Origin of the sequence: Marinobacter sp. AN1 (assembly GCF_026013985.1) — a bacterium.
GTDB lineage: Bacteria > Pseudomonadota > Gammaproteobacteria > Pseudomonadales > Oleiphilaceae > Marinobacter > Marinobacter segnicrescens.
The window spans coordinates 749,209-862,780 of record NZ_CP110342.1 but is presented as its reverse complement, the minus strand read 5'-3'; the positions used below and the strand labels follow the sequence as shown (position 1 = coordinate 862,780).

Genomic DNA, 113,572 nt, shown 5'->3' with positions numbered 1-113,572 from the left:
GCTTTGCTCGAAAGCAATACCCAGAAAATCACAAACCTTCTCAAGGCTTTGCGTTGGATCGAGTACGAGATCTTCGTAGCGTAGGCGAAGCACGTTGTCGGGTAGTTCGGCTTCGAAAGCGAGTTGCTCCTCAACCTCCTCACGCCACCTGTGAGCGCCTGTATAGGCGTTGGTGCCAAGCCCCCATTTATTCTCGATATAGGAGTTAACGACGGCCCTTGGGTCGCGGGTAATGACGATAAATCGCGCTTCGGGCAAAAACTGCTTCAATGGATCGAGATAATGAGTCAGTTCCGGATCTTTCAATCCCCAAATCTTCTTCCTTTCTCTCTGCAGTAACCCGGCAATATCGTCACCATATTGCTTTTTTACAAAATGGCTGATGTTACGTTCAATATCTTCACGAGTCGCATCTTTGGTAAAAACCGAGCGAACCGGAAGTTCGTTCTTTACGAAAACATCGGGGTGCGCGGTCAGCATACGGCACAGTAGCGTGGTGCCAGAGCGCTGCGTACCAATCAGGAAAACTGGCGAGTGCATGGCACGTCCTCTTCTTGGGTCTTTAGCTGTTAATCGGTAATCAGACGACATAACCCCACCCAAGACTCCCCAGCAGTATGACCAGACCTACGATCCACAAGGCGAGATCTGACCTTGATCTAGTGGAGTTCGCGGGATCACCCACCGCACCTCCTGGCCGCGCACTGCTCCAGATAACCTGCGTATTTCCGCTCAAAGCCCGAACCACGCCCCGGATCGAATACACGTTCACCAGCACAAAGTAATATGGTATCGATAGGCATGTCGGGAGTTTGTTTTTGCAATTGATAGATGACCCGCCGTGGCCAGGAGCAGCAGCAAAAGAGCCCCTAACGTAATCAAACGGAAAAGATTAACGCCCTGGGCCGCCAGCAAGGCGCTGCCACCAATGCCGAGCATCAGAAAAACGGGGATTAACCACCTGAGCAACTTATGGGAGATCACTTCCCAGGCAAATATCCCTGACTCGCGAGGGTTCATCACCTCTTTTACTCGCATCAGGCCGCGAATACTCCGGTTAACGATACGCTCCTTGCGGGCGACTTCACGGTCAAAGTTGCCGGCGGTCTCCTCGAAGCATTTTGCCTCCGGCTCGAAGACGCCCCGGTAGCCCCTGGCGATAATCTGCAGCGGATTAACGAAATCGTTGATGTCTTTCTGCTCCAGTGGCTGCCACAGGTGGCTACGGATAGCGTAGATAGCACCGTCGCCGCCCACTACCGAGTGCAGTCGGGATTCCATGGACTTGATGGCCAGCTCGTAGCGCCAGTACAGGTTCTCATTTTTTGCGCTGGCGCCGGAGTCGCCGTCGGTATAAAGGGCTGCGCCCACCACGTAACCCACATGTTCGTCGGCAAAGTTGCGCACCAGCTTATGAATAGCGTCCGGGGCGTACATGGCGTTGGCATCACTGAAGACGGTAACGTCGGCATCCACTTGCTCCATGGCCAGGTTCAGGCCCATGGTTTTGCCCAGGCGGCCCTCCTGTCTGATCAGTTCGACGCCAGGCTCCGCGTATTGTTTGACGATGTCGTCGGTACCGTCATCGGAGCCGTCAGACACCACCAGTATGCTTAGTCTGTCGCGGGGATAGTCCAGGGCCAGGGCGTTTTCCACCTTGTCCCGGATAACGGCTGCCTCGTTGTAGCAGGAGATGATCAGCGCAACGGACGGGCGGGTTTCCGCGACGCGGTGGGTCACCTTGTCCCGGCCCAGGGTGAGCAGCCACAACGCCAGCGGGTAGCCGGCGTAGACATACACCGGGATAAACAGGCATAGCAGGGTAATCAGCAACAGCAAGGTGTTCATAGACTGACGTACTTCCTTACCCCGGGGCCGATCAGGTTGGCGACAGGCAGGGGCAGCCGCCGCCAGGTCGCTTCCAGCAGGTTACGCAGGCCTCCGGGTTGTTGCGACTTCCGGGCTGGTTCGGGTTGGCCATCGGGCTTCAGGTCGAGCCAGTTCAGTTCGTGGGGTTCCGCGCCCCACTGCTTCTTGAACCGGTAGGTACCTTCACCAGGCGTGGACCGACCGAAGTCGAAGGTGTGGCATCCACCATCGGTGACATGGGCCAGCAGGGTCCAGTAGAGCAACATATTGGGTGCCAGTCGATTATATTCCGCCAGGGTGGACGCCCACGGAATGCTTGCCCGGGTGCCATTGATGAGCACGATTCCGGCACCCACCACCGTTTCCCCGTGCCACACCAGGCCTGTCAGCATTCGCTCACCATAACTGCGCTGGAGCGCCTGGAACCAGCCCAGACTGTGCACTGGCGACCCCAACCGATGCATGTTGACGGAAAACACCCGATAGAAAGCCTCAATAGCATCCGCCCGGGTGGTGACCTCCGCCCGCAGGCCATTCTTTTCAGCCTTGCGGATCTGGCTGCGCAACTTGGGCTTGTAGCTGTTGAAAAGCGCATCGCTGCTCCCTGGCAGTTCGCAGATCATGCTGACCTTCGCCAGGGCCTTTTCTTCCCGCTCATCCACTGGCTCTCCGGGCAGGCGCAGGTTGAGTCCTTTCCCACCCCGTTGCCGGGTCAGTTCCACAGCCTTGTCCCGCAGGGCGGCAGCCGCTTTTTGGCTGCTGGCCAGGGGGCCACCCAGGTCGCAAAAGGGCAGGGACACCCACTGGGCCCCCAGCAACGGGATGCGAAATTCACACAAAGGCAGCACACCCGCCAGGTCACCGCCTGGCGACAGGGCCACCAGGCACCAGGGCCGGTGGCCATAGGCTTCGGAAATACTTTGCAGCCAGGCCAGGTAGTGATAACCCGTACCCTCCGGGTGCCGGCTCACGTAGTCATCCCATCCCGCTGCCCGGGCTTCCTCAATGCCTGTCGAGACAACTTCAACATCGTCTGTTCTCGACATGAACTTCTCCTCAGCGCCCATAACCAGCTCCGGGCTCCCCCAGCCAGTGGTGCTTGGCTTCCCGCAGGGCGTTCTCGAGCTTCAGTTTGAACCGGGGCCGCTGCAGGGCAACCTGCACCAGTTGCCGGTGACATGCGCCCAGGTTGGACTTGTAACGCTCGTCTCCACCCATGAAATCATAATAATGAAAGCCGTGTTGCCGGTAGTCTTCAATGCACAGGCTGTGCCCCAGCAGGCCCGGTTTCAGCTTGTTGTCGGCTTCCGTCATCATGCCACCCAGATAGAAGTACACCACCTGGTTGTGCAGCAGGTTGTAAAAGGAGGCAATCACATCATCCCCTGCCCTTACCGAGACCAGGTCTACCCCGCCTTCCGGCCACTGGCTGCGGATCAGGCTGCGGTGAAAGCGCACAAAGTCCGGGTTGGCGAACCCGCTCTGGTCGGGACCACTGCCCCAGCGCTCCAGGTGACGGGGGCCGATGCTGTCAAAGACCGCCAACGCCTCGTCCACATTGTCGGGCCGGATCAGCTCCACCGGCCCGCGCTCTTCGTAGAGACGATGCGCCCGATTGATCTGGTACCGGGTATTGCGGGACAAGGTGTCCAGGTAATGTCGGCCACTGCGCCGTAACTGGTCCAGGTCTACGCCATAACAAGGGGCTTCCCAGCGGACGTGTTTGAACAGGCCCATGGTGCGGGCGTAGAAGTCCGCCTCGTCTGCATCAATGGCGCCTACCACGAACTCATCCCAGCTATCCCGCTGTGCCTCCAGGAACTTCAGGCAGGCCGAGGACACGTCCCGGTCACGGCCATGCTCCGCCAGAAAACCGTTGTACTCGATCCAGATCTGGTCCAGCACCCTGCTGCCGGTCTGGTGGAGGCGCAAACACCGGGAGCGAAGTAAACCGTGGCGCCGTTCGTCAGACGCCACCACCATGCCAAGGCCGATCAACCGGCCGTTTTCGGTCACCCGCAGCACCCGCACATCCGGCTCGTACACCTCCAGCCAGTGTCCCAGCCACTGCCAGGACAGGAATACCGTGGGCGCAGACCGGCTTTCCAGGTCCTCCCACTCCGCCCGCAGTTGCTCCGGGTTGGTTACCGCCTGCTGGCTTACTTCCAGCTTGCCTGTCGTCATCAGCGTCCTGCTCCGCCCGCCGGGTAAGATCAGTGGGCCGGGTTCGGCTGCTTGACCAGGAAGGGTCCAATGGCAAGGTAATCCAACGCCCCCTGCACGAATGCCCGTACTGCATCCTGCGGCGTGTTAACGATGGGCTCCTCGTGCATATTGAAGCTGGTATTGATCAGGCTCGGAATACCGCTGATCTTCTCGTATTCCTTGAGGATGTCGTAATAACCCGGGTTGACGTCACGCTGGACCAGCTGGGGCCGTGCAGTGCCGTCCACATGCACCGCTGCCGGGCAGTTCTCCCGCATGAACTCGGTGCAGTCGAAGGTAATGGTCATGAATTCGGCGCTGTGCTCAGCACCCCGGATATTGTGGTAGCACTTCTCCCTGGCTTCATAGAGCGTTACCGGTGCAAACGGCATGAACTCGGTGCGACCCAGGCGTTTGTTCAGCCACTGGTTCACTTCCGGCTCCCGGGCGTGGTAAAGGATCGAGCGGTTGCCCAGGGCCCGGGGGCCGTATTCCATACGACCGTCAAAGCGGGCGACCACTTCTCCGCTATGGATCAGTGACGCGACTTCTGCCGCCAGGTTGTTGGGACGGGTATATTCAAGCCCCTCAGCTTCCAGCTCAGCGGCGATTTCAGCTTCGCTGTAATCCGGGCCAAAATAGGCGCTGGATATGGAGTCCTTAACGCCACCGGGCCAGCAATGGTAAAGGGCCGCGCCGGTGCCGCAGCCGCCGTCCCCCATGTTCGGGTAGACGAAGATATGGTTAACGCCTTCAATCTCGAAGAGACGCTGGTTCAGCTTGACGTTGGCCGTGACGCCACCGGAAAGCACGATTGTGTCGATACCGGTTTTCTCGACCCAGTAACGCACGTAATTGGTAGCCACCACCTCCAGGGCATGCTGATAGGCAGCCGCCACGTCAATCTTCGGGAATTTGGACGCCAGGTAACGGGAAAAGAAGACGTTGTTGGCTTCATAAATCCGGTAATCGCCCGGTTCCTGCTGGATACGGCTAAGCAGGATGTCGCCCAGGATGGATGGATCACCGTAGGACGCCAGCCCGACGATCTTGCCCTCGTGACGGCTGGGCTTGAAGCCCAGGCTGGAGGTGACATGTTCATAGAGGGTACCCAGGGAGTTGGGGTAGCTGATGCCGTGTAACCGATGGATCTTGCCGTCGCGGGCTTCACTGGCGGAGCCTGCCAGCCCGGAACCATAGCCGTCCAGGGTGATACACAGCGCCCGCTCAAACCCGCTGGCCAGGTAGCTGTTGGCAGCATGGGACAGGTGGTGGTCCATGCGCTTGACGGGCTTTTCCCAGCCCATCGCGCGAAGGCCCTGAGTCAGTGACTGCTCCCACCTCTGAAAGGATTCAGTCGCGCCTTCGCCCCAATGGCGAGAACCTTTGAGCGCCGCGTTGTTGGAAGCCAGTCGCTGGGCCCCTGCCATGGAATAGTAAGAGCTGTGCAGGAAACCCTTCTCCATGATGGCGTTGGGGTGCTCCAGACCATGGATTGGCTCATTACGATCCGGAACCCTGGTCAGCGCTTCCTTGATTTGCCGGTTCAGGTCCGCCGGCTCAAAGTTGCGGATAAACTGGCGTTCGTCCTCCAGGTTCTGATTAAAGAGCTTGGCTTCATTCTCCCAGGTCAGGAACGGGTAGCAGACCTGGTCAAAGTCGCTCATCTTGCTGCCGGTATATTCCAGCGCCTTTTCCAGCGCCAGCTGTGGAAAGCCGTCCTGCTGTTTAACTCGGGAAAACCGCTCCTCGCCGGCGGCGAACAGGATCTCACCGTCTTCCACAATCGAGACCGTTGAGTCCTTGTCCAGTGGCGAAATACCAAGCACTTTCATGCAAACTTCTCCATATGCGACTTGAGCCGGGTGGGGGTCGAAGCCTGTCCACCCAGTTCGTTAAAAAAGAAATCAAAGAACCGGCGGAACGAATCGAGGAAATCCGCCAGTTGCTGTTCGTTCTGCACATAGCTGGTGTGGCCGGGCACGACGCTGGGGCTGTGGAAGCTCCAGGTAAAGGTGCGCACGCCACGGCGGTACAGGTCCCGGGTCAGCTTGATGTGCTCGGCGGTCGGGAACCCCTCCGGGGAGAGCATCAGCCGATCGACCATGCCCAGCCGTGACAGAATGCCGGGGGCCTTCAGCTTGCGGAAGGCCATGGCCAGTTCGAAGACCGGTGGTGACAGCTTACCCGCCCAGCCCACGAACCCACCGGTCACCGGCAGCTCCAGGACACGCTTGTCCGCCGGGCCATACCAGAAGGGCCAGGCGTCGTAGTAACGGTAGTCCGGGCCGCCGTCGCCACGGGCATCCAGCGGCGGGCACACCGACAAGTCAATGTCGAACCCCAGGTCATTGAGGATGGCCGTGGTGTTAGGACCGTAGCCGTACCGTCCCGCCTTGTAGATGCGCGGGGCTGCACCGAAGTTCTCGGCGATGGTGTCACGAAGTCGCGTGAGCTTCTCTCGCTCCAGGGGTTCCGACAGGTTGCCGGGATACATATTGGAACGGGACAGGGTCTCTTCCACCGGCGGGTTCACCCAGGGGTGAAGGTGTGCACCGATCTCACACTGCCCTGCATCAAGATACGCTTTCAGGGGAGCGACACTGCGCGCCTGGCTGGCAATGGAATAGTCCACCACATAGCAGGGCGCGATACCGTACTCGTTGAAAATATCCTGGGCACGGTTGATATGGTCCATGGCGGTGACAGCAGTAGCTTGGGGGTCCGGCTCGGCGTTCCAGTCGAACTCCTCTTCGGTGTCGATCACCACAATCAGCTGCGCCGGCGTATCCGCCGGCAACCGGATGGTTTGTCTGTTTTCGAACACAGTGTCTTCCCTGTTCTTATCGGTGGCGTGGCGGTGCTACCAGGCCCTTTCCATGCCGTCCCAGCCCAGGGTGAAGAACACCCGGGCCTGGTAGCGATCCTGGTCGGTCAGACCCCGGGTAAAGGCGGTATCAAACGCCGCGCCCCAGGAGGCCAGGTCCGTCAGTTGATGACGGTAGGTCACCGTAAACTGGTGCCTTTCATCGTCGATGGAGCTACGCTCTTCGAGCGCATCGCCCTGCCAGCGGTAATTAAAGCTCACATTTTTGTCTTCTGTGACCGCCAGCCTCAGGCCGGCACCGGCCAGGTATTCCCAGGTCTCTTCGCCCGTCTGCACGTTCTCTTTTTCACTGGCCCGGACGATGAAATTCAGGGTACACAGGTCGCACAAGCGCTGGGTACTGTGGGCCAGGGTGACTGTGTCATTCAGCGTCACCCCCTGGACCCGGACTGAAAACTCGTCTTCAATGCCCAGTTCCGGAATCGGTGCCAGCGCCAGGTCCAGCAGGGTGCTGCTCTGGGTGCGCTCATAGCTGATGCGCGTGCTGGTGAGGGAGGTCTGCCACTGCCGAGCAATGGAGCCAATGACGGCATCGTTTTCAAAGTCGTCACTTTCGGCACGGGAGACTCCGACACTCGCTGAGAAGCTGCCGTTCTCAAGGCGGGTGTCCAGGCCCACCGAAGCGGAGTCCAGGGTGATATCCAGATCCTCCTCATGCTCCCAGGCCCTGCGGCCCGTAAGCGAAACTGTGCTGCGTTCAGAGACTTGCCGGGAAAGGTTGGCTTGAACGCTCTGGGATTCACCGTCCCGAACATCGTCTTCGGCCCAGGTTTTCGCCGCCTGGCCACCCAGACGAAGGGTGGTCAGCTCGCCCGGGTAAAACATGACACCAGCGCCAGCATTCACAGCGTTCTGAGTGTCGTAGGCTGAGTCATCCAGGGTAAAACCGGTGTCGTTGCGAACCGAGCGAATGGTGTGGCCAGCATTGAAATCAAACCGGCCACCAGGCTCGTAAAAGCTATAACGGGAAGAACCTCGAACTGACAGGTTGTCACGGTCACCCGTCGCCAGGCTGCTGCGTTCCGTTTCCAGGGTTCCACCGTAGAGCGCATTTAACCGGTGGGAGCCAGACAGCCAGTTGGCACCAACGTTACCGCTGACCCCGGCACCGCCACGAGTATCCGTTCGGGAGTCCCGTTCCGTATGGGTGACATCGGTAAACAATGTTGTGGTCGCTGTGTAGCTGATTTCATCCGCCCGGGAAGCGGGAGCAACGACAACCGCCAGCAGCAGTGGAATCACGATGCCCCCTGCCGATGGCCTGCGAAAGGCTTCATCCATGGCACACCTCATTGCTGGAAGATCAGACCAGAGAATTTCTCGGACCCGAGGGTTTCAACCGAGCTGACAATCTCTTCCGGCGTCACTTCGCCGAACGGTACGCCCAGCACCACCTGGTTGGCGTAACGCACCAGGATATGCGCTTCGGTGCTGGCCTTGAGCGGTGGTGCGTTGATGATCAGGAAGCGGTCCGGGTAGCGGCTTTTCAGCTCACCCATCAGGTCCCGCATGCGCACCGCCGAGAACAACTCCACGGCCGAACTGGCCAGGGTGCCCGGAGGCACGACGCTGAGCCGATCGATGCCGCTGGGGTAGATAATATCCCTCACCTTGACGGATTTGTCTGCCACATAGTCGGTGACGCCCTGGGCCATAGATGATGAGACCAGGTGGTCGAGGTCACTGTCCCAGGGGTTGCAGTCGACCAGCAAGGCGGAACTATGGGCGTCCATGGCAAAGGTGGCTGCCAGGTTATAGGCGGTCAGTGCCGAGTTGTGGGCGTTCCCGAGGGAAGAAACCAGTACCGAGAAATTCACTGCGCCGGCCCGGTCCCGCAACTTGATCCGCACTTCCCGGAAGGCATCCAGGATGGCCTTGTTCGACATTCCGGGATAGATAATCTTTCGCTGCTGAAGCTCCTCAACGGACCATGGGCGCGGATTATTGATCAGGTCCAGGGAGATGGACGAATCGTAGATTGACGGCGGATGCTCTTCCGCCGACTCCTCCACCATGGTCCAGTTGGGATGAGCGTCAGCAACCGGTTGCGCCTCGGACTCCGCCTGTCTTGAATGTCGCTGCTGCTCCTTCCAGGCTTCCTTGAGGAAGGCTGACTCCAGGCGCGAACCATTGGCGGTCTGCTCCGGGCCCTGCTCGGCATGATCGCCCTCCGCTACCGAGTGAGGGTGTGCAGCCTGCTCGGCTTTCTGGCGTTCCTGGGTTTTCAGCAGCGCGTTATAGAGTTTGTTATTGTCCATGAAGACTAACCGCCCTGACCGGCAAAAATACCGGTGAGTGTGTTGATGATCTGTTGCGGCGTAATACCCAGGACGCTGAATACCAGTACGGCCAGGTATCCCGCCATAAAGATCGCCAACAGGAACAGAATGAAAAGCGTGTCCTTGCGCAGAAGCCGCTCTTTCCACCGACTGGAATAGTGAGGAATAGAGGCCAGGACCGGGATTTCAGCCGGCAACTGAGTTAACAGGGTGCGACTTGAGCGAACCCGGTTGTCGAACATCACCAGCGCCACCAGCAGGCCCAGCACCATGGTGCCACCGAGGAAGGGTCCTGCCATGCCCACCTGGTGTAACTGCAACCCGTCCCAGCGAGTCGGGTAGGATGCCGGCTCCTGGATCCGGTAACTGACACCCTGGCCTTCCACATCGAGGGTCATGGACAGACGGGCTTTCTCCCGCCGCTCCAGCATGTCTTCATAGACGTTCTTGGTAACATTATAGTCCCTGGTCAGTTCCGCCAGTTCCGCTTCGTTGGCGGCCACCCTCTCAGCACGTTCGAAAGCTTCATCCAGCAACCGTTCCAGGGAAGCCAGCCGATTGCGCTGAACCTCCAACTGGGTCTGCGCATCTGTCAGTTTGAGCCTGAGCTGCTCGTAAACCGGGTTCTCAATGACCTCGCTGGAACCGGCACTGCGCTGTCCTACATCACCACGGGCCTTGCGTTCACGGAGATCCTCGAGCTGGCCGAGCACAGAGACGATATCAGGATGACTGTCGTGGTAACTCAGGCGAAGGTCAGACAAGTTGCTTTGGAGCTGTGAAATCTTGCGGTCCACTTCTGAACCGCCCCCGCCACGACTGACTGTGCGATAGGGCTGCTCTTCTGTCAGCTGCTCCGAAGTAAGCTCCACCTCGGACTCCGTTTGCTGGATGGCCAGCTTCAGATTCTCAATGTCGCCACGCAGCCGCTCAATCCGTGACTGGACATTGGAGGTGGTGCCATCCTGGTTTTCCTGCCGGAATTGCTTCAGCCGTTCTTCCGCCGCTTCAAGCTGGCGACGATAGGTACTGACCTGTGCATCGATAAATTCGTAGGCACCCTGACTTTCCGAGCGCTTCTTGCTGGATGTCCGCTCCACGAAGCGATTCAGCGCCGCACTCAACACCCGGAATGACTTGTCCGGGCTGTCACTGCTATAACTCAGCTCGAGAAAGTTGCGGTTGGACACGCTCATATTAAGGGCGTTTCTCAATCCACTGGTCACCTGACTCTTCTGGCTGTCCGTCTCACCACCGTTGAGCATGCCCGCGTCAAACGCGACCTGCTCCAGATAAGAGCGGCTTTGCAGCATTTCACGGGCCTCATTGATCCGATCGATGGGCGTCACCTCGGCGCTGCCCCGCAGCAACGGCTGAAGGATGCTGGAAGAGTCTGCGTACAATAGCGCTTCAGAGGTGTAAGTCTTGGGGGTGACATACCCCAGTCCGAGCACACCAGCCGTCACACACATGAAGATGATGGCGGCAAGCACCCGATAGCGGTAAAGCTCCAGCTTTACCGCATTGATCATATCGAGAATGTACCGCCAGTCCATCAGAGCTCTCCACGCAGCAGGGACTTGCGAGGCACGCTGACCACGTCACCCGGCTGCACGGTGTAGTTGGTGCGCATGTCGCCATCTTCCAGGATGGCTTCCACATCAAGGCCAAAGGTTTCGTACTCCTCGCCGGTCTGGCGATGCATAACGGCACGATCGCCCGCAGCAAAAGGCGTCAACCCGCCAGCTTGCAGTACCAGGTCCAGCACGGTCATGCCCTGACGGTAAGGAACCGAAATTGGTTGCCCTACCTGACCGGTAATCCTCACGCGATTACGGTACTCGGCACTGACCGGGCTGTTGACCATCACGGTCACCTCGGGCGATCGGATAACCTCGCTGAGGCCGACACTTATTTCATCAGCCAACTCCTCGGGACGCATGCCTTCGGCATCTACATCCCCCATCAGCGGCATGGAAATATTACCGTCCGGCCTCACCACAATAGACTGGGACAGTTCCGGATTACGCCACACATGGATAGAAATTGTATCGCCCACACCAATACGGTATGGCTCAGGCTCTGTAACTGTGACTGGTGGGTTATTACCCCCTTCCGGTATACCCGCACAAGCAGCCAGCACGCTGACCAGCAGAACCAGGATGGCGGTTTTCAGTGCTGTTATCTTGTTGCTGTCCATATCGCTTATCGCACCCCTTTGCCCAGTAACACCACCTCAACGGTCTGGATCATGATCAGGAAGTCCATCACGATGCTGTGGTTCTTCGAGTAATACAGGTCGTACTCCAGCTTGCCCCGTGCATCCTCGATGGACGCGCCGTAGGGGTAATTCAGCTGGGCCCACCCCATGAGTCCCGGCTTCACATAGTGCCGGGTGTTGTAGAAAGGTACTTGTTCCTTGAGCTGTTCGACAAACTCGGGCCGCTCCGGACGCGGACCGACAAAGCTCATTTCCCCCTTGATGACATTCCAGAGCTGGGGCAGCTCATCCAGCCGGGTATTGCGGATGAATGCGCCCACCCGGGTCACCCGGCTGTCATTCTGGGAAGCCCAGCGGGCCTTGCCGTCTTTCTCTGCGTCCTGGCGCATGCTGCGGAACTTGTAGATGCGGAACACCTGCCCCCTGGCCCCGACCCGGTCCTGGCTGTAAAGGATCGGAAAGCCGGATTCCAGCACAATAGCCAGCGCGGTCAGCAACATGAACGGCGCCATAACGACCGCCAGGGTGACGCTGATCACCAGGTCCACCACACGCTTGGTCAGGTCCCTGGAACGGGACGCCTTGAAGCCGTCCGAAAACAGGATCCAGGAAGGATGCACCAGTTCCAGCCGCGCCTTTTTGAGCTCACGCTCATAGAAAGCAACCGCATCGGTTACATCGATACCCCGCAGCTTGCACTCCATCAGTGCTTCCACTGGCAACTGCCCTCCCTCGCTCTTGCGGCGTTCCTGCTGGGCGATGACGATCTCGGATATACGGTTCTGGCGGCAGAACTGATAGAAATCTGTCGGGGCCGGCAGGTGGTGCCTGGCGTCGACCCGCGGGGTGGCCGAATCTGGTATACAACCCATGATGCGGATGCCCGAGGCCCTCAGGTTCCTTTCATAGTCGGTGAGCAGGGATTCCGCAAATTCGCCGCCACCGAAGATCACCACCCGGCGGGCGAGCTGGTCTGAGTCAACCACCCTCAGGAATACCTGGCGAATCAGGGTGACCAGGAAAATGGCGAGCAAAACCGCCCAGAACAGCTTGTCACTGCCAGGACTGACATTGGGGATCAGCATGTAGAGAATGGTCAGCGCCAGGCCGCCCAGGAAACAGAAGGCCACCAGGGTTCGGAAGAACATCGAGGCGAAGCCTTCGCGAACCATGGCGAAATACACGCCCATGGCCAGGGTGCCGCAACTCATGACAAGGGCAAACAGGAATGCAGCGCCAGCGCTGGTATGGAGGTTTGCTTTCGTTGCGCCCAGCTGGTCGAGAACAAACCCCAGCAGGTAGAAAGTGCCGAAAAGCGCTGCAAACTCCAGGGCCCCGAGGATCAGGTAAGGGAGGTGCAGATAGTGTTTTCTGATGCGTATATAGGACACAACGAACATCCTTGTCGTCTCTATAAAACTCGTGGCACCCGACCTGAGAAAGAGACCGGGTTAACCTGCCATCAATCGAATCTGTCAGACGACGCTTGAAAGCTTAATATCCTGACACTCATTCTGCGCCGGCACTGTGACAATCTCAAGGTGGTCTGTATCAATTTGTAACGGAATTTTACAACGTTTTACATCACACTGCGAGAATGCTCCCAAAGATTCGGGCAATTCCGATGACATCACGGTACGCTCAGGCTACTATCTGAACGAATGCGAAATCTGGACAGGTTTCACTACTGGTACTTTGAGGGTGTCGCAAACGTGACACAAGCTGGGCCCCGGCGCACTTGCCGGGGCCAGGCCCTCTGCAGGGAGACGGAGAACGGAGCCTCCTATGACGGAATCACAGCAGTCGGGCCCTGACGGGCGCAGTCCCGGGAATGGCACATTGCACGCACTGAGTGTAGACGTGGAAGACTACTTCCATGTGGCGGCGCTGTCCCGCGTGATTTCCCCGGATGACTGGGGCTCCCTCCCGTCCCGCGTGGAGCGAAATACCGAACGCCTGCTGGAACTGTTTGACCGGCACCAGGTGAAGTGCACGTTCTTCGTACTGGGCTGGGTGGCCGAGCGCTACCCGCAACTGATCCGCAAGCTGGCCGACCATGGCCACGAGATTGCGTCCCACGGATACAGCCATCAACTGGTGTACAACCAGACCCCGGCGGTGTTTGCCGACGAAACCCGCAAGTCCAAGATGATCCTGGAAGATATTATCCAGCGGCCAGTGACCGGTTACCGCGCCGCCAGTTACTCCATCACCAGGGAGTCGCTGTGGGCCCTGGACATACTGGCAGAGCTGGGCTTCACCTGGGATTCCAGCATTTTCCCGATCCACCACGACCGCTATGGCATTCCGGATTCACCGAAGACGCCCTACACCATCCAGACCAGTAACGGTGTTGCCCTGCGCGAATTTCCGCTCACTACTGCCCGGCTGTTCCGGCTGACCATTCCGGCGGCGGGCGGCGGCTACTTCCGGCAGTTCCCCTACCCGTTGTTCCGGCACCTGTTCCGCCTGGCCAGCAAAGACGACACCCAGCCCCAGATGTTCTACCTGCACCCCTGGGAGATTGACCCGGACCAGCCCCGTTACAATGACGCCAGCTGGTTCTCACGCTTCCGTCATTACACCAACCTGGACAAATGTTACGGTCGGCTTGAACGCTTGCTGAACGATTTCAGCTTTGGCACGGTAAGCGAGAGCTATGAGGCCTACCAGCCAGACCGTATCAAGCTCCACCAGAACGAAATGATTCGCCTGGCCTGACCCAACACGGACGCGCACCATGTACCTCGAGCACTTCGGACTACGCCGCCATCCTTTCCGCATGACGCCGGAAGACGACTTTGTCTATATGAGCCAGCAGCATTCCCGCGCGTTCGTGTACATGAATTCGGCCATCTGGAGCCCGGAGGGCTTCGTGGTGATCAGCGGCGAGATCGGGTCCGGCAAGACCACCCTGCTGAAGAAAACCATCCGCAGCCTGGACGGCAACCTCAAGCTGCTCCATGTGTCCTACACCAACCTGAAATCCGATGATTTCTTCCGGCTGCTGATCCACCAGGCGGGCATCAAGGCCGAAACCGACAGCAAGGTCACCATGCTGTTTGCCATCATGGACTACCTGCAGATGATGGCGGACCGGGGCACACCGGTTGTACTGGCGGTGGATGAAGCCCAGAACCTGAGCAAGGAAAACCTTGAGGACATTCGGATGCTCGCCGGCCTTGAGGGACTCGGCGGCCCGGCCATGCGGGTGATTCTGCTCGGCCAGCCGGAGCTGAAGGACCATATCCGCAAGATCCAGCAGCTGTCCCAGCGGGTCAAACTGTTCTTTCACCTGGAAGGCCTGTCCGAGAAGGAAACCGGCGAATACATCGACTACCGGTTGCTGGTGGCCGGCCACAAGGGCGCGCCCCTGTTCGACGAGGCCATGGTGAAAGATATTTTTGCCATGAGCGGCGGTATCCCGAGGGTCATCAACAAGCTCTGCGATGGCCTGATGATGTGCGCCTTCTCCGACGAGCGGCAGGTGCTGGATCGCCGGGACCTGAAGGAAATCCGCAAGGACCTGCTGGGGGACGAGCCGGCCATCGGGAATTCACCGGAAATTCCCACCAGCACCAGCTCCGCGGATTTCGAGCCGCCAGCGTCTCAATCCACGCCGGTCAGCGCCAGCGGGGAGCTGGGCGACACCCTGTCCCGGATGGCCGCCGCCCTGGAAGGTATTGATGAAAAGCTGGGGATGTTGCTGCAAGAAAAAGCCGGAACCCCGCCACCGCAGGATTCCGGTAATGTGAAGCCCCTGTCGCCTGGGCGTCACAGGAGTAATTGATTAGCGTTCAACGACAGTTGGCGCCACGCATTCCCTCTCCCTTGACGGGAGAGGGCCAGGGAGAGGGTGAAAGGCGCCAGGCCAGGAGTTCGAAGTCTCCACCCCCTCCCCAGCCCCTCTCCCTTCCAAGGGAGAGGGGCTTTTCGCCTTAAATGTGTTCCACTTCCTCAATTTCGTACTCCACGGTACCCGAAGGCACGCGGATGGCGACCACTTCGCCTTCGCTCTTGCCCACCAGGGCGCGGGCGATGGGTGAGGAGATGGAGATCTTGCCCGCCTTGATGTCCGCTTCGTCTTCACCAACGATCTTGTAGACTACCTGCTCGTCGGTTTCCACGTTCAGCAGGTGCACCGTGGTGCCGAAGATCACCTTGCCGGTGTTCTCGATGGTGGTGACATCAATCACCTGGGCGGCGGACAGCTTGCTCTCGATTTCCTGGATACGTCCCTCGATAAAGCCCTGCTGCTCGCGGGCCGCGTGGTATTCGGCGTTCTCCTTGAGATCGCCGTGTTCACGGGCTTCGGCAATGGCTGCAATGACCTTGGGGCGCTCGACGGACTTGAGCTGCTGAAGCTCTTCCCGAAGGCGTGCTTCACCATTGATGGTCATGGGTACTCGAGTCGTCATAGTTACTTTCCTGAATGCAATTCCTGCAGACGGCGTACCGTCCGCTCGGGTCCGAATTTGATCGCGCGACAGAAGGCTTCGCCCCCGGCCAGCGTGGTTGTATAGGTTACCTTGTGCTGCAGCGCCGACTGGCGAATCTGCGCAGAGTCTGCAATGGCCTTGCGACCCTCGGTAGTGTTGATGATCAGCTGAACCTTGCCGTTCTTGATGGCATCAACAATGTGCGGACGGCCTTCGCCCACCTTGTTCACCCGGTCAACCTCGAGGCCCGCATCGCTGATGACTTTCGCGGTGCCGGTCGTGGCCACCAGGCGGAAACCGGACTCAATCAGATCCCTGGCCAGCTTCACCACACTGGACTTGTCGACTTCCCGTACGGAGATAAACGCCGTGCCCTTGGCCGGCAGGCGCTCACCCGCTGCCAGGGCAGCCTTGGCGAAGGCTTCGTCAAAGCTGTCGCCGATGCCCATCACCTCACCGGTAGACTTCATTTCCGGCCCCAGGATGGGGTCTACTGCCGGGAACTTGTTGAACGGGAACACCGATTCCTTCACCGAGAAGTGGGTCGGGACGATTTCCTGGGTAAAGCCCTGGTCCTTCAGGCTCCGGCCTGCCATGCAGCGGGCCGCCACCTTGGCCAGGGACACACCCACCGCCTTGGACACAAACGGCACGGTACGGGAAGCACGCGGGTTCACCTCGATCACGTAGATCTCACCGTCCTGCCAGGCCAGCTGCACGTTCATCAGACCGATAACGTCCAGCTCGAGGGCCATTTTCTTGACCGCTTCGCGCATTTCATCCTGCACGTCTTTGGGCAGGGTGTAGGGCGGCAATGAACAGGCAGAGTCACCGGAGTGTACCCCGGCCTGTTCGATGTGCTGCATGATGCCGCCGATCACCACTTCCTTGCCGTCGCTGATGGCATCGATGTCAATTTCGATCGCCGCGTTCAGGAAGTGGTCCAGCAGTACCGGGCTGTCATTGGAGACCAGCACCGCATCGCGCATGTAGCGCACCAGCTCTTCTTCGTTATAGACGATTTCCATCGCCCGGCCGCCCAGTACGTAAGACGGACGTACCACCAGCGGGTAGCCGATGTCCCGTGCGGCCAGGATGCCTTCCTCGTGACTGCGCACGGTGGCGTTCTCTGGCTGCTTCAGGCCCAGGCGGGTGATCATCTGCTGGAACCGCTCACGGTCTTCAGCACGGTCAATGGCGTCCGGGCTGGTACCGATAATGGGTACTCCGGCGGCTTCCAGGCCGCGGGACAGTTTCAGCGGGGTCTGGCCGCCGTACTGAACAATCACACCCTTGGGCTTTTCCTTGTAGACGATCTCCAGCACGTCTTCCAGGGTGATGGGCTCGAAGTAAAGCCGGTCACTGGTGTCATAGTCGGTGGAGACGGTCTCCGGGTTGCAGTTGATCATGATGGTTTCATAGCCGTCCTCACGCATGGCAAGGGCAGCGTGCACACAGCAATAATCAAACTCGATGCCCTGGCCGATCCGGTTGGGACCGCCACCGATGACAACGATTTTCTCCCGGTCGGACGGTTCTGCCTCGCACTCTTCCTCATAGGTTGAGTACATGTACGCTGTGTCGGAAGCGAACTCGGCCGCGCAGGTGTCTACCCGCTTGTACACCGGGCGCACGCCGAGGTCATGGCGCAGCTTGCGCAGGGACACCTCGGAGATGCCCAGCAGCTTGGCCAGGCGGCCATCGGAGAAGCCCTTGCGCTTGAGGCGGAACAGGGTGTCGCGGTCAATGTCGGACTTGCCGGCGGTTTTCAGCGCGGCTTCCTCGCGGATCAGGTCTTCGATCTGGATCAGGTACCAGGGATCCACCTTGGTGTGGCGGAACACCTCGTCCACGGTCATGCCGGCACGGAAAGCCTCGCCGATAAACCACAGACGATCGGCGCCGGGCACGTTCAGCTCCTTGATCAGGGTCTCGCGGCCTTCGGTGGTGTCCAGGTCGACCTGTTCCTCAAAGCCTTCAGAGCCCACTTCCAGGCCGCGCATGGCTTTCTGGACGGACTCCTGGAAGGTACGACCGATGGCCATCACCTCACCGACGGATTTCATCTGGGTGGTCAGGCGGGCATCTGCCTGGGGAAACTTCTCGAAGGTAAACCGGGGGATCTTGGTGACCACATAGTCGATACTGGGCTCGAAGGACGCCGGGGTAACACCGCCGGTGATGTCATTCTGCAGTTCGTCCAGGGTGTAGCCCACGGCCAGCTTGGCCGCCACCTTGGCAATGGGGAAGCCGGTGGCCTTGGAGGCCAGCGCCGAGGAACGGGACACCCGGGGGTTCATCTCGATCACCACCATGCGGCCGTTATCCGGGTTAACTCCGAACTGCACGTTGGAACCGCCGGTTTCCACACCGATTTCACGCAGCACCGCCAGCGAGGCGTTCCGCATGATCTGGTATTCCTTGTCGGTGAGGGTCTGGGCTGGCGCCACGGTGATGGAGTCACCGGTGTGTACACCCATGGCGTCGAAGTTCTCGATGGCGCAGACGATGATGCAGTTGTCGTTCTTGTCCCGAACGACCTCCATCTCGTATTCCTTCCAGCCGATCAGGGACTCGTCAATCAGCAACTCGTTGGTGGGGGACAGGTCCAGCCCCCGGGTGCAGATTTCCTCGAACTCGTCCCGGTTATAGGCAATACCGCCGCCGGAGCCACCCATGGTGAAGGACGGGCGGATAATGCACGGGAAGCCGATTTCGTCAGCGACTTTCCAGGCTTCTTCCATGGAGTGGGCAATGGTCGCCTTGGGGCACTCCAGGCCAATCTTTTTCATGGCCTTGTCAAAGCGGTCCCGGTCCTCGGCCTTGTCGATGGTGTCGGCGTTGGCGCCGATCATTTCGACACCGTGCTTCTCGAGGATACCGTGTTTTTCCAGGTCAAGGGCACAGTTCAGCGCGGTCTGGCCGCCCATGGTGGGCAGCAGTGCGTCCGGCTGCTCCTTCTCGATGATCTTCTCGACGGTTTTCCAGGTGATCGGTTCGATGTAGGTGGCATCCGCCATGGCCGGGTCGGTCATGATGGTGGCCGGGTTGGAGTTCACCAGGATAACCCGGTAGCCCTCTTCACGCAGGGCCTTGCAGGCCTGGGCTCCGGAATAGTCAAACTCACACGCCTGGCCAATCACAATGGGGCCAGCGCCCAGGATCAGGATGCTCTTGATGTCGGTCCGCTTTGGCATTTCTCAGTCAACCTGTCAGCAAAAATTCGTAATAGTCGGGCCTTTCGGCAACGCTGTGTCGGGTATCGCCGCTTACGCGGTACGCGCTTCCATCAGCCGGATAAATTCGTCAAACAGCGGGGCCACGTCATGGGGGCCCGGGCTGGCTTCCGGGTGGCCCTGGAAGCTGAACGCCGGCTTGTCGGTGCGTCGGATACCCTGCAGCGTGCCGTCGAACAGGGACTTGTGGGTCGCCTCCACGTTGTCCGGCAGCGTTGTTTCGTCCACGGCAAAGCCGTGGTTCTGGCTGGTGATCATCACCGTGCCATCTTTCAGGTTCTGCACCGGGTGGTTGGCGCCGTGGTGGCCGTGGCCCATCTTGACGGTCTTTGCGCCACTGGCCAGGGCCAGCAACTGGTGGCCCAGGCAGATACCGAATACCGGAATGTCCGTTTCCAGCACTTCGCTGATAGCGGTGATGGCATAGTCGCAAGGCTCGGGGTCACCGGGGCCGTTGGACAGGAAGATACCGTCCGGATTCATCGCCAGTACATCTGAGGCCGGGGTTTCTGCCGGCACGATGGTCAGGTCACAGCCGCGGCTGGCCAGCATGCGCAGGATGTTCTTCTTGACGCCGTAATCCCAGGCCACCACCTTGAAGCGACTTTCGCTGCGCTTGCCATAGCCCTCGCCCAGGACCCACTCGGTCTCGTCCCAGGTCCAGGTATCCTTGCGACAGACTTCCTTCGCCAGGTCCATGCCCTTGAGGCCGGGAAAGGCCTTGGCCAGCTCCAGTGCACGGTCATCAGTGGCGCTGGCACCCGCAACGATGGCGCCATTCTGGGAGCCCTTGTCGCGCAGGATACGGGTCAGGCGACGGGTGTCGATACCGGCAATGCCGATCTTGCCGTTTTCGCTCAGGTACTCGGAGAGCGTCTTCTGGCTGCGCCAGTTGCTGGCCATCAGCGGCAGGTCGCGGATGATCAGGCCGGCCGCCTGGATGTGATCGGATTCCACGTCTTCTTCGTTAATACCGGTATTGCCAATGTGAGGATAGGTCAGAGTGACAATCTGTCGGGCGTAGGACGGATCCGTCAGGATTTCCTGGTAGCCGGTCATGGCGGTATTGAAGACCACCTCACCGCTGGTTTCTCCCTCGGCGCCAATGGCGACACCGTGGAACAGGCTTCCGTCTGCGAGTGCAAGGATGGCAGGTGTACTCAAGGCTTGTATCCTCAATCGGGTTCGTGTGGGCGAACGGGAACGCAAGCGCAAATTCAGGTCGCAAAAAAGCGAGAGGGGGTGTTGCCCCGTCCCGCTTTTTTATTCCGCCGTCAGGACTGGTCCGGACCCCGGGCGGGCTTTGTCATTGGCTACGCTTGGTGCAGTTAAATCGCCTTATTGTAGGAAATTCGGCGATCTGTGTCCATGTTAAAGACGTCTACATAACACACCGTCCAACGCCCTTCGACAAGCTCAGGGCGAACGGGCCTGGCCTGACACTTCGACAAGCTCAGGGCGAAGGGGCCTGGCCTGACACTTCCACAATTGCAGAGCGAACGGAGAAACTCGTAGTCTGACCAGTCATACAGAATCCAGCCAGAATCGTGGAACCCGGTTCTTCGACAGGTACCCTACCATTCTATCCCCGCTCGCCCTGAGCTTGTCGAAGGGCAGTGGATTCCGTGGCAAAAAATCAGTCTTTAAGACCCAGAACATCCTGCATATCGTACAAACCGGCCGGCTTGCCCTGCAGCCAGCGGGCGGCGCGGACGGCGCCCTTGGCGAAGGTCATGCGGCTGCTGGCCTTGTGGGTGAGCTCGATGCGCTCTCCCATTGTTGCGAACAGCACGGTGTGATCGCCCACCACATCACCGGCGCGGATGGTCTCGAAGCCGATTTCCTTTTGTGAACGCTCTCCGGTAAAGCCCTCGCGGCCGTAGACCGCGCACTCCCTGAGATCACGCCCAAGGGCATCGGCCACTACCTCACCCAGGCGCAGCGCTGTGCCGGAAGGCGCATCCTTCTTGTGGCGGTGGTGGGTTTCGATGATTTCCACATCGTAGTCGTCACCCAGCACCGTGGCCGCCTTGTGCAGCAGGTCGAGCATCACGTTGATACCAACGCTCATATTCGGGGCGAAGACCACCGGGGTTTTCTCGGCAACCACCTTCACCTGCTCTTTCTCTGCCTCGGTCATGCCGGTGGTACCGATGATAACCGCCTTGCGGTTCTGGCTGCAGAACTCCAGGTTCTCCAGGGTCAGATCCGGGAAGGTGAAATCAACCAGGATATCAAAGGCGTCCTTCACATCAGCCACGTTGCCGGCAAGGGCCACGCCATTCTTGCCGATACCAGCCATTTCGCCCGCATCGGCTCCGATCAGGGAGCTGTCCGGGTGGACAATGGCAGCGCCCAGAGTGAGGTCGTCCGCCTCATCGATGGCCTCGATCAGCACCTTGCCCATACGTCCGGCGGCGCCGGTTACTGCTATCCGTGTCATGGCAGACCTCAGAATTTCATTTCATCGAAGAAGTTTTTCACGCCCTCAAACCAGGAGGTCTTGCGGGGGCCATGGTTGTTACCATTGTTACCGTCCAGGGTCTCCTGGAACTGCTCCATCAGGTCTTTCTGCTTCTTCGTCAGGTTGACCGGAGTCTCCACGATCACCCGACACAGCAGATCGCCGGCGGGGCCGCCGCGAACCGGGGACACGCCCTTGTTGCGCAGGCGGAACAGCTTGCCGGTCTGGGTCTCCGGCGGAATCTTCAGCTTAACGCGGCCATCCAGGGTGGGTACTTCGAGTTCGCCGCCGAGGGCCGCATCGACAATGCTGATGGGTACTTCACAGTAGAGGTTGCGGCCGTCACGGGTAAAAATGGAGTGTTCGCGTACAGAAATCTGCACGTACAGGTCACCGGACGGACCGCCCTCGACGCCCATCTCACCTTCGCCAGAGAGGCGAATCCGGTCACCGGTATCCACGCCGGGCGGCACCTTGACCGAAAGGGTTTTCTCTTCCTGCAGCCGGCCGGCACCGTGGCACTTCTTGCACGGGTTCTTGATGATCTGCCCGCTGCCACGGCAGGTGGGACAGGCCTGCTGCACGGTAAAGAAGCCCTGCTGCATACGAACCTGGCCCATGCCCTTACAGGTACCACAGGTTTCCGGGTGGGAGCCTTTCTCAGCGCCGCTGCCATCACACACGTCGCATTCCACATGGCCCGGCACACGGATTTTTACAGTGGTGCCATGTACGGCTTCTTCCAGGTCGAGTTCGAGGGTGTAGCGCAGGTCGGCACCACGGTTGGAGCGGCCGCGGCCGCCACCGCCAAAGATGTCGCCAAACACGTCGCCAAAGATGTCGGAGAAGCTGGCACCGCCACCTCCGAAACCGCCGCCGGCCTGGCCATCCACACCGGCGTGGCCAAACTGGTCGTAGGCAGCACGCTTGTTGGCATCCATAAGGACGTCGTAGGCTTCCGTGGCCTCCTTGAACTTGGCTTCGGCGTCGGCATCGTCCGGGTTGCGGTCCGGATGGTACTTCATCGCGAGCTTGCGATAGGCCCGCTTGATCTCCTTCTCATCCGTTTCCCGGGTGACGCCGAGGACGTCGTAGTAGTCACGTTTGGCCATGCTGGAAAAACCCTGTTGAAAACCTGTCTGTACTCACTGGAATACAGGCCCTGCTGGACCAGGACCCGATGCTCTCAAACGCAGAAAACGCGGGGGTCTTCACCCCCGCGCTATTCCTGCTATCGCGGTGTTGCTTATCGCTTGTCGTCGTCTTTGACTTCTTCGAACTCTGCATCCACCGCGTCGTCGGCGCTGCTGGCCTGCTCTTCGCCGCCAGCCTGCTGGGCCTGTTCGCCCTGCTCGGCGTACATCTTCTGGGCCAGCTCACCGGAAACCTCGGTCAGCTTCTGGGTCTTGGCCTCGATGTCGTCCTTGTTGGAGCCTTCCAGCGCTTCCTCAAGCTCCTTGATGGCAGCTTCAATGTTTTCCTTCTCGCTGTCGGTGACCTTGTCGCCGGCGTCGTTCAGAGTCTTGCGCACGGTGTGGACCATGGCGTCACCCTGGTTACGGGCCTGGACCAGCTCCTCGAACTTGCGATCCTCCTCGGCGTTGGCCTCGGCGTCGTTCACCATTTTCTCGATCTCTTCATCGTTCAGACCGGAAGAGGCCTTGATCACGATGGATTGCTCCTTGCCGGTGGCCTTGTCCTTGGCGGACACGTTGAGGATACCGTTCGCATCGATATCAAAGGTCACCTCAACCTGCGGCACACCGCGCGGCGCCGGCGGGATATCCGCCAGGTCGAAGCGGCCCAGTGACTTGTTCTGGGAAGCCTGCTTGCGCTCACCCTGAACCACGTGGATGGTTACCGCAGTCTGGTTATCCTCCGCTGTGGAGAATGTCTGCGACTTCTTGGTCGGAATCGTGGTGTTCTTGTCGATCAGCGGCGTGGCCACACCACCCATGGTTTCGATACCCAGGGTCAGCGGAGTCACATCCAGCAGCAGGACGTCTTTCACATCACCGGAAAGTACCGCACCCTGGATAGCTGCACCGACAGCAACTGCCTCGTCCGGGTTAACATCCTTGCGGGCTTCCTTACCAAAGAAGCTCTTCACCTTCTCCTGAACCAGCGGCATACGGGTCTGCCCGCCCACCAGGATAACCTCGTCCACTTCGTTAGCAGACAGGCCAGCATCCTTCAGGGCCACCTTACAGGGCTCAAGGCTGCGTTCGACCAGTTCTTCTACGAGCGACTCGAGCTTGGCCCGGGTCAGCTTGACGTTCATATGCTTGGGACCGCTCTGGTCAGCCGTGATGTACGGCAGGTTGACGTCGGTCTGCTGGCTGCTGGACAGCTCGATCTTGGCTTTCTCCGCCGCTTCCTTCAGGCGCTGCATGGCCAGGGAGTCGCCGCGCAGGTCAATGCCGCTGTCCTTCTTGAACTGGTCTGCCAGGTATTCAATAACCTTCAGGTCAAAGTCTTCACCACCCAGGAAGGTGTCACCATTGGTTGCCAGCACTTCGAACTGATGCTCACCGTCCACATCGGCAATCTCGATGATGGACAGGTCAAAGGTACCGCCACCCAGGTCATAGACAGCCACGGTGCGGTCACCGCTCTGCTTGTCCATACCGTAGGCCAGGGCGGCAGCGGTCGGCTCGTTGATAATCCGCTTCACTTCCAGGCCCGCGATCTTGCCCGCGTCCTTGGTGGCCTGGCGCTGGCTGTCGTTGAAGTAGGCCGGTACGGTGATTACCGCCTCGGTCACCTTCTCGCCCAGATAGTCCTCGGCAGTCTTCTTCATCTTCTTGAGCACTTCCGCGGAAACCTGCGGCGGTGCCATCTTCTCGCCCTTCACCTCTACCCAGGCATCACCATTGTCAGCCTTGGCAATCTTGTAGGGCACCATCTTGATGTCCTTCTGGACCACGTCGTCTTCGAAACGACGGCCAATCAGGCGCTTGATGGCGTATAGGGTGTTGTGGGGGTTGGTGACCGCCTGACGCTTCGCGGACTGACCGACCAGGGTTTCGCCATCGTCGGTGTACGCGATAATGGACGGCGTGGTGCGATCGCCTTCGGCGTTCTCGATCACCTTGACCTTGTCACCATCCATGATGGCAACACAGGAGTTGGTCGTACCCAGGTCGATACCGATAATCTTGCTCATGAAATCACTCCAGTTAGCTGTTCAGTCCGAATGCCTTGAGATCCGGGTTGTTCTGATTCATTGCCGGCCCGACTGCCGGCGTGTTGACCGTTACCTGCCTATATTGGCTCCGACGACGACTTTTCAAGCCTGCTCGTCGATTTTTGGCGCATCTTCGGCCTTGGCAACCACCACCATGGCCGGGCGAACCAGGCGCTCATTCAGGGTGTAACCCTTCTGCACCACTGCCACTACCGAGTTGGGCTCGGCATCCGGCGCCGGCACCATGGACATGGCTTCGTGAACCTGCGGGTCAAATGGCTCGCCCACCGGATTGAGCTGCTTGACGTTGAACTTGCCCAGGCTCTTCATAAACAGGTCCAGGGTCATTTCAACCCCTTCGCGGATGGACACCACCAGCTCATCAGTGCTCTGCTGGTTTTCAGTACTCTCCACGGCCTTTTCGAGGCTGTCAGCCACCGGCAGCAGCTCCTTGACGAACTTCTCCAGCGCAAACTTGTGGGCTTTCTCGACGTCGATTTCCGCACGACGACGGACATTCTGCATCTCCGCCTGGGTTCTGAGCATCTGGTCCTGAAGCTCCTGCATGCGAGCTTCCATGGAATCCACGTCATTCTCCGGATCCGGGTTTCCCCTTCCTGCTGCTCGGAAACCGGCTCGCCGGCGCGCTCTTCCGCCTTCAGCTCTTCATCGACATTCTCGTTGCGATTCTCGTCAGCGCTCATCTGCTACTCCCGCTTGTGTCTGAGTGCGCGGCTGGCCGCGCCAATAACCAATGATGGTGAAAACTTGCCAACGGATATGGGGCCCAAACCAACGCTTTCAACCATTGCTGTTTCACAGAAATTGCACCACTGGGTTTGCATGGCTCTTCACTTATCCGTGTGGGTTGGGCGCCATAGGCAGCCCGCCATAATGGAACAAGATTGCCCGTTTGAATCTCGCCTTGCTCCGGAATCCCCGGGACCGGACCTTTAAAGCTCGAACCTGACCGTTGATTGCCTCCGCTAGTCCATTGGAGGCCCGGAAACGCATGGCGTTGAGGATGCCAAACAGCTTGATTTCGAGTTGATTGGCCGTGGAGATCAGAGCTCGAATCTCAGTGACCCGGGCCATTTGAATCCATTCTTGCCACGCCGCACGAGCGCCTTTAACCCGGTAGCCGCGCCAGATATCTCGCGCCTTCTCCTTGAGGTACCACACCAGACCGGTGTCTTTGAGTACATCCGACAACTGCCTGATCTGCTGAATCTGCTGCCCTTCGAGGCCCTTACGGTGTCGTAGCCAAGTGTATCGACTTCGATGAATCTCCTGCCGCATAGAGCTATCCGCTCGTTTCATATCAGCCTTGCGAGTGGCATCAAGCGTTCGGGTCAGCATCTGCGCGACATGGAAATGATCGAACGCGATCTTCCGATGGGCCTTCTCGATATGGTCGAACGTCGCTTTCTGATAAGCCGGACTCATATCCATGGAGATTGAGATGATCTCTTGCTTATGAGGCTCATCCAGGCTGGCGTAAAAGCGGCCAAGGCTGTGTGCAGACCTGCCGTCTTCCACGGACAGAACTTGCCCATGGCCGTTGGAGACGATCGTTACGTAATCGTGCCCTTTGCGAAATGCGGTCTCATCGACAGCCAGCTGGGTCGTATCTCGGTCAGGCGCATTGGCAAGGCCCCGGCGCACAGCCCGCTCCATGATGTTGTCGATGGCAGTCCAGCTCAGGCGCAGCTGCTTGCTGACCGCAGAGATAGAGGCTGCTCTGAGCCAGCTAATGACGAAGGCTTCGAATAGCAGCGTATACCGGCTGTTCTGCTCAGCCCAAGGGACACTGACCGTGAGACAGCCATGTTCCGGACATTGCACACGGGGGACCTGGGCAACCACCTGCGTTCGAAACTGACAGGTGTCGAGGTGGCGCCAACGACGTTCCCGGGAGTCGTAACCCGGGCAGGCACGGCCACATCGGGGGCAGACAAGCGCTGTGCCTTTGTCTATGTCGACCTGGACTACGACTTCACTCTGGTTTTTATCAAGCTCAACATCTGAGACGAACCAAGGCGCCGAGAGCCCAAGAATCTGCTCGTAGAGGGTGCATTGATCCAATGTTGGTCACCATCCATCGGGTTAGTCGAATGGGATAACAGTGACCAAAAACGTCAGGGAAATAAAGGGTTGCCCACTAAAAGAAGTGAAGACCCGTTTGCATACAGCTTTTTACCTGTATATATTCACAGATACTGTATACGCCAACAGTATTCGTGACTCAGGGAGACACCGCATGCTGACTCAACTCACGGTTTCCAATTACGCCATCGCGGAACGGGTGGAACTTCAATTCCAGAAGGGTATGACCGCCCTGACCGGTGAGACCGGTGCTGGCAAGTCCATCGTGCTGGATGCACTCGGGCTGGCCATGGGAGGCCGTGGTGATGCCAGCGCTGTGCGCCATGGCGCCAAGCGTGCCGACATTACCGCCACCTTTGATATCAGCCGTATCGCTGAAGCCCGGGAATGGTTGGAAGAGCAGGACCTGGACGACGGCAACGATTGCATCCTCAGACGGGTCATCGGCCGTGACGGCCGCTCACGGGCCTATATCAACGGCCAGCCCTGCCCCCTGAACCAGCTCAAGGAGCTGGGGGCCACCCTGATGGACATCCACAGCCAGCACCAGCACCAGTCGTTGCTGAAAAAGGACACCCATCGCCGGCTGCTGGATGAATTCTCCGGCGCGGAAGACCTGGCCATCAAGACTCGCCTGGCCTGGAAACAATGGCACCAGGCCCGAGACCGGCTGTTGAGCCGCCAGCAGAATGCCGATGAAGCCGAAGCCCGCCTGCAGTTGCTGCGTTACCAGGTGGAAGAACTGGACCGCCTGGCACTGGAGGACGGAGAGCAAGCCCGCCTCGAACAGGAACAGGAACAGCTCAGCCACGCGGAGACAGTGCGCCAGGCCAGCCACCAGGCGTCGATGCTCTGCTCCGAGGACGAAACCAGCGCCGCAGACCTGGTGCGTCAGGCCCTGTCCCAGCTGGAACAGCTGCCAGTGGAAGTCCCGGCCCTGGCGGATACCTTGCAGATGCTGAACGAGGCACAGATCCAGTTAACGGAAGCCGGCAGCAACCTGGCGCACTTCGTGGAAGACTATGATGCGGATCCACAGCGCCTGCAGGAAGTGGAAGAACGACTCAGCGCCATCTATCAACTGGCCCGTAAACACCGCATTCAGCCCGAAGAGCTTCCCGAGCTGCACCAGCGCCTGGGCGACGAACTTGCCGAACTGGATGACAGCGAGGGCAGCCTGGAACAGCTGGAAGCCGATGTGGAGAACTACCGCAAGGCCTACCAGGCCGTTGCGGACAAGCTTTCCGACACCCGCCGCGAAGGTGCGGTTACCCTCGACCAGCGAGTCGCCGCTGAGCTGACCGAACTGGGCATGCCCACCATGCAGTTCATTACCCAGCTGGACACCAGCGATAACGAACCGAGCGCTACCGGCAACGAGGAGATCGAGTTCCTGATCAGCGCCAACCCCGGCCAGCCGGCACGACCGCTCGCCAAGGTGGCCTCTGGCGGTGAACTGTCGAGGATCAGCCTGGCTATCCAGGTGGTCGTGGCCCAGACGTCAACGACCCCCACTTTGGTGTTCGACGAGGTGGATGTGGGCATTGGCGGGGGTACTGCGGAAGTGGTTGGTCGCCTGCTGCGATCCCTGGGCGAAAGCGGTCAGATCATCTGCGTCACCCACCTGCCCCAGGTGGCGGCCCAGAGTCACCAGCACCTGTTTGTCAGCAAGTTTACAGAAGCAGACGCCACCTTCTCGAAAATCGAAACCCTTAACGATCAGGGACGAATCAGCGAAGTGGCCCGGATGCTGGGCGGGGTGGACATGACCGAGCAAACGTTGGCACACGCCCGGGAAATGTACACCAAGGGCCAGGCGACCCATCACTGAACCCTTAAGCGGGTTACGCGCCCTGCAGTAACGCCTGCGGGGCGGTCGAAGCATGTTCCTTCGGCTCTCACAGACTCCCTTCTCACCTGAGAGCTTTTCGAGCGCCGCCCCGGCGCTCTTTTTTTAGACCGTTTTTTAAAGCGAATTGGTATTGGCAGGTAACACAGGCACACGAGACCGCCAACAGACGGCCGCATGCCTGGAAAAGCAGTGAGGGTAAGCGGTCAGGATTTCTGCAGCGGCTTCACGTAAAGAATCAGGCTGTGGTCCACGATTTCGTAGCCGTGCTCTGCTGCGATCTTCTGCTGACGCTCCTCGATGACTTCATCGACGAACTCGATCACATCACCAGTCTGGGTACACACCATATGGTCATGGTGGTCATCGCCCGCCATCTCGAATACCGCATGGCCACCCTCAAAATTGTGGCGAAGTACCAGCCCGGCCGCTTCAAATTGGGTCAGCACCCGGTAGACGGTGGCCAACCCCACATCATCACCCTGCTCCAGCAGCTTCTTGTACACGTCTTCAGCGCTGAGGTGGTGTTCTTCCGCATTTTCCAGGATATTGAAGATCTTCACCCGGGGCAGCGTGACTTTCAGACCCACTTTGCGCAGTTCGGCGTTTTCAGATGACATAATGCTGTTCGCTCTTTGGTGTGTTCAGTGCTTCCGGTATTATAGCGCCATATTGCGACTCATAAACCGTTTCATTTACAGCCAATAAGGACATCTGTCCCTGATGCACCTGCTTACCAGACTTGCCCCTGTACTCCTGCTGTCCCTGCTTGCCGGCTGCGTGTTTCCCGGCGTCTACAAGATCAACGTGCAGCAGGGCAATATCATCACCGAGGAAGAAATAAGCCAGCTCGAAGAGGGCATGAGCCGTTCCCAGGTCCACTCGGTACTCGGCACGCCCATGATGCTGAACCCGGCGGACACCTCGGTGGAATATTACATCTACACTTTCCAGGAGGCCGGCGGCGAGATTCGCGAGCAAAGGATCGTTGTGCACTACGATGGTGACACTTTCACCCACAAGGAAAAAGACCTGCTGGACGAACTCCCGGCGTACTGATGACCCGACGCTAACCTTCATCCTTTTTCTTGCGGGCCCGGTTCATACGGGCCTGCTTTGGATCAATCTTCAACGGCCGGTACAGCTCTACCCGGTCTCCCGCCCGAAGCACATGGGTTTGCGGTGACTTGACCACCTTCCCGAATATCCCCATATCCGCCTGCTCCGGATCCAGCCCCGGGAACAATTCGGCGATACCGGAGCGACGAACGGCCTCCAGCATGGTGGCGCCCTCTTCTACTTCAACCGGGACAATTTCCTGGCGCTCCGGTATTGCGTATGCCACTTCTACCCGCATCAGCGACTCACCAGTGCATCCGTGTAGATTTCGTTGGCCCGACGGCAAAACGCCTCAACCATGGTATTGGCGGCCTGGCTGAACACTGGCCCAAAGGTCATTCTTGAGAGCGTACCAGAGAACTCGAAACTCAATTGCAGGGTGACCTTGCAGGCGTTTTCATCAAGCGGATTGAAATGCCATCGACCCTCGAGGTCCCGGAACGGCCCATCAACCAGCTTCATATCGATACGTTGCGGAGACAGTAACTCGTTCCGGGTCGTCAGACGGTGCCGCATGCCCCCCTTGGCAACTTCTAGGGATGCCACGACCTGGGCGCCGGTCCGTTCGTGCACCTCGGCACCGGCGCACCAGGGCAGGAAGTCCGGATAGCGGGCAATATCGTCAACCAGGGCAAACATACGCTCGGCGGAATGCATTACCAGCGCACTTTTATCGATCTGATGGGCCATGAAACCTCGGAACCTTGCGATGACTTCTTTCTGTAAATACTGCGCCCATGATATCTGATTTCGTGCCTGTTGCGGCAGTCGTGGCACATCCTGATGCCAGGGAGAAAACTCAGAATTCTGCCGCCTTCCCCGGCCCTCTGCGTCTTTCCCCATCGCCAGCCGGCGGCTCACCAGACAGTTCATGTGCTGAAGGTGTACACCAAATGAGCTCGCCATTGTCGCACAGCAATTTCAGGGACATCATCGAGTAACCTGCGCCCACCACAATGACGGTTACCGGCAACAGGTAACGCAGCGCAAAGCGCCATACCCTGACCAGCCACTCCTGCGTGTTGCCAAGCAGGGTATTCAGGTAGCCAACCGGCGCCAACCACCCCAGGAACACCGCCAGGGCGGCCGCTACGGCGGGTATCAGCAGGCCACTGGTCAGCAGCTCGATCCAGCGGAAAGGTGTCAGCCCTGCCACCTGGACATCCGCCCAGATATTGAACGAATACAGCGTCACCAACCCCATCAGCCAGGCGCACACCAGTACCAGCAATACCGAAACGGGGCGCGGAGCAATCACCCATTCCCGCAACCAGCTGACAACGGATTCCGCCAGCACCAGCGCTGAACTCCACGCCACCAGCACAATGAGCGTAAACACCGCCGTCGCCAGTAATTGATGATACTCCAGGCCACCAAGACCCACCGGGAGGGCGACGAACACCAACCCAAACCCCCGCACATCACCGTAACCGTCAAACGATTCGGCAATTCCGTAAATCACCACCCCGGCCAGCACACCCACCAGGGTGTCCAGCAGGGCAACACCGAATACGGCACGCTTGAACGGAGACCCCGGGGCCATCAGGGCGCCCAGAACGGCCCATATACCAAGCCCGATACCCAGGGTGTAAAACGCATGGGACAATGCAAACCAGACTGTCCCCCAGTTGACGTCCTGCCACCGGAGCCCGGCTACAGATTCCAGCGCACCTGGCCCGACACCTTGCTCCCAGCTCCACCAGACCAGGCCGAGGAGCAGGGCGAGGAATACCGGCATCACCAACCGGAATGCCCGCTCTACCAGCTCCTGCCGGAAAGCCACCGCACCCACCAGCAAAATAAAGAACGCATGCCACGCCATAAATCCGCGATAGTCATAGGGGCTCTCCACCAGCTCCGCCAGCATTCCCGTCATCGACAGGGGCGTGGCATCGCCGAATCGGCCAAAGGCACCATAGAAGACATAGGCAAGGCAGATAGAACCAATCACAAGGGTGATCGACAACACTAGGAAACCGGACAGCACACTCACTCGGCCCAGCCAGCGCCAGCGGGGGGACTGGTAGCGATCGCGGGTTTCACTGCGCATGGCCAGCACCAGGTTATGCCGGTGGCGGCGCCCCAGCGCGGCTTCAGCCAGCAGCAAAGGCAGGGTGATAACCAACAGGAACAACAGGTAAAGCAGGACAAAGTAACCACCGCCAAACTGACTCGCCAGCCACGGAAAGTGCCAGAGGTTACCCAGCCCGATAGTCGCGGCCGCAGCCGCCCAGAAGAAGGTGCTGCGTCCGGACCAGAGTCCCAGGGTTGTTTTTGGTGGTGTCGGCATTGGGATCCTTTTTGACTACTACGACTTCAGTCATCTCCTCCGGCCAAAGAGGGTCACGTCGCCGGAGAAGGCACAGGGGATTGTAGCTGAATTCATACGTCCGGGGTCCGCCTGATGACCCCATATCGCCAACTGGGTTACAATTCGCCACTTGTCTGCAGCTGGATCGACCCAATCAAAGTCTCCACAGGTCACCCACACTGAAAAAGGTCTAGGGTGAATGCGGTGTAGAGAGTGAGCTTTACTGGCTTCTTTCTCAACATAGCCCCAACCAACAGTGTACGGATGAGGCTCTTCACTTATCCGTGCGGGTCAGGAGCCATAGGCAGCCCGCCATAATGGAACAGGATTGCCCGTTTAAATCTTTCCTTGCGCCGGAATCCCCAGGACCGCACCTTTAAAGCTCGAACCTGACCGTTGATTGCCTCCGCTAGTCCACCGGAAGCCCGAAATCGCATGGCGTTGAGAATGCCAAACAGCTTGGTTTAGATCTGAATGGCCCCTGAGGCTAAACCTCGAACTTCTGTCAGCCGGGTCATGTGAATCCATTCCTGTCAGGCCGCGCGCGCATTTAAGTACCACACCAGGCCGGTGTCTTTGAGAGCATCCAACAAGGCCCGGACTTGCTGAATCTTCTTCCCCTCAAGGCTCTTACGATGGCGTAACCAGTTATATCGGCTTTTGTGGATCTCCTAGTGCATCGAGTGACCCGACTCCACCATATCAGCTTGCGGGTGGCATCAAGCGTTCGGGTCAGCACCTGTGCAACATGGAAATGATCGAAGGCGTTCTCGATATGGGCAAACGCGGCTTTCTGATGCACCGGCCTCATATCCATGGATATCGAAATGATCGATTGCCTGCGCGCCTTATTCAGGCTGACGTAAAAACAAGCGAGACTGCCCTGAGCCAACTGATCACGAAGGCTTCAAACAGCACGTGTACCGACTGTTCTGATCAGCCCAAGGAACAGTGATCGTCAGGCGGCCATGCTCCGGACACTGTACACGAGGGACCTGAACAACCACCGGCGTTCGGAACTGATAGTTATCGAGGTGACGCCAACGACGTTCCCGGGAATCGTAACCCGGACAGGCACGGCCATATTGAGGGCAGACAAGCGCCGTGCCTTTGACTATGTCTATCTGGACTAAGACTTCACTCCGGTTTTTATCAAGCTCAACGTCTGAGACAAGCCAGGGCGCCGAGAGCCCAGGAATCTGCTCATAGAGGGTCTATTGATCCAATATCGATCACCACCCAACCGGTTAATCCAATGGGATAACATTGGCCAAAAACGGCAAGGAAATAAAGGCTTACCCACTATTTTCCTAATAAAAGAAGTGAAGAGCAACGGATGAACAGCTTATGTTAAGATAACCATATGATTATTCACCAAGGCTTTAAATTTCGACTGGGTGCCAGTGATGTGCAGAGCGCCCGCCTTCGGGTGTTGTGCGGTCATGCCCGCTATGTCTGGAATCAGGCCCTGGAGAAATGCAATGAGTCAGCGGATACCAAGGGCGCGTACGTGCCCCGATACGAGACGATGGCCAAATGGGTCACGGCCTGGAAGCGCGCCCCGGAAACCGAATGGCTTAAAGACGCCTACACCGACAACCTGCAACAGAAGTTGAAGGATTTGGACGCGGCCTGGCAGCGGTACTATAAGAAGATCGAAGGCGCGCAGCGTCCTCGCTTCAAGAAAAAGGGACAATCGCGAGACAGCGTTCGCTTCGTCAACTTCCAGAAATACTGTCGGATCGAGAATCGGCGGGTGAAACTGCCGGCAAGCCTCGGCTGGATAAAGTTTCGCAAATCCCGTGAGATCGTCGGCACGATCAAAAACTGCACGGTCGGCTTTGAGGGCGGACACTGGTTTATCAGCTTCCAGACCGAACGGGAGATTGCTGAGCCGGCGCATACCTCCACCTCGATGATCGGCGTGGATATGGGCGTAGCCCGTTTTCTGACCTTATCCGACGGCACGTTTATCGAGCCGGTGGGTGCATTCAAGGCCAATCAGCTCAAGCTGGCTCGGGCGCAACGCGCCCTTGCCCGCAAGGTTAAATTCTCGGCTAACTGGCAAATACAGAAAGCCAAGATCAACCGACTGCACACCCGCATCGCCAACATCCGGCGCGACTATCTGCACAAAGCCTCCGATCGACTCAGCAAAAACCACGCAATGATCGTGATCGAGGATTTAAAGGTAGGGAATATGTCGCGCTCGGCCAAAGGCAATCAAGAAAACCCGGGCGTGAACGTTAAAGCCAAGTCCGGTCTGAACCGAAGCATTCTGGATCAGGGTTGGTACGAATTCCGGCGACAACTGACCTACAAGCAGGCGTTTCGGGGTGGTGAAGTGCTGGCGGTGCCAGCACACCACACCAGCCAGACCTGCCCGAAATGCCAGCACGTCAGTCTGGACAATCGTACCTCGCAGGCCTGCTTCCGGTGCGTTCAGTGTGGTTTTGAGCAAAATGCCGATGTGGTCGGTGCGATCAACATCAAAGCGCGAGGGCATCGCGTATTAGCCTGTGGAGAGTCTGGGTTACCGGACTCGGTGAAGCAGGAACCTGTGTGAAACTGTGAGGGACTAGCACCCGGCGCCGCCTAGCGGCGCATGGAATCCCCCACCGACGCAGGTAGGGGAGGAAGTCAAAGTCAGACACCGAATATCCAACGGAAAGACTTCATGAGCAAGAAGAAACCGGCAAACTCCGGGGGCACCATAGCCCTTAACAAGAAGGCCCGGCACGAATACCACATCGAGGAGCGCCTTGAGGCCGGTGTGCAACTGCTGGGCTGGGAGGTCAAATCCCTGCGGGAAGGCAAGGGCCAGATTACCGAGGCCTACGTGCTTTTCCGTGACGGCGAGGCGTTTCTGTTCAACGCCCAGATTACGCCACTGAATACCGCCTCCACCCACGTGATTGCCGACCCGACGCGCACCCGCAAGCTATTGCTGCACGCCAAGGAAATCGCGCGACTGATGGGCAAGGTAGACCAGGCCGGCCACACCTGTGTGCCGCTGGCCCTGTACTGGAAAAAGAACAAGGTGAAGTGCGAGATTGCCCTGGTAAAGGGCAAGAAGCTTTACGACAAGCGCGCCACCGAGAAAGAGCGCGACTGGAATCGCCAGAAGCAGCGCATCATGCGCGAGCACACGTAGATCGCGGGCGAGAGGGTTACGGGTAACTACCGACAGGCATTTTCGGAAAGTGCTTGAAGTTCGCGGAAGCGGCCCCATATACTGATCATACAAGGGGGCGACATGGCTTCGACGCCGGTAGCGAACCCTTGGGTGCATGTCGAGATGGCAGCCAATCTCGTTAATCCAAAGCTGCAAGCAATAGTCGCAAACGACGACAACTACGCACTGGCGGCGTAAGCCGCTGGTCGTCCTGACCCGGGTGCCTGTAAACGGGTATTTCAGGACGTCATAGCTAACAGGCTGCTCCTTTAACCAGAGCTCACTGGTTGAAGGCTAAGATTCAAAGAGCTCGCCTTTTGCACCCTGACCTTCGGGTCGCATCAGGTTAAACGAATAGAAGGACACTAAACATGTAGAGCTCAAGGCAGAGTACTGGCGGACGCGGGTTCAATTCCCGCCGCCTCCACCAAACAACCACAGAAAAGCCCCTGATTTCAGGGGCTTTTTTTAGGTTCTTCGCAGATAACCGTGAAAAAGTAGGAGACGGCGGTAAAACCGGTTAGTTTTGAGTTCGCCAAAACAACAAAGCCAATCGACTCACCGCCGTCACTATGCATGCTAATCCTCTTGCCCTGTTCTGGGAAGGATTCACGATTGACTCCTATGCCCAGATTGCTCCTCAGTCCCTGCTGATCCGACTGCATCCTGCGGATGATTACCAACCATGTTGCAGTGGTTGTCATCAGCACTGCCTTGCCATCCATGACACGACTATTCGCCGGGTGAGGGAGCGTGACCTGTTCCAGTACCGCGTCTGGCTGGAGGTTCCTGTGCGGCGTGTTCGCTGTGCGACCTGTGGCCCCAAGTTGGAAGAGATTCGATGGCTGGCCGGTCGACAGCGCCTGACAGCCGGCATGGTCAACTGGGTCGAATCCCTGGTCCGCTTGATGCCGGTGCAGCATGTGGCTCAACTGTTGGGGTTGCTGCGTATTCCAGACCAAGGTTGCCACTGATTCCAGACGAAGCCTGCCACCCATTCCACGCGAAAGCTGCCACTGATTCCACGGCAAAGCTGCCACCCCGGCAGGCTGCCTGAAGCTCCATCAAAATCGTCCGGCGCGGGATAACTTAACGGTACTCTGACCCTTTTCATCCGGAGATGGGCCCGATGCCAGCGAAGAGGTTATCCATGCGTAAGATCAAAGAAGTTCTTCGCCTCAAGTGGGAGCGAGGGCTGAGCAACCGCCAGATTGCGGCGGCCTGTGGCGTCAGCCGTCCCACCGTGAGCGAATACCTGCGCCGCACGGTTGAGGCCGGTCTGAGCTGGCCGTTGCCAGCGGATCTGGATGAGGCCCATCTGGAGCAGTTGCTGTTCCCGCCGCCACCGGACCTGCCGGCACAGGCCAGAGGTATACCCGACTGGCAACACATTCGCGACGAACTCACGGGCAAGAATGTCACCCTGTTCCTGCTCTGGCAGGAGTATCGGCAAGCCAACCCGGACGGTTATCAGTACAGCTGGTTCTGCGAGCACTACCGGGCCTGGCGGGGCAAGCTGGACCTGGTGATGCGCCAGGACCACCGGGCCGGTGAGAAGCTGTTCGTGGACTATGCCGGCCAGACCGTGCCCGTCATTGACCGCACCACCGGAGAGATCCATGACGCGCAAGTCTTTGTCGCGGTGATGGGCGCATCCAATTACACCTACGCCGAAGCCACCTGGAACCAGACATTGCCGGACTGGATCGGCTCTCACACCCGGGCCTTCCAGTACCTGAACGGAGTGCCGGAATTAGTGGTCCCCGACAATTTAAAATCGGGCGTTACCAAGGCTCACCGATACGAGCCGGACCTCAATCCAACTTACCAGGATATGGCTACCCATTATGGGATCGCCATCGTCCCCACGCGCGCCCGTAAGCCCCGCGACAAGGCCAAGGTGGAAGGGGGTGTGTTGATCGTCGAGCGCTGGATCCTGGCAGCGTTGCGCCATCGCCAACACTTCTCACTGGGGCAACTCAACGCCACCATCCGTGAGCTGCTGGAGCGGCTGAACACCCGCCCCTTCCGCAAGTTACCCGGCTGCCGGCGCGACCACTTCGAACAGTTGGACAAGCCGGTCCTGCAACCGTTGCCGACGGAGCCGTACGTCTACGCGGAGTGGAAGAAGGCCCGTGTTCACATCGACTACCACGTGGCCATCGACGGGCATTACTACTCGGTGCCCTACACCCTGATCAAGAAAGAGGTGGAGGTTCGCATCACCCACAACACCATCGAGTGCTTTTACCGGGGCAACCGGATCGCCAGTCACCGGCGTTCCGACCAGAAGGGACGGCACACCACCATCGCCGCGCACATGCCCGAATCCCATCGCCAGGCTGGTGAGTGGTCGCCGGAACGGCTGATCGCCTGGGCAGCCAAGACCGGACCGGCGACGGAGAAGCTTATCCGCACCGCACTGGGTGCCCGCAAGCACCCACAGCAGGCTTACCGCTCCTGCCTGGGCATTCTCCGGTTGGGTCAGAGCTACGGCGAGTCCCGGCTGGAGGCCGCCTGCCAGCGCGCCCTGATGCTGGGCAGCTGCCGCTACAAGAGCATCGAATCCATCCTCAAGCATCGCCTGGATCAGCAGCCCCTGGAAGAGCAACAGGAGCTGGCCTTACCCGACACTCACGACAACATCCGTGGCCCCGCCTACTACCACTGAAGGACCTCTGACATGCTGAAACATCCCACACTGGACAAGCTCCACGCCCTCAAACTGACCGGCATGGCCGCCGCCCTGGCGGATCAGTCGGCCACTCCCGACATCACCGATCTGAGCTTCGAGGAGCGCCTCGGGCTGCTCGTGGACCGGGAAATGACCGAGCGAGATAACCGGCGCATGAGCAGCCGGTTGCGCCGTGCCAAGCTGCGACACACGGCCATCCTCGAAGACATTGACTACCGGAACTCACGCGGCCTAGACAAGGGGCTTGTACAGTCCCTGGCTGGCTGCCAGTGGGTCAAAGAACACCTGAACGTGCTCATCACTGGTCCCACCGGGGTTGGCAAAACCTGGCTGGCCTGTGCACTGGCACACAAGGCCTGCCGGGAAGGCTACACCGCACAGTACGTGCGCCTGACCCGACTGATGCGGGAGCTGACCATTGCCAAGGGCGACGGCCAATACTCAAAACTCCTGACAAGTCTGGCCAAGGTCGACGTGCTGATCCTGGATGACTGGGGGCTGATGAAGCTGAGCGCGGAGAACCGAAGGGACTTGCTGGAGGTGCTGGAAGACCGACATGGCCGGCGCTCCACTATCGCCACTAGCCAATTACCCATCGAGGAATGGCATGGCGTGATCGGTGACGCCACTCTGGCAGACGCCATTCTGGACCGGCTCGTTCACAACGCCTACAAGATCAGTCTGCGGGGCCAATCCATGCGAAAGCGGCAGGCAAAGTTGACGGACACTACGGCTTCGGAGTAAGAAGAGAAACCCCGCGTCGCTACGCTCCGATGGGTGGCAGCCTTGCTCCGGTCCGGGTGGCAGGCTTCACGTGGAATGGGTGGCAACCTTCGGCGGTTTACGCAGGTTGCATTGGCATACGGTCAAAGCCATTGATCAACATCGGCTTGCCCGTGAGGTTACCGAACCAGACCGCAGCCAGATACATCGCCTGATCATGGACGAATTTGCCCTGTTCAAGGGCCACCGTTACGCCACCGTTGTGATCAATGCCGACACTCAGCAGGTTCTATGGGTTGGTGAAGGTAATAGCCGACAGGCTATACGGCCCTTCTTTGAATGGCTGGGGCCGGAAGCTTGCGCCCAGGTCGAAGCGGTCGCCATGGACATGAACACGGCTATGGACCTGGAAGTCCAGCACCACTGCGTACAGGCCCGTGTTGTTTACGACCTGTTCCATGTCGTGGCCAAGTTCGGTCGGGAAGTGATCGACCGTGTCAGGGTTGATCAGGCGAACCAGCTACGTCATGACAGACCGGCGCGCAAGGTGGTTAAACGAAGTCGCTGGTTGCTGTTGAGGAACCGAGGCAACCTCAAGGCCGAACAGGCTGTGAAGCTGGAAGAGTTGCTGCAAGCCAACCAGCCCTTGATGACCGTTTACCTGCTGAAAGACCAACTCAAAGAACTGTGGTATGCCCCGTCTGAAGCCGAGGCCAGACGGCGCTGGAACGAATGGTTGGAGTTGGCCATGAGCAGTGGGCTGGCGCCCGTGCAGCAGTTTGCTCGGCGCCTTAAAGGCTACGTAGAGGGGATCGTTGCCAGTGCGACCTACCGCCTGAACACCAGCGTCCTGGAAGGCATGAACAACAAGATCAAGGTGATCAAGAGGATGGCGTATGGCTACCGGGATAACGGCTACTTCTTCTTAAAGATAAAAGCAGCGTTTCCCGGTAAAGCGCGATGAACCTTTTTTTATGGCTAGACAGAATGGCACCCGTCAGGTGTCAACAGAGTGCATTTCGCCCGTTGCGGCTGAGAAAACCTTAAAATACTGTCCGGGATTAGTTGACCACTACACATTCGGGAAAATCTGGATTTTAGAGCTGAATTCTTGAAACAACCTGCACCACTTTTTGGGCGTAGGTGAGAGGCATTGATAAACCCACCTCAGGCAAAGCCTATCTAACGGTCAACTGCTACTCGCGACCGTCAGATTCCAAAGGCGCTCTTCCCTGAGCCAAATGTTTCTAAGGGGACCTATCCTTTGTTTACACCGAGAACCTACGGCGGGCAGCACCGAGGCCAAGGAGGCCAAGACCTAGAAGCCCCAAAGTTCCCGGCTCTGGAACTGAACTCGTGAAGTTATCGAAGCCGAGGCCGACACCAAACTCTTTAGTACCGGCAAATTCGAAATTGATCTGATCGAAGACCGCACCATTGAGTTCGAAAAACCAGGGCAAACCGTCCCTTGATAAAGTTCCGTTGTTGAATCCTTCTGGGCTTGCTACTGACAGAACCTCGCTACCATTGTTTAGCGCAACCACGTTCCACTTCTCGGTTCCCTGGCCGGTGTTGCCATCAATATCCCAAATCTCACCGGAAGCGCCGGTAACGATCCCATCATAGAAAATGGAAAGGAAGATTGACCCGCTGCCTCGCTGGCCAATTTCTCCCTCGGTGCGAACGAACCAATTGCCCAGGCCCGGAGTTCCATTCGAAAGATCTACATCCGGCGATGAAACCTGGTCGGTTATGAAACCCTGTGGGTTGGCGTCGTCTCCACCTGATGCCTCGATGAAGCCTCCAGAAAACACCACGCCATTGGTACCTTGGTATTCATTAGTTATCGCATCGTTATCAAGGAGGCTCCGAGCATTTGCATCCTCAAAATCTATGAAGCTGGCAGCTGCGGACCCAGACGTAAGGATCGCAATCGCAGCACCAAGTCCTGTCATCTTACGAATCATCATGAAACTCCTTCTTGGGGTTGACTCGCCGTACTAGAAAGCAAAATTCCAACCAACAAAAAATATCGTCTATATTTCATGATGTTAAAAACAAAACCACCAATGAAAGACTGCCTTATGTAAAGAAACCCGACACTTCCCTAAAGAGCATCAATCTTTACAGAGCGGGAGGAGACAACAAACGGAGACCGATATACCCTCGCTTTGCAGCGTGTCCCGCACTGTTCCCCGCATTCCAGCCAGGGCAAAATCGCGACAAGAGAGCCACTTAGAGAAGCCAAATGGTAAAAACGGAACCTACATTGCTCAGGACTGACTGTCGTTCGCCCAGACATACAAATAAAAATGGCCCTGAGCAGGCCAACCTCAAAAGCCTCTCAATTACGTCGGTTATATTTACACATCTGACTCCAGCGCATAGCCAGTAAAAAGAAACCTTCAATAAATTCAGCTTGATAAGTCGGGCCGGCTTGAAATTTGCAAAAGGGCGAACGACTCGCTCCAGAAAGTTATCTCTGCATCATTTGATGTGGCATGGGGTTCTGTTTCCAAAAACGTTAGTGATTTGAGGTATCAAAAAATGAAGAAGCGAATACTTTTAGGCATTGCTGCCGCAGCAATCTCCGCTCAACCGGCATCCGCTGCTCTAATCAGTTGGACAGACTGGACATCCGCCACGAACGGTGCAGCAGGCTCAGCTTCGGGCACTATGGGAAGTGTCTCGGTTGAATATTCGGGTGACGTGAATTTTGCACAGCTGGGCACCGGTACGAATTATTGGACGGAGGGCACACCGGCACCCTATACCGCCAGCAGCTTTGTCGACAATGCGCCGACAGCATCTGAAATGATCGCTATGAGCCGTTCTGGAATCACAAACACAATCACCTTCTCCTCCGCCGTCGTAAATCCGATTTTCGCTATAGTCAGCCAGGGCCGGAATAGTCTTCCAGTAAGCTATGATTTCGACAGGCCCTTCACAGTGCTCAGCGAAGGTGAAGGATATTGGGGGAACGGGACGTATACGGTATCAGGCGGTGACATCCTCACCGGCAATGAATTCCATGGTGCCATTCAGTTTCAAGGGATCGTCAATTCGCTGAGCTGGGAAGCCGATCCAGAAGAGTTCTGGCATGGCTTCACTGTAGGAGTTGCAGCCGTTCCGGAGCCAGGGACCCTCGCTCTACTCACTTTGGGCCTTGCAGGACTTGTAACGGTGCGCTCCCGTAGCAGCTGAAAGCTGCTTCGTCATGGCCATTGAGAACGGCTTTACGGTCTCAATGGCCATAGTAAGCGCACACTCGATTGGAAAGCCATTGATCCTATAAAGATTTTACTTGATCGTTGCCTGAATGATGACCGTCATCACCCAAAGGAATACCTTTCAGCGTGATAGTTCATGGAGAATGCGCGTTTCCTCGGCATCGGCAAACTGCGTCAAGACTTGGTGAATCAATGGCAGATATCCAATACCGTTCATAGCTGTTGTTCTCCCTGTAACAGTCAACGATTCTTGCTTGTGCGACTGGCATTGTAGTCCCAGTCAGTAAGCCGTGACTATTTGAGATCGCATTTCAATCAGCTTCCTGCCCCGGCTAACCGTCACCATGCCCCTCCACCCGGAAACACTTCGTAACCAAACTGTTTCAAGAAATACACCTTGGCGCCGTTACGTTTCATTATAGTGAGCATCATTTACAACAACAGTGTCTGGAGTACCCCTGTGAAGCGTTTGCTTTCCCTGTCGTGGCGACAGAAGTTCGGGTTGTTGATTGCAGCAACCCTGATCGGGCTGGTTTTGGTAGCCCTGGCGGCCTTGCGTGGCCTCGACCAGGTGTCGGAGTCCTATGAGGACCGTTCCTCGGCCAACCGGTATCAGAATGCATCACTCACCCTGTGGGGCGAGTGGCTGCGGGTTGAGACGCTGAGTAACGACCTGGAGGCGGCCGAGGTGGATCAGTACCAGCAACAGCTGGATGCACTGGAGAACCAGGCGGCGCAGTTGGTAGCCCAGGCAGGGGCGATCTCCGATGAGGGCATACAGGCAACAGCCACCGAAATTCGCGAGCAGGTGTCTGCCTATGTCGCCTTGCGTCGCCAGTGGCTTGAGCAGCGCCAGGCCCTGGGCCTGAATCCATCGTCAGGGATCCATGGCGAGCTGACCAAGGCCATGGATGAAGGACTACGCCAGATCAGTATCTCGATCATGAACGACGATATCGAGCTGGCCATGACCACCTACTCGGACTATCTGAACAACTTCACTCCGGAATCCGCTGAGCAGACTCACCAGGCCATCGATGGTATGGAGGAAACCATCACCAACATGGACTGGGGAGACAATGACCTGGGGCTGGCGGTAAAAGCGTTTGCCGGAGCCTTCGAGCGGGCGGAAGACCAGATCAACGCCATTATCGGGACGGAGCAACAGCTGGCCTCTCTGGGAAGTGAGCTGGAAGCGGTCATCGAACGCCAGAACCAGTCGCTGGAAACCGGACTTGTCGCCAGCACCACTGCCCGTGCTGAACAGGCCAGGGACGCCTCGGCGTGGCTGGTTATTATCGTATCCGGCGTGGTACTGGTGGTACTGGTGGTCACCCTCACCCAGGCGTCCCGCACCCTGGTCGGGCGGCTCAAGGATGCCGCCACGCTGCTGTCACGGGTCGCTGCTGGTGATCTCAGTGAGCGCCTGCAGATCGGCCGCAACCCCAATGACGAGTTCAATGCCCTTGGTGGTGCGTCCAACCAGATGGTAGACGATGTCTCCGGTGTTATCCGTGAGGTGCTCGACGGCAACCGGGACTTGGCCCGCCTGCAGGATGAACTGCAGCAACTGGTCCGCCAGATGAGCAGCAACAGCGAGCAGGTGGAAGCCCAGACCGAACAGGCCGCCGCCGCGGTGCAGGAAATTTCCCATACAGCTTCAGACATCGCCAAGCTGACCAATACCGTTAACCAGTCCACCCAGCAGGCCAGTGAGGCCGCCAGCCATGGCGCCACGGTGGTACGCAGCAATGGCGAGATCATGCAGGACCTGTCGGGCAAGATCCGCCAGACCCATGAGCAGGTGAAGAGCCTGAGCAAGACCGGCGAGAAGGTAAACACCATCGTCGACACCATCAATGGCCTGGCCGAACAGACCAACCTGCTGGCCCTTAATGCTGCCATCGAGGCGGCCCGTGCCGGCGAAGCTGGCCGGGGCTTCTCGGTAGTGGCAGACGAAGTACGCTCCCTTGCGGAAAAAACCGTCTCTGCCACCGCCGGCATCGCCGATATCGTCGACGCCCTTAACCGGGAAACCCGTGAAATCGGCGCTTTGATGGAACAGGGCCTGCAGCAGGCAAACTCCGGTGAGGAGAGTGCCGGCGAGGCAGTCGTGGTCATTGAGAAGATCACCCAGTCGATCCAGTCGCTGGCCAGCGACATGGAGCAAGTGGTGTCCTCCGTTGAGGGTATCTCCACCACCACGGAGGAGATCGCCCAGAAGGTTGAGCACATCCACGGCAGCGCCCTGGAGTCCCGCACCATCCGTGGCCACCTGGAAGACCATACCCGGGCGCTGGGGGACTGTTCCGAGTCCCTGAACCAGGCGTCTTCGGGTTTCCGCCTGGCCTGAACCTGCAGCCGCCGGGGGCCCTTGCCCCGGCGGCCTTCGCTGCTTTTACGGAAATTACTGCCCTTTCAGGTGATACAAAAACGGCTTTCTCCTCTATCCTTGCGGGTAATCCCCAAACTGACGGAAAGAGGAGTCTGACATGATCAAATCCCGAGCCGCCGTAGCGTTCGAACCGAACAAGCCCCTGGAAATCGTGGAAGTGGACGTGGAACCGCCCAAAGAGGGCGAGGTGCTGGTCCGCATCGTTGCCACCGGCGTTTGCCACACTGACGCCTATACCCTTTCAGGCGCCGATCCGGAGGGCATCTTCCCGGCCATCCTCGGCCATGAGGGTGGCGGTATCGTCGAGCAGGTGGGCCCTGGTGTTACCGGGCTTGAGGTGGGCGACCATGTGATCCCGCTGTACACCGCCGAATGTGGTCAGTGCAAGTTCTGCACTTCCGGCAAGACCAACCTGTGCGGTGCCGTACGGGCCACCCAAGGCAAGGGTGTGATGCCGGATGGTACCTCCCGTTTCTCCTATCAGGGCAAGCCCATCTATCACTACATGGGCACTTCCACGTTCTCCGAATACACCGTGCTGCCGGAAATCTCCCTTGCGAAGATTCCCAAGGATGCCCCGCTGGACAAGGTTTGCCTGCTGGGTTGTGGTGTCACCACCGGCATTGGCGCGGTGCTGAACACCGCCAAGGTTGAGGAAGGCGCCACCGTGGCCATCTTCGGCCTGGGCGGCATTGGCCTGGCCGCCATTATCGGCGCCACCATGGCGAAGGCGGGCCGTATTATTGCCATCGACATCAACCCGGCCAAGTTCGATATCGCCAAGCAGTTGGGCGCAACCGATGTGGTCAACCCTAACGACTACGACAAGCCACTGCAGGAAGTCATCATCGATATGACCGACGGCGGTGCGGACTACACCTTCGAGTGCGTCGGTAACGTCAAGCTGATGCGGGCCGCACTGGAAGCCTGTCACAAGGGGTGGGGCGAGAGCACCATAATCGGTGTGGCCGGTGCCGGTGAGGAAATCAGCACCCGTCCGTTCCAACTGGTCACCGGACGAGTCTGGCGTGGTTCCGCCTTTGGTGGCGTAAAGGGTCGTACCGAGCTGCCGGGCTACGTTGCCAAGGCCCAGTCGGGGGAGATCCCGCTGGACGTGTTTATCACCCACGAAATGCAGCTGGAAGACATCAACAAGGCCTTCGACCTGATGCACGAAGGCAAGAGCATTCGCTCAGTGGTGCACTTCTGACGCAATAACCCTCCCTGTGGCGGCGCGGGTCAGGCTGGCCCGCTGTCCGCCTGCAGGGCCGCGCCGGGAACCCGGTCGGCTCCCCAGCTGCGATAGACCATGTCGCTGATTCGCTGGACGTCTTCTGCAGGGACGATTTCCGGATCCCCCCGCTCCAGCGGGTCGAAATGGAAGATATACAGCCGCGAGGCGAACTCCTCGAAGGGCAATGACGCCTCCCCGAAACGCTCTCCGTTGCCTGATGTGCTCACAACGATCTCATCACCCCAGTTCTGCCCGCTGTCGTTATTGGGGTTGAAAAAGTACACCCGCATCTCGTCCTGCTGATCCAATCCGACCCGCAGTATGGTAATGGCATGCCAGCCGATAAACCGGGCCGCACTGTCGGTGACGGCGATGCCCGCAGGCTGGGGGTGGATCAGTGGCTGGTTGCCGTTGTAATAGGGGTGGTAACTGACATAGAAGTGACGGAGGAACCCATCCAGGTCCTCCAGTTGCCCCGTCGCCACGTCCACGTTAATACGGAAGCCGCGACCGGACCACCAGCCATGGAATTCAGGGTTCACCCAGCGGTGGGGGTCCCCTTCCCGACCGGCGCACATGCGCCCCATCTCCGCGTAGATACGATCCAGGTGAGGCACCACCAGCAGGGAGACCGGATCCAGGTCCAGGGTGACCTCCGCCGCCACGCCGGATTCGCTGAGGCGGGATGAAACCGGCTGCCCCTCGAAGTGCATGATGATTTCGTCATCCCTGGCGGCCCAGGCGACCATCTGCAGCAGGTAATCCGGGTCGTTGTAGGCCCACATGGACAGGGCCCGGGCCGACTGGCAGGTGGGATTGTTCCCCTGCCCCACGCCCAGTGGCTGGCCCAGCATGGACAACACACCCTGGATCAGCCAGGCCCGGGGTTCCGGCGCCGGCCCGAAGGCCATTCGCAAGCGCTCTTCGGAAAAGGGCGATACCGGCAGCAACACCTGGCGCCAGAGCGCCGGGGCCACGGGCGGCTGGTACAGGATGCCTCGCTCAAGCATCAGTGCCAGGCCATACACGCCCTGGCAGGTTTCCGGGAAAATACCCTCGTGAATCAGGGCGTGGACCAGTTCCTGGTAGCAGAGAAGGCAGTCCCGGCCGGTACTCGACAGGCCAAGGGCCTCACCCAGGAAGCTGGGGCTGGCATTCAGCAGGTAACGTATGAGTACCGCATGATAGGGTGAAACCACGCCCGTATCGTGCATGGCCCGGGCGCAGCCGGTGGCTTCGCTTTGCAGGGCCACCGAGTCCATGGTGCGCAGGCGTTCCTGGTAGATCTCCACACCAGGATCTTCGCGGCAGGCCTGGGTCGGGCCAAACAGACTGCTGATCAGCCGGTCAGCACCCTGCCCGCTGCCGCCAAGGTCGATATCGGGGTTGGCCCGGCACAGAGCGATCTGGGTGATCATCTGACGGACATCACCCACCTGGATGGGCCGTTGGTTCAGCATTCGCCAGATCTCGTCGATCAACTGATCAATAACGTGCTCGTAGCCAATACGCTCGGCCAGGTGGCGGATAACGTTGCGGCTGATGGTCGCCAGTTTCCCCTGCTGCTCCCGCTCCGCCTCCGAAGGGGTGCCAAAAAGCAGCTCCAGGTTGATGGCCAGAACCTGGGCCAGGTAATGGTGGGCCTGTTCCGCCGAGATGTTGGGATGCAGGTAGCGCCCCATGGCCACAGCGAGCAACCTCAGCTCGCTGAGGGCCTCGACAACCACGGTTTCCATCTGCGGACTGCGCAGGGAGTGGCTGGTCAGGGACGGAACCAGGATCTGCGGGTGAGCCCAGTCTGAGCCCTCAAAAACCCCGCATTGCTCGATAGCCTCGGCACGGGTTTCCACCTCGGCACAGCCGCCCTCCACCATCAATACCTGGCGGGCACTGTCCAGCAGGCGGGGCATTTTTGACAGCCTGGCGAACGGAGGGCTTGCAGCCACCAGTTCAATGGCGTCATCCAGACGTTTGACCCGGACGGCAAGCTTTTGCGCCGCCTCAGTGGACATCCCATGTTCATTGTTTTCGATCAAAACCCGAAATCCTCAGGGCATGCAGCCCGTAGCTGGTGTAGTGCATCGTCTTTTCTTGATGCACCACACGGATACTTCAGGTTGATTATACATAGAAGTCCAGGTCTTCCTGATGTTTCAGCAGGTCCCGCATGCGATAGGGATCGTCACCGAAGAAGTAGATGAGCCCCCAATGGGTGCCAAAGGCAGTCCGCTTGGTGACGGTTTCTTCCATTGGCGGTGTCAGCTCGTGGGACTCGAAGTACTCGTGGTCCTCGGTCTCTTCCGGCATCTCCAGCCGGCTGACCACCCGGCGACGGGGATAGACGCCAAAGCATCCTGCGTAGCCTTTAGCATCCACCACCTCTTTCGGGAAGAAGGCAGTAATCTCCTCATCCGTGGTCTTCGGATCAAAGGCCAGGATCATTCCCTGGTAGGCGTTAAAGCCATAGGCCCGCTCCAGTAACTCGAACACCTTGAAGCCCGGCGGGCGATAGGCCACCTCACCGAAGTACATGGTGCCGTCGCTGGTCACGAAATACTCCGGGTGCACAAAACCGAAGTCGATATCGAAGGTCTTGATCAATTTCTCGATCTCGGCCGTGATCTGCTGCCGGTACTTTTCCAGGTCGGGGGTGGCAGGCACGAACACGGAATAGCCCAGGGTGACGTACTCGGAGATGTTCAGGAAGCGGATCTTGCCGTTGTGAATCCACGCCTCTACCGCGAACTCCCAGCCGTCCAGGTGGGACTCCATCAGTACCGGGAACTCCTCGTCGGGGATGGTATCCACTTCGTCCGGTGTCCGGATAACACGGTGACCAAGGCAGCCGGCCTTGTCGAAGGCCTTCAGGTGGATCGGGTCGTTGGGGTCGCCATCCAGTTTCAGCAGGGTCTGGTTCACGCGCTTGAGAAAGCGAATGACGTCTTCCCGATCGTGGGCTTCCTCGAAGATACCCACCCGGATGCCGCCAAGCTGGGCACGACGCTTCATCAACGCCTTGTCCCGCAACAGCATGGCCTGGCCAAACAGGCGGGGGTTATCCAGCAGCACCGAGTTGATAGCGCCGGCCCATTCGACGGTTTCCTCGAACAGGGGGATGGCCACATTGACACCCATGTCTTTCAGGGTCTGGGCAATCTCTACCGAGCGGTCATTGAGGCGCTCGAAATTCCAGGGCACGTAGGGGATATCGTGCTCTTCACAGTAGGGCTCGGCCCAATCAGGGGCTACCACCACGTACTGGCGATCAAAGGATTCGGCGGCCTCCACGGCGTTGAGGCTCCAGCCCAGCAACGCCACATAGCCCTTGTCGGGGTTAAACTTGCGCTCACGCTTTGCCATGGTTACTCCTTGAGTGTGCGATATTTCACATTTCTAAAGAGTATACTCATCAACGACTTTCACAGCTCATCGCCATTCCGGTCGCCTTGACAGGCAAATCGTTGTTTTTTAAAGATATAAACGACAGGCAACAGGATCAGATCGATTAAGTCTTAGAGCTGCTCATTCAGATCAGGATCGAATATAGCCCGGGCGGGCAGAGAACCCGGAGCCTGCGTAATCCGTGTTACACAGGCCCCGGGAGATCGTTTGTCAGGCGTCTTCCTTAAGGCCCAACGTGGACAGGGTGCGCTCACGCACCTGGTTCAGCAATGCTTCATCATCCACCAGGGACTGGCCATAGGACGGGATAAGTTCCCGCAGACGTTCCTGCCATTCCGGGGTCTTGGCACGTTCGCCAAAACAGCGGTGAATAACATCAAGCATGGCATGGGCCGCGGTGGATGCTCCTGGTGACGCACCCAGCAGGGCAGCCAGGGAGCCGTCCTTCGCCGCCACGATTTCAGTGCCGAACTCCAGCTTGCCTCCGCCTTCCTTGGTTTTCTTGATAATCTGCACTCGCTGACCGGCATTCTGCAGTTTCCAGTCCTCCTCCCGGGCGTCCGGGAAGAAGTTACGTAGAGAGGCCACCCGGTCACTGTGGGACTGGAACACCTCGCCGATCAGATAGCGGGTCAGGTCCATGTTGGTGCGACTGACAGACAGCATGGGCCTGAGGTTGGTGGGCTTCACCGAACCAAACAGGTCGAACACCGAACCCTGCTTGAGGAAACGGGTGGTAAAACCGGCAAAGGGGCCAAACAGCAGGGCCGGCTCACCATTGATAATCCGCGTATCCAGGTGCGGTACAGACATTGGCGGAGCACCGATGGGCGCCTTGCCATAGACCTTGGCGTGGTGCTGGGTCACGATATCCTGCTTCTGGCAGACCAGCCACTGGCCACTGACCGGAAAGCCACCATACCCCTTCGATTCATCAATATCGGACTTCTGCAACATGGGCAGGGCGCCACCACCGGCACCCAGGAACACAAAGCCGGCCTTGATCTTCTGCGTAGCGCCGGTTTTCTGATTCTTGACCCGGACCGTCCAGGAGCCCTTCCCTTCCTTGCGGTACAGATCCTGCACCGGGGAACTCAGCATCAGTTCGAAGTTGGGCGTGCTTTCCAGGTACTTGACCATGCTGCGGGTCAGCGAGCCGAAATCCACATCGGCGCCGTGCCCAATACGGGTGGCTGCCACTCGCTGCATGGGGTCGCGGTTCTTGACCACCAGCGGCATCCACTCCTGCAGGGTTTCCGGGGACTCGGTGTATTCCATCTCCCGGAACAGGTGGTGGGCCTTGAGCTTTTCATAGCGACGCTTGAGGAAGGCCACGCCATCGTCACCCCAGACAAAGCTCATGTGGGGCGTGCGATTGATAAAGCTTTTCGGCTCCGGCAGCATGCCTTGTTCGACCAGCCAGGACCACAGCTGCAGGGAGATCTCGAAGGAAGAGTTGATGGTCAGTGCGCGGTCAATGCTCACGTCGCCATCGTCGTTTTCGGGGGTGTAGTTGAGTTCGCAGTAGCCGGCGTGGCCGGTACCGGCGTTGTTCCATCCGTCAGTGCTTTCATGGGCTACGTGATCAAGACGCTCCACCATGACGATGTCCAGGGACGGATCAAGCTGCCTGAGCATCATGCCGAGAGTGGCGCTCATGACGCCACCGCCGACCAGCACTACGTCTGCCTTTCTTACAGCCATTTGCTAGTCACCTTAGCGAGTTATTGAACCTGTCGGGCCCGCCACGATCAGCAGCACTGCCCGGAAAGTGTGACATTATCCCGGTTTTGGCGGGGATAATAAAATGCTGAGCATGCCAACTATTCACGCCTGAAAGAGGCAGACTCTCGGGAATTCTGCTGTTATTTAGCGCACCATGATGCGCACTATCACGTACGCAGTCACCGCAACTTTAGTCGGATGTTGAGGTAAAAACCCTTCACCTGCCATAGGGGATTACCGGGTGCTTACCTTTGAAACCGTTTTACGGTAACGTCCACGCCCACAGGAATACGAACGGATGTGTCGCTCCGTTCAGTGACTGACCTGTTCTTTCATCTTGCTGAGGGATATTGGATGCTGCTTGCCCTGCTCGCCATTGTTGCCGGCCTGGTCCTGCTGGTCTGGAGTGCTGACCGTTTCGTGGATGGCGCTGCCGCCACCGCCGCGCACCTGGGTATGTCTCCCCTCTTGATAGGCATGGTGGTGATCGGTTTTGGCACCTCGGCGCCAGAGCTTGCGGTGTCTGCCATCGCGGCGACCGATGGCAACCCCGGCCTGGCGCTGGGTAACGCCTACGGCTCCAATATCACCAACATTGCCCTGATTGTTGGCCTGGTGGCGCTGGTCAGCCCTATCCAGGTGCACTCCCAGATCCTGCACAAGGAACTGCCCATCCTGATCGGCATCACCCTGCTGGCCGGCTGGCAGCTGCTGGATGGCAACCTGTCCAGGCTGGACGGCTGGATACTGCTGGCAGTGTTTGCCGTGGTGATGGGCTGGTCCATCGTGCAGGGTATCCGGGGTAAAGGTGATGCACTCGGGGGCGAAACCGAGTCGGAACTCGCCGCACACCCCATGCCCCTGAACCGGGCACTGGTGTGGCTGGTAGTCGGCCTGGTGCTATTGCTGGTCAGCTCCCGCATGCTGGTATGGGGCGCGGTCTACGTGGCCCAGGCGCTGGGCGTCAGTGACCTGATCATCGGCCTGACCATCGTCGCCATCGGTACGTCGCTACCGGAGCTTGCCGCCGGCATCGCCTCCGTTCGCAAGAACGAGCATGACCTGATACTGGGCAATATTATCGGCTCCGGCATCTTCAATACCCTGGCCGTCGTGGGTATGGCCGCGGCTATCGAGCCCATGGCGGCTGAAAGCACTATTCTCTACCGGGACTGGTCCGTCATGGCTGCCGTCACCCTGGGCCTGTTCCTGATGGCCTTCGGCCTGTTTGGCGCCAAGCGGCTTATCCGGCGCTGGGAGGGGGCGGTGCTGATGGCCGTCTACATCGGCTACACCGGGTACCTGGCAAGCACCGTCATCAGTGCGGCTCGGGCCAGTGGCGTACCGGCGCTATAACTGGCGGCTCCGGGGGTCTGCTGCCAGACGCCCGGCTTCCGAAGGCAGTTTCCCGCTATCGGGCCTCACCGTCGCCCAGCAGTTCTTCCATCTGGCTTCTCACCTGGGCCATCAGCTCCGGCAACTGTTCCCTGGTCATGCCCGATGTATCTATCGGCTTACCCACCTGCACCTCTACCGGCTGGCCCAGGTTGATCTTCCAGCTGCGAGCCTGAAGCACGTGGTGAACGCCGCGAATGGCCATGGGCACTACCACCGCCTCGGTATCCAGCGCCAGGTGAAAACAGCCCTTCTTGAACGGCTGCAGCCGGGCATCGCTGGAACGGGTACCCTCCGGCGCTGCCCATAGCACGATTCCACTTTCCATCATTGCCCTTGCCCGGGCCAGGTCCTGCACCGCGCGATTGCGATTGTGGCGGTCAATGGACGGGAATTCCGCCGCCTTCATGGCGCCCCCAAGCAGGGGAATCCTGAATAGCTCCTTCTTGGCCAGCATGCGTATGGACCCGGGCATGGACACGAAGGTAATCGGAATATCGTAATGACTGGCGTGCGTGCTCACTATGATATACCGCCGGCCATCACCAAAGTCTGGCACTTCGCCCCTTACGGTCAGGTTGGCGCGAACCATCCTCAGCAAGGTGGTGGACCAGCCCCGGGTGTAGGCGTCCACCGTGCTTCGGTCCAGCCGACGCACCGCGGCCCTGCCCAGTACTAGCAGGCTGTAGATCGCTGTCAGGCCAAGTGAGCCAAGGATCACGGCCACACGCCGCAAAAGCGTCGCGGATTCGGTAAGGGGGTTGGCTCTGAGGCGAATCATGCGGGGGCGGATCTCCATGGGTGTGGTAGGGAAAAGCCGCCGATTATAGCGCTTTGTAGCAAACGGTATCCAAGCCAGAACTGTTTATTATTTGACCAGGCCGGTCGGCCGAACTAAATCTGATAAGTACACGTCGTCCGAATACGGGCATTTGCAGCTACCGTTAGCTGTCATTCCGAATCCGCTCAGGGAGCAAGACATGAACAATAATCCTGATCTCCACGCCCGTGCCACGGCACTTTCACAACAGGTCGCAGCACCCGCCGCCATTTTCTGCTTGGCAGCGCCGGCGTACTCGCCTCGGTGCCTCTGCTGGGCCTCGCCCCCCTGGCGCGAGGGGAAGAACCCAAAAGCCTGCCGGACTATGCCGCCTGGAAAGAGCGCAACGCGCTGATCGTCCACAGCGCCAATACCATGGAAACCCGCCGAGACGCGATTGGTGCAGGGGTCGTGACCCCGTCAGACCGACTGTTTGTTCGCAACAACCTGCCTACGCCACCCGTGGAGGTCGTCGAGAACGCGGATGCCTGGGAAGTGTCGATTGAAGGAGTAAGGAACGCCCGCAGCCTTACCCTGGCCGAGCTCAAGAACATGAACGTCACCTCTGTCACCACGGTGCTTCAGTGCTCCGGGAACGGCCGCGCGTTTTTCCCCCATGGTGCCAGCGGAACCCAGTGGTCGGTCGGCGCAGCTGGATGTGTGGTGTGGACCGGGGTGCCCCTCAAGGATGTGGTCGAGGAACTCGGCGGCGTTGAGGATGGCATGAGCTTTATTACGAGCACCGGCGGCGAAGAGCTGCCCGCCGGGCTTGACCCGAAAACCGTCATCGTGGAGCGCTCGGTGCCAACGCGGGCACTGGAAACCGCCATTCTCGCCTGGGCCATGAACGATGAGCCCTTGCCACTGTCTCACGGCGGTCCGCTGCGGATGGTCGTTCCGGGGTATTACGGGGTCAACAACGTCAAGTACGTCAAACGGGTTGCGTTCACCGACAAGGAAACCGATGCCAAGATCCAGGCTTCCGGCTACCGTATCCGGGACGTGGGCAAATCCGGCGCACCGGAACAACCTTCCATGTGGGAAATGAACGTCAAATCCTGGATTACCACTCCCCTGGAGAAAACCCATAAGGGCCGCAACCTGATTTACGGCGTTGCGATGGGCGGCGCAGTAGCCGTGGAGAGCGTTGAAGTCTCCACCGATGGCGGGGAAACCTGGCAGGAAGCCCGCTTTGTGGGACCGGATCTTGGCCAGTACGCCTGGCGGCCCTTTGTGTTCGCGACCGATCTTTCGCCGGGCGAAGTGCGCCTTGTGAGCCGCGCAACGTCAGCCAGCGGCGAAACACAACCGAAGGGTCGGACGGATAACGAGCGGGGTTACGGCCATAACGGCTGGGAGGACCATGGCGTGACGGTGCAGGTAAGCTGACGTGCGGCCAGGCTGGATTATCCCGCTGACGGCGGGACTGCTGTTCTCATCTCCGGGCCTCGCCGGACCCTCCGGGGAAGAGCCCTCCGTGGAAGAGGGCCGCAAGGTGTTTACCGAACTCGCCCAACCCGGGTGCCCGATATGTCATACGCTGGCGGATGCGGGTGCCACCGGGGCCATTGGGCCGGACCTCGACGAACTGGCACCCGACGAGGCCAAGGTCGCCGCAGCCGTGACCAATGGCGTCGGCATTATGCCGGCCTTCAATGAAACCCTTACCAGTGAGCAGATTGCCGCGGTGGCCCGGTACGTGGCCACCGTGACCGGTCAATAACCTGCCTGGACTCAGGATTGCCGGAAGGTCAGGGCAACCGAGTTCATGCAGTAACGCTGCCCTGTGGGGGGCGGACCATCAGGGAAGACATGGCCCAGGTGGCTGTCGCACCGGGGGCAGCGGATCTCGGTACGGGTCATGCCGAGGCTGTGGTCTTCCAGGTAACGGATATGGTCGTTGTCAAATGGCTCGAAGAAGCTGGGCCATCCGGTCCCGGAATCAAACTTGGACGCCGAACTGAACAGTGGCAGGTCGCACAGGCGACAGTGGTAGACGCCGTCCTGCTTGTTATCCAGCAGGGTGCCGCAGAATGGGCGCTCGGTGCCATGGTCCAGCAATACCGTGCGCTCTTCCTGGCTCAGGTCGGCGGCCAGCCGGTCAACCTCGGCGGGCGAGAGTGGGGACAGGTCATAGCCTGCGGCAGATGTGCTCATGGTCGAACCTCCGGAACGGGGCGGCGGCCGGGCCTGACGAGCCAGGACCGGTCAGACCGTTTTCAGCCTGTCCGGATACACTTCCCTGACCTTTTTCAGCTTGGGCTCGGCGACCGCCATGATGTAGGGCTGCCGGGGATGCTTGCCGGCAAAGTTCTGATGATACTCCTCGGCCGCGTAGAAATCCCGGAGCGGCTCGAGGCTGGTGACCACAGGGCCCGCAAAAATACCGGCCTGGTCAATCTGGCGGATATAGTCTTCCGCGACCCGACGCTGCTCCGGCGTTTCATAGAAAACGGCCGAGCGGTACTGCGGCCCCCGGTCATTGCCCTGGCGGTTCAGCTGGGTCGGGTCGTGGGCCACCGAGAAGAACACCCGGAGCAACTCGCCATAACTGATAACGGCGGGGTCGTACTCGACCTCCACGGCCTCGGCATGACCTGTCTGGCCGGTGCATACGGCATCGTAGTTGGCCGTCTGCGCATCTCCCCCGGCATAGCCGGAGGTCACCCGCTGAACGCCATTCAGGGTAAGAAACACAGCTTCCACACACCAGAAACAACCACCAGCCAGCACAGCCTTCTGCAGACCCTTGCCTTCCGGCTCAAGGTCATGGGGCGGGGCCGGGAAACGGTCCCGGGGAATGGTCATCCCGGAAACACTGCAGGTCATACTCATCGCCTGTTTCCTCCATTTTCAGGCATTGTGGACAACCGGTCAGGGTGAAGGTTCCCCCTGGAGAAGCCGGCTGATTATTCACAAGGCCCATTGTGTAAACTTTATACGCTGATTTCCAACTGCGCCAACCGGGTTGTGAACCGGTAGCAACGAGCCATGCGCCCCAACCCACAACCTTGTTCCCCGACCAGCATCCGCGAACGTTTCAGAACAACAATGCGCCCAGTGCGGCACAAGCCGGGGCCAGCACCCAAACCGGCATCCTCGCGACCGAAAGCGCCCACCAGGTACCCAATACAAACGCGAGCCCTGCAGGGGAATTTACGGCAGACGTCCATACCGGATCATAGAGCGCTGCCAGTAGTAACCCAACGACACCGGCGTTGACACCGGCAAGGGCTGAACGGGCCCGCTCATGGCGACGCAGCCATTGCCACAACGGCAGGCCGGCAAACACCAGCAGTACTCCCGGCAGGAACACCGCCAACAACGCCAGTACAGCGCCGGGCACGCCACCGGAAATACCCCCCAGAAAGGCAGAAAAAGTAAACAGCGGGCCCGGAACGGCCTGGGCCGCCCCATACCCGGCCAGGAAGGTATCCGCCGACACCTGGCCAGAGCCCACGAAGCCTTCCTGTAACCACGGCAACACCACATGCCCACCGCCAAACACCAGCGCGCCGGAGCGATACATCTCGGCTGCCAGCCACCGCATGGACCCTGCCTCCGCTGGCAGGAATGAAGCCAGCAACAGCAGCATGAAAGCCACCGCGAACACCATCGGGCGCCGGCCCTGGACCGGTAACGACAGTGCTTCGCCGGCCTTGCTCGGCGGCACCCGCCTCATGAACCCGACGAATCCGGCCAGCGTCAGGGCGGCCATCTGGATCAGCGCGGAACCGGCCAGCAGCAGAATGACCGCAACCATCAGTGCCAGGCCCTGACGCAAGGCATCGGGACACAGGTTGCGGCCCATCTGCCATACTGCATGCCCCACCACGGCGACCACGAAGAGCTTCAGACCGCTCACCCAGCCCCCTTCGGCCGCATCCGGCCAGAGACTCAGACCAAAGGCGAACAGTGCCATCAGAATGGCAGAGGGCAGCGTGAACGCAAGCCATGCGGCCAGGGCTCCCCGGTAGTGGCCGCGCAGAAATCCGATGGCCAGCCCGGTCTGGCTGGAGGCAGGCCCTGGCAGCAGCTGGCACAGGGCCACCACTTCCCCGTAGGCACCCTCGCTGAGCCAGCCGCGCCGGCGAACGAACTCATCATGGAAATAGCCGAGGTGGGCCGCCGGACCACCAAAGGAGGTCAGGCCCAGACGCAGGAAAATCGCAAACACCTCCCTGAACGAGGCTTTTTCACTCACAACGGATTACCTCCGGCTGGACGTGGAATCACACAGACGTAAGGATACGTCGTATTTACGGGTCGGTCCTGAGGGACCATACTGTTTTGTAGCCCATGACAACAATGGCACCGGATCCAAGAAATGACCGCACAGGCTCCTGTACCCAACGATGACGACTGGCTACGCTACCGGCTCAGCCTCAGACTGGGGGCTGTCCATGCCCGGCAGCGCCTGAGCATTGAAAGGGAATCCGAACAGCGGGTGACCGGCCGTGACCATCGCTCCTTTCACCTGGAAAACCTCTACAGCGCCCACGGTTTTATCCGTACCTGCCTGAAACTCTCCGGCCTGCTGAAGCGGGGGCAGAGCAACAGCAGGCGTCTGCAAACGGTTGAGCAACGCTTTCCCATCACTTCCCTGCCAGAGGCCTTTGACGGATTCCGCATCCTTCACCTGACAGACCTCCATGTGGACATGGACCCGGCCAACCTGGAAGCGGTGATCCGCCAGATACAGCCCCTGGAGTATGACCTGTGTGTATTGACCGGAGATTACAGGAAGCTGACCTGGGGCCCGGTGGATGCAGCACTCGAAGGTATGGCACAGCTTCGCGAAGCCATCAGGGGCGATGCCCTGGCGGTTCTGGGCAACCATGACAGCATTCGTATGGTGCCGGCACTGGAAGAAATGGGCTACCGGCTCTTGCTGAACGAACACCAGGCCATCGAGCGTGGCGACCAGGCACTTTATATCGCCGGTGTCGACGACGCCCATTATTACAAGGTGCACAACCTGCAACGGGCGGGCGATGACATTCCGGAAGGTGCCGTATCGCTGCTGTTGAGCCATACCCCGGAAATCTGGCGGGAAGCGGCCCATGCCGGCTACGACCTGTTCCTGTGCGGGCACACCCACGGCGGCCAGATCTGCCTGCCCGGCGGCCTGCCCGTAACCCTGGATGCTGACTGCCCCCGGGCCCTTGGGCGTGGCTACTGGCGCCATAATGGTATGCAGGGCTACACCTCTCCGGGTGCCGGTACCTCAGTGGTCAATGTGCGACTGAACTGTCCGCCGGAAGTCACCATTCATACTCTGGTCCGGGGGCCGGATTAGGGCTGTGGTATCGGTCTTCAATGGGGCTGTTTGCGGATCCCAAGCTGGTATAGCAACGGGGAAAACACCATGTTGGCGGTGACGAACAGCAGCACTACGCCGATAGCCTGCCAAAGAGGAAAGTCCAGCTGCCACCAGGCGTAAGCCACCGGCAGTACCGACTCCGGCAACTGGTCAAGCCCCGACGCCCGGGCACTGGGCTCCAACGCCATACGGCGCTTGATAAAACTGCTGAGCAGGTCGCCCCCCAGGGCCAGGGCTGCGAACACAACCCCGAATGAAACACTCAACCCCATCACCGGCGCGAACACCGTACAGGACAGCAACCCGGCCACCAGGCCTCGCCAGGTCTTGCTTCGCCCCAGCAGCGGCTGACCGTCCCACAGACGCAGCCCACCATCCACCGGGGCCGAAAAGCGGTGTTGCAACAGCCTGGCCGCCACCACCGGAGCGCCGTTGGCAAGGACCAGCAATAACAGCAGCCAGACTGTGATCATGGATCGGTCGATCTCCGGTATCAGTTGCCGATGCCGCCCCGGGTTAACGCTATCGGGTCCAGCAGTTGCTGGAGCCGCTCACGACTCAGGCCGCTTTTTTCCTCGGCCACGTCGATGATGGAGCGGCCACTGGCGTAGGCCTCCTTGGCGATTTCCGCAGCTTTTGCATAACCGATTTCCGGATTGAGGGCGGTGACCAGCACCGGATTTCGGCCCACCGCCTCATCCAGCGTCGCTTCGTTGACGGTGAAACCTGCGATTGCCTTATCACCCAGCAAACGGGCGCTGTTGGCGAGCAGGCTTCCCATATCCAGCAGATTGGCCCCCACCAGCGGCAGCATGACATTCAACTGGAAGTTACCGGACTGCCCGGCAATGGCGACGGCGCTGTCCAGCCCCATGACCTGTGCCGAGGCCATGGCCACAGACTCGGGAATCACCGGGTTCACCTTGCCAGGCATAATGGAGCTGCCCGGCTGCAGCGCCGGCAGGCTGATTTCTGCCAGACCGTGGATGGGGCCGCTGTTCATCCAGCGCAAGTCGTTGGCAATTTTCATCAGTACGATGGCCATACCCCGGAACTGGGCCGAGAGATTCACGGGACCATCGACCGCGCTCTGGCCTACAAACTTGTGTTCCATTTCGCGGAATCGGAACCCGGTGAGCTGGTACATGGCCTTGGCAAACTCGCCGGCAAAGCGGGTATCGGCATTCACCCCTGTACCCACGGCGGTACCGCCCTGCGGAATGGCCAGCAGTTCCTCGCTGCTCTGCTCCAGGCGCCGCCCGACACCCTCGAGCTGCTCGCGCCAGGTTCGCAGTTCCTGGCCAAGGGTGACCGGCATGGCGTCCATCAGGTGGGTGCGACCGGTCTTCACCTGACCGAGCAGCAGGTTCTCCCGCTCGTAGATAATACCCTGCAAATTAGTCAGCGCCGGCAGCACGGATGCCTGCAGCGAGGTCACCGCACTTACATGGATTGCCGTGGGGATCACGTCGTTGGAGCTCTGGCTCATGTTGACGTGGTCGTTGGGATTAACCTCCAGCTGTTCGGTGCTGGCCAGGCGCGCCAGCACCTCGTTCACGTTCATGTTGGTGCTGGTGCCGGAGCCCGTCTGGTAGCGGTCTACCGGGAACTGGTCCTCCAGGCCCCCCTGAAGCACGCGGTCGCAGGCGGAAGTGATCGCCGCGAAACGGTCACCATCCAGCAGGTTCAGGCGATGGTTGGCTTCAGCTGCCGCCTTCTTTACCAGCACCACGGCGTCGATGAAACCTGCGGGCATCGGTTGGCCGCTCACCGGAAAATTGTCGACGGCCCTCTGGGTCTGGGCGCCCCAAAGTGCGTTGGTAGGCACCCTGACCTCACCCAGACTGTCTTTTTCGATCCTGGTGTCGCTCATACCTTGCCTCCTCCAATGGTGTGCTGTCCGTCCATACGGATACTTTTAGTCATTGGGATCAGTCAGGGCAACCACAACCCGGTAAACAAAAAAGGCCGATACCAACCACTGTGCGTTCACGCCGTGGTCAGTCGGCCAAGGGAGTACCACCGGGCAAGCCATCGCGCCCTGCCCGAGGTGGTTCGTCAAATTGTCAGGCTGTCAGAAAAAGCCCAGCGGGTTGATGTCGTAGCTCACCAGCATGTTCTTGGTCTGCTGGTAATGCTCAAGCACCATCTTGTGGGTTTCACGGCCGACACCGGATTTCTTGTAGCCGCCGAAGGCGGCATGGGCGGGATAGGCGTGGTAGCAGTTCATCCACACCCGGCCTGCCTGGATGCCGCGCCCCATGCGATAGGCGCGGTTGGTGTCGCGGGTCCAGACGCCGGCGCCGAGACCGAACTCGGTATCATTGGCAATGGCCAGGGCTTCTGCTTCGTCCTTGAAGGTGGTGACACCGACTACTGGGCCGAAGATTTCCTCCTGGAACACCCGCATGCTGTTCTCGCCCTTGAGCAGGGTGGGCTGGATGTAGAAGCCGCTGTTGAACTCCACACCCAGGTCTTCCCTGTCACCGCCGATCAGCACCTGGGCACCCTCTTCCCGGCCGATGGCCAGGTAGGACATGATCTTGTCGAACTGCTCCTTGCTGGCCTGCGCCCCGACCTGTACGTCGGTATCCAGGGGGTTGCCGCGTTTGATGGTTTTGGTGCGGTCGATTACCCGGGCAATAAACTCATCGTAGATATCTTCCTGGATCAGGGCCCGGGAGGGACAGGTGCACACCTCGCCCTGGTTAAAGAACGCCAGCACCAGGCCTTCCGCCGCCTTGTCGATAAAGTCCGGCTCTGCCTGCATGATGTCGGAGAAGTAGATGTTCGGGGACTTGCCGCCCAGCTCAACAGTGGAGGGAATGATGTTCTCTGCGGCGCACTTCATGATGTGGGCACCCACCGGTGTGGAGCCGGTGAAGGCGATCTTGGCGATACGCTGACTGGACGCCAGCGCCTGGCCAGCTTCGGCACCATAGCCATTGACGACGTTCAGCACCCCAGGCGGCAGCAGGTCGCCGATCAACTCCATCAGCACCAGGATAGACGCCGGGGTCTGCTCGGCGGGCTTGAGCACCGTACAGTTACCGGCGGCCAGGCAGGGTGCCAGTTTCCAGGTAGCCATCAGCAGAGGGAAGTTCCAGGGGATAATCTGCCCCACCACACCCAGGGGTTCGTGGAAGTGATAGGCCACGGTGTTGGCGTCAATCTCACCCAGGTGTCCTTCCTGGGCACGGATGCAGCCGGCGAAGTAACGGAAGTGGTCCACCGCCAGGGGAATATCGGCGTTCAGGGTCTCACGCACCGCCTTGCCGTTATCCCAGGTCTCGGCCACGGCCAGTTTTTCCAGGTTTTGCTCCATGCGGTCGGCAATTTTGAGCAGGATGTTGGAGCGCTCCTGCACCGAGGTCTTGCCCCAGGCCGGGGCGGCCTTGTGGGCAGCGTCCAGCGCCAGGTCGATATCTTCGGCGGTTGAGCGGGGAATGCGGCAGAAGGCCTCACCAGTGACGGGGGTAATGTTGTCGAAGTACTGGCCCTTGACCGGGGCGACCCATTCACCGCCAATGTAGTTTTCGTACTGCTGCTTGTAAGAGACGACAGAGCCGTCCTTGCCGGGTTGTGCGTAGATCATGGCTGTCACCTTGTTGTTGTGGTTTGATATGCCAGCAATCACCATAGTCCGTGCGAGGGCCTCCGTGTATGGTGCCTTCGCCTTGCCTGGTCTCCTTCTTTGGTCGTAGATCCTTGGTACAGACAGTCCCGGGACTGCCAGCCCGCGGCGATTCAGGGTATTCTTCCAGTGAATGGTCGGTTAAGCCCGAGATCCGACAGCGCCAATAACGATAAAAACGACTGGAAAGGGCTCTCTTTGATGAACCCGTCACCGAACATCCTCATTGTGGATGACCATCCCCTGTTCCGGGAGGCCATGGCACTGGTCATCACCACGGAACTCCCCGGCGCACAGCTGGGCGAGGCCAGCACCCTGCCCATGGCCCTTCAGCGCCTTGCCGAGGGACCGGTGCCTGACCTGGTGCTGCTGGACCTGAACCTGCCCGGTGTGCACGGACTGGAAGGACTGGCCGAGGTGAGCGCCGCAGCGCCCGAAGCCCCGGTCGTGATCATCTCCGCCGAAGAAGACAAGCAGCTGATCCTGCAGGCCATCAATGCCGGCGCCATGGGCTTTATTACCAAGTCTGCGCCGCGGGAGCGAATGCGACAGGCCCTCAGACAGGTACTCGAAGGCAACATCTACCTGCCTCCAGACATTGTCCGTGGGAGTTCGTCAGCCGATTCCCCATCCCGCAATACACCGCAGATTTCCGAAGAGGCCCTGAACCGCCTGACGGAGCGGCAGCTGCGGGTGCTGGAGCGCATGGCCATGGGCGAAAGCAACAAGCAGATTGCCTGGGCCCTGAACATCACTGAAACCACGGTAAAAACCCATGTCTCGGCGATTCTTGGCAAGCTGGGGGTGAATAACCGGGTTCAGGCCATACTGGCGGCCGGCGAGTGGCTGGAGAACCGCAAGTCCCGGAGGACCGATTAGTCGCCGGGCCGGCTCAGTCTGCCGCTACCAGTGGCACAGCGATGGCGAAGCGGGAGCCCTTTCCGGGACGGGATGCCACGGTCACCGGATGGTCAAGCAGGGTGGCGATACGGTCCACAATGGCCAGCCCCAGACCCAGGCCAGCATCCGGCGGGGCATCACCGGGCCGGGCCCGCCGAAACTCCTGGAAAATGTCCGCCAGCTGGTGGGCCTCGATGCCCGGCCCGGTATCCCACACCTGTATCTCCAGTTGCCGGTCCCGACGCCGGCAACCCATCAGGATGCCGCCAGCGTCGGTATAGCGCAGCGCATTGCTGAAAAAGTTACGCAGTACCCTGGCGAGCAAGCGCGAATCCGTCCACACCCGGCCTTTCGTGGCCACATAACGGAAGGCCAGTCCCTTGTCCGCCGCCAGCTGGCTGAACTCCTGGGCCAGGCCATCCAGCAGGTCGGCAAGATCAAAGCTGGACGGATCAGGCTCGATGACCCCCGCATCGAGCCGGGAGATGTCCACCAGGGTCCCCAGAAGGTGATCCACCGCTTCCAGCGACGACCCCAGCGAGCGCACCAGGCTGGCAGCTGTGCCTTCCAGGCCCTGTTCCTCCAGGGCGCCGGTGAACAGGCGGGCGGCATTGAGCGGCTGCAGCAGGTCATGGCTGACAGCCGCCAGGAAGCGGGACTTGGAATGGTTCGCCTGCTCCGCCTCGGCCCGGGCCTGCTCCAGGGCGCTGTTGCTTTCCCGCAGGTCATCCATCAGCTGGTTGAGGGCTTCGGTACGCTCCCGCACCTGCTCTGCCAGCATCACTGAATGCTCGAAAACGGCGTAAGGGTCCGGCGTCCGGCCAGTGCCGGATTCCACATGGGCGATCAGCGAATCACGAATCTTGCGCAGGCGGGCGTTTTCCGCCTCCAGCTCGCGGATGCGGTTGTCATGTGGGCTATCGCGGGCAACGTCAGGCTGCATCATGGCTGACCGATGACCACACCGGTGAAGGTCTGATTCAGGTGTACACCATCAAACTGCTCACCGTAGGTGCTGAAACCCAATACCCTGTGCTGCTTAAGGAAGTCGGATATCCGGGCCACCTCACCGGCCTGTTCTGCCTCGAGTCGACGGAGGAAACAGTCGCAGCCGATGGTCACCATGGGTTTGCCAACCGTCGCCTCGGCCTCTTCCAGGCGCTGACGAAGGTCGTCCCGCAGCGAGCCCGGTGTCATGGGCGTGAGTACGATGCCGGTTTCCACCGCACAATAGAAGGTAAGACTCTGGTCTTCGTTGACCCGCTGTACCGAGCGTGCAAAGTAATGGTCGCCGATGCGTACTGCCATGGGTTTGAGGGCGAATACCTCCCGGCACAGCTGGTCCGGTGACACACCCACGGCCCGGGCATAGGCGACGGCCGCAGGCTCGGCGTTCAGCTCATGAACCGTGCGGGTCTGGCAGTTCGCCGCTGTCACCACCAGCTTGCGATCCGTCGGGGCAAGGTGATGGGTGGTGAACACCTGGAAGCTGAGCGGGGTATTCACCAGCAGCACGGTAGCGGCCGAGGTATGGAAGCGACCGTCATGGAACACGTGGGTATTGGCGAGGCGCTCATCGTCGCCTGCGGAACCACCGAACTGGGGGATTGCCCCAAGTGCCGCATTAAGGGACGAGAGCACCAGCTCCTCCCGGCTGGAAAGGCCATCCAGCAAGGTCACCGCAAAGGTGTTATCCCGCACCGGCGCCAGGTCTGCCTGCCGGCAACGATGGAGCAGGTCATCCACAAGGTGCTGGGCACGGGGCAGGTCAAAGTCTTCCAGCCCTTCAATCAGCGCGGCCTGCACCGAGAACCAGCGGCGATCAAAACCGATCGCCGCGATGGACCCCCGCTCGTATCCCCGGGGCGTGATCTCACCGGCGGATGTGCAGCCAGACAGGGTAATACCCTGAAATCCATCGGCCATGACTTCGGCCAGTCGGTTCAGGTCATATTCTGCGGAACAGAAAAAGAGGACAGCCCCCAGCGTGGGCGACTGCAGGGCCTGTTTCAGCTCGGCAACGGCGATCACCGGGTCACGTGCAGAGGTACTGGCGGTGACCACGGGCGCACCGTCGGTGCGGGGCCTGGCGAAAGCGGTGGCATGCATGGAAATGCCTGTTTTGTTCTTATGGGTATCTTCGAATTACAGCAGAGCATCCCCCAGCTCGTCCAGTTCCCTGACGCACCGGGTCAGGAAGCGGTCCGGATCGGGCACGATGGCTTCATCGGCCACCACACCAAACTGCACGTTACCGGCGTAGCTGACGATGCTCACCCCCAGGCCGATGTCACCGGCCTGGGGCACCCAGAACATCTGTTCGGTGATCTGGTGGCCAGCCAGGTAACGGGGCTCACGGGTACCGGGCACGTTGGAAACAACGGCGCTGGCCTTACGAAAGAACAGGTCGGAAATGGGTTGACGCAACGATGCTGGCAGCAACGATGCCAGGCCACTGACGCCCCAGGCCATCAGCGGTTGCCAGCTGCGCTTGAGGCGCCGGGTTTCATGCTTGATCCGCCAGAGGCGCTCCAGGGCGAAGCCGCCGTCTACTGGCATGGGCACGAAGATGGTGCCAAAGAAATTACCGGGCATGTGCCTGACCGGGCGCAGCGCCTCAGGCAACGCCCGGCGTATATCCACCGGCACCGCCGCGTGCACTACCGACTGATTAAGGGCACTGCCGGAAACACCCATGGCATCACGCATGGCAGCGGCCACGCAGCTGAGCAGCACATCGTTGATGCTACAGCCGGAACGCCGGGCCAGGCTCAGGAAACTGCGCAATGGTACCGGGCCCGACCAGCGGCAATGTCGGCGCCCGAGCAGGGATCGTTTGAGGTTCGAGGGTGTATCTTCCGGTTCAGTGACCATGCCGGTCATCTCGTTGATGGCCCGCAGGCTGGTCATCAGCCCCTGCTCCAGGGTACCTGGCTGGTGCTCCGGAATGTCATCCGTCGGCGTTACGCCCCCGACCGGTTCATCCACTTTCGAGCCGGTTCCGGAACGCGCCTGCCCCGGCGGCACGCTTCCCTCCTGTGATCGCCCTCCCTGCAAACCAGCAGCAAAGGCCTCCCGGCAGGCCTGCATGACTTCGGGCCAGCGACGGGCGGTGGAGCCCTCACGGTTACCATAACTTTGCGGGTACTCTTCCGGTGAGCGGGTACAAATGCTGTCGAATACGTCCAGTAGCGACATACCGTCGCCATAACAATGATGAATGCGGAACAGCAGTGCCGCTCCGCCTTCGGCGTTGGGCACCAGCCAGAAGCCCCAGCGCGGGCGATCCCGGCCAAGGGGCTGGTTGAGCCGGGCAGACACCCACTCCTGCAGGCGCGCCTTTCCCATGGGCTCAGGCACATGGAACAGGTGGTTGGCCAGGTCAAAGCGGCGGTCCCTTTCCCAGCACCAGCCGCAACGGCGCTGAACCGGGCGCATGCGGAAACGTTCCCAGGGTAGCCAGTAGCGCTGCAAAAAGGCCCGGAGCCCAGACTGGGTCAGGCCGGGCACCCGCATCAACACGGTTATGGTCAACGGATTCTGGGGACTCTCGAGGTTCAGCCATGCCGCGTCCATCGGCAGCAATCGCAGCGGTTCCCTGTCGTTGGCAGCGTCACTCAAAGTGTTCGGCCCTGGCGGTCTGGATCGGTGTGATGGAGATCTGACATTTCGGCATCTGGCATTGTGACAGAGGCAGGAAATCTGCTCCACTCTCCAAGCGAAGCGCCTCAGTGACCATACCGACAGGTTGGAGGCCGGGAAAGACAGGCTTTCCCCGTTCCGGACATTAACAAGGCGCACGGGCATTGCACACGGACCGCCATCCGGTCGTATACTCGGTCAAGGGGCGCTTTCCATGCCCCGGAGGTAACTACCATGAAGGCAAGCCATGTTCGCAAGCTGATCAAGCCCATCGAAATCGCCTACTCCGAGATGTTCTCGGGGAAGGTCTACCTGATCGGCAAGGGGGCTGTTTCTGTGCGCAATCACAGCGGCGAGGCCACCCATACGGTGATCGGTGTGCATGGCTACCTGGAGAACCACTGCTATTTCACCCAGGCCTACGACGCCCCGACCACTGAACTGATCCTGCTGACCTGCAGCAATTACCACATCCCCGTCAACGGGGTGACGCCGGAAGAAGCACCCTGGCCCTGCGCAATCGACGAACTGGAAGGCACCATTGCCTATGATGCCGAGCTGCTCATCCTGGCCCTGGAAAACCTGCCGACGTCACAGCATGTTCGGGTTCACGGCCACTCCCGGGGCGGCGCCGTTGTGCTGGAAGCAGCCAGCCGGCGGCCCGAGCTGTTCAGGAACGTGGAATTGCTGCTGGAGGCACCGGCGCTGCCCCAGGGCCGGCCCCATGCAATGGTCACCATGATGCTGGAACCGGTGAGCCACGGCATGTGGCCCTGGCTGATCCGGCTGATCAACAGCGCGCCGTCGTCGGTCTACGGCCAGACCTTCTTCGGGCGCATGACCCCCCGCAAGAAAACCCTGCTGGGCAAGCTGTTCTCCGCCACCCGTGACCAGCTCACCATCGTCCGCAACCTGGAGGATGTCATGGCCTGGATGGAACAGACCTCCACGGATATCTACCGCCACGTAAGCCATGGCTGCTTCCTGATCCCGGGAACCGACCGCATCCTCGACAAAGGTGCCATGCTGGCAAGCGCCCGGGCCTGCAAGACCATGACCATCCTCGAGACGTCGTCCCCGAGTCACTTCATTACCCTGGATGACCGCTCACTGATCCCTGCCCCGGGTGACCCGGTTTGCTGCGGCACCACCAGCCTTTCCGCTAACTGACTCAGCCGATAATGGTATCCAGCTGGTTATGGATTTCCTCCTCGATGCGCCCCTTGAACGGTCGCAGCATCATGCCAAGCTCCAGGTGTACATGCAGCTCGCTGGGTGAAATATCCAGGTGTCCCTTGACGCCGGAGCGACGAAAACGCATGAGGTCTCCGTCCCATTCATAGTCTACGTCGAACTTGCGGGACAGGTCCTGGGCCAGGGTTTCTGCCGCTTCGCGGGCATGGGCCTGGTCCAGGGAATGGGCACGACGAACATCAATGGATGACATGGCAGGAAAACCTCCGGAAGTTGATTTGGCCCAAGTTTATGGCCCACGGCGGCTGCAGGCCAGTACCGGTTCGCCCATTGGCGGCCAAAAAACTTTAGACTTGCCCGGAGGTTCCCTAGAATAGGGGCCCGTAAGACTCCCTCCCGGCCGCATGCAGTGGCGTGGGAGCAGGCTACCAACGGCCCGATTTCACAGGATGCCCCCATGAGCGAACAGCAGTCAGCCCCCGCCCAGGACAATCCCACCCGGGATAACGGCGCGCAGGACGAGACCACCCATTTCGGTTTCCGACAGGTGCCGAAGAGCCAGAAGGCCAGCCAGGTGGCTGATGTGTTCCACTCGGTCGCGGGCAAGTACGACCTGATGAACGACCTGATGTCCATGGGCATCCACCGACTGTGGAAGCGATTTACCATTGAGCTCAGCGGTGTCCGGCCCGGCCAGCAGGTGCTGGATATCGCCGGAGGTACCGGCGACCTGACCATGAAGTTCTCCGACCTGGTGGGTCCATCCGGCAGGGTGGTGCTGGCAGACATCAACGCGTCCATGCTCCAGGTCGGCCGGGACCGGCTCACCGACCGGGGATACGCCGGCAATATCGAGTACGTCCAGGCGGACGCTGAGCACCTGCCCTTCCCGGACAACACCTTCAACGTGGTGAGCATCGCCTTCGGCCTGCGCAATGTCACCGACAAGGACCAGGCCCTGCGGGACATGGCGCGGGTACTCAAACCCGGCGGCAAGGTGATGGTACTGGAGTTCTCCAAACCGACCAACCCACTGCTCAGCAAGGCCTATGACACCTATTCGTTCAGTGCCCTGCCGCTGATGGGCCAGCTGTTTGCCGGCGATTCCGAGAGCTACCGTTACCTTGCGGAGTCCATCCGCATGCACCCGGACCAAGATACCCTCAAGGGCATGATGGAAAATGCCGGGCTGGTCAACTGCCGCTACTACAACATGACCGGCGGCATCGTGGCACTGCACGTGGGAACCAAGCCCTGATGTCACGAATTCCCACCCTGCACGCGGCCATCACCGGCACGCTGGAACTGGCCCTGAACCGGGCCCTGGAGCTGGATCCGGCGGGCCGCCGCGACCTGCTCCGGGCGCTGGCCGGACCGGTGTGTTTCCAGGTCAGTGAACCGGTGAACATGGCCCTCTGCCTGCAGGGTACCAGCCGGGGCGTCACGGTCTCAGGTCTTCTGCCGGATGATCCGGCGCTGGTCATTGCTGGCCGACCGCTGGCGCTCGCCGCCCTCGCACTGGGTGATGACCAAGCCATCCATGATGGCCGGCTGACGGTGGAGGGCGATACCGGGCTTGCCCAGCAATTCCAGCAAGCACTTGCGAACCTGGACCCGGACTGGGAGGCCGCGCTGGCCGGTTACACCGGCGACATCCCGGCACACTTTATTGGCCAGCGGATTCGCAGCGGCGTTCGCTGGAGCCGGCAGGCCATGGGTTCGATCAGCGCCAGCGTGGAGGAATACATCCACGAGGAAACCGGCGCCCTGCCGGGCCGGCGGGAACTGGAGCCCACCTTCGAGGCCATCGACCAGCTGAGCCTGGCCACCGAGCGCCTGGAAGCCCGCATTCAGCGCCTGGAAGGGACCCGCCACCCCAACCCTGATCCATCCGGAACGGAGACACCGTGACCCGACTGCAACGCCTGTTCCGCATCGCCTGGGTTTTCTGCAAGTACCGGCTGGACACCTTCCTGCCCATCGCCGAACTGCCCGGCCCACTGAAACTGTTCTTCCTGTTTGCGCCCTGGCACCTCTTTCCGAAGGGCCGCCACAACCGGGGCGACCGCCTGCGGCTGGCGCTGGAAGAACTGGGACCGGTGTTCGTCAAGTTTGGCCAGATTCTTTCCACCCGCCGAGACCTGCTGCCGGACGACATGGCGGAATCACTGAGGCGACTGCAGGACAACGTACCGCCCTTTTCCAGCGACACCGCCCGCGCCATCATCGAGGACTCGCTGGGCCAACCGGTGGATGTACTGTTCGCCGAGTTTTCCCGCGACCCCATGGCCTCGGCCTCGGTCGCCCAGGTCCACGCTGCCACCATGCCCGACGGCCGTCGGGTAGTGGTCAAGGTGATCCGTCCCGGTATCGAACGGGTGATCCACCAGGACCTGGCCCTGATGTTCATGATGGCCCGGCTGCTTGAGAAGTACTGGTCCGAAGGACGTCGCCTGCACCCGGTGGATGTGGTTGAGGATTACAGGACCACCATCTACGACGAGCTGGACCTGCAGCGGGAGGCCGCCAACGCCAGTCAGCTGCGCCGCAACTTCGAGGGTTCGCCGCTGATCTACATTCCCACCATCGACTGGGACCACACCACCAAGCGGGTCCTGGTGATGGAACGCATCAGCGGCATTCCCATTGCCGACGTGGAAGCCCTGCGTGCCGCCGGGGTAGACATGAAAGTACTGGCTGAAAAAGGTGTGGAGATCTTTTTCACCCAGGTATTCAGGGACAGTTTCTTCCACGCGGATATGCACCCGGGCAACATCTTCGTAGACGCCAGCAATCCCGCCGACCCCCGTTATATCGCCATCGACTTCGGTATTGTCGGCACCCTGGCGCCGGATGACCTCAGTTACCTGGCCCGCAACCTGCTTGCCTTCTTCCGCCGGGACTACCGCCAGGTGGCAGAGCTGCACATCCAGTCCGGCTGGGTGCCCCCGGAAACCCGGGTCAACGAGTTCGAAGCGGCCATCCGCACCGTGTGCGAGCCCATTTTCGAGCGACCATTGAAGGACATTTCCTTCGGCCACTTCCTGCTGCGCTTGTTCCAGACTGCCCGGCGCTTCAATATGGAGGTTCAGCCACAGCTGGTACTGTTGCAGAAGACCCTGCTGAACGTGGAGGGCCTGGGACGCCAGCTCTACCCGGAACTGGACCTGTGGAGTACCGCGCAGCCCTTCCTCGAGAACTGGATGCGCAAGCGTATTGGCCCTACCGGCCTGTTCCAGACCCTGCAGTCACGGCTGCCTTCCTGGCTGGAACAGTCACCGGAGATGCCGCAACTGGTGCATGACACGCTGGTACAGCTGCGAAACGCGGGTAGTGGCCAGCCCATCCGCCAGGAAATCCGCGCCGCCGAGAAGGCCCGGGCACGGCGCAATGACCGACGCTGGCGACGGCTGATGGCCGCTGCCGTGCTGGTGGCCGGTGCCTGGCTGGGCGCCACCGGGCAACTGGAGCCAATGGCACAGGACATGCCCTGGTATGGCTGGGTCATGGTGGCAGGCGCAACCTGGCTGGTCGCCAGGGGTGGCCGCCGCTGAAGGCAGCCGTTACCGGCAAACTTACTTTTACAGACGTCATGAAAATGCAAGATTCAACCAATAGCGTAACGGCCACCGACTGGCTTGATACCATCCGCTGGAACGACGACGGCCTGGTGCCGGCGATTGCCCAGGATGCGGACACCGGCGATATCCTGATGATGGCCTGGATGAACCGGGAGTCACTGGAACTTACCGCCCGGGAACAACAGGCCATCTACTGGTCCCGCTCGCGGGGCAAGCTCTGGCGCAAGGGCGAGAGCTCCGGCCATGAACAGCGGGTGCGGGAGATCCGCCTGGATTGCGACGAGGACGTGATCCTGCTGAAAGTGGAACAACGCGGCGGCATTGCCTGTCATACCGGTCGCCGCAGCTGCTTCTACCGGGTGCTGGAAGACGGCCAGTGGGTCGCCACCGACCCGGTTCTAAAGGATCCGGACAGTATTTACGGAACAGGAGGCCACAGCCATGAATGACGTACTGGAACAGCTCAGCCGGGTACTGGAAGCCCGCAAGGCTGCCGACCCGGACAGCTCCTACGTGGCCAGCCTCCACGCCAAGGGGCTCAACAAGATCCTTGAAAAGGTGGGGAGGAGTGCACCGAGACCCTGATCGCCGCCAAGGACGCCGAGCACTCCGGCAAGACCGACGACCTGGTCTACGAAACCACCGATCTCTGGTTCCATACACTGGTCATGCTGTCACGGTTTGGACTTGGACCGGATGATATCCTTGCGGAATTGAGTCGGCGTTTCGATCTGTCGGGACTGGAAGAAAAAGCCAGCCGGGAAACATAAAACCGGAGTACTCCTTCGGGGGTGTTCGGATACCTGCGCCGTTGGCGTATAGTTGGACATTGTAGACTATAAAAGGGGAATTCAAATGAGCATCGGTCCCATGCAGCTTTTAATCGTGCTGCTTATTATTTTGTTGCTTTTCGGTACCAAAAAATTGCGCAATGTAGGTACTGACCTTGGCGGTGCCATCCGGGGCTTCAAGAAGTCCATGAACGATGACGACGACGGCCAGAAAGACAAGACCGACTCCCTTGAAAAAGGTGAGGAGTCCAAGGCCTACAGCGCCAGCGCCGAGAAATCTGACGAAAAAACCCATAGCTGAGCCGTCGCTGCATGTTCGATATCGGCTTTATTGAGCTGGTGATCTGCGCCATCATCGCCTTGCTGGTACTGGGGCCCGAGCGTTTGCCCGTGGCCGCCCGCACTGCAGGTCGGTGGGTTGGCAGTGCCCGCCGTATGGTGAGCCAGTTCACCACCGAACTGGACCGCCAGCTCAAGGCCGATGAACTGCGCAAGGAGCTCCGCAAGGCCGGTGATATTGGCCTGGAAGATGTGGAGAAAAGCGTGCGAAGTGCCCTGGACGAGGCGAAGGAATACGAGAACATGATTCTCTCGGACAAGGACACGAGCAAATCCCGCACTGAGCCGGCAAAGGGCAAAAAGACCGAGGGCACGGCTGCCCCGTCCGCGGACAAGTCCGCAGATTCCAGCGACGCCAGCGCCGTGAAACAGGAAGCCTCTCCCGCAGACAGCCACCAGCAGGCCCGGAACTGGCAACCGCCTGAAGCCGGTCACGATCCCCACGCCATGATCCGGAAAGACCAGTCCTCTCCTGCATCACCTTCCCGAAGCACTGACGACGCTGACGCCGGAAACGGGGAAACACCGAACGACAAACCGGAACGCCATTCATGAGTTCAGCCTCTCCGGGGCAGCTGCCACCTGAAGAACAGCAGGAAATGCCCCTGATCGAACACCTGCTGGAGTTGCGTAACCGTCTGTTGAAGATGGTGCTTGCGGTGCTGGTCTGCTTTGCGGTGCTGTTTCCGTTCCGTAACGAGCTCTACCTGATCCTCGCCGGCCCGCTGATGGAGTTGTTACCGGTGGGTCAGAGCATGATTGCCACCGACATCACGGCCACCTTCTTTGCCCCCATGAAGCTGGCACTGGTGCTGGCGGTGTTCGTGGCCATTCCGATCATTCTTTACCAGCTCTGGGCCTTTATCGCCCCGGGCCTGTATACCCATGAGAAAAAGCTGGCCTTTCCGATTCTGTTCTCGTCGGTCCTGCTGTTCTATCTGGGGGCGGTGTTCGCCTATTACGTGGTGTTTCCGCTGGTGTTCGGCTTCTTTACCGCCGTCGGCCCGGAAGGCATCGTGGAACTGCCGGATATCACCAGCTACCTGAACTTTGTGCTGAAGATGTTCTTCGCCTTTGGCGTCGCCTTCGAGATTCCCATTGCCACCATCCTCATGATTCTCTCCGGTGCCACGACACCGCAGGACCTCGCGGCCAAGCGGCCCTATGTGGTGGTAGGCTGTTTCGTAATCGGCATGCTGCTGACGCCGCCGGACCTGATCTCCCAGACACTGCTGGCGGTACCCATGTGGCTGCTGTTCGAAATTGGCATACTCTTTGGCTACCTGGCCGTTCGTCATCGCCCGGATGACGGCTACCCTGACGACGTATGAACCTGGCCCTGCTGTCCGCCGGTGACCTGACCGGTGACAACACGGCGCGGCTGACCGGGCGGCGCCGTGACCACCTGGTCACAGTCCTCAAGGCCAGCGAAGGCGACACCCTGCCCGTGGGGCTGGAAGACGGCCCCATGGGAACCGGCACCATTAACCGGCTCACCGATGAGGCTGCCGAACTCACCCTGACCATCGACCAGTCTGCACCAGCGCCCCTGCCGCTTACCCTGGTTCTGGCCATGCCACGGCCCAAGATGTTCCGCCGTGTGCTGCAGACCGTAGCCTCCCTTGGCATCAAGGACATCTGGCTGATCAACAGCTACAAGGTGGAAAAGAGCTTCTGGCAGACCCCCTGGTTACAGCCGGAGCACCTGCGGGAGAACCTTGTCCTGGGCCTGGAGCAGGCCATGGATACCGCGATGCCCCGGGTGCATATCCGCCAACGCTTCAAGCCCTTTGTGGAAGACGAGTTGCCCGCACTGCTGGCCGACCGCCCCGGACTGGTCGCCCATCCGGGCACCAGCACACCCTGCCCCGTCAACCTGAACCGGCCCGCCACCTTGTGCATCGGCCCGGAAGGCGGCTTTATTCCCTACGAAGTGACCAAACTGGTAGAAGCCGGGTGTCAGGACATCCATCTGGGTCCGCGAATCCTGCGGGTGGAAACGGCGGTGCCGGTGCTGGTCAGCCGACTGTACGATCCCTGCCAGTGACCCTGCCCGCCTTGTGCCCCGTCAGCCGCGTCTGAGACCGCGAAGAAACGCGCGCAATTGAAAATCATTCTGTTTTAATAAACCAAAGAATCCGTTACCCTTCCCGACCCCGAAACCAGACGGCCTAAAGGAAGCGGACCATGACTTCAAGCGCCCGGCACACCAGCAGCTTCGCCGCCCTCGGCCGCCTGCTTCGATACGCCCGCGGTTATCGCCGACAGATCATTGCGGCCACCACCTGTTCCATCATCAACAAGCTCTTCGACATTGCCCCCGAGATCCTTATTGGTGTTGCCATTGATGTGGTGGTGAACCAGGAAGAGAGCTTCGTTGCCGGGTTGGGCTTTGAGACGGCGCAGGAACAGATCACAATCCTTGCGGTGCTGACGTTCTTTATCTGGGCCGGGGAATCGCTGTTCGAGTACCTGTTCCAGATTCTCTGGCGCAACCTGGCCCAGCGCCTGCAGTCGGACCTCCGTCAGGACGCCTACGAACACGCCCAGCGCCTGGACATGAGCTTCTTTGAAGCCAACAGCTCCGGTCAGCTGGTGGCCACCATGAACGATGACGTGAACCAGCTGGAGCGTTTCCTGGATGGCGGTGCCAACGCCATGATCCAGGTGGGTGTGACGGTGGTGGCGGTGGGCGCCGTGTTCTTCGTGCTGTCACCGCTCATTGCGTTACTGGCTTTCACACCGATTCCCCTGATTATCTGGGGCGCCTTCTATTTCCAGCGCAAAGCCGGCCCACTCTACACCGATGTGCGGGAGAAGGTGGGTGACCTGTCCAGCCGCCTGGCCAATAACCTGGGCGGCATCGCCACCATCAAGAGCTTCACCGCCGAACAGCGGGAAGCCCGGCGCCTGAAAGAGGCCAGCGAAGCCTACGTGGATGCCAACCGGCGCGCCATCCGCATCAGTTCGGCGTTTATTCCGGTCATTCGCATGGCGATCCTGGCCGGCTTCCTGGCCACTTTCACCGTCGGCGGCATGATGGCCCTGGAAGGCAACCTGAACGTCGGTGCCTATGGCGTGCTGGTATTCCTCACCCAGCGCCTGCTCTGGCCTCTGACCGGTCTGGCAGAGGTGATCGACCTGTTCGAGCGGGCCATGGCCAGCACCCGTCGAATTCTGGATTTGCTGGCAGAGCCGGTGACTATTCGTGACGTCGCGGGAACTCCCCTGAAACAGCCTGTGCGTGGCGAGGTCTCGTTCAATCGGGTGAGTTTCCATTACACCGGCAGTGGTGCCGGTGTTGAAGACATTACCCTGCAGGTTCCCGCCGGCAACACACTGGCCCTGGTGGGCGCGACCGGGTCCGGCAAGTCCACACTGATCAAACTCCTGCTGCGGTTCTACGACCCGTCCCGTGGCGATATCCGCATCGACGGCCAGCCGGTCCACGAAGTGAGCCTGAAATCGCTGCGGGATGCCATTGGCCTGGTCAGCCAGGATGTCTACCTGTTTGAGGGCAGCATCCGCGACAACCTGGCCTACGGCAAACCCGACGCTACTGAAGAGGAAATCATCGAGGCGGCACGGACGGCTGAAGCCTGGTCATTTATCTCGGCGCTGCCGGAAGGGCTGGACACACCGGTGGGTGAACGGGGCATTCGCCTCTCCGGTGGCCAGCGCCAGCGGTTATCCCTGGCCCGGGCGCTGCTGAAGAATCCGCCTGTCCTGGTTCTGGACGAGGCAACCAGTGCCGTGGATAACGAAACCGAGGCCGCCATCCAGCGCTCCCTCAGGCGTATTGGGCACAACCGCACGGTGATCATGATTGCCCACCGGCTTTCAACGATCGTGGATGCCGATACCATCGCCGTGGTCGAGAACGGCCGGATTGTCGAGGAAGGCGACCACAACAGCCTCATCCATAAGAACGGCCCCTATGCCGCCCAATGGCGGGTGCAAACCGGCCAGGCTGGAGGCGCTGCCCCACCCTCCGATCTGTATTGATAGTTATTCGTATTTAGATTATCCTGCCTGCCACACGAACAGGGGAATCTGAATGCCTGCGTTTTTTGATGTCCGCAACCTTGCGGTCCGTATCGGTGACACCGCCATTCTCCACGGGATCGACCTGGCCTTTAACGAAGGCCAGGTAACCGCTCTGCTTGGACACAATGGCTCGGGCAAATCTACCTTACTCAAAGCGCTTGCCAGGCAAATCCCCGCCAGCGCCGGCGAGGTCCTGCTGGAAGGCAAGGTGGCCAAAGGCCTGGGCGCCCGCACCTTTGCCCGTGTGGTGGGCTATCTGCCCCAGCACCCTCCTGGCACCGATGGCCTGACCGTTCGGGAACTCGTAGCCCTGGGCCGCTACCCCTGGCGCGGTCCTCTGGGCCGTTATAGCGAAGAGGACCATGCGCTGGTTGACCAGGCCATTACAGACACCAATCTCAAGCCCTTCGCATACCGTTCAGTGGACACCCTGTCCGGCGGGGAACGCCAGCGCGCCTGGATTGCCATGTTGCTCGCCCAGCAGACCCGCTGCCTGCTGCTGGATGAACCCATCTCTGCCCTGGATGTAAAACACCAGGTGGAAACCCTGCGCCTGGTCCAGCGCCTGGCGAAGCAGCGTGAACTGACGGTGATCGTGGTACTGCATGATGTCGATCTCGCTTCCCGCTTCTGTGACCGCCTGGTGGCCCTGAAGGCCGGTCAGGTAGTGGCCGATGGCGCACCGGCCCAGATCATGGACAGCCAGGTTCTGGAATCCATCTACAGCGTACCCATGGGCGTCATGGAGCGTGCGCCCGGGCAATGGATTTCCTATGTCCACTAGCCCCCGCGCCCTGGTGGTCGGAGCTCTTCTGCTATTGGTACCGATCCTGGGATTGACACAGACCTGGTCCCACGAGGGTGGCAAGCTGACGCTCAACAAGCCTCCTGAGCGCATTGTCGCGCTGAACTGGGCCGCCACTGAAAGCCTGCTGTTGCTGGGCATCACACCGGTGGGTGTGGCCGATATGGCCGGCTATGGCACTTGGGTCCGGGAACCCGAGCTTCCCGAAGAGGTGGCCAATGTCGGCACCCGGGTCGCCCCCAGCCTGGAGGCCATTGCCGAACTGAAACCGGATCTGATCGTCACCAGCACCGAAATGGCACCAGCGGCCGAATTGCTGGAACGCATTGCCCCGACTTACGTGATCAGCGTTTACAAACAAGGCGCCCGACCCTACGACAAGGCCCGGGAGATGCTGTTGACCCTGGGCGAAATGACGGACAGGAAAGGCCGGGCTGTGTCGGTACTGGCGGATATCGAAAAGACCCTGGAAGAGCAGCGGGAACGATTGGAGCAAGCCGGCGTCACCGACAAGCCAGTGGCCCTGGTGAACTTTCTGGATGATCGCCACGTGCGCATTTACGCCCCCAACGGATTGTTCCAGACAGCCCTGGACAATCTCGGGCTCACCAACGCCTGGCAAGACCCGGGCAACTACTGGGGATTTTCCGTCACTGGCCTTGAGTCCATCGCAGAGGTCCCGGACAGCCGAATCGTCGTCATAGAGCCATTGGTACCCGGCCTCGCCAACAGCCTGGCCGAAAGCCCCTTCTGGACTTACCTTCCGCCAGTGCGAAACCAGGAGATCTACCGGGTGCCCGCGGCCTGGCCCTTTGGCGGTGTGTATCCGGTCAAGCGTCTGGCGGTCGCCCTGACGGACGCCCTGATAGAAGGGGGCAGCGACATTGTCCGTTGATGCCACCCTTCCAGCCCCCAGGCGGCCCGAGATCTCACCCCGTCTGCCAATAGTGGTCGCACTGCTCTGGCTGGCCGCCATCACCGCCAGCGCCCTGCCCTGGCTGGATCAGCTACTTCCCTCGCAGCTTGTGTCGGCGTTCTGGAGCTTTGATGGCGATCAATACGCCTCGGTTCTGGCCCATTTCAGCTGGGCACCACGGGTTTCCATGGCGGTGCTTATCGGCTGCGCGCTGGGTCTCGCCGGCGCCGTCACCCAGCAGGTGCTCGGCAATCCCCTGGCCTCACCCACCACCCTGGGCGTGGAGGCTGGCGGCCAGTTCGGCGTTACCGTTGCCACCCTGTTTGTGCCGGGGTTGCTGGCCTTCAGTCCCGACCTCGCGGCGGTGGCCGGTGGCCTGCTCGCCATCGGGCTGGTCATCCTGCTCACCTGGCGGCTGGGCTTCTCGCCGGTTACCGTGATCCTGGCCGGTCTGGTGGTCACTTTCTTCCTGGGCGCCATCAACATGGCGTTCCTGCTGTTAAAGGGGGAATGGCTCGGTAACCTTTTCATCTGGGGCGCCGGCTCACTGGTGCAGAACAACTGGACGCCGTTTTTTGACCTGTTGCCCCGGGTGGTTGTTATCGCCGCACTCTTACTGGCCCTGTTACGGCCATTGCAACTGCTTCAGCTCGGTCAGGCCTCAGCAAACTCCCTGGGTGCGAAAGTGTCGCTGCTTCGTGCCGCTGCGCTTTTCCTGGTGGTCATCATGAGTTCCGTGGTGGTCAGCCGGGTGGGCGTTGTGGCGTTTGTGGGGCTGGCCGCACCGGTGCTGGCGCGGCTGCTGGGGGCGCGCACTCTGCCAGAACGACTGCTCTGGAGTACGCTGGCCGGTGGAGGTCTGCTGTTGCTGGCGGACACGCTGGCCCACTGGGCGACCACCTGGGATGGAGGTTCGCTGGTGCCCACCGGCACCACGACAGCCTTGATTGGCGGGCCAATTATACTCCTCGCGCTGCAAGGCTTCCGTAATACTCACCATATGCCCGGCCAGGAGGCCAGCCCGGCGGCTTTTCTCCCCCGCCGCCGCAACCCGGTAGCCGTCGCCGGGGTTTTGTGTTCGCTGCTGGCCGTCACGATCACTCTTTCGATGGGCTGGTCCCCGGGGCTTGAGGGCTGGAACTGGACACCGCTGGCCCAGTGGACGGAGGCCTGGGTATGGCGAGGCCCCCGGTTGCTGGCCGCTATCCTTGCCGGGATGGCACTGGGCATGGCCGGAACATTGATCCAGCGGATGACCGGTAACCCCATGGGCAGCCCGGAGTTGCTGGGTATCAGCGGTGGCGCCGCGTTAGTCATGGTAGTGCTGGTGCTGACCGGACTGGACATTGGCCGCCCTGGTCAATTGGCAGCTGCCACAGCCGGTGCCGCCGGCGCCCTTGGCCTGCTATTGCTGCTGGCCCGGAAACACCACTTCGCAGGTAACCAGTTGTTGCTTGGCGGGCTGGCGTTGTACGTCTTCATGGATGCCGGCCTGAGACTGGTTATGGCGTCCGGCGGGACTGTCGCGTCACGCCTGCTGAACTGGATGTACGGTTCTACCTGGCTGATCCCGGAATCCGAAGCCTTTGCATTACTGGCACTGGTGGTCGGGCTCGGGACCCTGCTGTTGCTGACTTTACGGCCACTCACCTTGTTGCCACTGGGCGACACCCCGGCCTCTTCCCTGGGCTTGCCGGTAGCCCGTGCGAGGCTTCTGCTGCTGGTACTGGCAGCCGTGCTGACAGCGGCTTCGACGGTAGTCATCGGGCCACTGAGTTTCGTCGGGCTGATCGCCCCACACCTGGCCCGGGTACTGGGACAACAGACCGTGGGACGGCAACTGATGGTGGCAGCACTGGCGGGTGGGCTGCTGCTCGCTCTGGCCGACTACCTGGCCAGGATCCTTGTCTATCCCAACCAGTTACCGGCCGGGCTTTTGGCGGCCCTGGTGGGTGGACTGTACTTTCTATGGGGGTTAAGTCGTCATGGCCGGGGCTGAAGCAGGTACAGACTCGCTGGCGGATTACCACAACCTCCTGGCCCGTCACGGCCTGGATCGTAACTCACTGCTGACGAGCGCACTGGTGCCCGCCAACCGCCAGCAGCCGGCACTGTTTTCCCTTGCCCAGCTACTGGACACTCCTTCGCGCCTGGAAAAGCAGGTACTGGAAGATTATCCCGACGCTGGGCACCCCCGCCTGCGCAGGGCGCGGGTCTCTGTACTGCACCAGAGCCTGGCGCTCCAGATTATCGGGCCACTGGTCATCCGGCTGTTCCGGGATGGCTCCAGTATTGACCTGAACCCGGAGCGGATCTTCCTGTGCCGGGAAGATTCATCCGCTGACGGACATTCCCGCTGGGATTATTCTGCCAGTGGCCAGGAACGGCTGGAACCCGATGAGTTCATCCGGGTGCTGGGCAAACAGATGCAGCATTGGTACCCCCTATTCCGACAGCAATTTGGTGTCAGCCCGGGATCCTACTGGAGCAGTGTCGGGCTGGCCCTGGGTGCGCCCTATTCACTGGTGTGGAACCAGGTCAATGTGGATGATCTGTGCCAGCAGGCCAGTGCCTGGCTGACCCGGTTCGAATGCGAGGCGAACCGGTATATCGACTGGATTCCGGCGCAATTCAGCCAGCAGCGCTGCGCCATTCCTCAGCGCAGAGGCTGCTGCCTTAAATACCTTCTGCCGGAAGGTAGTTATTGCGGCACCTGCGGCATCTATCGCAAAGAGCGGTTGGGATGAGAGTATCGGAGCAGCCAGCGATGCTGGCTGCTCCGAGAGTTGCCTAGTACGTCCAGGAGACGGTCATGCTGGCATTGGCCGGCTCACCGTAGAAGCCCTGGGCCGAGGCACCGAATTTCTTCAGGCTCTCGATGTATTTCTCGTCTGTCACGTTGTTCACGTTCAGTGTCGCATTCCAGTTCCTGGCAAAGTCATAACTTGCCATCAGGTCCAGAACCGCGTAGCTATCCTGCTTGGTAACGATCGCTTCGCCTGCGTTCGGCCCGCTTGTCGCGACACCCTGCTCCTGGGTGATTTCGGACTGCCAGCGAATTTTGCTGCCCAGCTTCAGCCCGTCGACCGCAGGCACCTCCCAGGTAGCCCGCAGTTGGGCCAGGTGCTCGGGCACGAACGACCTGGCGCCACTGCCATCCTTGTCCTCGATGTCCACGTAGGTATACCCGGCGAACAGCTGGATACGGTCGGTGAGATCGCCCACCACTTCAGCCTCCACGCCACGGCTGGTGAGGCCATCCACGGCGGTATAGTAGGAGTCGGCACTGCCCGCGAAGGTACCAGCAACCTCTGCCACATTCTGCTGCTCGGTCTGAAACAGGGCAAGTGTGGTGTTTACGCGGTCGTCCTGAAACTCGCTTTTCAGGCCAACTTCATAGTTCACGCCATCGATTGGATCCAGGCGGTCGCGGTTAATATCCACCTCTGTCTGGGGCGTGAAGATCTCGGTGTAACTGGCATAGACGGAGTGGTCGTCGTTGATGTCGTAGATCAGTCCGGCGTAGGGCGTCTCCACGGCATCGTAGCTGCTTTCCTTCGTGTTACCGTAGCTTTCGCCCTTGTTATCCAGCCAGGTCAGGCGAAGGCCGGTGATTGCCGTCAGTTGATCGGTGAGCGACCAGCGGGCGGCAGCGTAGGTGGCCGTTTCGCGGTCGGTCCAGTCTGATCCGCCAACGCCATTATCAAACGATGGTTTTGGGTAGTTGCCATCCCATTCGTTCAGCGGCGGCAACGGACTCCCGATGCCCTGACCATAACGGGACTCATCCACCGTCTCTGAGCGAGACCAGGAGGCACCCAGCACCAGTTCATGGACGCGATTTGCAAGCTGGAAAGGGCCGGTCGCATAGGTATCGACGACCCACTGCTCAACGTCAAGGTCGTACTGACTGGGGTAAGCCAGCAGCCCGTCCCCGGTTTCGCGATCCGGGGTGCCATACTGGTAAAAGAGCTCTGAGTCACTCTCATTCTCCAGCCGGAATACCGTACCCTTGGCACGCCAGCCACCGGCAAGCTCCTGCTGGAGTTCCACAAAACTGTTGTGCTGGGTGTTGTCCCAATAGGACCAGTCAGAAGCGGTGCTGGTGGAGCGTGCGAAATCCGTAGCGGAGCCGTCGGTGTAGAACAGAGGCAGCGCCCCCCACAACGGGCTGTCCGTATCAGACGTCTGGACGGCATGGCCCAGGGTCAGCAATGTGGTGTCCGTGAGGTCGGCCTCAAGCACGCCGTAGAACATCTGCTTTTCGTTGCTGTAGCGGTCAATATACGAGTTCTTGTCCTCGTAGCCGGCCACAACCCGACCGCGCACAGCTCCGGATTCAGACACGGCACCGGATACATCACCAACGATGCGTTTCTTGTCCCAGGATCCGCCGGTCAGCGTCACAGAAGCGTTTGTATCCGCGGTCGGGCGCTTACGGATGAAGTTGACTGTGGCGGCCGGGCTGCCGGAACCGGTCATCAGGCCATTGGCCCCCCTAACAACTTCCACGCGATCAAAGAAGGCTGTGTCCAGCTCACCCTGCACGTTGTCATAAACCGCCGGCATACCAACGCCGTCGTACTGGAAGTTATTAATGTCGAAACCCCGTGAGGTGTAGTAGGTGCGGTCTGTTTCTACCGACTCTACGGTGACACCGGTGGTACCTTCCAGTACATCATTGATGTCGTTCTGGGCGAAGTCATCCATTTGTTCGCGGGTTATCACGGTCACTGCCTGGGGCACCTCCCGGTGGGAAAGCTCCATTTTCATGGAGGTCGTGCTGGACCCGCTAATGTAACTCTCCGTCGCTTCCGAAGCCTCCTGACCACGGTTTGCGGTAATTTCCAGGGCTTCCAGTGCCGTTGGCTCGTCTTCCTGGGCAACTGCCACTCCGGGCAAGGCTGCGCACATCATTGCAGTAACAAGGGTTTTTCGGCGAAAGCTGGGCTGGGGATTTCGATACATCAAAGGTCTCCGTCATGGTCGGGTCAACGTTGAAATCCCGCATAGTCTAATGCGAATTATTCTTATTTAAAACTGCATTTATAAATTATTGGCAAGCCCACTTCCATGACAACGAACAACTGACTTTCATCGCGCCCCGCACTCAATACTGGCGCAGGTTCCTCAGGAGTATCGACGCCCCTCCCTGAAACATTTGTGGATTTTTTTCCCTGATGGAACTTTTCAAGGAAAAGTTCGGCTGCTATACCTGAAAGAGTCAATGTTCCAGCAAGGTGCCGCCCCGACCTATAACAAAAAGGCACCCGGACCGGTCCAGCTTTTGCGGAGGCCGGACAATAACGATAACAACAAGACAGAGACAGCCTATGGGAACATATCTGCTTCGGCGCCTGCTGGCGCTGATTCCTACCCTGCTGATTGCCAGCATCCTGGTGTTCAGCGTGGTTCGCCTGGTGCCAGGCAACGTTCTCGACCTGATGCTCAGCGAGAACGATTACTCTGCCAGCAGCCACGACACCCGGGCCGACCTGGAAAGGGCCCTGGGCCTGGATGACCCCATCTACATTCAATATTTCGACTGGATCAGTGACATCGTGCTGCGCGGTGATCTCGGTGAATCCCTGTGGCGCAACACGTCGGTGAACACGGAGATTGCCGAACGACTGCCGGTGACCATTGAACTGGGGGTGCTTTCCCTGCTGATCGCGTTGTCCATTGCTATACCGGTGGGGGTGTACTCAGCGATACGCCAGGAGGCGCTGGGGGATCACCTGGGGCGAAGCTTCTCGATCATCGCCCTGGCGGTGCCGAACTTCTGGCTGGGCACCATGGTGGTGATCCTGCCGGCCATGTGGTGGGGGTGGTCACCGCCCAACACGATCGAACCCTTCTTCAGTGATCCCATCGAGAACCTCAAGGTGTTCCTGGTACCCAGCCTGATCCTGGGGGCTTCCCTCTCCGCTGTGGTGATGCGGATGACCCGCACCATGATGCTGGAGGTGCTGCGCCAGGACTACATCCGCACCGCCTGGGCCAAGGGCCTGCGGGAGCGCAAGGTGGTGCTCCGCCACGCGGTCAAGAACGCCATGATTCCGGTCATCACGCTGGTGGGCATCCTGGTGCCCATCCTGTTTGGCGGCACGGTCATCATTGAGCAGATTTTCCGCCTGCCCGGCATCGGCCAGCTGTTACTGGATTCAGTGAGCAACCGGGATTACCCCATCATCACCGGCATTTTCCTGATTTCCGGGGTGATGGTGATGCTGGTCAACCTGCTGGTGGACCTCTGTTACGGACTGCTGGACCCGAAGGTGCGCTATGACGACTGAAACCACTCCCGCCGCCGTAACCACCCGCGCCACCACAACGCCCCCTCTGCGGGAGCGCCTGGGCGACAACAAGGTGCTGGGTTTTATCGGACGACTGATCAAACAGCGGCCCATGGGAGCCTTTGGCGCCGCCATCTGTATCCTGTTACTGCTGACCGGCATCTTCGCCAATGTAATCGCCCCCGAGGGCTACAACCACATCAACCCCATTGACCGTCTCAAGCCGCCCTCGGCGGAATACTGGCTGGGCACCGACCAGCTGGGCCGCGACCTCTTTGCCCGTATCGTCCATGGCGCCCAGTTGTCAGTGATCGTTGCCTTTGCGGCCACCACCCTGTCCATCGTGATCTCGGCCGTCATCGGCATCACCAGTGGCTATTTCGGCGGGCGCTTCGACATGGCCAGCCAGCGGGTCGTGGACGGCTGGATGTGCTTTCCGGACCTGATCATCCTGATTGTCGCCGTGTCGGTACTGGGGCCCGGCACCTGGCAGGTCATTCTTATACTGGGGCTACTGTTCGGTATTTCCGGCTCCCGGATAGTGCGCAGCTCGGTATTGAGCGTGAAACAGAACATCTATATCCACGCGGCCCAGTCCATGGGTGCGTCCACCCTGCGCATCCTGGTGATGCATATCCTGCCCAACGTCATGGCCCCCATCATTGTCCTGTTTACCACCCGGCTGGCGGCCGTCATCCTGGCGGAATCCGGCCTGAGCTTCCTGGGTCTGGGCATTCCCCCACCCGCGCCGAGTTGGGGTGGCATGCTGAGTCTCGACGGTCGCAGCTATATGTTCCAGGCGCCCTGGCTCGCCATCGTCCCGGGGGTTGCGCTCACCATCGCCGTCTTCGGCATCAATATGTTCGGCGATGCCCTGCGGGACATGCTCGATCCACGCATGAAAGGCGCCGGCTCCGGGCGCTATGTAGCGGCAGTCAGGCGCGACCGCCCCTCTTCCATGAAACCTGCCGGAGGTAACGCCCGATGAGCGAGGCCATCGCCAACCATCCCCTGGGCAGCGCAATCGACGGGAGCGCGCCTGGAACCACCAGTGCGCTGTTGCAGGTCGACAGCCTGCGGACCGTGTTTCGCCAGGGCCGTAGAGAGGTAAAGGCCGTGGATGGTGTTTCTTTCTCCGTCGCCCGGGGCGAAACCCTGGCCATTGTCGGTGAAAGTGGCTCCGGCAAGAGTGTCACCGCCATGTCCCTGCTGCGTCTGATACCCAGCCCTCCGGGGGAGATCATCGACGGAGATGTGTTCTTTGACGGACGCAACTTGCTGGACATGACCGAGGATGAACTGCGGGATATCCGGGGCAATGAAATCGCCATGATCTTCCAGGAGCCCATGACCTCCCTGAACCCGGTACTGACGGTCCGCCAGCAGCTGGCAGAGCCCATGCGCGTGCACCACAAGGTAAAGGAAGAGGATATCGAAGCCCGTTGCCTCGACCTCTTGCGCCAGGTACGCATCCCGGACCCGGAAACCCGGCTGGACGCCTACCCGCACCAGTTCTCCGGCGGCATGCGACAGCGGGTCATGATCGCCATGGCGCTGGCCTGCGAGCCACGGTTACTGATCGCCGACGAGCCCACCACCGCGCTCGATGTGACGGTACAGGCCCAGATCCTGGAACTACTGAAAGACCTCACCCGCCAGCACGGCTCGTCAATGATCCTGATCACCCACGATCTGGGTGTGGTCGCCCGCTACGCCGACCGTATCAATGTCATGTATGCCGGACGGGTGGTTGAGTCCGGTACCGCCCTGGAAATCTTCGAGCAGCCCCGCCACCCCTACACCCTTGGCCTGATCAATTCCATGCCCCGGCTGGACGCATCGGAGAAGGCACGGCTGATCCCCATCGAGGGCCAGCCGCCGGATCTGGGCAACCTGCCGCCGGGATGCCCGTTCTGTCCACGCTGCCCGTTTGCGGTGGACCAGTGCCGCCGGGAGGACCCGCCCCTGGAGCCATACCAGGGCCAACACCTGAAAGCTTGCTGGGTGAATGTCGATGAGTGATACACCGTTACTGGAAGTCCGCAACCTCAAGGTTCATTTCAAGCTGCCGGGAACCCTGCTGCGCCCCAAATCCGGGGGCTCGGTGAAGGCCGTCGACGGCGTGAGCTTTCACCTTAACCGGGGCGAGACCCTGGGGCTGGTGGGTGAAAGCGGTTGCGGCAAGTCCACCACAGGTATGGCGGTGCTGAGGATGACGCCGGTCAGTGGCGGAGAGATTCTCCTGGAAGGGGAGGACATCACTCACCTCAACGGTCGGGCATTGCGCCCCCTGCGCAGGCGCATGCAGATGATCTACCAGGATCCGTTTGGCGCCCTGGACCCACGAATGCGGGTGCTGGACATCATCGGTGAACCCCTGAAAGTCCACAAACTGATTACTGGCCGAAAAGCCTACCGCCAGGAGGTGCTGCGCCTGATGGACCTGGTAGGCTTGCTGCCAGACATGTGCGAACGCTACCCCCATGAGTTTTCCGGTGGCCAGCGCCAGCGTATCGGTATTGCCCGGGCCCTGGCGGCGCAACCGGATGTAATCATCTGTGACGAACCCGTCTCGGCACTGGACGTATCGATCCAGGCCCAGATCATCAACCTGCTCAAGGACCTGCAGGAGGAGCTGGGACTGACCTACCTGTTCGTCGCCCATGACCTGGCGGTGGTCCGGCACATCTGCGACCGGGTGATGGTGATGTACCTTGGGCATGTGGTTGAGGTGGCAGACAGCGAAACCCTCTATACCAACCCCCAACATCCCTACACCCAGGCGCTGCTGTCCGCCATTCCCATACCCGATCCCAGGGCCGAATCCCGGCGGGAGGTAGACCCTTCCATCGAGGGCGAAGTACCCAGCCCGGTGAATCCCCCCAGTGGCTGCCCTTTCCATCCCCGCTGTAAACACGCGACCGAGGTCTGCAAGCAAGTAGCACCAACCCTGCAGGATACCGAAGACGGCCATGCGGTTTCCTGCCACCTCTATGAACCACAACCCGAGGCCGAACCCAGCACAAGAGTTGCTTCCATGGCGTAGCTAGCGCCTGAAAGCAATGTGGAGTGCGCCTGCACTTCTCACACAACGAGGAAAAGGTGAGACCTATGCACCCGATGAAAACAACAAGAAAGCACCTCCTGACGGCTGCTATCGCAGCTACCCTTCCCCTGGGCGCCCTGGCGGAGGCTCCGCCGGATGATCCTGGCGGCATGGTCAATGTTGCCAACATCTACTTCACACTGGACGCGGTCACCTGGGACACTTCCAAGTGGAACTGGAAAGCCAACCACGACATGCTGTTCATGGATCACCTGATCATGGGCGATTTGCAATACGGTCCCCGGGGCAGCAACGAGAATGACTTCATTGCCCAGGCCTTCATTCCGGAACAGCACTACACCGGCGACCTGGCCGAGAGCTGGGAAGTGAAACACGACCCACTGCGTATCGAGTTTACCCTGCGTGAAGGTGTCTACTGGCAGGCGAAAGAGGGCGTCATGGAGCGTCGCGAGGTAGTCGCCGAGGATATCATCAACCACTTCGAGACCATGAAGGCCAGCGACCGCTACATTCCCACCTACTGGGACTTCATTGATGAGTGGAAAGCCGAGGGTGACCGCAAGGTCGTGGCCTACCTCAACGAGTTCAACGGCAACTGGGGTTACCGGATCGGCTGGGGCTACTACGACGGCATCATGCCCCCCGAATGGCATAACCTCAGTGGCGAGCAGCGGGCCGACTGGCGCAATGCCACTGGCACCGGCCCGTACATGCTGACCGAGGTGAACCGCGGTCGTGAACAGGTCTACAAGGCCAACGAGGACTACTGGGACACCACAACCATTGACGGCAAAACCTATGACCTGCCGCTGAACGACGGTGTGGTCTACAACATCATCAAGGACGAAGCCAGCTCTATCGCTGCCCTGCGCAGTGGCCAGGTCGACATCCATGAGTCCGTACGCTGGCAGTTTGTGGATGAACTGAAGAAGACCGCGCCGGATCTCAAGTTCAAGAGTGCACTGCGAACAGAAGGCACCTACATCGCCCTGCGCACAGACAAGGAACCCTTCAATGACGTGAGGGTGCGCCGCGCCATGAACCTGGCGGTGGATCAGCGTGCCATCCAGCAATCCCTGCTCAACGGCGAGGGTGCGCTGCTGAACTACCCGTTCTCCCAGCGCTGGGAGTCACTGTATACCCCGCTTGAGGAACTGTCAGAAGAAGCCCAGGCCATGTTCGGGCACGATCCGGAAAAGGCCAAGGCCCTGCTCGCGGAAGCCGGTTACCCCGACGGGCTCGAGTTTGACCTGCAGGTCTGCTCCTGTGACCCCTACCACGTGGACATGGTGGCCATGCTGCAGGCCTATTACCAGATGGCTGGCATCACCATGAACATCAAGACCCTGGAATACGGCGCCTTCCGTTCCCAAATGCGGGATGAGAACCAGGCCGATGGTTACCTGATGGATAACGGTGAGGGCAACCCGTTCTCGGTGCTGCGCAAAAGTTACCTGACTGACCAGACCTGGAATCCGTCATTCTACGCCGATGAAACCTTCGATAAAATGTGGAACACGGCACTCCACGAGACAGACGTGGACAAGCAGAACGAGATGCTGCGGGAAATGAACGAGTACATCATCGAGGAAGCGGTGCCCCAGGTATGGTTGCCGACCCAGGAGTTCTATATCGCCTGGTGGCCCTGGGTGAAAAACTACCACGGTGAACTCCGGGTGGGTGCGGTGCGTCCCGCCCCCATCTATGCCCGTATCTGGATCGACGAGGAACTCAAGGAAGAAATGGGCTACTGATCCGCCCCCCGGGTGCCACAGGAGGTGACACCCGGGCCTTATTCCACCAGGGTTTATCCGGATGTTGTCAGGGAGGATCCATGACAGACCAGCCAATAACACCACTAAGCCAGTTCGTCGAGCACCCCAGCCAGCGGGCCACACCGCTCGATGTACTGAAGGAAGCCCGTCGCCGGTGGCTGCGGGGAGAACGCATCAGCCTCAACGAACTGGCCGAGACCGTCGGCATCGGCCGCACCACCCTGTTCCGCTGGGTGGGCACCAAGGAATTGCTGATGGCCGAAATCATGTGGTCGCTCTACGAGCCAACCCTGCAAGAGGCCCGCAAACAGGCCTGTGGCTCGGGGGCAGAGTACATCGCCAATATCTGCCGTTTCACCATGACAGCGGTCATCAACTCACGGCCCCTGCGGCAGTTTATCAGTGATGATCCACAGTTCGCCCTGCAGATACTCACCTCGACGCGCCTGCTCCAGGAGCGACGGCTGAACGCCATGAAGCAACTACTGACGGAAGAGACTGAGAAGGGCACGATCGATCCAGGCCTGGAAATCGACAGCCTGGCACTGGTCATTATCCGCCTGACCGAATCCTTCACCTACAGCGACCTGATCGTTGGCCGGCCACCCGCCATTGACGAGGCCTGCAAAGCGATTCGTACCCTCTGCGGTGACCGCCAGCAACCTCACTCAGCTGCCTGAGCGTAAACGGCCGATTCCGCTGATGACGGCGACCAGCACCGCGCCGGCCAGCACACCGACGGCACCATCCGCCAGTACCGGACCGAGGGTGCCCATGAAGGAACCGAGCCCTGCTGTCTGCTCTCGGATCCAGGCGTAAAGCGGATGTATACCGTGGACCAGGATACCACCGCCTACCAGGAACATGGCGGCGGTGCCTACCACTGAGAGGCCTTTCATCAGCCAGGGTGCGGCGGTCAGAATTCCTGACCCGATAGCCTGTGCCGTGGAGGAGGTTTTTCCGGACAGGTGCACACCAAGGTCATCCAGCTTGACGATGCCCGCCACCAGACCATAGACACCTACCGTGACCGCCGCCGCAATGACCACCAGTACCGTAAGCTGCATGGTTATGGGCTGGTCACTCACGGTACCCAGGGTAATGGCGATAATTTCGGCCGACAGGATAAAGTCCGTGCGGATCGCGCCCTTGATTCTGTCCTTCTCGAGGGCCTTGAGATCCTTACCCGGATCGGCGACGGCCTCACGTAACGCCTCCCGGTGTTCGGCCTCTTCCTTGCTGTGCAACCACTTGTGGACCAGCTTTTCGAAGCCTTCATAACAGAGGAACGCACCACCGAGCATCAGTAACGGCGTAATCAGCCAGGGCAGGAAGAAACTGATGGCCAGGGCCAGGGGAACCAGGATGACCTTGTTGATGGCCGAACCCTTTGCCACGGCCCAGACCACCGGCAACTCCCGGGCAGGCCTGACACCGGTCACCTGCTGGGCGTTCAGGGCCAGGTCATCCCCCAGTACGCCAGCGGTCTTCTTGGCGGCGACCTTGGTCATAACGCTGACGTCGTCGAGGAGGGTGGCTACATCATCAAGCAGGGTAAGCAGGCTGGCGCCGGCCATGGCAGTGATCTCCTTTCAAGCGTTCCAAATCCGGTGACGGACAGGGCAGGCATGTCAGTGAATCGACCAGGACAACTCCATCCCGTGCGATCCGTTTGATCGTCATAATCCCATAGCACGGGCTGCAACCTGGTTTTTCAACGGCTCTGCCCTGTCCAGCCAGCGCATACCGGTGCTGCGCAACCAGCGCAGGGGCAGTTCATCGCGGGCAAAGAGTTGCTTGAAACCCTCCATCGCCGCCATCATCGCCAGGTTCTCGCCCTTGCGGCGACGCTGATAGCGCTGCAGCAGCATCAGGTCGCCCGGCGATTCCTGCCGCTCCATGGCCCGTTGCAGTTCGGCCAGCAAGGCGATCACGTCACCATAGCCAAGGTTCGCGCCCTGCCCCGCCAGCGGGTGGATGGTGTGGGCAGCGTCACCGATCAGGGCAAGCCCGGGTTGCACATACTGCTTGCTGTGGCGCTGGCGCAGGGGAAAGGCATGGCGCTTTGAAACCGCTTCCACCGCACCCAGCCGCCCCTCGAGAGCCCTGCCCAATACGGTGCAGAAGGGTTCGCCCTCCAGGGACAGCAGTTCCCGGGCGCGGTCCGTATCCTGGGACCAGACGATGGAGCAGAAGTGACCGCTATCGTTAGCGTCATCGCTTCGCAGGGGCAGGAACGCCAGCGGACCAGTAGCGGTGAAGCGCTGCCAGGCAGTGTTCTCATGGGTCCGTTCGGTCCGCACGGTGCAGACGATGGCTTCCTGGTCGTAATCCCACTCCCGGGTGGGTACCCCGGCCCATTGGCGGATCCGGGAATGCGCGCCGTCAGCACCCACGACCAGGGCCGCGGTCAGTTGCTCACCGCCGGACAGCTCCAGCCGCCATCCCTGCTCACAGCTTGCCATGCCAGTCACCGACTGGCCGTCAAAACAGTTTAGCTCAGATGCTTCCACCTGCAGGAACAGCCCCCGGACCAGGTTACGATTCTCGATAATGGTGCCCAGTGACGGAGCGCCCAGTTCATCTGCCTCGAAACGGATACGGCCAATGGCCTCCCCATCCCAGACATCCATGGCGGTGTAGGGACAATGGCGAGTTTCGGTGGCCCTTTGCCACGCGCCCAGCTGTTCCAGCAGGCGCTGACTGGCCAGGGAGATAGCGCTGACCCGGGGCTCAAAGTCATCCACGCCGGCGGCTTCAGCCGGTGTCGCGGTCAGGGATGACAGTGGTGCGGTTTCCACCAGTGCCACCCGCCAGCCCTGGGTCGCTGCACCGAGTGCCAGTGCGCTACCGGTCATGCCGCCGCCGACAACGGCGATGTCGAAATGGCTCATTGCCAGTGCTCCTCCCTGCGATCCGCAGCCTTGCCACCGGTGCCCAGCCCCATGGCCTGGCGGGCAAACCAGCGCTTGGCGCCGGGCACGATATCCAGCCCGGCCAGGCCGGCACTGCGGGCAATACCAGGTGCCGGATACTGGCCACCGAACAGGCGCACCAGGGTGTCCGAGAAGCCCACTGTCTGACGCTGGTCGGCTTGGTGAGCTTGCTGGTAACGGGCCAGGACCTGCAGATCGCCGGGGGAACGGCCGGCCTGACTGGCCAGGCGGAAAGCCTCCACCAGGGCCATCAGCCCCCGCAATGCCAGGTTGAAGCCCTGGCCGGCCACCGGGTGCAGGGAATGGGCGGCGTTACCCACAAGCGCCACACCGGGGCGAATGGTTTCGCGGGCCAGGGTTAGCGACAGGGGGTAATGGTGAGGCTCGCCAAAGCGGGTAAAACGCCCCAGCCGCCAGCCGAAGGCCGCCTGCAGGCGCTGGCAGCGTGTGGCGTCGTCCAGCGCGAGAATGTCGTCCAGCGCCACCGGTGACAGCGTCCACACCAGCGCGGAACGGTGACCGGGCTCAGGGCCGCCCACCTGGGGCAAGAGTGCCATGGGCCCCCGGTCAGTAAAGCGCTCCCAGGCGGTGCCCTGGTGGGGGAGTTCGGTACTGACATTGGCGATCAGGGCAAACTGATCGTAGTCTTCCCGGGTCACCTCAATACCGAGGGCTTCACGCAGGCCCGAGCGGCCGCCATCGGCGACCACCAGGCAGCGGGCGTTGAGGACTTCCTCCTGCCCTTCGTCGCCTTCGCTGCCCTCTCTGACCGTGACCTGGACACCGCCTTCCCGGGTAGTCACCGAGGTGGCCCGGGCCGGCGCCAGCCATCGGATCGCTGACTCTGCACGCAGGGCATCCATCAGGCAAAGGCCCAGCCAGCGGTTGTCCGCCACATAGCCCAGCGCAGGCTGGTGATGATCCTCGGCCGCCAGCCGGGTTACCCCCAGGCGCCCACGCTCGGACACGTGGATATGACGAATGGCTGCTGCCTGTTGCTCGATAGCTGACCACAGACCGAGATGTTCAAAGATCTGGCGGGAGCCCCAGGAAAGTGCCGTGGAGCGGGCGTCGTAACTGGGCTGGTAATCCGTCGGGGCCGGTTGCTCTGACAGCGGAAACGCTTCCACCACCGTCACCCGGTAATCCGGAATCAGGCGGGCAATTGCCAGCGCCAGGGTGGCACCGGCCAGCCCGCCACCGGCAATCAGTATGTCCGTCTCAAAGGTCTGCATGGGGTTCCGGACCGGCTCCTGTTACTCTGCTAGTAAAGCGACGCTATCAGGCCTCTGCCATCAGGGCTTCCACTTCGGCGATATTCTTGGGCACCGCATCCGTGAGCACCCGGCAGCCATCCCTGGTGACAGCCACGTCGTCTTCGATACGGATACCGATGCCACGCCACCGGGGGTCTACATCCATATTGTCCGGGGCGACATACAGTCCGGGTTCCACGGTAAGTACCATGCCCGGTTCCAGTACACGCCAGGCGTCCCCGACCTTGTAGTCACCCACATCATGCACGTCCATACCCAGCCAGTGGCCGGTACGGTGCATGAAGAAAGGCCGGTACGCCTCTTTTTCCAGTGCCTCCGCCAGGGAACCCTGGATCAGCCCCAGGTCGATAAGGCCCTGGGTCAGTACCTCAAGGGCAGCCTCGTGTGGCATGTTCCAGTGATTGCCCGGGCGAACCGCATCAATGGCCGCATACTGGGCTTCCAGCACCACTTCATAGAGCGCCCGCTGGGGCTCGCTGAAGGTGCCGCTCACCGGGAAGGTGCGGGTGATATCCGAGGCATAGCAATCCAACTCGCAACCGGCATCGATCAGCACCAGGTCGCCCTCTTTCAGCGGGGCGCTGTTCTCGATGTAGTGAAGTACACAACCATTGGCACCGGAGCCGACAATGGACGGATAGGCGGTGTTGCGGGCGCCGTGTTCCATAAAGGTATGGATCAGCTCAGCTTCCAGCTGATATTCATAACCGCCCTTGCGGGCGCGCTTCATGGCCCTGCAGTGGGCTTCTGCACTGATCTGGCCGGCCTTGGCCATAACCTTGATCTCGTTGGCGCTTTTGTAGAGGCGTAGATCGTGGAGCAGGTGCTCCAGCGCCACAAACTCACCGGGGGGCTGGGCCCCTGCCCGCACCTTGCTGCGGATCAGCTTGATCCAGTCCATGACCCGGGCATCGAATGCCTGGTCCCGCCCCAGGGGGTAATAGACCCGGCTGCGGCCTTCGATCATGCCCGGCAGGATGTCGTCGATATCGGCAATCGGGAAGGCGTCGTCCAGGCCGTAGTGTTCGATAGCGCCGTCGGGACCGGTAATGGAGCCGTCCCATTGCTCCTTCTCCGGGTTGCGCTCCCGGCAGAAAAGCACCGACTCGCCATGCTCACGCCCCGGAATCAGCACCACCACAGCCTCGGGCTCACCAAAGCCGGTCAGATACTGGAAATCGCTGTCCTGGCGGAACGGGAAGAGGACGTCCCGGTTACGGGTACACTCCGGGGCCGCTGGCAGGATGGCAATGCTGTCCTTCGCCATCAGCTCCATCAGCCGGCGCCGGCGCTCGGCGTGTTCATTCATCGGAATCCACGGACTCATAGGGTCTCCTGGTACGGGCTGTCAGTGCAGGGTCTGGCCTGCGGAAGGCGGTGTCTGCTCCGGGGGATTGAATTCGGTAAATACGGAAATCACCCCCAGGCGGACGTACTCGGTGATGTCGTTGAGCTGGACTTCCGAGGCCTCGTCACCATCGTCGGCCTCTTCTACCTGACTGATAGCCACCAGGTCCTCGATCAGTTCACGGATCTCGTCAGGGGCTTCTCCCAGGCGCTGACCGGCAGCGAGGGCCATACCCTCAAGAAAACCCCGCACCCACGCGGAAAGGGCCTGCAGGCGCTGGTCAAACGCGTAGTCATCTTCCGGCAGCAGCGGCTGGAACGCCATGTCAGTAGCGCGCAACCGGTCGAGGGTCTGGTGATAGGCCTCGTCCATAAAGGCCGGCAACTCCGGCGGCAGGTCATCGTCGCTGGTCAGTGCACCCGGGGCGATACCAACGTGTTCACACACTACCTCGAGCCATTGTTGCTCACTGAGGCGGGCACCTGCTGCCAGCCGGCCGCAGAGGCCGCCATGAAGTTCAGAGGGATGGCTGAACGCCCGACAACGGGTGAAAAGATTCGCCCAGCCTTCGAAATCGTCGGTACGGGAACCCGGGGCTGCGTTATCAGTCATTAAAGCGCTTTACCTGTTCGCTGAGTGGGTTTCCAATCCTACCATTTCCGCCAGGACTGCGGCACATCCGGGCAAAATTCCTTGACCTTGATCGATGCATCAGTAAATTATGTTATAACATTTCACTTTGGGACAGATTCCATGGCCATGTCCACCGTCAGAAACCTCGCCCTCACCTTCACGCTGTCGTCCCTGTTGCTACCGGTTACCGTCTATGGCCAGGATGGCCAGAGGGCACATGTCCACGGGGCAGCGCAGCTGCAGGTGGCCATTGAAGACAACTCCGCCGAGCTGATCCTGCGCACACCGGCTGCCAACCTGGTTGGATTCGAACACGCACCCCGGGGCTCTGGGCAGGAGAAGGTTCGTAAGGACGCCCTTCAATGGCTGGAAATCAATGCGCTGATCCAGACGCCAGCCAATGACTGTGCGGTCAGTGCCGCCAGCATTCACCAGATCGGGGGAGTGGGCCATGACCACGGGCACGACCATGATCACGGCAACGGCGATGGCCCGAAAGAAAGCGGACACAGCGATGTCGAGGTCACTCAACGGCTCAGCTGCGACAGTGCGTTGTCGGGAACCTTGTCAGTGCCGCTGATGGAACGCTTCCCCGGCATTGAAAGTCTGTCAGTGGACTGGATCACAGCCACCGGTCAGGGTCACAGCGAACTGAAAGCGGGGGAAACCGCTCTCACCCTGTCACGATAAAGCCCCATCAGTCACAGGAGCCGGCCTGAACACAACAGGGCCGGCTTATAACATGCTGTCAGCGTCGTCCATTTCGTACAGTTCTACCTCTTCGCTGACCAACGTGTAGGATGCGGCGGCAATATCATTTTCCACAGACTCGGTTTTCAGGGTGCCCTGCACCCAGACAGGCTCATAGAGCGCGCCAAGGGTAAAACCGGGCTTGTAGGTAACATGGATAATCTGGTTCGGCGGCGGAGGTGGCACATGGATACAGGCACCGTAGTAGGGCACCAGGAAGAACTCCACAATACGCTGGTCGCTTCCAATCGTTTTCAGCGGCACCACAAAACCGGGGATGCGGACTTCAACGCCGTCCATCTCAGGCACCACCCGACCGGTCATGATCTCGTCCGGGAGCTCTACCGGACCATCACCCTCGTGCTCGATCTGCGGCAGACTTTCCAGCAGCCGAAGGTCCTCCTCAGGCATAAGCTCGAGCCAGTCCAGCTCTCGCCATTGGCCATGGGCGCTGCCCGCAAACAACAGGAGCACCAGCACCGCGAACCGGAACAGCAACACAGCTCGGGGGAATATCGCCATGAAAAGTCTCCTGCAATCGAAAAAAGGGGCCGGACAACCTCAACAGCCGGCAGGCCGGGGTATCATGCCACGGCGACACGATGCTTCCCATGACCATTGAACGGAAATCAGGTTCCCGACGCCGATGATCATCAAAACCACCAACCTTTGCTGGCAATGGCCGCGACAAACCGCCCGGCTCCGCTTTCCGGATATCTCGTTGCCGGCCGGCGAGCACCTGTTTATCCATGGGCCCAGCGGCAGCGGCAAGACCACCCTGCTGAGTCTGCTCAGCGGCCTGAACCGGGCCACCCTGGGCAGCATCCGGGTTCATGGCCAGGACCTGGCCCGCCTGTCCGGTAGTGCCAGGGACCGCCTGAGAGCGGACCGCACCGGTGTCATCTTCCAGCAGTTTAACCTGGTGCCCTACCTGTCAGCCCTGGACAACGTCACCCTGCCGTGCCGGTTGTCCAGGCATCGCCGACAACAGGCCGGTGATCCCGCAGATGCAGCCCGCCAGTTGATGACCGCGCTCGGGCTCCCTGTGGAAACCTTCACCCGCAAGGCACCGGAACTGAGCACCGGTCAGCAACAGCGGGTAGCCGCAGCCCGGGCCCTGATCGGTGCGCCACCACTGATCCTGGCCGATGAACCTACCTCGGCCCTGGACGTGGTAAACCGTGACCGGTTTGTGGCGCTCTTGCTGGAGCAGGCAGCCCGTACCGGATCCAGTGTTGTGTTCGTCAGTCACGACCCAGCCCTGGCCAGCCACTTCGGCAACCACCTGGAATTGCTGACCGACACGGAGGCGACCCCATGAAGCCATCCCTGGCCCTTTCCCTGGCCACAGCCAGCCTCTGGCATCGCCGTCGCATACTGCTGCTGGTCACCCTGACCCTGACCCTCAGTGTTTCCCTGCTTCTCGGCGTCCAGTACCTGCGCACGGAGGTTCGCCAGTCTTTCAACAGTGCGGTGTCCGGCACCGACCTGATTATCGGCGCCCGCAGTGGCGAACTGAACCTGCTGCTGTATAGCGTGTTCCATATCGGCCACGCCACCAACAACCTGGGCTGGAACTCGTTCCAGGAACTGGCTGGGGATGACCGTATCGACTGGTTAATCCCCCTGTCCCTGGGGGACAGTTACCGGGGCCATCGCGTGGTGGGCACGGACAGGCGCTTCCTGGATCACTATCAATACGGAGACGACCAGCCGCTGCAACTGGTCAAAGGCCAGTGGTTCAGCGACGTATTCGAAGTCGTGCTGGGCGCCCAGGTGGCGCGCACCCTCGGTCATCGGACGGGCGACGAGATCGTACTGTCCCATGGAGGGGGACGCACCAGCTTCGTGAAACATGACCAGCACCCGTTCCGGGTGAGCGGTGTCCTTGCTGCTACCGGAACGCCGGTGGACCGGGGCGTGTATGTGAGCCTGGAGGGACTGGAGGCGATTCATATCGGGTGGGAAGCCGGTGTACCCGCTCCCGGTCGCACGCTTTCGGCGGACGCCGCACGCATCCGGGAACTGACGCCGGACACCATTACCGCCGCCCTGGCCGGAATCAAGCGGCAGATACTCACCTTCCAGGTGCAACGGGACATCAACCAGTATGCCGGGGAGCCCTTATCCGCCATCCTTCCGGGCGTTGCACTGGCCCAACTGTGGCAGGTGCTCGGGCAGTTCGAACTGCTCCTGATGGGCATTACAGCTTTCGTGGTTGTGATCAGCCTGACGGGCCTGGTGACGGTGTTACTGACCCTGCAAACCCATCGCCACCAGGAAATCGCCGTGCTGAGAGCCAATGGTGCATCGCCTTCCCTGATCGCCAGCCTCTACCTGCTGGAATGTACCGGGCTTGCCGTCACGGCCACGGTGCTGGCCACCGGTCTCTGGTACCTGGTGCTGCTGGCCGTCACACCCTGGCTCCTGGATACCTTTGGCCTGGCCATTAACCTGAGGGCACTCACCGGGGTGGAGAGCCTGCTCCTGCTCTCGGTACCCCTGGCTGGACTGGTGGTCGGTGCCATACCGGCCATCAAGGCCTGGCGCCTCGGCAACCGGCCGTCCGGTTGGGCGGCAGAATAACTTCGCCGGGGAATACCGTCGCCCGGGATGGGACGCGAGTCACACCAAGATGACAGACTGGCAAATTGACCCGTTTCGATAGCCCACTTATAGTTGGTCGAGTATGGTGTGAAAGCGCCAGTGAATGAAGTGCCAGACCGAAAGGGGCCACTGGTGACCAAATGCCCCGTCACGTAGCGGAATGTCTATGGAACAGTCAGATTTGCAGGCCATGGCGGAGAAGCTGGACCGCCTGATTGAGCGCTGTCGCAAGCTGGAGCAGGATAACGCTGCCATGCGCGAGCTTCAGGACGAATGGAACCGGGAGCGGGCGCAACTCATCCAGCGCAACGACCTGGCCAAGAACCGCATAGAAGCCATGATTGGCCGCCTTCGGGCCCTGGAGCACCACTGATGTCGAAGTCCCCCACTACGGTCGAAGTCAGCATCCTCGACAAGGATTACCTGGTCGCCTGTCCTGTAGACCAGCAGGATGCCCTGCGCCGGGCAGCCCGCCACTTGGACAGCAAGATGCGGGAAATCCGCACAACGGGCAAGGTGCTGGGCACGGAGCGCATCGCCGTTATGGCCGCCCTGAACATTACCCATGAGCTGCTCGAGGACTCCAGCATGTCCGGCGCCGCTGATGACCTGCTCAGTCCATGGACGAAAAGCTGGACAGCGCCCTCGGTGGCAGCCAGCCTGCAACAGATTCTGGCAATAGCCGAGATAACAGAAATTAAACCGTTAACGGTTGCATCCGCCCCGGCCTGTACCCGTATAATGGATTCAACTTCCTGGGCTGTTCGCTGGTCGGATACGTCCTCGAGCCGATGCGCAACACCCAGGTGGCTACTTCAGGGCATTGTGAGCAAGTCCCCCGCGAAGGGGAAAGCCTGATATGTCACAGCGGCCACCACCTTGAACCCTGGGTTCAAGGGCCACATCCGATAACGGCAGCCCGGGAAGCTTATTTCATTTAACCCTGCCGTTGACGTGACGCACACTTTCCAGAATCTTTCAGATTTCGAGCCAGACACCGCCCGGGACCGCAAGGCCCTGCGCCGGCACTTGCGCCAGGCGCGCCGGGAGCTCAACCCCCAGCAACAACAAGACGCTGCCATTGGCCTTGCCAACACGCTGCGAAAGCACCCCAGAGTGATGGGTGCCCGGCATATAGGCCTGTACCTGCCCAACGACGGCGAGATTGACCCCGGCCTGTTCATGGCCCAGAGCCAGCGGCGAGGCATGCACTTCTACCTGCCGGTACTGCACCCCATTCATTCCGGCCAGCTGGCATTCTGTCGTTACGACGCCGCCACCCCAATGGCCCCCAATCGCTTTGGCATACCTGAGCCGGTTTTCCACAGCCGCCGCATTCGACCGGCCTGGTCGCTGGATGTGGTGCTGATGCCACTGGTGGGATTTGATGAAGAAGGCGGCCGCCTGGGAATGGGGGGAGGTTTCTACGACCGCAGCTTTGCGTTTACCCGGATACGTCCAAGGCTTCGACCCACCCTGATCGGGCTGGCCCATGAACTGCAGAAAGTACAGAAATTACCGGTGGAACCCTGGGATATACCGCTGGATGCAGTTGTGACCGACCACAGGATCTACAGGACGGACTAAAGCAAGGGGGCTACTCAGCCTTCGCTGCGCTGACCGCTCAGCCACTGCCCCTGGGCGCTGATTTCAGCAGGAATGACCCGGGGTTCGTCCTCAGAAACCCCGAAAGACGTCAGCCCGGTCGCCGCCAGCCCTATTACGAATAACAGAACCACCGTACGAATCATGTCCGGCTTGCGCCTCATTGCCTCTCCTCCACGAATGAGCTGACCGCTCAACCCAGCGACCGTTATCGTTGTTTTAAACGCCCGCTTTTTCCAATAAAACAGGCGCCTGCCGACAACTCCAAGAATTGACGAAAGCGTAACACTTATCCGGGAATTTACAATTTTTAAAAATTACAATTTGTAAATCCTATAGCGCAGTTTCTTGCAGCCGGTAATTTGCCTGTATCCCACCGCAACACCAAGACCGGATCTAGGGACTCAGACGCCGTTACCTGCACCCAGGAACAGGCGATAGGCTTCATTATCGGTTTCATTGGTATAACGGAAGCCGACACGATCCAGCATGGCTTCGAAATCTGCCAGCTCACCCTCCTGAACCTGGGCACCCATAAGCACGCGACTGTAGGCTGCACCATGGTTGCGGTAATGAAACATGGAGATATTCCAACGGGTCCCCAGGGACATCAGGAACTTCAACAGGGCGCCAGGGCGCTCCGGGAATTCGAACTGGAATACTTTCTCATTGGCAACGGACGGCGCATGGCCGCCCACCATATGGCGGATATGCTGCTTGGCCAGGTCACTGTCGGTCAGGTCAACCACCTGGTAGCCGTCTTCCCGCAAACTCTGAACCAGTTCCTCACGGCCGTGGCCTCCTGCCTGGACCTGGATCCCGACAAAGATCCGCGCCACCTCGTTATCGGAATAGCGGTAGTTGAACTCGGTGATGCTGCGCTTGTGCAGCGCATTGATGAACGTCTTGAAGGCACCGGGCCTTTCAGGAATGGTCACCGCCAGGATGGCCTCGCGCTTCTCGCCCACTTCCGTCCGTTCGGAAATGTACCGCAGGCGGTCAAAGTTCATATTTGCACCACTGAGAATACCGGCCAGGTTCTCACCCTCCAGCTGCTCCCGCTCCACGTACTTCTTGATACCCGCCACAGACAGGGCGCCGGCGGGCTCGCTGATGGAGCGGGTATCCTCGAAGATATCCTTGATGGCCGCGCAGATCTCGTCGGTGGATACGGTGATCACCTCATCGACGTTGTCCTTGCAGATTTCCCAGGATGCCTCGCCGATCTGCTTCACCGCCACTCCATCAGCGAAGATGCCTACCTCATCCAATACCACCCGCTCGCCGGCAGCCATGGCGGCCTGCAGACAGTTGGAATCCTCCGGCTCCACGCCGATTACCTTGATTTCGGGGCGCAGATACTTGATGTACGCAGCCATGCCTGCGATAAGACCGCCACCACCTACCGGGATGAACACGGCGTGCAGGTTATGGGAGAACTGCCACATCATCTCCATGGCCACAGTACCCTGCCCGGCGATGACGTCCGGATCATCGTATGGGGGGATGTAGGTGTAACCGTGCTTGGCAATCAACTCCTGGGCGTGGGCGGCGGCCTCGTCAAAGGCATCGCCCTTTAGCACCACCTTCGCCCCCCGGTCACGCACTGACCTCACCTTGATGTCCGGAGTGGTCTGGGGCATCACGATCACCGCCTTGATGCCAAGCTTCTTCGCCGCCAGCGCGACACCCTGGGCGTGGTTGCCCGCCGATGCACAGATGACGCCATTGGCTTTCTGGGCATCCGACAACTGGGCAATTCGGTTATAGGCACCACGAATCTTGAAAGAGAATACCGGTTGCAGGTCTTCACGCTTGAGAAAGATCTGGTTTCCCAGGCGTTTGCTGAGACTGCGGGCTTCGGTCAACGGGGATTCGATGGCCACATCGTAAACCCGCGCATCAAGAATCTTTTTGATGTAGCGTTGCGGCATGGTGCGTACTGTCCGGTCAGGGTTGGTAAGGCGTTGATTGAGCTGCCCCGGGGCCGGGGCAAACATACAGTGTAGGAAGTTTGCACCACCCGCGTCTATAACCGGGCAGCCAGGCAAGGCTATAATAACCACCCCGCGCCGCCCAGGCGCTGCACCCACTCAGACATTCGCCACCCATCCGGAGGCCAGCATGACACAGGACGAACTCAAGCAAGCCGTCGCCAGGGCCGCACTGGACTACGTTGCACCACGGCTGGACCGGGACAGCGTGATCGGTGTCGGCACCGGTAGCACCGCCAATTTCTTTATCGATTACCTGGCGGAAGTGCGCAACGACTTCGACGGTGCTGTTGCCAGCTCCGAGGCCACCGCCGAGCGACTGAAGCAACACGGGATTCCGGTCTACGACCTCAACACCGTCAGCGAGCTGGAGTTTTATGTTGACGGTGCGGATGAAACCAATGACAGGCTGGAGCTGATCAAGGGCGGCGGTGCGGCCCTGACCCGGGAGAAAATCGTTGCCGCTGTGGCGAAGACCTTTGTCTGCATTGCAGACGAGTCCAAGCGCGTGGACATACTGGGTGCCTTTCCGCTTCCGGTGGAGGTTATCCCCATGGCCCGGAGCCATGTGGGCCGCCAGATCGTCAAGCTCGGCGGTGACCCGGTGTACCGGGAAGGCGTGGTCACCGACAACGGCAACATTATCATCGACATTCACAACATGGACCTTTCCCGTCCTGTCGATGCTGAAGAACGACTGAACCAGATTGTCGGCGTTGTCACCAATGGCCTGTTCGCCCGGCGCCCGGCGGATGTCCTTTTACTGGGGACTGCCGACGGGGTCAGGACCATCAAACGTGATGACATCTGATATCGCGCCCTGCCGACCTTCGTTGAGTTTCGGTTGCGCCACGATGTCCGTATAATGTCGCGCACTTTTTCACCGCAGTTTCTTGATTCATTCTTTCAGAGAAGGACCCGACATGAACTTTGATCACATCCCCGCCGGCAAGAACCCGCCCGAAGATATCTACGTGGCCATCGAAATCCCGGCCAACAGCTCACCGGTGAAATACGAGATCGACAAGGACATGGGCGCCGTCATGGTGGACCGCTTCATGACCGCCCCCATGTTCTACCCGGCCAACTACGGCTTTATCCCCCACACCCTGGCGGACGATGGCGACCCCCTGGATGTGCTGGTCATCACCCCCTATCCGGTTCAGCCCGGTTCGGTCATCCGCTGCCGCCCGGTTGGTGTGCTTAACATGGAAGACGAAGCCGGCGGTGACGCCAAGCTGGTAGCCGTCCCCCACGACAAGCTCACCAAGGCCTACACCGACGTCAAGGACATCAACGACGTGCCCCAGTTGCTGCGGGATCAGATCCAGCACTTCTTCGAGAACTACAAGACTCTTGAGCCCGGCAAGTGGGTCAAGGTTCAGAATTGGGACAACGCGGCAGCCGCCCGCAAGGCCATCGAGGAGTCCGTGGCCAACTACCAGGGCAAGTAATTCCGCCCTGTGACAAAAAACCGGGCTCAACGGCCCGGTTTTTTTGTGTCTGGAAGATGGTGCTCACCCCTGGGAGAGCAATTCCCGCAGGTCAGTAATCGCCGAGTTGGCACGGGCGAGGTAGGCCGCCATGGTCAGGGAGTGGTTGGCGAGGATACCAAAGCCACTACCGTTAAGGATCACAGGGCTCCACATCTGGGCCTGGGATTCCTCCAGCTCGATAATGATCTGCCGGACGCTGGCCTGGGCGTTCTTGTCGGCCAGCACCTTGCGGAAGTCCACCTCAATGGCCCGGAAGATATGCAACAGGGCCCAGGAAGTGCCCCTGGCCTCATAGAATACGTCATCGATCTCGAGCCAGGGCGTTTTCACGTCGCTGGTGGGTTCCTCATCCACCAGCGGGTCAACGTTCTGAATGCCGGCCAGCGCTTCGGTAACCTCCGGTTTGCCAACGCTTTCGCTCAGCGTCCTGGACAGGCTGCCAAGGCGGGTTTCCAGGTCCGCCAGCCAGCTGTTGAGATTATCCGCCCGGGCATAGAACTGGGCCTCCGGCCGCTGCGGGTCGGAAAGCCGGTTCAGGTAGCTTTCCAGCGCCCGGATACCCCGGCGGTACTCTCCCTCGGTTGACGGCAGCGCCCAGCTTTCACTGTCAAAGTGGAACTGGGGTTCGGCGACGGTCAGGTCCGGATCTTCGGCCGACTGGCTCTGGGAACGGCTGATGGTCTGGCGCATGGCCCTGGAAAGATCCCGCAGCTGCACCAGTACGCCGTACTCCCAGGCAGGCGTATTGTCCATCCACAGCCCCGGCGGAAAGATATCGTTGGATATATAACCGCCCGGCTTGTCCAGAAGGGTTTCGGCAACACGGATCATGGTGGCCGTGGTGGCAAAACCGGTCACCGGCTCGCGTCCCATGTCATTGGCCAGGGTTCGGGTATGCTCCCTCACCGAGAAGGTGTCCGGCTCACTGCTCCAGATCATTCCCAGAATGATGGTAACCAGCAGATAGAGCACCACGACCACGACAACAATCTTGCCGATGGAACGCCCTTTACCCGCCGTTGCGGAGGAGCCCTGATAACCCGATCCACTGCCAGAGAAGAGGGATTTGAGTCGGTTAAACATAGTCACTGTCCTGTGCCGATGAACCAGAAGTCCGGGCTCAAAGATGAATGATTTATCAGGTTTTTGCAATGCCGGCAGTGAGTTAGCCATGCTCGTCCTGACCCGTAATCAAGCACTGGCATCGCCTCCGCCCACCGGCGGCTCACCCACCGGACCGGGCCGCCCCAGATGGTAACCGGTGGCGGCGTCAACACCGGCCGATTTCAGGGTACGCCATTCCGCTTCCGTTTCCACCCCGGAAGCCAGTACCTTCACGCCGCGGCCATGGGCGATGGTAATCATGGACTCCAGGTAGAACCGGTTATCGTCCTGCCGGTCAATGCCGTGCACGAAGCTGGAGTCAATACGAAGTGCCTGGATAGACAGATGCCTCAGGTAACTGAAGGGGATACCACCCACACCAAAGCGGTCCACCAGCAGCCTGGCCCCGGTACGACGTAACTGCACAACCAGTGACTGGGTTTCGCGTCGATGGTAGTGCAGCGCCTGCTCGGGGAACCCTATCCATAACCGCTCCATATCAATGCCGGCATCACGGGCCAACGCCAGGGCCTGTTCGGCAAAGCCAGGCGACACGGCCGACGACGCGCCCAGCGAGATACCAAGGGTAACCAGAGGCTCATCCCGCAACCGTTGCAGGGTACGCTCCAGCACCATCAGGTCAAGCTGCGCCATCAGCCCGAACCGCTCAGCCAGGGGAGCGTATACATGACCCCGCACCCAGTTACGCTCAATCAGCAGGCGGGAGAACACCTGGTGGTAAAGCACCGTGGTATCGTCAGCGGCCACCACCGGTTGCTCCCAGAGCCAGAGGTTTTCCTGGTCGAGTGCCTGCTCAAGAAGTCCCCGCCAGTCCTCGGCCCCGTGGTGGACATCGGCGCCACTGTCCGCCAGCTCACAGTTACTGATTCCTTCAAGCTGGGCACGGCGCAGGGCTCCGTCCGCCGCCTCGAACAGGCTCCGTACCGACAGACCATCCGCGACTCCGGCGACACCCGCATGAACCACCATAGCGGTCATCGTTCCACCACCTTCATCGGCCCCCTCACCTGAAAAATCGCCACAGATGGACTGCAGGTCGTTGACCAACTCCCGCCCCCAGATCTGAGCGTCAGCAGGGGCGCCACCGGGAACAAACACTGCAAATTCAGCCCCGCTGCGACGCCCTGCAAAACTCCCCGCATGCCGGTTCACAAACGCCCGCAACTCACCTGCCAGGCGAATCAGCAAAGCGTCAGCCTCCAGCCGACCGGCATACTGATTGAAGTCCGCGAAACCGCCCACCTGGAGCAGGATCAGCGACCCGGGGCGACGACCTTCTTCGCTGACTACTTCCACTGCCAGTCGCTGGTCGAAGGCATTGCGACTGGCCAGGCCGGTGAGTGCGTCTTCATTATTGAGCTTGCGTAGATGGGCGATCAGAGCGGCCTGCCCGGAGAACAGCTGCTCCAGGTCATCGGTCATCTGGTTCATGGCCCGGGTTACCTGGTTCAGCTCCCGGGTAGAGCGAACGCCAGTACGACGCCGGAAGTCCCTGCGACCGATTGCTTCCGCTTGCTGCTCCAGTGCCCGCAGTGGCCGAAGAAGCCGGCCAAGCAACAGATACAGTGCAGCAATGGCGACCACACCGATCAATACGGAAGCCACGATGAGCCAGACAGTGACCCACCAGAGATCCTGATAAGCGTTGCCCGGGTGCCCCACCACGCGCACCTGGCCCAGCCAGCGCCAGCCTTTCATCACCGAGGCCGTGCCCTCCGGCCTGGGCAGCTCCACCATGGCCACGAACCACCCGGGTACGCCCAGGCCGGACAGGGACCGGGCACGCCCGGCCACCACCCGATCGTCGTGATCAATAAACTCGATCACCAGGTAGTCACCACTGTCGAACATGGAGTCGATCAATGACGCCACCGCAACCCGGTCACTGGCATCAATAGCATTGGACAATGACAGGCCGACAGCGGTAGCAGCATCACGGGTGCGCCCCTCCAGCTCTTCCGCAACGTAGCTACGAAAACGGTCGAAACTGATCAGCATGCTGGCAACCAGCAGCAACAACACCAGCGCGCCGGTAAAGATCAACAACAGGGTCCGCAGTGTAATTACCCGGGTGGTACCGGGTATTTGCCATCTCTGCCGCATCCGTGCCCTACCTTTTGGGGAAGATTTCAGCCCGCGCAGCGTTAAAGAACGTGCCCATGTCTCAGGTTCACAAAGATTTACAGTTCGTCGCCTGCGCCTTCTGTTACAAACACTATAGACTGCAGCCACAGAGTCATCCTGCAATCGATAATGAAAGGCGTACCGGGACACCACCCTGGCTTCAACCGGGGCGCCAGAACCGCTTTCCGATGCGCTGACAAGAACAGGACAGGACCTACCGGAAACATGACTGACGAGTCCCAGAAAGAAAAGCTGCGCCAGCATTTTGCCCGCCGCGTCACCAACCAGGCCCGGGTCGTCCTGGACACCTGGCAGAAGATCCACGCTGACCCACAGGCAGCCGCCCCCTTCCGCGGAGACCTGGAAGCCTCAGCCGACAAGCTCGCCCGTTATGCCAGCCGGTTCGAGATGACCGCCTACGTGGAAGCCGGCAAGGGCATCCTGTCCGCCCTCCCTCACTGGACCCCGGGCGAAGCGCCCGGCCAGGCAGCCGTGGAAGCCTTGCGGGAAGCGGTCATGTACCTGGAGCAAAGCACCCAGCGCAGGTCTGATCGCCAGAACTCGGAACCTCCGAGGGTTTACCGCAAAACCCCGGTCTATATCGCCCTGGCCAGTCACGAACTGGCCACAAGGCTGGTGAGACAACTGGAATTTTTCGGATTCCGCGCAGAAGCCTTCGCGTCCCCGGATGACCTGATGGATGCCTGCGCCCTGCATAAACCGGAAACCATCCTGATGGATATCCGCTTTGGCGGTGGGTCGGATACGGGGCTGGCGACCGTGGAAACGCTGCAACAACGACACGACACTCCCATACCCATCATCTTTGTCAGCGAAGAGGATGGCACCATTGAAACCCGGCTGCGCGCATCCCGCTGCGGCGGTGAGGAGTTCTTCCACCCCGCGGTGGATCCTGGCCAACTGATCGAGAAAATCGAAACCTACACCCACAACAACGCGATAGAACCTTACCGGGTGCTGGTACTGGACGACTCCCGGGCCCAGGCCAAGTTCATGGAAACCGTGCTCAACAAAGCCGGCATGAAAGCCCACATTATTACCGACCCGATGAACATCATCGTCGCCCTGGAGGAGTTCAACCCCGAGATCATCATTCTGGACATGTACATGCCAGGCTGTACGGGCATGGAAATCGCGCGGGTGATTCGCCAGCAGGACCGGTTCCACAGTGTGCCCATTATCTACCTGTCCGCCGAGGACGATGTCCAGAAACAGTTGCACGCCATGAGCCTGGGTGGTGATGACTTCCTTACCAAGCCCATTGACCCGAAGCACCTGGTCGCCACCATCCATAACCGGGGCCGGCGCGCCCGCTCACTGTTGGCATTGATGATCCGGGACAGCCTGACCGGGTTGTTCAATCACACCCATACCCTCTACCTGCTGGAGCAGGAGATGGTCCGCGCCAGCCAGAAAGGTCAGTCCCTGTGTTTCGCCATGATCGACGTGGACTATTTCAAGAAGGTGAACGACACCTTCGGGCACCCCATTGGCGACCGCATCCTCCGCGCACTCTCCATGTTCCTGAAACAGCGTTTGCGCAAGACGGATCATATCGGACGCTACGGCGGTGAAGAATTTGCTGTGATCATGCCCGACACCCGGGAGAGTGACGCACGGGCTGTGCTCAACGATATCCGCGAGCGCTTTGCGGAGCTGACCCAGACAGCAGGCGACCGGGAATTCCACGTCACGTTCAGCTGTGGCGTTGCGCGCTGGGAGGGCGAGGCAGCCTCATCCCTCTGCGAACGGGCTGACCAGGCGCTTTACCAGGCCAAGAATGCCGGACGCAACTGCGTGATTGGCAGCGAGGAACACCCTGGCTGACACAAACGGACGAGGGTGGCGCAAAAAACCCAAACTCCGGCATTCCGTCCATGAAACCATGGTCTTATGGACGGAACTGCCGCAAACGTCGAAAATGGCGAGCCAGATGCAATGAATTCAGACATGCACCACGAATTCATACGGTCGTTTGTTAAAAACTGTTGAACCGGCAACTTTCAACCCGCATCATGGGCGCAAAATTCGTTAAAATACGCTATTTTCACCAAATCCCAGTAAGGCACGATTCGTCATGGCCACCATCCTAGTCCTCCACGGACCGAACCTGAACATGCTCGGCGTCCGCGAGCCGGACGTCTATGGCCATGAAACCCTTCAGGATATCAACGAGCGCCTCCATGCCGCCGCTGCCGATCACGGACACCACCTGCTGCACCTGCAGTCCAATGCCGAATACGAACTGATCGAACGACTGCATGATGCCCGTGCCGAAGGTATCGATTACCTGATTTTCAACCCCGCGGCCTTCACCCACACCAGTGTGGCTCTGAGGGATGCGGTGCTGGCGTCCGGCGTCCCGTTTATAGAGGTGCACCTGTCCAACGTGCATGCCCGGGAAGCTTTCCGCCATCACTCCTATTTCTCCGATATCGCCGATGGCGTTATCTGCGGCCTTGGCAGTCAGGGCTATGACCTGGCCCTCCAGGCCGCCCTGCAAAGAATCCATTCCAACTGACACCGATAATACGGGACTGAACTACCATGGATATTCGCAAAATCAAGAAGCTGATCGAACTCCTTGAGGAATCCGACGTCGAGGAACTGGAGATCCAGGAGGGAGACGACTCGGTTCGCATCTCCCGGCGACGCGAGCACGCCAGCGTCACCTATGCACCCCAGCCCATGCATGCGCCCCAACCGCAGGCTGCTGCCCCGGCTCCTGCAGCCGAACCGGCCGCCCCGGAACCGCAGGCGCCTTCCGGCCATGCCGTGAAGTCGCCCATGGTCGGCACTTTCTATCGGGCGCCGTCACCCACCGCAGCATCCTTTGTGGAAGTGGGCCAGACGGTCAAGGCCGGCGACGTCATCTGTATCGTTGAAGCCATGAAGATGATGAACCAGATCGAAGCCGACAAGAGCGGTACGGTAACCGAGATCCTGGTGGAGAACGGACAGCCGGTAGAGTTCGACCAGCCGCTGGTTATCATTTCCTGAGCAACAGGTGACTAAAGATCATGGCCATGATTGATAAAGTTCTGATCGCCAATCGCGGCGAGATCGCACTGCGGGTGCTCAGGGCCTGCAAGGAACTGGGCATTCGTACCGTCGCTGTACACTCCCAGGTAGACCGCGACCTGATGCACGTCCGCCTGGCGGACGAGTCCGTGTGCATTGGTCCCAACAGCGCCACTGAAAGCTACCTCAATATCCCTGCCATCATCAGTGCGGCCGAGGTTACCGACAGCGTGGGCATCCACCCGGGCTATGGTTTCCTGGCAGAAAACGCCGACTTTGCCGAACAGGTGGAAAAGAGCGGGTTTACCTTTATCGGCCCCCGGGCCGAAACCATCCGTCTGATGGGCAACAAGGTATCCGCCATCGAAGCCATGGTGAAGGCGGGCGTCCCCACCGTGCCTGGCTCCAACGGCCCCATTAACAATGATGACGAGCGCACCCTGCGCATCGCCCGGGAAATCGGCTATCCGGTAATCATCAAGGCCGCTTCCGGCGGTGGAGGCCGGGGCATGCAGGTGGTTCATTCGGAGGCGGCCCTGCTCAAGGGCATCCAGGTCACCCAGAGTGAGGCCAAGAACGCCTTTGGCGACCCCACCGTCTACCTGGAAAAATACCTCGAGCGGCCTCGCCACGTGGAAGTCCAGGTGCTGGCCGATACCCACGGTAACGTCATTCACCTGGGTGACCGGGACTGCTCCATGCAGCGTCGCCACCAGAAGGTTATCGAGGAAGCGCCGGCACCGAACATCGATGAAGAGGCCCGCCAGAAGACCCTCAAGGCCTGTGTCGATGCCTGCAAGGAGATTGGCTACGTGGGCGCAGGTACCTTCGAGTTCCTGTACCAGGACGGTGCCTTCTACTTCATCGAGATGAACACCCGGGTCCAGGTTGAACACCCGGTCTCTGAAATGGTCACTGGTGTCGATATCGTGCGTGAGCAGCTGCGTATCGCCAGCGGCATGCCACTGCAGTACAGCCAGGACGACATCACCATTTCTGGCCATGCCATGGAGTGCAGGATCAATGCCGAGGACCCGAAGACCTTTGTTCCCAGCCCCGGCAAGGTGAATCACTTCCATGCACCCGGCGGGAACGGCATCCGCGTGGACTCTCACTTGTACAGTGGCTACACAGTGCCGCCCTACTACGACTCGCTGGTGGCCAAGCTGATCACCTGGGGCGACGACCGGGAAATCGCCCGCCGTCGAATGAAAAACGCCCTGGACGAACTGGTGGTGGACGGCATCAAGACCAACCAGCCCCTGCATCGAAACCTGGTGAGGGACGGCGGCTTCAAGAGCGTGGATTTCACCATCCACTACCTCGAAAAGTTGATACGGGACTGATATGCCCTGGATCCAACTGCAGATTCCGGCTGATCCTGACACGGCGGATCAGCTGGAAGACCTTCTCATGGAGATGGGTGCCGACGCTGTCACCATGGAAGACGCCGCCGACCAGCCCATCTTTGAACCGGATCCTGGTACCACCCCCTTGTGGGGTGATACCCGGGTGACGGGACTGTTCGATGCCGACCAGGATATTGAGCAGATCTGCTCTGCCATCCGCGATGCCTGGCACCAGCAGACCCAGCAGGAACTGCCGGACATCGAGGTCACCTTGGTTGAAGACAAGGACTGGGAGCGGGCCTGGATGGATGACTTCCAGCCCCTCAAGTTCGGGCACCGCCTGTGGATCGTACCCAGCTGGCACGCCGCACCGGACCCCGAAGCCGCCAACCTGCTGCTGGACCCTGGCCTTGCCTTTGGTACCGGCACCCACCCCACCACAGCCCTTTGCCTCGAATGGCTGGATGCCACGGAAGTGGAAGGCTGCCAGGTCATAGATTACGGTTGCGGCTCCGGCATCCTGGCACTGGCGGCCCTGCTGCTGGGTGCTGGCCGCGCGATCGGCGTCGATACCGATCCACAGGCCCTGGAAGCCAGTCGTGATAACGCCCGCCGCAACGACGTCAGCGATGAGCGGTTTGATCTCTACTTGCCAGGTAATGAACCGGACACCCAGGCTGACATACTGTTGGCAAACATCCTGGCGGGCCCACTGGTTGAACTGGCTCCCACCCTCGCAGGGAAAGTCCGGCCCGGAGGCCACCTGGTTCTGTCCGGCATCCTTGCACAACAGGCCCGTGAAGTGATGACCGCCTACGAACCCTGGTTCGTCATGGACGAGCCCGAACAACGCGAAGAGTGGATACGCCTCACAGGTCGCCGCATTGGTGGATGACGACACGCAAGACTGTCGCTAAACTGCTGAGAGCCTTTGACCTTACAGGATTTTAGGATGGCCGATACTTCCAGCCTGCTGACCCGCTGCCCCCACTGCGATACCCGTTTCCGGGTAACCAGTGAACAACTGACCGTCGCTGATGGCAAGGTGCGCTGCGGGCATTGCATGGAAGTATTCGACGCTCGCAGCCATGCAGACTCCCCGGCGGCCAGCCAACCCGGGGAGGCAAACCGGGAGCACTTCGGTGCCACCGATCCCGATGAAGACCTGATCTTCCAGGACAACCCGGTAGAAGACGCCGCCGAAGGCCCCTATGCCGGGCAGGACTCCCATTTTGCCGATGACGAACTCAGCGACAGTTTCCGTGGCGTTGACGCCGGCGCTGAGCATCACGGCGACCTCCACGATGACGATGTCGATGACGTGGACGAGAGCTGGGCGGAAGCCATGCTTCAGGAGGAGTTGCCGGACAATACCCGGAATCAGCACCAACACGCATCCCCCGCGCCTGACGGCCATGCCGAGCCTGAACCCCCGGCCCACCGGGAGGTTCGCAGCGAGGAGTCGACCGAATCTGCGGCCTGGCACCCGCATGACCCGGCTACCGGAGAACCGGGCTACCCGGCTTCCACCGACGACCTTGAGATCGTCGGAATGGTGGCTGAGGCAGAGTCCGACACCGGACCTGCGGACATCGAACGCCCCCGTGACGGTGTCACCGGTGGCACCTTCCCGTCACTGGATGACGTCTCCCCCTACGACCGTCTGTCCAGCGAACCGGTGTCCGTCGGCTCCCGCACCGGTGGCAGCCTGCGAGGCTGGCTCTGGACCCTGGTCGTGCTGGCCCTGCTGGGAGGGGTGATTTCCCAGGTCGCATGGTTCCAGTTCGACCGGCTATCGGCCATTCCCGAACTCCGCCCCTGGTATGAAAAGGCCTGCGAATACGCCGGTTGCGAACTGGCGCCACTGGTGGCTATGGATCGCATCCAGAGCCGCAAGCTGGTCGTCCGCACAGACCCCGATAACCGTTCCGCCCTGCTGGTGGACGCTGTAATTATCAACCAGGCCGAATTCGAGCAGCCATTCCCCGCCATCGCACTTACCTTTTCCAA

The 113,572-nt window shown here is 60.1% G+C and carries 103 protein-coding genes, 2 other RNA genes and 4 pseudogenes (2 of these 109 running past the window's edge); 56 read left to right on the top strand and 53 right to left on the bottom strand.

Going from position 1 to position 113,572, the window contains the following annotated elements; genetic code table 11:
* From LJ360_RS03885 to LJ360_RS03835, 11 genes are all read right to left on the bottom strand, one after another.
* Positions 1–591, bottom strand: partial view of a sulfotransferase family protein gene (locus tag LJ360_RS03885; RefSeq protein ID WP_264995317.1) — the 5' portion only. The gene continues 336 nt to the left of window position 1, outside the view; the window shows 591 of its 927 coding nt (coding positions 1–591); it begins with the start codon at positions 589–591; the stop codon falls past the left edge of the window.
* 177 nt (positions 592–768) lie between these two features.
* A complete protein-coding gene (locus tag LJ360_RS03880) occupies positions 769–1,848 on the bottom strand; it encodes a glycosyltransferase family 2 protein (protein ID WP_264995316.1) in 1,080 nt (359 codons plus the stop codon).
* A complete protein-coding gene (locus LJ360_RS03875) occupies positions 1,845–2,915 on the bottom strand; it encodes a FemAB family XrtA/PEP-CTERM system-associated protein (protein WP_264995315.1) in 1,071 nt (356 codons plus the stop codon). Before LJ360_RS03875 ends, LJ360_RS03880 begins: the two co-directional genes overlap by 4 nt.
* Positions 2,916–2,925: 10 nt before the next feature.
* Positions 2,926–4,053, bottom strand: a complete 1,128-nt coding sequence (locus tag LJ360_RS03870; protein WP_264995314.1) for a GNAT family N-acetyltransferase — start codon at positions 4,051–4,053, stop codon at positions 2,926–2,928.
* A 29-nt stretch (positions 4,054–4,082) separates the two neighbouring features.
* Entirely contained in the window at positions 4,083–5,909 is a 1,827-nt protein-coding gene (locus LJ360_RS03865) for a carbamoyltransferase (protein WP_264995313.1), read from the bottom strand.
* Complete coding sequence (locus LJ360_RS03860) at positions 5,906–6,901, bottom strand: polysaccharide deacetylase family protein (RefSeq protein ID WP_264995312.1); 996 nt, start codon at positions 6,899–6,901, stop codon at positions 5,906–5,908. Before LJ360_RS03860 ends, LJ360_RS03865 begins: the two co-directional genes overlap by 4 nt.
* Before the next feature lie 36 nt (positions 6,902–6,937).
* Positions 6,938–8,242, bottom strand: coding sequence for a porin family protein (locus LJ360_RS03855; protein ID WP_264995311.1), 1,305 nt, complete (start codon positions 8,240–8,242; stop codon positions 6,938–6,940).
* A gap of 8 nt (positions 8,243–8,250) precedes the next feature.
* The gene (locus tag LJ360_RS03850; protein WP_264995310.1) at positions 8,251–9,219 is read right to left on the bottom strand and encodes a polysaccharide biosynthesis protein; all 969 of its coding nucleotides are present in this window, start codon (positions 9,217–9,219) and stop codon (positions 8,251–8,253) included.
* Between the two features lie 5 nt (positions 9,220–9,224).
* Complete coding sequence (locus LJ360_RS03845) at positions 9,225–10,796, bottom strand: XrtA system polysaccharide chain length determinant (protein WP_264995309.1); 1,572 nt, start codon at positions 10,794–10,796, stop codon at positions 9,225–9,227.
* Positions 10,796–11,440 carry an XrtA/PEP-CTERM system exopolysaccharide export protein gene (locus LJ360_RS03840; RefSeq protein ID WP_264995308.1) on the bottom strand — a complete coding sequence of 215 codons (645 nt, stop codon included), beginning with the start codon at positions 11,438–11,440 and terminating at the stop codon, positions 10,796–10,798. Before LJ360_RS03840 ends, LJ360_RS03845 begins: the two co-directional genes overlap by 1 nt.
* A 5-nt stretch (positions 11,441–11,445) precedes the next feature.
* The gene (locus LJ360_RS03835; protein WP_264995307.1) at positions 11,446–12,861 is read right to left on the bottom strand and encodes a TIGR03013 family XrtA/PEP-CTERM system glycosyltransferase; all 1,416 of its coding nucleotides are present in this window, start codon (positions 12,859–12,861) and stop codon (positions 11,446–11,448) included.
* A gap of 385 nt (positions 12,862–13,246) precedes the next feature.
* On the opposite strand from LJ360_RS03835, the gene LJ360_RS03830 reads away from it, so the two are divergent.
* Positions 13,247–14,182 (top strand): XrtA system polysaccharide deacetylase, encoded by a 936-nt coding sequence (locus LJ360_RS03830; protein WP_264995306.1) that lies wholly within the window; start codon positions 13,247–13,249, stop codon positions 14,180–14,182.
* A 19-nt stretch (positions 14,183–14,201) separates the two neighbouring features.
* Positions 14,202–15,251: an ExeA family protein gene (locus LJ360_RS03825; protein WP_264995305.1), complete on the top strand. Its 1,050-nt coding sequence runs from the start codon at positions 14,202–14,204 to the stop codon at positions 15,249–15,251.
* Between the two features lie 148 nt (positions 15,252–15,399).
* On the opposite strand, the gene greA is transcribed toward LJ360_RS03825, so the two are convergent.
* From greA to LJ360_RS03785, 8 genes and pseudogenes are all read right to left on the bottom strand, one after another.
* Positions 15,400–15,861, bottom strand: a complete 462-nt coding sequence (greA, locus tag LJ360_RS03820) for a transcription elongation factor GreA (protein WP_245742683.1) — start codon at positions 15,859–15,861, stop codon at positions 15,400–15,402.
* Between the two features lie 20 nt (positions 15,862–15,881).
* A complete protein-coding gene (gene carB / locus LJ360_RS03815) occupies positions 15,882–19,097 on the bottom strand; it encodes a carbamoyl-phosphate synthase large subunit (protein WP_264995304.1) in 3,216 nt (1,071 codons plus the stop codon).
* Positions 19,098–19,169: 72 nt separating this feature from the next.
* Positions 19,170–20,300 carry a glutamine-hydrolyzing carbamoyl-phosphate synthase small subunit gene (gene carA, locus LJ360_RS03810; RefSeq protein WP_264995303.1) on the bottom strand — a complete coding sequence of 377 codons (1,131 nt, stop codon included), beginning with the start codon at positions 20,298–20,300 and terminating at the stop codon, positions 19,170–19,172.
* Positions 20,301–20,772: 472 nt separating this feature from the next.
* Positions 20,773–21,579: a 4-hydroxy-tetrahydrodipicolinate reductase gene (dapB, locus tag LJ360_RS03805; protein WP_264995302.1), complete on the bottom strand. Its 807-nt coding sequence runs from the start codon at positions 21,577–21,579 to the stop codon at positions 20,773–20,775.
* An 8-nt stretch (positions 21,580–21,587) separates the two neighbouring features.
* Complete coding sequence (gene dnaJ / locus LJ360_RS03800; RefSeq protein ID WP_264995301.1) at positions 21,588–22,712, bottom strand: molecular chaperone DnaJ; 1,125 nt, start codon at positions 22,710–22,712, stop codon at positions 21,588–21,590.
* Positions 22,713–22,846: 134 nt separating this feature from the next.
* The gene (gene dnaK / locus LJ360_RS03795) at positions 22,847–24,766 is read right to left on the bottom strand and encodes a molecular chaperone DnaK (RefSeq protein WP_264995300.1); all 1,920 of its coding nucleotides are present in this window, start codon (positions 24,764–24,766) and stop codon (positions 22,847–22,849) included.
* A gap of 123 nt (positions 24,767–24,889) precedes the next feature.
* Positions 24,890–25,491 (bottom strand): annotated as a pseudogene (gene grpE, locus LJ360_RS03790) (nucleotide exchange factor GrpE).
* 151 nt (positions 25,492–25,642) lie between these two features.
* Positions 25,643–26,872 carry an ISL3 family transposase gene (locus tag LJ360_RS03785; protein ID WP_264995299.1) on the bottom strand — a complete coding sequence of 410 codons (1,230 nt, stop codon included), beginning with the start codon at positions 26,870–26,872 and terminating at the stop codon, positions 25,643–25,645.
* 175 nt (positions 26,873–27,047) lie between these two features.
* Here LJ360_RS03785 and recN point away from each other — a divergent pair, with 175 nt between their 5' ends.
* Positions 27,048–28,724, top strand: a complete 1,677-nt coding sequence (gene recN, locus LJ360_RS03780) for a DNA repair protein RecN (protein WP_264995298.1) — start codon at positions 27,048–27,050, stop codon at positions 28,722–28,724.
* 224 nt (positions 28,725–28,948) lie between these two features.
* On the opposite strand, the gene fur is transcribed toward recN, so the two are convergent.
* Positions 28,949–29,362: a ferric iron uptake transcriptional regulator gene (fur, locus tag LJ360_RS03775; RefSeq protein WP_091854188.1), complete on the bottom strand. Its 414-nt coding sequence runs from the start codon at positions 29,360–29,362 to the stop codon at positions 28,949–28,951.
* Between the two features lie 103 nt (positions 29,363–29,465).
* Between fur and LJ360_RS03770 the strand changes: the two genes are divergently transcribed.
* A complete protein-coding gene (locus tag LJ360_RS03770; RefSeq protein ID WP_264995297.1) occupies positions 29,466–29,801 on the top strand; it encodes an outer membrane protein assembly factor BamE in 336 nt (111 codons plus the stop codon).
* A gap of 10 nt (positions 29,802–29,811) precedes the next feature.
* Here the strand turns inward: LJ360_RS03770 and LJ360_RS03765 are convergent, their stop codons facing one another.
* The 5 genes from LJ360_RS03765 to LJ360_RS19965 form a co-directional block, all read right to left on the bottom strand.
* Positions 29,812–30,099, bottom strand: a complete 288-nt coding sequence (locus LJ360_RS03765; protein WP_264995296.1) for an RnfH family protein — start codon at positions 30,097–30,099, stop codon at positions 29,812–29,814.
* The gene (locus LJ360_RS03760; protein WP_091854182.1) at positions 30,099–30,551 is read right to left on the bottom strand and encodes a type II toxin-antitoxin system RatA family toxin; all 453 of its coding nucleotides are present in this window, start codon (positions 30,549–30,551) and stop codon (positions 30,099–30,101) included. The genes LJ360_RS03765 and LJ360_RS03760 overlap by 1 nt, the downstream gene beginning before the upstream one ends.
* Positions 30,552–30,660: 109 nt before the next feature.
* A complete protein-coding gene (locus LJ360_RS03755; protein ID WP_264995295.1) occupies positions 30,661–32,151 on the bottom strand; it encodes a sodium-dependent transporter in 1,491 nt (496 codons plus the stop codon).
* 299 nt (positions 32,152–32,450) lie between these two features.
* Positions 32,451–32,609, bottom strand: coding sequence for a hypothetical protein (locus tag LJ360_RS19970; RefSeq protein ID WP_413774392.1), 159 nt, complete (start codon positions 32,607–32,609; stop codon positions 32,451–32,453).
* Between the two features lie 113 nt (positions 32,610–32,722).
* The gene (locus tag LJ360_RS19965) at positions 32,723–32,983 is read right to left on the bottom strand and encodes a hypothetical protein (protein ID WP_413774415.1); all 261 of its coding nucleotides are present in this window, start codon (positions 32,981–32,983) and stop codon (positions 32,723–32,725) included.
* Here LJ360_RS19965 and LJ360_RS03750 point away from each other — a divergent pair.
* Positions 32,921–33,127, top strand: coding sequence for a hypothetical protein (locus LJ360_RS03750; protein WP_264995294.1), 207 nt, complete (start codon positions 32,921–32,923; stop codon positions 33,125–33,127). The two genes, LJ360_RS19965 and LJ360_RS03750, sit on opposite strands and share 63 nt — an antisense overlap.
* On the opposite strand, the gene LJ360_RS19960 is transcribed toward LJ360_RS03750, so the two are convergent.
* Positions 33,069–33,290: a transposase family protein gene (locus tag LJ360_RS19960; RefSeq protein WP_413774414.1), complete on the bottom strand. Its 222-nt coding sequence runs from the start codon at positions 33,288–33,290 to the stop codon at positions 33,069–33,071. The two genes, LJ360_RS03750 and LJ360_RS19960, sit on opposite strands and share 59 nt — an antisense overlap.
* A gap of 245 nt (positions 33,291–33,535) precedes the next feature.
* Here LJ360_RS19960 and LJ360_RS03740 point away from each other — a divergent pair, with 245 nt between their 5' ends.
* From LJ360_RS03740 to ssrA, 3 genes are all read left to right on the top strand, one after another.
* Positions 33,536–34,738: an RNA-guided endonuclease InsQ/TnpB family protein gene (locus LJ360_RS03740; RefSeq protein ID WP_264995292.1), complete on the top strand. Its 1,203-nt coding sequence runs from the start codon at positions 33,536–33,538 to the stop codon at positions 34,736–34,738.
* A 111-nt stretch (positions 34,739–34,849) separates the two neighbouring features.
* Entirely contained in the window at positions 34,850–35,326 is a 477-nt protein-coding gene (smpB, locus tag LJ360_RS03735; RefSeq protein ID WP_091848708.1) for an SsrA-binding protein SmpB, read from the top strand.
* Positions 35,327–35,419: 93 nt separating this feature from the next.
* Positions 35,420–35,777, top strand: a transfer-messenger RNA (tmRNA) gene (gene ssrA, locus LJ360_RS03730).
* Positions 35,778–35,802: 25 nt separating this feature from the next.
* Here the strand turns inward: ssrA and LJ360_RS03725 are convergent.
* Positions 35,803–36,072: a hypothetical protein gene (locus tag LJ360_RS03725; RefSeq protein ID WP_264996084.1), complete on the bottom strand. Its 270-nt coding sequence runs from the start codon at positions 36,070–36,072 to the stop codon at positions 35,803–35,805.
* 66 nt (positions 36,073–36,138) lie between these two features.
* On the opposite strand from LJ360_RS03725, the gene LJ360_RS03720 reads away from it, so the two are divergent.
* The 4 genes and pseudogenes from LJ360_RS03720 to LJ360_RS03705 form a co-directional block, all read left to right on the top strand.
* Positions 36,139–36,321, top strand: coding sequence for a hypothetical protein (locus LJ360_RS03720; protein WP_264996083.1), 183 nt, complete (start codon positions 36,139–36,141; stop codon positions 36,319–36,321).
* A 155-nt stretch (positions 36,322–36,476) separates the two neighbouring features.
* Entirely contained in the window at positions 36,477–38,018 is a 1,542-nt protein-coding gene (gene istA / locus LJ360_RS03715; protein WP_264995291.1) for an IS21 family transposase, read from the top strand.
* A 12-nt stretch (positions 38,019–38,030) separates the two neighbouring features.
* Complete coding sequence (gene istB, locus LJ360_RS03710; protein ID WP_264995290.1) at positions 38,031–38,786, top strand: IS21-like element ISSpu5 family helper ATPase IstB; 756 nt, start codon at positions 38,031–38,033, stop codon at positions 38,784–38,786.
* Positions 38,787–38,892: 106 nt separating this feature from the next.
* Positions 38,893–39,729: pseudogene (locus tag LJ360_RS03705) on the top strand (ISL3 family transposase); the annotation flags it as partial.
* Between the two features lie 304 nt (positions 39,730–40,033).
* Here LJ360_RS03705 and LJ360_RS03700 read toward each other — a convergent pair.
* Entirely contained in the window at positions 40,034–40,735 is a 702-nt protein-coding gene (locus LJ360_RS03700; protein WP_264995289.1) for a PEP-CTERM sorting domain-containing protein, read from the bottom strand.
* Between the two features lie 577 nt (positions 40,736–41,312).
* Here LJ360_RS03700 and LJ360_RS03695 point away from each other — a divergent pair.
* The 3 genes from LJ360_RS03695 (at position 41,313) to LJ360_RS03685 (ending at position 45,600) form a co-directional block, all read left to right on the top strand.
* Positions 41,313–41,969, top strand: a complete 657-nt coding sequence (locus LJ360_RS03695; RefSeq protein WP_264995288.1) for a PEP-CTERM sorting domain-containing protein — start codon at positions 41,313–41,315, stop codon at positions 41,967–41,969.
* A gap of 486 nt (positions 41,970–42,455) precedes the next feature.
* A complete protein-coding gene (locus LJ360_RS03690) occupies positions 42,456–44,348 on the top strand; it encodes a methyl-accepting chemotaxis protein (RefSeq protein WP_264995287.1) in 1,893 nt (630 codons plus the stop codon).
* A gap of 139 nt (positions 44,349–44,487) precedes the next feature.
* Positions 44,488–45,600: an S-(hydroxymethyl)glutathione dehydrogenase/class III alcohol dehydrogenase gene (locus LJ360_RS03685; RefSeq protein WP_264995286.1), complete on the top strand. Its 1,113-nt coding sequence runs from the start codon at positions 44,488–44,490 to the stop codon at positions 45,598–45,600.
* Between the two features lie 29 nt (positions 45,601–45,629).
* Here the strand turns inward: LJ360_RS03685 and LJ360_RS03680 are convergent, their stop codons facing one another.
* The 3 genes from LJ360_RS03680 to mqo form a co-directional block, all read right to left on the bottom strand.
* Positions 45,630–47,636 carry a hypothetical protein gene (locus LJ360_RS03680; protein ID WP_264995986.1) on the bottom strand — a complete coding sequence of 669 codons (2,007 nt, stop codon included), beginning with the start codon at positions 47,634–47,636 and terminating at the stop codon, positions 45,630–45,632.
* A gap of 109 nt (positions 47,637–47,745) precedes the next feature.
* Positions 47,746–48,984 (bottom strand): ATP-grasp domain-containing protein, encoded by a 1,239-nt coding sequence (locus LJ360_RS03675; RefSeq protein ID WP_091848713.1) that lies wholly within the window; start codon positions 48,982–48,984, stop codon positions 47,746–47,748.
* 252 nt (positions 48,985–49,236) lie between these two features.
* The gene (gene mqo, locus LJ360_RS03670) at positions 49,237–50,730 is read right to left on the bottom strand and encodes a malate dehydrogenase (quinone) (protein ID WP_264995285.1); all 1,494 of its coding nucleotides are present in this window, start codon (positions 50,728–50,730) and stop codon (positions 49,237–49,239) included.
* A 375-nt stretch (positions 50,731–51,105) separates the two neighbouring features.
* Here mqo and LJ360_RS03665 point away from each other — a divergent pair, with 375 nt between their 5' ends.
* Positions 51,106–52,107 carry a calcium/sodium antiporter gene (locus LJ360_RS03665; RefSeq protein ID WP_091848715.1) on the top strand — a complete coding sequence of 334 codons (1,002 nt, stop codon included), beginning with the start codon at positions 51,106–51,108 and terminating at the stop codon, positions 52,105–52,107.
* A 55-nt stretch (positions 52,108–52,162) separates the two neighbouring features.
* Here LJ360_RS03665 and LJ360_RS03660 read toward each other — a convergent pair whose 3' ends face one another.
* Positions 52,163–52,927 (bottom strand): lysophospholipid acyltransferase family protein, encoded by a 765-nt coding sequence (locus LJ360_RS03660; RefSeq protein WP_264995284.1) that lies wholly within the window; start codon positions 52,925–52,927, stop codon positions 52,163–52,165.
* A gap of 303 nt (positions 52,928–53,230) precedes the next feature.
* On the opposite strand from LJ360_RS03660, the gene LJ360_RS03655 reads away from it, so the two are divergent.
* Together LJ360_RS03655 and LJ360_RS03650 are read left to right on the top strand one after the other, a co-directional pair.
* Entirely contained in the window at positions 53,231–54,355 is a 1,125-nt protein-coding gene (locus LJ360_RS03655) for a sulfite oxidase (RefSeq protein WP_264995283.1), read from the top strand.
* 1 nt (position 54,356) lies between these two features.
* The gene (locus LJ360_RS03650; protein WP_245742437.1) at positions 54,357–54,689 is read left to right on the top strand and encodes a c-type cytochrome; all 333 of its coding nucleotides are present in this window, start codon (positions 54,357–54,359) and stop codon (positions 54,687–54,689) included.
* Positions 54,690–54,700: 11 nt separating this feature from the next.
* Here the strand turns inward: LJ360_RS03650 and msrB are convergent, their stop codons facing one another.
* From msrB to chrA, 3 genes are all read right to left on the bottom strand, one after another.
* Positions 54,701–55,123, bottom strand: coding sequence for a peptide-methionine (R)-S-oxide reductase MsrB (msrB, locus tag LJ360_RS03645; protein WP_264995282.1), 423 nt, complete (start codon positions 55,121–55,123; stop codon positions 54,701–54,703).
* A 51-nt stretch (positions 55,124–55,174) separates the two neighbouring features.
* Complete coding sequence (gene msrA, locus LJ360_RS03640; RefSeq protein WP_264995281.1) at positions 55,175–55,801, bottom strand: peptide-methionine (S)-S-oxide reductase MsrA; 627 nt, start codon at positions 55,799–55,801, stop codon at positions 55,175–55,177.
* Between the two features lie 205 nt (positions 55,802–56,006).
* Positions 56,007–57,170: a chromate efflux transporter gene (gene chrA, locus LJ360_RS03635; RefSeq protein WP_091848720.1), complete on the bottom strand. Its 1,164-nt coding sequence runs from the start codon at positions 57,168–57,170 to the stop codon at positions 56,007–56,009.
* A gap of 123 nt (positions 57,171–57,293) precedes the next feature.
* Here chrA and LJ360_RS03630 point away from each other — a divergent pair, with 123 nt between their 5' ends.
* Positions 57,294–58,265, top strand: coding sequence for a metallophosphoesterase (locus LJ360_RS03630; protein ID WP_091848721.1), 972 nt, complete (start codon positions 57,294–57,296; stop codon positions 58,263–58,265).
* A gap of 17 nt (positions 58,266–58,282) precedes the next feature.
* Here the strand turns inward: LJ360_RS03630 and LJ360_RS03625 are convergent, their stop codons facing one another.
* From LJ360_RS03625 to LJ360_RS03615, 3 genes are all read right to left on the bottom strand, one after another.
* The gene (locus tag LJ360_RS03625; protein ID WP_091848722.1) at positions 58,283–58,762 is read right to left on the bottom strand and encodes a CDP-archaeol synthase; all 480 of its coding nucleotides are present in this window, start codon (positions 58,760–58,762) and stop codon (positions 58,283–58,285) included.
* 20 nt (positions 58,763–58,782) lie between these two features.
* Entirely contained in the window at positions 58,783–60,162 is a 1,380-nt protein-coding gene (locus tag LJ360_RS03620; protein WP_264995280.1) for a class II fumarate hydratase, read from the bottom strand.
* A gap of 201 nt (positions 60,163–60,363) precedes the next feature.
* Positions 60,364–61,884: an aldehyde dehydrogenase family protein gene (locus LJ360_RS03615; RefSeq protein ID WP_091848971.1), complete on the bottom strand. Its 1,521-nt coding sequence runs from the start codon at positions 61,882–61,884 to the stop codon at positions 60,364–60,366.
* A gap of 240 nt (positions 61,885–62,124) precedes the next feature.
* Here LJ360_RS03615 and LJ360_RS03610 point away from each other — a divergent pair, with 240 nt between their 5' ends.
* Positions 62,125–62,802 (top strand): response regulator, encoded by a 678-nt coding sequence (locus LJ360_RS03610; RefSeq protein WP_264995279.1) that lies wholly within the window; start codon positions 62,125–62,127, stop codon positions 62,800–62,802.
* Positions 62,803–62,815: 13 nt separating this feature from the next.
* Here the strand turns inward: LJ360_RS03610 and LJ360_RS03605 are convergent, their stop codons facing one another.
* From LJ360_RS03605 to LJ360_RS03595, 3 genes are read right to left on the bottom strand one after another with little or no spacing between them, the layout of a single operon-like run.
* Positions 62,816–63,769, bottom strand: coding sequence for a sensor histidine kinase (locus LJ360_RS03605; protein WP_264995278.1), 954 nt, complete (start codon positions 63,767–63,769; stop codon positions 62,816–62,818).
* Positions 63,766–64,932, bottom strand: a complete 1,167-nt coding sequence (nosP, locus tag LJ360_RS03600) for a nitric oxide-sensing protein NosP (RefSeq protein ID WP_264995277.1) — start codon at positions 64,930–64,932, stop codon at positions 63,766–63,768. The genes LJ360_RS03605 and nosP overlap by 4 nt, the downstream gene beginning before the upstream one ends.
* Positions 64,933–64,968: 36 nt before the next feature.
* Positions 64,969–66,444, bottom strand: coding sequence for a WSD1 family O-acyltransferase (locus LJ360_RS03595; RefSeq protein ID WP_264995276.1), 1,476 nt, complete (start codon positions 66,442–66,444; stop codon positions 64,969–64,971).
* A gap of 255 nt (positions 66,445–66,699) precedes the next feature.
* Between LJ360_RS03595 and LJ360_RS03590 the strand changes: the two genes are divergently transcribed.
* A complete protein-coding gene (locus tag LJ360_RS03590; protein ID WP_264995275.1) occupies positions 66,700–67,635 on the top strand; it encodes an alpha/beta fold hydrolase in 936 nt (311 codons plus the stop codon).
* 1 nt (position 67,636) lies between these two features.
* On the opposite strand, the gene LJ360_RS03585 is transcribed toward LJ360_RS03590, so the two are convergent.
* A complete protein-coding gene (locus LJ360_RS03585; RefSeq protein ID WP_091848728.1) occupies positions 67,637–67,912 on the bottom strand; it encodes a polyhydroxyalkanoic acid system family protein in 276 nt (91 codons plus the stop codon).
* Positions 67,913–68,116: 204 nt separating this feature from the next.
* Here LJ360_RS03585 and ubiE point away from each other — a divergent pair, with 204 nt between their 5' ends.
* From ubiE to LJ360_RS03515, 14 genes and pseudogenes are all read left to right on the top strand, one after another.
* Positions 68,117–68,917: a bifunctional demethylmenaquinone methyltransferase/2-methoxy-6-polyprenyl-1,4-benzoquinol methylase UbiE gene (gene ubiE, locus LJ360_RS03580; RefSeq protein WP_264995274.1), complete on the top strand. Its 801-nt coding sequence runs from the start codon at positions 68,117–68,119 to the stop codon at positions 68,915–68,917.
* On the top strand, positions 68,917–69,570 hold the full coding sequence (locus tag LJ360_RS03575) for an SCP2 domain-containing protein (protein WP_264995273.1): 654 nt from the start codon (positions 68,917–68,919) through the stop codon (positions 69,568–69,570). Before ubiE ends, LJ360_RS03575 begins: the two co-directional genes overlap by 1 nt.
* On the top strand, positions 69,567–71,213 hold the full coding sequence (gene ubiB / locus LJ360_RS03570; RefSeq protein WP_091848731.1) for a ubiquinone biosynthesis regulatory protein kinase UbiB: 1,647 nt from the start codon (positions 69,567–69,569) through the stop codon (positions 71,211–71,213). The genes LJ360_RS03575 and ubiB overlap by 4 nt, the downstream gene beginning before the upstream one ends.
* A 44-nt stretch (positions 71,214–71,257) precedes the next feature.
* Complete coding sequence (gene hisI, locus LJ360_RS03565; RefSeq protein WP_091848973.1) at positions 71,258–71,689, top strand: phosphoribosyl-AMP cyclohydrolase; 432 nt, start codon at positions 71,258–71,260, stop codon at positions 71,687–71,689.
* Positions 71,682–72,010, top strand: a pseudogene (locus LJ360_RS03560) (phosphoribosyl-ATP diphosphatase). The gene hisI and the pseudogene LJ360_RS03560 overlap by 8 nt, the downstream one beginning before the upstream one ends.
* An 85-nt stretch (positions 72,011–72,095) precedes the next feature.
* A complete protein-coding gene (gene tatA, locus LJ360_RS03555; protein WP_264995272.1) occupies positions 72,096–72,332 on the top strand; it encodes a twin-arginine translocase TatA/TatE family subunit in 237 nt (78 codons plus the stop codon).
* Positions 72,333–72,343: 11 nt separating this feature from the next.
* Positions 72,344–72,925 carry a Sec-independent protein translocase protein TatB gene (tatB, locus tag LJ360_RS19955; RefSeq protein ID WP_264995271.1) on the top strand — a complete coding sequence of 194 codons (582 nt, stop codon included), beginning with the start codon at positions 72,344–72,346 and terminating at the stop codon, positions 72,923–72,925.
* Entirely contained in the window at positions 72,922–73,701 is a 780-nt protein-coding gene (gene tatC, locus LJ360_RS03545) for a twin-arginine translocase subunit TatC (protein WP_264995270.1), read from the top strand. Before tatB ends, tatC begins: the two co-directional genes overlap by 4 nt.
* Positions 73,698–74,417 carry a 16S rRNA (uracil(1498)-N(3))-methyltransferase gene (locus LJ360_RS03540; protein ID WP_264995269.1) on the top strand — a complete coding sequence of 240 codons (720 nt, stop codon included), beginning with the start codon at positions 73,698–73,700 and terminating at the stop codon, positions 74,415–74,417. The genes tatC and LJ360_RS03540 overlap by 4 nt, the downstream gene beginning before the upstream one ends.
* 140 nt (positions 74,418–74,557) lie before the next feature.
* Complete coding sequence (locus LJ360_RS03535; protein WP_264995268.1) at positions 74,558–76,375, top strand: ABC transporter ATP-binding protein; 1,818 nt, start codon at positions 74,558–74,560, stop codon at positions 76,373–76,375.
* A 52-nt stretch (positions 76,376–76,427) separates the two neighbouring features.
* Entirely contained in the window at positions 76,428–77,201 is a 774-nt protein-coding gene (locus LJ360_RS03530) for an ABC transporter ATP-binding protein (protein WP_264995267.1), read from the top strand.
* Complete coding sequence (locus tag LJ360_RS03525; RefSeq protein ID WP_264995266.1) at positions 77,191–78,117, top strand: ABC transporter substrate-binding protein; 927 nt, start codon at positions 77,191–77,193, stop codon at positions 78,115–78,117. Before LJ360_RS03530 ends, LJ360_RS03525 begins: the two co-directional genes overlap by 11 nt.
* Positions 78,107–80,137 carry a Fe(3+)-hydroxamate ABC transporter permease FhuB gene (gene fhuB / locus LJ360_RS03520; protein WP_264995265.1) on the top strand — a complete coding sequence of 677 codons (2,031 nt, stop codon included), beginning with the start codon at positions 78,107–78,109 and terminating at the stop codon, positions 80,135–80,137. Before LJ360_RS03525 ends, fhuB begins: the two co-directional genes overlap by 11 nt.
* The gene (locus LJ360_RS03515; RefSeq protein WP_264995264.1) at positions 80,124–80,885 is read left to right on the top strand and encodes a (2Fe-2S)-binding protein; all 762 of its coding nucleotides are present in this window, start codon (positions 80,124–80,126) and stop codon (positions 80,883–80,885) included. The genes fhuB and LJ360_RS03515 overlap by 14 nt, the downstream gene beginning before the upstream one ends.
* A gap of 43 nt (positions 80,886–80,928) precedes the next feature.
* Here the strand turns inward: LJ360_RS03515 and LJ360_RS03510 are convergent, their stop codons facing one another.
* Positions 80,929–83,106 carry a TonB-dependent siderophore receptor gene (locus LJ360_RS03510; protein ID WP_264995263.1) on the bottom strand — a complete coding sequence of 726 codons (2,178 nt, stop codon included), beginning with the start codon at positions 83,104–83,106 and terminating at the stop codon, positions 80,929–80,931.
* A gap of 365 nt (positions 83,107–83,471) precedes the next feature.
* Here LJ360_RS03510 and LJ360_RS03505 point away from each other — a divergent pair, with 365 nt between their 5' ends.
* The 6 genes from LJ360_RS03505 (at position 83,472) to LJ360_RS03480 (ending at position 89,956) form a co-directional block, all read left to right on the top strand.
* Positions 83,472–84,434, top strand: a complete 963-nt coding sequence (locus LJ360_RS03505) for an ABC transporter permease (protein ID WP_091848742.1) — start codon at positions 83,472–83,474, stop codon at positions 84,432–84,434.
* A complete protein-coding gene (locus LJ360_RS03500) occupies positions 84,424–85,422 on the top strand; it encodes an ABC transporter permease (protein ID WP_264995262.1) in 999 nt (332 codons plus the stop codon). The genes LJ360_RS03505 and LJ360_RS03500 overlap by 11 nt, the downstream gene beginning before the upstream one ends.
* Positions 85,419–86,456: an ABC transporter ATP-binding protein gene (locus LJ360_RS03495; protein WP_264995261.1), complete on the top strand. Its 1,038-nt coding sequence runs from the start codon at positions 85,419–85,421 to the stop codon at positions 86,454–86,456. Before LJ360_RS03500 ends, LJ360_RS03495 begins: the two co-directional genes overlap by 4 nt.
* On the top strand, positions 86,449–87,480 hold the full coding sequence (locus LJ360_RS03490) for an ABC transporter ATP-binding protein (RefSeq protein WP_264995260.1): 1,032 nt from the start codon (positions 86,449–86,451) through the stop codon (positions 87,478–87,480). The genes LJ360_RS03495 and LJ360_RS03490 overlap by 8 nt, the downstream gene beginning before the upstream one ends.
* Before the next feature lie 74 nt (positions 87,481–87,554).
* Entirely contained in the window at positions 87,555–89,255 is a 1,701-nt protein-coding gene (locus LJ360_RS03485; protein WP_264995259.1) for an ABC transporter substrate-binding protein, read from the top strand.
* An 80-nt stretch (positions 89,256–89,335) separates the two neighbouring features.
* Positions 89,336–89,956 (top strand): QsdR family transcriptional regulator, encoded by a 621-nt coding sequence (locus LJ360_RS03480; protein WP_264995258.1) that lies wholly within the window; start codon positions 89,336–89,338, stop codon positions 89,954–89,956.
* Here LJ360_RS03480 and LJ360_RS03475 read toward each other — a convergent pair.
* The 5 genes from LJ360_RS03475 to LJ360_RS03455 all read right to left on the bottom strand — a co-directional run bounded on the left by LJ360_RS03475 (position 89,945) and on the right by LJ360_RS03455 (position 95,449).
* Positions 89,945–90,853 (bottom strand): DUF808 domain-containing protein, encoded by a 909-nt coding sequence (locus tag LJ360_RS03475; RefSeq protein WP_091848747.1) that lies wholly within the window; start codon positions 90,851–90,853, stop codon positions 89,945–89,947. The genes LJ360_RS03480 and LJ360_RS03475 overlap by 12 nt on opposite strands.
* A gap of 102 nt (positions 90,854–90,955) precedes the next feature.
* Positions 90,956–92,170: a UbiH/UbiF/VisC/COQ6 family ubiquinone biosynthesis hydroxylase gene (locus LJ360_RS03470; RefSeq protein ID WP_264995257.1), complete on the bottom strand. Its 1,215-nt coding sequence runs from the start codon at positions 92,168–92,170 to the stop codon at positions 90,956–90,958.
* On the bottom strand, positions 92,167–93,447 hold the full coding sequence (ubiH, locus tag LJ360_RS03465) for a 2-octaprenyl-6-methoxyphenyl hydroxylase (protein WP_264995256.1): 1,281 nt from the start codon (positions 93,445–93,447) through the stop codon (positions 92,167–92,169). Before ubiH ends, LJ360_RS03470 begins: the two co-directional genes overlap by 4 nt.
* A gap of 46 nt (positions 93,448–93,493) precedes the next feature.
* On the bottom strand, positions 93,494–94,816 hold the full coding sequence (gene pepP / locus LJ360_RS03460) for a Xaa-Pro aminopeptidase (RefSeq protein ID WP_264995255.1): 1,323 nt from the start codon (positions 94,814–94,816) through the stop codon (positions 93,494–93,496).
* Positions 94,817–94,837: 21 nt separating this feature from the next.
* On the bottom strand, positions 94,838–95,449 hold the full coding sequence (locus LJ360_RS03455; RefSeq protein WP_091848751.1) for a UPF0149 family protein: 612 nt from the start codon (positions 95,447–95,449) through the stop codon (positions 94,838–94,840).
* A 141-nt stretch (positions 95,450–95,590) separates the two neighbouring features.
* Between LJ360_RS03455 and LJ360_RS03450 the strand changes: the two genes are divergently transcribed.
* Positions 95,591–96,160 carry a DUF2796 domain-containing protein gene (locus LJ360_RS03450; protein ID WP_264995254.1) on the top strand — a complete coding sequence of 190 codons (570 nt, stop codon included), beginning with the start codon at positions 95,591–95,593 and terminating at the stop codon, positions 96,158–96,160.
* A gap of 45 nt (positions 96,161–96,205) precedes the next feature.
* Here LJ360_RS03450 and LJ360_RS03445 read toward each other — a convergent pair whose 3' ends face one another.
* Entirely contained in the window at positions 96,206–96,742 is a 537-nt protein-coding gene (locus LJ360_RS03445; RefSeq protein ID WP_264995253.1) for a DUF3299 domain-containing protein, read from the bottom strand.
* Positions 96,743–96,866: 124 nt separating this feature from the next.
* Here LJ360_RS03445 and LJ360_RS03440 point away from each other — a divergent pair, with 124 nt between their 5' ends.
* The 6 genes and pseudogenes from LJ360_RS03440 to LJ360_RS03415 all read left to right on the top strand — a co-directional run bounded on the left by LJ360_RS03440 (position 96,867) and on the right by LJ360_RS03415 (position 100,414).
* On the top strand, positions 96,867–97,541 hold the full coding sequence (locus LJ360_RS03440; protein ID WP_264995252.1) for an ATP-binding cassette domain-containing protein: 675 nt from the start codon (positions 96,867–96,869) through the stop codon (positions 97,539–97,541).
* Positions 97,538–98,806 carry an ABC transporter permease gene (locus LJ360_RS03435; protein WP_264995251.1) on the top strand — a complete coding sequence of 423 codons (1,269 nt, stop codon included), beginning with the start codon at positions 97,538–97,540 and terminating at the stop codon, positions 98,804–98,806. The genes LJ360_RS03440 and LJ360_RS03435 overlap by 4 nt, the downstream gene beginning before the upstream one ends.
* A 187-nt stretch (positions 98,807–98,993) precedes the next feature.
* A complete protein-coding gene (locus tag LJ360_RS03430) occupies positions 98,994–99,200 on the top strand; it encodes a TIGR02449 family protein (protein ID WP_091848756.1) in 207 nt (68 codons plus the stop codon).
* Positions 99,200–99,528: pseudogene (locus LJ360_RS03425) on the top strand (cell division protein ZapA). The gene LJ360_RS03430 and the pseudogene LJ360_RS03425 overlap by 1 nt, the downstream one beginning before the upstream one ends.
* Positions 99,529–99,576: 48 nt before the next feature.
* Positions 99,577–99,757: non-coding RNA, 6S RNA (ssrS, locus tag LJ360_RS03420), on the top strand.
* A gap of 24 nt (positions 99,758–99,781) precedes the next feature.
* A complete protein-coding gene (locus LJ360_RS03415) occupies positions 99,782–100,414 on the top strand; it encodes a 5-formyltetrahydrofolate cyclo-ligase (RefSeq protein WP_264995250.1) in 633 nt (210 codons plus the stop codon).
* Positions 100,415–100,428: 14 nt separating this feature from the next.
* On the opposite strand, the gene LJ360_RS03410 is transcribed toward LJ360_RS03415, so the two are convergent.
* Both LJ360_RS03410 and ilvA read right to left on the bottom strand, forming a co-directional pair.
* Complete coding sequence (locus tag LJ360_RS03410; RefSeq protein WP_177185976.1) at positions 100,429–100,596, bottom strand: hypothetical protein; 168 nt, start codon at positions 100,594–100,596, stop codon at positions 100,429–100,431.
* Positions 100,597–100,836: 240 nt separating this feature from the next.
* The gene (gene ilvA / locus LJ360_RS03405) at positions 100,837–102,366 is read right to left on the bottom strand and encodes a threonine ammonia-lyase, biosynthetic (RefSeq protein ID WP_264995249.1); all 1,530 of its coding nucleotides are present in this window, start codon (positions 102,364–102,366) and stop codon (positions 100,837–100,839) included.
* A gap of 190 nt (positions 102,367–102,556) precedes the next feature.
* Between ilvA and rpiA the strand changes: the two genes are divergently transcribed.
* Both rpiA and ppa read left to right on the top strand, forming a co-directional pair.
* Complete coding sequence (rpiA, locus tag LJ360_RS03400; RefSeq protein WP_091848759.1) at positions 102,557–103,237, top strand: ribose-5-phosphate isomerase RpiA; 681 nt, start codon at positions 102,557–102,559, stop codon at positions 103,235–103,237.
* Between the two features lie 112 nt (positions 103,238–103,349).
* The gene (gene ppa / locus LJ360_RS03395; protein WP_264995248.1) at positions 103,350–103,880 is read left to right on the top strand and encodes an inorganic diphosphatase; all 531 of its coding nucleotides are present in this window, start codon (positions 103,350–103,352) and stop codon (positions 103,878–103,880) included.
* A 63-nt stretch (positions 103,881–103,943) separates the two neighbouring features.
* Here the strand turns inward: ppa and LJ360_RS03390 are convergent, their stop codons facing one another.
* Positions 103,944–105,005: a DUF2333 family protein gene (locus tag LJ360_RS03390; RefSeq protein ID WP_091848761.1), complete on the bottom strand. Its 1,062-nt coding sequence runs from the start codon at positions 105,003–105,005 to the stop codon at positions 103,944–103,946.
* Between the two features lie 108 nt (positions 105,006–105,113).
* Positions 105,114–107,150, bottom strand: a complete 2,037-nt coding sequence (locus LJ360_RS03385; protein WP_264995247.1) for an EAL domain-containing protein — start codon at positions 107,148–107,150, stop codon at positions 105,114–105,116.
* A gap of 246 nt (positions 107,151–107,396) precedes the next feature.
* Here LJ360_RS03385 and LJ360_RS03380 point away from each other — a divergent pair, with 246 nt between their 5' ends.
* The 6 genes from LJ360_RS03380 to LJ360_RS03355 form a co-directional block, all read left to right on the top strand.
* Complete coding sequence (locus LJ360_RS03380) at positions 107,397–109,019, top strand: diguanylate cyclase (protein ID WP_091848763.1); 1,623 nt, start codon at positions 107,397–107,399, stop codon at positions 109,017–109,019.
* 250 nt (positions 109,020–109,269) lie between these two features.
* On the top strand, positions 109,270–109,713 hold the full coding sequence (aroQ, locus tag LJ360_RS03375) for a type II 3-dehydroquinate dehydratase (protein WP_091848764.1): 444 nt from the start codon (positions 109,270–109,272) through the stop codon (positions 109,711–109,713).
* Positions 109,714–109,739: 26 nt separating this feature from the next.
* Positions 109,740–110,192, top strand: coding sequence for an acetyl-CoA carboxylase biotin carboxyl carrier protein (gene accB, locus LJ360_RS03370; RefSeq protein WP_091848765.1), 453 nt, complete (start codon positions 109,740–109,742; stop codon positions 110,190–110,192).
* 20 nt (positions 110,193–110,212) lie between these two features.
* Complete coding sequence (gene accC, locus LJ360_RS03365; RefSeq protein ID WP_091848766.1) at positions 110,213–111,559, top strand: acetyl-CoA carboxylase biotin carboxylase subunit; 1,347 nt, start codon at positions 110,213–110,215, stop codon at positions 111,557–111,559.
* Between the two features lies 1 nt (position 111,560).
* The gene (prmA, locus tag LJ360_RS03360; RefSeq protein WP_264995246.1) at positions 111,561–112,457 is read left to right on the top strand and encodes a 50S ribosomal protein L11 methyltransferase; all 897 of its coding nucleotides are present in this window, start codon (positions 111,561–111,563) and stop codon (positions 112,455–112,457) included.
* Positions 112,458–112,514: 57 nt separating this feature from the next.
* Positions 112,515–113,572 carry the 5' portion of a DUF3426 domain-containing protein gene (locus tag LJ360_RS03355; RefSeq protein ID WP_264995245.1) on the top strand. It continues 184 nt past the right edge of the window, so the window shows 1,058 of its 1,242 coding nt (coding positions 1–1,058); its start codon is at positions 112,515–112,517; the stop codon falls past the right edge of the window.

What these genes read in the sequence shown, in the direction of transcription:
- LJ360_RS03440 (WP_264995252.1), top strand. Translation starts at nt 96,867, where the DNA reads ATGATCATCAAAACCACCAACCTTTGCTGGCAATGGCCGCGACAAACC.
- LJ360_RS03855 (WP_264995311.1), bottom strand. Translation starts at nt 8,242, where the DNA reads ATGGATGAAGCCTTTCGCAGGCCATCGGCAGGGGGCATCGTGATTCCA.
- istA (WP_264995291.1), top strand. Translation starts at nt 36,477, where the DNA reads ATGCCAGCGAAGAGGTTATCCATGCGTAAGATCAAAGAAGTTCTTCGC.
- LJ360_RS03680 (WP_264995986.1), bottom strand. Translation starts at nt 47,636, where the DNA reads ATGTCCACTGAGGCGGCGCAAAAGCTTGCCGTCCGGGTCAAACGTCTG.
- LJ360_RS03850 (WP_264995310.1), bottom strand. Translation starts at nt 9,219, where the DNA reads ATGGACAATAACAAACTCTATAACGCGCTGCTGAAAACCCAGGAACGC.
- tatC (WP_264995270.1), top strand. Translation starts at nt 72,922, where the DNA reads ATGAGTTCAGCCTCTCCGGGGCAGCTGCCACCTGAAGAACAGCAGGAA.
- dnaJ (WP_264995301.1), bottom strand. Translation starts at nt 22,712, where the DNA reads ATGGCCAAACGTGACTACTACGACGTCCTCGGCGTCACCCGGGAAACG.
- rpiA (WP_091848759.1), top strand. Translation starts at nt 102,557, where the DNA reads ATGACACAGGACGAACTCAAGCAAGCCGTCGCCAGGGCCGCACTGGAC.
- LJ360_RS03485 (WP_264995259.1), top strand. Translation starts at nt 87,555, where the DNA reads ATGAAAACAACAAGAAAGCACCTCCTGACGGCTGCTATCGCAGCTACC.
- LJ360_RS03585 (WP_091848728.1), bottom strand. Translation starts at nt 67,912, where the DNA reads ATGTCATCCATTGATGTTCGTCGTGCCCATTCCCTGGACCAGGCCCAT.
- LJ360_RS03525 (WP_264995266.1), top strand. Translation starts at nt 77,191, where the DNA reads ATGTCCACTAGCCCCCGCGCCCTGGTGGTCGGAGCTCTTCTGCTATTG.
- LJ360_RS03845 (WP_264995309.1), bottom strand. Translation starts at nt 10,796, where the DNA reads ATGGACTGGCGGTACATTCTCGATATGATCAATGCGGTAAAGCTGGAG.
- mqo (WP_264995285.1), bottom strand. Translation starts at nt 50,730, where the DNA reads ATGGCTGTAAGAAAGGCAGACGTAGTGCTGGTCGGCGGTGGCGTCATG.
- LJ360_RS03770 (WP_264995297.1), top strand. Translation starts at nt 29,466, where the DNA reads ATGCACCTGCTTACCAGACTTGCCCCTGTACTCCTGCTGTCCCTGCTT.
- dapB (WP_264995302.1), bottom strand. Translation starts at nt 21,579, where the DNA reads ATGACACGGATAGCAGTAACCGGCGCCGCCGGACGTATGGGCAAGGTG.
- ubiE (WP_264995274.1), top strand. Translation starts at nt 68,117, where the DNA reads ATGAGCGAACAGCAGTCAGCCCCCGCCCAGGACAATCCCACCCGGGAT.
- tatA (WP_264995272.1), top strand. Translation starts at nt 72,096, where the DNA reads ATGAGCATCGGTCCCATGCAGCTTTTAATCGTGCTGCTTATTATTTTG.
- dnaK (WP_264995300.1), bottom strand. Translation starts at nt 24,766, where the DNA reads ATGAGCAAGATTATCGGTATCGACCTGGGTACGACCAACTCCTGTGTT.
- tatB (WP_264995271.1), top strand. Translation starts at nt 72,344, where the DNA reads ATGTTCGATATCGGCTTTATTGAGCTGGTGATCTGCGCCATCATCGCC.
- accC (WP_091848766.1), top strand. Translation starts at nt 110,213, where the DNA reads ATGGCCATGATTGATAAAGTTCTGATCGCCAATCGCGGCGAGATCGCA.
- LJ360_RS19965 (WP_413774415.1), bottom strand. Translation starts at nt 32,983, where the DNA reads ATGAGGCCGGTGCATCAGAAAGCCGCGTTTGCCCATATCGAGAACGCC.
- LJ360_RS03725 (WP_264996084.1), bottom strand. Translation starts at nt 36,072, where the DNA reads ATGGATGGCAAGGCAGTGCTGATGACAACCACTGCAACATGGTTGGTA.
- prmA (WP_264995246.1), top strand. Translation starts at nt 111,561, where the DNA reads ATGCCCTGGATCCAACTGCAGATTCCGGCTGATCCTGACACGGCGGAT.
- LJ360_RS03675 (WP_091848713.1), bottom strand. Translation starts at nt 48,984, where the DNA reads ATGGCAAAGCGTGAGCGCAAGTTTAACCCCGACAAGGGCTATGTGGCG.
- LJ360_RS03685 (WP_264995286.1), top strand. Translation starts at nt 44,488, where the DNA reads ATGATCAAATCCCGAGCCGCCGTAGCGTTCGAACCGAACAAGCCCCTG.
- msrA (WP_264995281.1), bottom strand. Translation starts at nt 55,801, where the DNA reads ATGAGTATGACCTGCAGTGTTTCCGGGATGACCATTCCCCGGGACCGT.
- LJ360_RS03575 (WP_264995273.1), top strand. Translation starts at nt 68,917, where the DNA reads ATGTCACGAATTCCCACCCTGCACGCGGCCATCACCGGCACGCTGGAA.
- hisI (WP_091848973.1), top strand. Translation starts at nt 71,258, where the DNA reads ATGCAAGATTCAACCAATAGCGTAACGGCCACCGACTGGCTTGATACC.
- smpB (WP_091848708.1), top strand. Translation starts at nt 34,850, where the DNA reads ATGAGCAAGAAGAAACCGGCAAACTCCGGGGGCACCATAGCCCTTAAC.
- LJ360_RS03750 (WP_264995294.1), top strand. Translation starts at nt 32,921, where the DNA reads ATGGAAATGATCGAAGGCGTTCTCGATATGGGCAAACGCGGCTTTCTG.
- LJ360_RS03755 (WP_264995295.1), bottom strand. Translation starts at nt 32,151, where the DNA reads ATGCCGACACCACCAAAAACAACCCTGGGACTCTGGTCCGGACGCAGC.
- LJ360_RS03630 (WP_091848721.1), top strand. Translation starts at nt 57,294, where the DNA reads ATGACCGCACAGGCTCCTGTACCCAACGATGACGACTGGCTACGCTAC.
- LJ360_RS03475 (WP_091848747.1), bottom strand. Translation starts at nt 90,853, where the DNA reads ATGGCCGGCGCCAGCCTGCTTACCCTGCTTGATGATGTAGCCACCCTC.
- pepP (WP_264995255.1), bottom strand. Translation starts at nt 94,816, where the DNA reads ATGAGTCCGTGGATTCCGATGAATGAACACGCCGAGCGCCGGCGCCGG.
- LJ360_RS03445 (WP_264995253.1), bottom strand. Translation starts at nt 96,742, where the DNA reads ATGGCGATATTCCCCCGAGCTGTGTTGCTGTTCCGGTTCGCGGTGCTG.
- LJ360_RS03825 (WP_264995305.1), top strand. Translation starts at nt 14,202, where the DNA reads ATGTACCTCGAGCACTTCGGACTACGCCGCCATCCTTTCCGCATGACG.
- LJ360_RS03840 (WP_264995308.1), bottom strand. Translation starts at nt 11,440, where the DNA reads ATGGACAGCAACAAGATAACAGCACTGAAAACCGCCATCCTGGTTCTG.
- LJ360_RS03695 (WP_264995288.1), top strand. Translation starts at nt 41,313, where the DNA reads ATGAAGAAGCGAATACTTTTAGGCATTGCTGCCGCAGCAATCTCCGCT.
- ubiH (WP_264995256.1), bottom strand. Translation starts at nt 93,447, where the DNA reads ATGCAGACCTTTGAGACGGACATACTGATTGCCGGTGGCGGGCTGGCC.
- recN (WP_264995298.1), top strand. Translation starts at nt 27,048, where the DNA reads ATGCTGACTCAACTCACGGTTTCCAATTACGCCATCGCGGAACGGGTG.
- LJ360_RS03615 (WP_091848971.1), bottom strand. Translation starts at nt 61,884, where the DNA reads ATGATCTACGCACAACCCGGCAAGGACGGCTCTGTCGTCTCTTACAAG.
- LJ360_RS03620 (WP_264995280.1), bottom strand. Translation starts at nt 60,162, where the DNA reads ATGAGCGACACCAGGATCGAAAAAGACAGTCTGGGTGAGGTCAGGGTG.
- LJ360_RS03830 (WP_264995306.1), top strand. Translation starts at nt 13,247, where the DNA reads ATGACGGAATCACAGCAGTCGGGCCCTGACGGGCGCAGTCCCGGGAAT.
- LJ360_RS03495 (WP_264995261.1), top strand. Translation starts at nt 85,419, where the DNA reads ATGAGCGAGGCCATCGCCAACCATCCCCTGGGCAGCGCAATCGACGGG.
- msrB (WP_264995282.1), bottom strand. Translation starts at nt 55,123, where the DNA reads ATGAGCACATCTGCCGCAGGCTATGACCTGTCCCCACTCTCGCCCGCC.
- LJ360_RS03665 (WP_091848715.1), top strand. Translation starts at nt 51,106, where the DNA reads ATGCTGCTTGCCCTGCTCGCCATTGTTGCCGGCCTGGTCCTGCTGGTC.
- fur (WP_091854188.1), bottom strand. Translation starts at nt 29,362, where the DNA reads ATGTCATCTGAAAACGCCGAACTGCGCAAAGTGGGTCTGAAAGTCACG.
- LJ360_RS03700 (WP_264995289.1), bottom strand. Translation starts at nt 40,735, where the DNA reads ATGATGATTCGTAAGATGACAGGACTTGGTGCTGCGATTGCGATCCTT.
- LJ360_RS03610 (WP_264995279.1), top strand. Translation starts at nt 62,125, where the DNA reads ATGAACCCGTCACCGAACATCCTCATTGTGGATGACCATCCCCTGTTC.
- LJ360_RS03430 (WP_091848756.1), top strand. Translation starts at nt 98,994, where the DNA reads ATGGAACAGTCAGATTTGCAGGCCATGGCGGAGAAGCTGGACCGCCTG.
- LJ360_RS03470 (WP_264995257.1), bottom strand. Translation starts at nt 92,170, where the DNA reads ATGAGCCATTTCGACATCGCCGTTGTCGGCGGCGGCATGACCGGTAGC.
- ilvA (WP_264995249.1), bottom strand. Translation starts at nt 102,366, where the DNA reads ATGCCGCAACGCTACATCAAAAAGATTCTTGATGCGCGGGTTTACGAT.
- LJ360_RS03500 (WP_264995262.1), top strand. Translation starts at nt 84,424, where the DNA reads ATGACGACTGAAACCACTCCCGCCGCCGTAACCACCCGCGCCACCACA.
- LJ360_RS03835 (WP_264995307.1), bottom strand. Translation starts at nt 12,861, where the DNA reads ATGTTCGTTGTGTCCTATATACGCATCAGAAAACACTATCTGCACCTC.
- LJ360_RS03515 (WP_264995264.1), top strand. Translation starts at nt 80,124, where the DNA reads ATGGCCGGGGCTGAAGCAGGTACAGACTCGCTGGCGGATTACCACAAC.
- LJ360_RS03455 (WP_091848751.1), bottom strand. Translation starts at nt 95,449, where the DNA reads ATGACTGATAACGCAGCCCCGGGTTCCCGTACCGACGATTTCGAAGGC.
- LJ360_RS03480 (WP_264995258.1), top strand. Translation starts at nt 89,336, where the DNA reads ATGACAGACCAGCCAATAACACCACTAAGCCAGTTCGTCGAGCACCCC.
- LJ360_RS03390 (WP_091848761.1), bottom strand. Translation starts at nt 105,005, where the DNA reads ATGTTTAACCGACTCAAATCCCTCTTCTCTGGCAGTGGATCGGGTTAT.
- LJ360_RS03660 (WP_264995284.1), bottom strand. Translation starts at nt 52,927, where the DNA reads ATGATTCGCCTCAGAGCCAACCCCCTTACCGAATCCGCGACGCTTTTG.
- LJ360_RS03510 (WP_264995263.1), bottom strand. Translation starts at nt 83,106, where the DNA reads ATGTATCGAAATCCCCAGCCCAGCTTTCGCCGAAAAACCCTTGTTACT.
- LJ360_RS03870 (WP_264995314.1), bottom strand. Translation starts at nt 4,053, where the DNA reads ATGACGACAGGCAAGCTGGAAGTAAGCCAGCAGGCGGTAACCAACCCG.
- LJ360_RS03505 (WP_091848742.1), top strand. Translation starts at nt 83,472, where the DNA reads ATGGGAACATATCTGCTTCGGCGCCTGCTGGCGCTGATTCCTACCCTG.
- ppa (WP_264995248.1), top strand. Translation starts at nt 103,350, where the DNA reads ATGAACTTTGATCACATCCCCGCCGGCAAGAACCCGCCCGAAGATATC.
- LJ360_RS03380 (WP_091848763.1), top strand. Translation starts at nt 107,397, where the DNA reads ATGACTGACGAGTCCCAGAAAGAAAAGCTGCGCCAGCATTTTGCCCGC.
- LJ360_RS03880 (WP_264995316.1), bottom strand. Translation starts at nt 1,848, where the DNA reads ATGAACACCTTGCTGTTGCTGATTACCCTGCTATGCCTGTTTATCCCG.
- LJ360_RS03590 (WP_264995275.1), top strand. Translation starts at nt 66,700, where the DNA reads ATGAAGGCAAGCCATGTTCGCAAGCTGATCAAGCCCATCGAAATCGCC.
- LJ360_RS03410 (WP_177185976.1), bottom strand. Translation starts at nt 100,596, where the DNA reads ATGAGGCGCAAGCCGGACATGATTCGTACGGTGGTTCTGTTATTCGTA.
- greA (WP_245742683.1), bottom strand. Translation starts at nt 15,861, where the DNA reads ATGACCATCAATGGTGAAGCACGCCTTCGGGAAGAGCTTCAGCAGCTC.
- LJ360_RS03765 (WP_264995296.1), bottom strand. Translation starts at nt 30,099, where the DNA reads ATGCGGGTAGAAGTGGCATACGCAATACCGGAGCGCCAGGAAATTGTC.
- nosP (WP_264995277.1), bottom strand. Translation starts at nt 64,932, where the DNA reads ATGCATGCCACCGCTTTCGCCAGGCCCCGCACCGACGGTGCGCCCGTG.
- LJ360_RS03760 (WP_091854182.1), bottom strand. Translation starts at nt 30,551, where the DNA reads ATGGCCCATCAGATCGATAAAAGTGCGCTGGTAATGCATTCCGCCGAG.
- LJ360_RS03540 (WP_264995269.1), top strand. Translation starts at nt 73,698, where the DNA reads ATGAACCTGGCCCTGCTGTCCGCCGGTGACCTGACCGGTGACAACACG.
- LJ360_RS03605 (WP_264995278.1), bottom strand. Translation starts at nt 63,769, where the DNA reads ATGATGCAGCCTGACGTTGCCCGCGATAGCCCACATGACAACCGCATC.
- LJ360_RS03625 (WP_091848722.1), bottom strand. Translation starts at nt 58,762, where the DNA reads ATGATCACAGTCTGGCTGCTGTTATTGCTGGTCCTTGCCAACGGCGCT.
- aroQ (WP_091848764.1), top strand. Translation starts at nt 109,270, where the DNA reads ATGGCCACCATCCTAGTCCTCCACGGACCGAACCTGAACATGCTCGGC.
- LJ360_RS03865 (WP_264995313.1), bottom strand. Translation starts at nt 5,909, where the DNA reads ATGAAAGTGCTTGGTATTTCGCCACTGGACAAGGACTCAACGGTCTCG.
- istB (WP_264995290.1), top strand. Translation starts at nt 38,031, where the DNA reads ATGCTGAAACATCCCACACTGGACAAGCTCCACGCCCTCAAACTGACC.
- LJ360_RS19970 (WP_413774392.1), bottom strand. Translation starts at nt 32,609, where the DNA reads ATGCGATTTCGGGCTTCCGGTGGACTAGCGGAGGCAATCAACGGTCAG.
- LJ360_RS03435 (WP_264995251.1), top strand. Translation starts at nt 97,538, where the DNA reads ATGAAGCCATCCCTGGCCCTTTCCCTGGCCACAGCCAGCCTCTGGCAT.
- LJ360_RS03490 (WP_264995260.1), top strand. Translation starts at nt 86,449, where the DNA reads ATGAGTGATACACCGTTACTGGAAGTCCGCAACCTCAAGGTTCATTTC.
- LJ360_RS03740 (WP_264995292.1), top strand. Translation starts at nt 33,536, where the DNA reads ATGATTATTCACCAAGGCTTTAAATTTCGACTGGGTGCCAGTGATGTG.
- LJ360_RS03875 (WP_264995315.1), bottom strand. Translation starts at nt 2,915, where the DNA reads ATGTCGAGAACAGACGATGTTGAAGTTGTCTCGACAGGCATTGAGGAA.
- carB (WP_264995304.1), bottom strand. Translation starts at nt 19,097, where the DNA reads ATGCCAAAGCGGACCGACATCAAGAGCATCCTGATCCTGGGCGCTGGC.
- LJ360_RS03385 (WP_264995247.1), bottom strand. Translation starts at nt 107,150, where the DNA reads ATGCGGCAGAGATGGCAAATACCCGGTACCACCCGGGTAATTACACTG.
- LJ360_RS03530 (WP_264995267.1), top strand. Translation starts at nt 76,428, where the DNA reads ATGCCTGCGTTTTTTGATGTCCGCAACCTTGCGGTCCGTATCGGTGAC.
- LJ360_RS03535 (WP_264995268.1), top strand. Translation starts at nt 74,558, where the DNA reads ATGACTTCAAGCGCCCGGCACACCAGCAGCTTCGCCGCCCTCGGCCGC.
- LJ360_RS03450 (WP_264995254.1), top strand. Translation starts at nt 95,591, where the DNA reads ATGGCCATGTCCACCGTCAGAAACCTCGCCCTCACCTTCACGCTGTCG.
- accB (WP_091848765.1), top strand. Translation starts at nt 109,740, where the DNA reads ATGGATATTCGCAAAATCAAGAAGCTGATCGAACTCCTTGAGGAATCC.